The sequence below is a fragment of the candidate division TA06 bacterium genome (assembly GCA_016235665.1).
Lineage (GTDB): Bacteria > Edwardsbacteria > AC1 > AC1 > EtOH8 > UBA5202.
Genome location: JACRJI010000012.1, coordinates 1 through 115,343, shown reverse-complemented (window position 1 = coordinate 115,343; position 115,343 = coordinate 1). Strand labels below are relative to the sequence as shown.

Here is a 115,343-nt window from a genome sequence, read left to right as displayed (position 1 = left end):
TCCCATCTGAAGCGCTTATATCAGTAGATTTTGTCAATCCGGTTGACTCGACGCACGATGCAATAAGAAACGGCCTCGCAAGAAAACCGTTCGGGTGTGTCTATTACTTAGGTTTGGATGCTGCCGGTAACCCCGCAGGAGAAGGGAATTATGCTGTTGGTTATAAAATAACGGCTATGGGACCATACCGTCCGCTTACAATTATTTGTTCAAGCGGAGGAAAGGGGGCCAGTCATGAGAAGAAATAGCGCCGTATTCATTTTTCTGACACTAGCTGTTTCCATGGCCTGCGCCGACATCCGGGTTAATGATGATACTAGCAAAAACTGGCAGGGCTGGGCGGCCATAGTCTCCGGTGTGCAGGGAACGGCTTTGATGTGGCAGGAGGATATAGAGGATAGTTCTTTTTTGTATCTGCAATGTTTGGATACCGCCGGTGTCCCGATAGGCAGCAATTTAAAACTGGATTCCAAAAACTACCGGCTGCTTCCTGCAATCTGTAAAGTTGCGAATTCGGGATACGCCGCAGTCTGGATGGAAATAGGCGATTCTTCCAACGGCTGGGATGTATATGGCCAATTATTTAATGTTAACGGGGATTCCATCGCTCCGGCCTTTAAAGTCAATGACAACAGCCTGGCTGAAAGGTATTGCCCGGATATTGCCTCCGACAGTCAGGGTAATTTTACCGTTGTTTGGATGGATTCCCGCGGTGGGTGGAAGATATATGGACAACAATATTCTGCTGTTGGAGGCCCAGTTGGGGGCAATATAGTATTGGGTGATTCGGCAGGTTGTGACCCTAAAGTATGCATGAAGCCAGACGGCAGCTTTGCGATAACCTGGCAGACAGAAACGAACAATATTTTATGGCGTAGGTTTGATCCCACTGGCAATCCCTTAGCCAATTCTTTGCGGATAAACATGCGCGATGTCAACCTGGATTATGCACAACCCTGTATTGCTGTTAATGATTCAGGCAACTATTGCCTGTCTTGGAACAGGATGATTGGTGCGGGTATGGCCATTATGTCCCAGTTCTGCGATTCATCCGGCTCACCGGTCGACAATAATATAGTAGTAAACGAAGACACGCTGATCTGGGGCGGGCATGCTTCAGCTATTTCGGTGGACAATAACCGCTTTATAATTGGGTGGACTGATGAAAGAAATTGGGTGGACAATTATTGCCAGCGCTTCTACAATGGCAGTACCATAGAAGGCAATAATGTAAAAATAAGCAGTTCAGCTACATCTGGCGAAAGATACCGGCAAAACCTGGTACTGGCAGCAAATGAAAATGCATTATACGGTGCTTGGATGGATTTGCGCGATACTTCAGCCGGTTGGGACATATATGCCCGAAAAACCAGTTATCAGGAATTGGGTGTTGAAGGATACCCCGATTATTTTATCAAACCCGGCAAACCTGTATTAAATGCCAATGTATATCCTAACCCATCACGGGCACAAATTACTTTACGCTATAGTATGCAAGGGATTGTTGGCCAGGTGCCGGTTAGTGTAAAAATATACAATATCTGCGGGCAAAATATTGACGATACATATATGGGCTTGAAGACTTCAGGAACGTATGACTTAAAATTATATGGCAATAATCGTAACTTAAGGTCAATTTCGGCGGGGATATATTTTTACCGGGTAACAGCAGGTAAACTGGTGACCAGAGGTAAGTTCGTAGTTTTAAAATAACGGAATAATTATACAACTGGCCAATAATAATTATTAAGCCGAGCATCACTGCCCGGCTTTTTTCTTGCTTTTAACTATGCTGTTGGTGTATCATTTATACTATGAGCAATGCACCTAAAGAAATCATCATCTATACAGACGGCGGGGCGGAGCCTAATCCTGGCCCTGGTGGTTATGGCGTTGTTATTATTGACGAAATAGGCACCCGTGAGCTTTCGGGTGGGTATAACTTAACAACGAATAACCGCATGGAACTGATGGCTGCAATTGCCGCCTTGGAGTCTATTAAAACTCCCGGCAAAATCAAGTTGTACAGTGATTCCAAATACCTGGTGGATGCGATGATTCAAGGCTGGGCTAAGAGATGGCAGAAAGCAGGCTGGGTCCGTAATGTAAAGGACAGCGTATCCAATGTTGATTTATGGGAAAGATTGCTGGCCTTGTGCGCCAAACATCAGGTGGAGTTTAACTGGGTCAAAGGGCATGCCGGGGATACTAATAATGAGAGGTGTGACCAATTATCCATGCAATTCCGAGAAAATCCAAGCCTGCCGAAGGATGAAGGATACAATCCGAAGCCGATTGTTAAGACCCCAGGGCAAACCAAGATCACCAGGGAGGGCCAACCCTGCCGTAAATGTTCTACGCCGGTTGTTAGGAAAGTGCCGATCAGAAAACTAAGGAGTGATCAGCCGTACTATTTCGAATACTACTTTTACTGTCCTGGGTGCCATGCTCAATATATGGTTGAGGCTGCAAAAAGGCACCAGAGAGAAACATAAAGCCGAGCATTTCTGCCCGGCTTTTTTGCTTGCATTTGGATGGCTGAATGGTGTAATCTTATATAGTAAACGACGGAGATGAGGTAAATGCCACTTAGCTGGAACGAAATCAAACATAACGCTATCAGTTTTTCCCACGAATGGGAAACCGCCTCCCGCGAGAATGCCGAGGCTAAAACTTTTTGGGACGAGTTCTTTGGCGTGTTCGGCGTCAAACGCAGGGTGGTGGCCAGTTTTGAGGAGCCGATCAAAAAACTCAACGGGCAGTACGGCTATATTGACCTGTTCTGGAGCGGGATGCTTTTGGTGGAGCATAAGAGCCGGGGCAAGGATCTAAGCAAGGCTGGGTCCCAGGCTTTTCAATACATTCAGGATTTGGTGAGCCAGGGCCGCCAAAGCGAGGTTCCCCGCTATGTAATAGTCTCGGATTTTGCCAAAATCGCATTGCACGACCTGGAGCCGGTGGGCCAGCGCGATCTGCCCTTGTTTGACCAGTGGCGGGTGGAAACGGTGGAGTTCCCCTTAACCGAACTGCACAGATACATCCACGCCTTTGCCTTCATACCCGGCTATAAACAGCACACTTACGAAAACCAGGACCCGATAAACCTGGAAGCCGTGGGCATATTGGGCAACCTTCACGACACTTTGGAGTCGGGCGGCTATCAGGGCCACGAACTGGAACGTTTTTTAGTGCGCATCCTTTTCTGCATGTTTGCCGAAGACACCGGGATATTTGAGCGCGAAACTTTCAAACTGTACATCGAAAACCACACCAAGGAGGACGGCTCCGATCTGGGCCTGCATCTGGCACGGCTGTTTGAGGTCTTGAACACTCCGCCGGAAAACCGCCAGAAGAACCTTGACGAAGACCTTACGTTATTCCGCTATGTCAACGGCGCGCTGTTTGCCGAAAAACTGCACTTTGCAGATTTCAACCGGGACATGCGCAATGCCCTTTTAGCCTGCACCCGGTTTGACTGGTCACAGATCTCCCCGGCCATTTTCGGATCGCTTTTTCAGGCGGTGATGGAACCCAAGGAGCGGCGGCAGTCCGGCGGGCATTACACCAGCGAGCGCGATATCCTTAAAGTTGTGCGGTCTTTGTTTTTGGACGACCTGCGGGCCGAATTCGAGAAAATTAAGAAGAACAAGCCGGAACTGGAGCGGTTCCACAAAAAACTGGCCAGTTTGAAGTTTTTGGACCCGGCCTGCGGCTGCGGCAACTTTTTGGTGATCACCTACCGCGAATTGCGCCAGTTGGAAAATGAATTGCTTAAAGAACTAACCGGCCAGCAGGTGCATGATATTGAGCATCTGTCAAAAATAGATGTTGATGCGTTCTACGGGATAGAGATCAAGGAATGGCCGGCCCGGATAGCGGAAGTGGCCATGTGGCTGATGGACCACCAGATGAATTTGAAACTGGCTGAAATGTTCGGCCAATACTATGCCCGTTTGCCCTTGCGCAAAAGCCCGACCATATTATGCGGCAATGCACTGAGGGAGGATTGGAAGAAATTATTGCCGCCGGAGAAATGCAGTTTTGTTTTGGGCAATCCCCCGTTTGTGGGGGCTAAATTCCAAACTGAGGAACAACGGGCCGACATATGCAGTGTTATGGTTGGAGTTGAAAGTAGCGGACTGTTGGACTATGTGACGGGGTGGTATTTCAAAGCGGCACAATATATCCAAGGCACAAAAGTAACGGTTGGTTTTGTTTCCACAAATTCCATCAGCCAAGGAGAACAGGCTGGAGCATTGTGGCTGCCGTTGTTTCAGATATTTGGGCTGAAAATTCATTTTGCACACCGGACTTTTTCCTGGGCTAGCGATGCCCGGGGTAAGGCACATGTTCATGTCGTGATAATAGGTTTCGGAGCTTTCAATAAAAGCCCAAAACAAATCTATGATTATCCACAAGAGGGGCAATCAATCGTTCAAACGGCAAAGAATATCAGTCCGTACCTGGTGGAGGGCTCCGATCAGGCGATTTTGAACAGGATGAAGCCATTGTGCAATGTGCCAGAGATGGGAATTGGCAATAAACCCATAGATGATGGGAATTATCTTTTTACGCCCGCAGAGAAGAAAGAATTCCTCCGCGCCGAGCCGGAAGCAAAGGAATATTTCAAGATATGGATTGGCGCAGATGAATTCATCAACGGCATCGAGCGGTGGTGTCTGTGGCTGGGTGAATGCCCACCAGACAAACTGAGGGAAATGTCCCATGCAAAAGCGAGGGTTGAGGCCGTAAAGAAATTTCGTTTGGCAAGCAAAAGCGCCCCGACCAGAAAAATAGCTGAAATGCCAACGAGGTTCCATGTTGAGAATATGCCAAAACGATCATATTTATTGATACCAAGAGTGTCTTCCGAACGCAGAAAATATATACCGATTGGTTTTATCTCGCCGACCATTTTGTCAAGTGATGCCACCTTGATAATCCCTAATGCAACCCCATTCCATTTTGGGATTCTATCGTCCGCAATGCACATGGCTTGGGTGCGGCAAGTATGTGGCCGTTTAAAATCTGATTATCGTTATTCCAACAAACTAGTTTACAACAATTACCCTTGGCCGGAAAATCCCAGCCTTACACAGCGCCAAGCCGTAGAAGAAGCCGCCCAGGCCGTGATAGATGTGCGCAAGGAATTCAAGGATTCCACTTTGGCCGATCTTTACGATCCTCTTTCCATGCCGCCAAAGTTGGTCAAAGCCCATGCCCAGTTGGACAAGGCGGTTGATAAGTGCTACCGTTCAAACCCTTTTGACAGTGAGCGCCAGCGGATAGAATATTTATTTGGGCTTTACGAAAAACTGACTGCGCCGTTGGTGACGGGCTTGAGTAAAAAGAAACCCCGCCGGAAGAAATAGCAAACAGCCCCACTCCCTCACTCACAGGCCGGTTCATTAAAACTTACTTGCAGATGGTATTGTTACGATTTCCTATTAGGAAAAACCAAAAAATCTGGATTTTTACATAGAGCCCATAGGTATTGTTATATATTATACGCAATAAAGATCCGAGCCCCCCGGTCATTTCTGTATTGCAGAATTTGTGAAATACTAAAAATAGACGCATTTCACCTGGTATTTTACTGCCCAACTGCCGGAGTAGCACTTTTCAATAAAACTGCGGTACAATTGCTCCTTTAAGCTAAGTATAACAATTACTTACAGTACATTGGCAACAACAATTCGGTTCGTGAATCTCCAGAATAAATACGCATTAAGGCCCATTTGTTCAAAATTAGACGGAACTTTTCATACGTCCGAAGCAGTGAATAAATCTTTACGGTAAAATTCCCGAAATTTGACTTTTCCCTATTTATTATGATATAATGATAATAATTGAAGAAGTTTAAACGTCGATGACGTCCGTTAACAATAAATCCGCCTGAAGCGGATAAAACCTACCGGAGTTAAAGTATACCAGTAATGAAAATTGCTGGTTCCTTAGCTCCGGTTTTTTAATGCCTTTTTCAAATGACAACTAATACTAACGATATCACGATAATAAAATCACCATACCTCCGATTATTTAGGTTTTAACTGCCAACCAGATAATCTACTGACACGTTCAGCGCTTTCGCTAATTTTGCCAACGTGTTTGGCCGGATATATTGGCTTTTACCGGCTTCGATCCGGGACAACGCCGCTTGGGACATTTCCACTGTTTTTGCTAATTGTCCTTGCCGCATCTTCAAGCCCCGTCTTGCCTGGTGGATTTTTTCACTCAGTTCCATTGTAAATACTCCATAATCGTTTATTAAATTATACCATAAACTATTTACAAATCCAAAATACTTAAACTCTGTAGATAAATATTTGCTTGGGAGTGGTTTTGTAAAATGTGAGTATTTTGGTTATTTTTCGATATCATGATAAAATTAATATAGCGTGAAATTATTTATGGAGGTGTAATATGGCAAGAAAGAAATCACAAAATTAATACCCGGGAATTAGCCAACAATCCACAGTAACACAACTTATTCACAGGGGGTCTTATGACCAATGGACTATATTCAGATTTCTGATTATCTAAACCAGAAGGGGATCTCTTACAAGATGGCGAATGGGGAGCTAGTCACTGATTGTATTTTTAATGACTGTGACCGAGATAGCCGTGATAGTGAAAAACATTTGTACATCAATCCCGACACCAGTGCCTGTTATTGCCATAAATGTGGCACCAAAGGCAATATCGTTACCATCGCAAACCAGCTTGGCGATAAGGCAGCTGATATCGCGGCCAAGCCGAAATCCAAACAACCAGTAAAATTCGGCCCGGAGCTTGTAGAATACTGCCATGCCAACCTGCCCGCCAGAATCCGCAAATACCTTAATGACAGGGGCATCCCGGACAGCCTGATAGATCAGTATAAATTGGGCTTCGGCTGGTTCAAAGGTAAGGGCTGGGTTACAATCCCGGTTTTTGGGTCCGATGGCAGACCATTGTACTTCAAATTACGGCAAGACCCGGATGCCGGTTCGGAAAAAATAACCTGGCCCAGCGGGGCTATGCATTTGTTCAATTCAGCGTCCATAAAAGAAGAAACCGAAAAGCTGCTGATATGCGAGGGCGAACTGGACTGCCTGGCCGCTACCGCCAATGGAATAACCACCGTCACCTCCACCCACGGAGCCATGAATTTCAAGATGGAATGGCTGGAAGGTGTCCGAAAGGATCAGCCAATTTACCTCTGTTTTGATAATGACCCCACCGGGCACAAGGCGGCAGTCAAACACGCTCAGGCGCTGTTTAAAGCCGGGTTCTCCGCGGTTCATATAATCACGCTGCCAGACGAGGTCGGCGACAAGGGTGATTTGACAGACTATTTTACAAAATTGCAGGGCAAGCCGGAAGACCTGTTCACCACCTATGCGGCCCCCTACCCAACCCGCATCGACACCAGCAAGTTCCAGGAGATGGGCTTTGAGGATATTGCCAAGGTGCTGGATTTGACCATCGTGGAAGAAAATGTCAACAAGGTAATAGCGTTTCTGGCCATGCTTTCGGCATATAGTCCGGACAGCCAGCTGAATGTTTCCTTCAATGCCCCGTCCTCCTACGGAAAAACCTATATTATCCAAGAGGTGGCCAAATTATACCCAAAGGAGAACGTGACCAAACTTTCCAAGTGTACAGCCGCGGCCTTCTATCATGATGTGGGCGAATACGATGAGGAAGAAAATATGCATGTCATCAATTTTAAAAACACCGTGATCATATTTCTGGACCAGCCCAACCAGGACCTGATGTCGAGGTTGAGGACGCTTTTATCGCACGACGATAAAGAGCTACTGTCTAAGATAACCGATAAGTCAGAGCGATATGGTCTGAGAGCTAAAAACGTCAAATTTGTCGGCTGGCCGGTGGTGGTCTACTGCACTGCCGGGCAACTGATGGACGAACAGGAAGCCACCAGGTTCATTATATTGAGCCCGGATACCAACGAAGAGCGGTTAAAAGAATCGGTGAAGATGACCATGGCCCGGCAAAGCAACCCGGCCAAATTTACAGCCTCCCTGGAAAACCAGCCAAGCCGTATTTTGATAAGGAATCGGATTCTGGGGATCCAACAAGCCGAGATAGAGGAGATCAAAATCCCAGAGTCCCTGTTGCCCGGTATCTATGAACGTTTTACCACAGACCGCAAATTAAAACCCAGGGATCAGCGGGACATTGCCCGGCTATTGAATATTGCCAAGATTTTTGCCCTTTTAAACCACTGGTTCCGGGAGAAACAGGGCAAAACGTTGGTCGTGGCTGAAAAGGATATTGCCGAAGCCTTCAAAATCTGGGAACAAATAGCAGAATCACAGGATTTGAGCGTGGCCCCGTATATCCTTAGCGTTTTTACCGAGGTCATATTGCCGTTATTCAAAAAGCAAAATACAAATAACAGCGGCACAAACCCCAAAGGCATTACCCGGCAGGAAATAGTAGTGGCGTATGCCCAAGTTTTCGGGCATACCATGAGTGAAACCAAGCTTCGACAGGATATATTGCCCCCGTTGGAGGAGGCGGGCTTAATCTACCAAGAAGCTGACGAAAACAACCGCCGCAAAATGCTGGTTTTTGTGCCTGAAGGACTGACCAGTGAGCCGCAGGGTGGGGTAAAATAGTTATATTCAAAATATTAGGAGTATTTATGGCGATGTTGAATGATGAACAGATCAGGAAATTCCAGGAACTGCACCGTAACCGTTTTGGGAGTGAAATATCACGGGAAGATGCCATTGACCAGGGAGGTAAGCTGATCAACCTTATGAGTCTGATAATGCAGGCAATGGCTGCCCGGCAGGACCAAGAGATGGCGGCCAAGGGGAACCCGGAAACCAAAGACCAATAACCCTAAAAACAGTGTCCGGGTGCTATCGGGTGACGGCATCCGGACACAAACCAAAACAAGGAGAAACACCATGGAAACACAAACCAATCCCAGGAAGCTTAGGTATGTCCTCTATGCCAGGAAAAGCTCTGAGGCCGAGGACAGACAGGTCCAATCCATCCCTGATCAGATTGACCGGCTGGAACGTCTGGCCAGGGAAAAGGGCCTTCAGATCACGGCGCGCCTGGAAGAGCAGAAATCAGCCAAAAATCCCGATGAGCGGCCGGAATTCAAGAAACTGGTGGGCTTGGTCAAGGCTGGCAAGATTGACGGGATCCTTTGCTGGCAGATTAACCGGCTCAGCAGAAATCCGGTAGACAGCGGGGAAATCAGCTGGTTATTACAACAGGGCAAACTCAAATCCATCCAGACCTACGAACGGGAATATTTGCCCGAAGACAACGTACTTTTATTCAGCGTGGAAAGCGGCATGGCCAATCAGTACATCATCGAGCTTAGGAAGAATGTCAAACGTGGAACCGACAGCAAGCTGGCCAAGGGCTGGGCACCAAACCGACCACCGCTGGGATATCTGAATGACAAGAGCGAAAAGACCATCGTCAGGGATCCGGAACGCTTTGTTATAATCCGGAAGATGTGGGATCTGATGTTGACCGGAACCTACACCGTGCCCAAAGTGCTGGATAAGGCCACCAAGGAATGGGGATTGAGGACACGAAAGTCAAAGAAGCTGGGCGGCAGGATACTTTCGGTATCAGGGGCGTACAAGATTTTTGGTTCGGTCTTCTACACCGGCCTGATCCCCTACATGGGAAAACTTTACGAAGGCAAGCATGAGCCGATGGTCACGATGGCGGAGTTTGAACGGGTCCAGGCCATGCTCCACAAGCCCGAGAAGCAAAACGAGGAAGTATATGAATTCCCATATACCGGTATGGTCCGGTGCGGGGAGTGCGGGTGCATGGTAACGGCCGAGGTCCAGGTCAAGCGGAGCAAAACTAAGCCTGGCCAGTTCAAGAACCATGTCTACTACCACTGTACGCTGCGCAATAAGTATCAAAAGTGCGGACAAAGAAAATATGTCCGAGGCGCCGACTTGGATACTCAGATATCGGATCTGCTGTCAAAGGTTACCATACTGCCGGAGTTTAGAGATTGGGCGCTGGAATCCTTGAGTAAGGCCAATGGCAGGGAGATTGAAGAACGAACGGCTATCTTTGAATCCCAGCATAGAGCACTGGCCCAAGCCCAACGGAGCCTTGACAACCTTACCCAGATGCGCTACAAGGATATGATTGGCGATGAGGAATTTTTAGTGGAGAAGAACAAGTTACAGGAACAAATCACTATACTGAAAACCAAAATGAAAGAAACGGATAGTCGCACAACGGACTGGCTGGAGTTGACGGAAAAGGCCTTCCATTTCGCCAGCAATGCCAGGTTAGCCTTCCTCCAGGGCGATGTCCAGACCAAGCGGGAGATATTGACTGCGTTAGGTTCGAACCTGATTTTAAAGAACCAAAAGCTAAGTCTGACAACGAGTTGCTGGTTGGCGCCTATCGAGGTTCACTACCCTCCCCTTGAGGAAGCATATCGTGCGTTCGAACCGTCGCAAGTCATTGGAAAATCAAAAAGGACTGATGCAAAAGCGTCAGTCCTTCCTGAATGGCTGGCTGAAGTGGACGACATTTGCAACTGGTTAATGTCTGTAGAATGCAGCATTTACTACCATTCTCTGCAATCCATCGACGATATGATTAAGCAATCCGAAGAACTGACTCGGACGGGCTAAACAAGGCCCTGAATGCCCCAGTGAGGGGTCTGGGATGCTCCAGGGTGGCCTATCACCAGAATATCGACCACAACCCCGGTTAAAGGAACTCGCCTGGATTAAGCGATTCCAGGGACGTTATCCGGTTGTAAGCAATAGCCAAAAGATTGCGATAGAACCTCGACTGGGTTATGGAACACCAGCTTTTGAAAGTGGGCAATGTAATGCCAATTGGAGTTGCATCACTGGGAACAGATAGCCCCCGTAAAGCATAAACGTTAATAGCCGCAGTCAACTGCGGCTATTGTTTTTTATGTTGCAATGGTAAGTTATATTTTACTATTTACTCAAGTCCAAACTGAGCCTTGCTCATGAGTTTATTATTTTGGAACATGGCGTTCATGTTTGAACCGTCCGTGTTCTGCCACATATACATCTTTGTCGTTATGCTCGCCATTACTCCAGGAATGCCTTCCACCTTGCTACTCGACATCACCTCGCCTTCAGCACCGATGATTTTTACCACTTGGGCATAGGACATGCCTTCCTGGATTTTGGTGAACTTTGCCTTGGTGACTTTTTGAGCAGGGGGTATATCTTCCTGGATTGCAGCGGCCTTTGTCTTGGAGACCTTTTGAGCAGGGGGTATATCTTCCTGGGTTGTGGCATCCTTTGTCTTTGCGACTCGAAAACCCACGTTTTCTAACTTATCAAAGGTGCAGCCGAGATAGCGGGTGTAGATTCTAATTTCGACCTGAGCGTCTGAAAAAGAACCACCTCGCAACACTGGAAATTCGCCAGTAGACGGGCCGGTAGGATTGTTTGAAGGCGAACTGCTGTAGTATTTTTCGTCATACCAGTCATTGCACCATTCCCACACATTTCCGGCCATGTCATAAGCTCCGTAGGGCGAAACGCCGGTGGGAAGACTTCCGACAGGCGAAGTGTTATTTTCGTTATCGCCCTTTTCTCCGCTGTAACACTTGGAACTATTCCATTCATTCCCCCAAGGATATTTTCTGCCATCTGTCCCTCTGGCCGCCTTCTCCCATTCGGCCTCAGTAGGCAGGCGCAAGCCCGCCCATGCGCAATAGGCCTTTGCGTCGTCCCAACTCACTAACACCACCGGGTAATTGTCCCCGGTATTCCAATTGGGTTGTTCTGGCATGGTTGTGCCGGTGGCATTGCAGAACTTTTTAAACTGCCCCACCGTGACTTCGTATTTGCCTATGTAGTATTTATCTAAATAAACTGTGTGAACGGGCTTTTCGTCATCGTTTTCGTTGCTGCCCATGCTAAAAGACCCGGCAGGGATTTCTATGAGAACAGAGCCATCCTTTAGGTTAGTTGTCTCTTTATTGTTTTTACTACAACCCATAAAAGCAATAACTGTTATTGCCAAGATTGAGAATATTATCTTTTTCATGGTCAGACTCCTTTGTAATTATTTTATACCCCTGGTTATTTAATATTAGCTGTGACCTACTCCCATCATTGCATCATTTAATAATGAAATATCCAGATATGCGTGGATTTCTCTAATAGTAAATGCAGGTTACAGCTGTCAATGCGGAATACAGATTTTATCTAAGGCTTTTCTAAACTCATGTCCAAATACTCTTTCAATGCCGTATGTAAATGTATTGCATTCATCACGTCTCCGCTCAGAAGAATAATAACCAGGTTCTACGCTTACTCTTTGTCTCATTACTAATTCAATTGATTCCTCAAGTGTGGGAGCTAAAATCACGTTATATGCACTACGGGTGTTGTCCCCAAAAGCACGAATTAATGCAATTGCAGCATCATCATGATAATCACAAAAATCATTGATACCCATGCTTCTATAATATTCTAAACGACTGCTGGAAAGAGCAAGAACCACAATACTTATATCAACATGACTCCGCAACTTCGTTTTAAGCTTAATAAATCTTTTGTCGTCACCCAAAACATCAGATAATTTTTCAAGTCTCATTAAATATGATATTGCGCCAGTTAGCCGGGCTCCTTTTCTTTTTACAATATTATCAATATTTGCAAGCTCTGTCTTAGCCTCTTTTATTCTGCTCTCGTTTGCTAATCGCCTTTGTTCCTCCTCGGCCTTCTTTCTTGCGAGCTCTTCTTCTTTAGATTTTGAAAGCTGAACCATAAAACTTGCGGGAATGGTTAATGAATCCCGAAATGATGAATAGTCGGCTAACTGAAAGCTAAATAACAAATCACTGTTGGTTTGATAATCTTCTAAATTTATATGTATTTTCCCAGTAGAATCGGTCAATTGCTTTTTTATTTCACCGTTTGGAAGTTTGATTGTTATAGCTACTTGGGAAAGCCAGTTACTTGATTCTACAACGTTGCTGTCTACTTTTGTTTTAGTATGTGTTGGCTCAATTAAGGCCAATAAATAAGTAACGCCTAATGCTGGGAGGATAGCTGTTATAATACTGCCTCCCAGTCCACCGCTGACATTGGCGGTAGAATCACGTTGTGCATTTATTATAAGACCACCACCAACAGAAAGACCTACCCATAAAAATCCAGCCCCGTGGGTGGTTAGCGAACTTTTGCTTTTGCTGATTGATTTATTTATTACAAGGTTTGACTTACTACGCTTTAATTGTAATGTTACATGTGGATTTTGCACAGTGTATGAACTCTTTAAAAGGGAAATGTTATCTTCAAGAAGAACTGATTTAATAAGGTTTGAATTACTGCTTATATTTCGAGTTGCGCAACCCGTAAATAGGAGTAATGCCAATAATAGAGTTGTGATGTAGTTCATTACTACCTCTCCTTTTTAACATTGCAGGTTCATTTAACAATATAATAGTAATTGAAACACAACCCAAAGTCAAGAATATAATACACATTAGGTATATAATAAAATCTCCCGCCAAGTGCTATCATACAGAAACACTACGGCGGGAGATTTTGATGGATATTCGTAAAGACCTCGGCAAGAGAATACTGGCCCTCCGGAACAAGAAGGGCCTGACCCAGGAGGAGCTGGCTGAGAGGACAGGCTTGAGCAATACCTACATTGCCATGCTGGAGACCGGCAAGAGAACTCCGTCCCTGGAGGCCCTATATAAGCTGGCTGATGCCCTGAACGTCAGGATTGTTGATATTCTTTCATTTGAGCGGCCCGCTGTTAAAGGGACTAAGGCCGGGTTCGTTGGCATAGAGCTGACCGAGCAAGAAGCAAGGATTGTCCGGGAGGCCGCCTTGATTCTCGGGAAAAGAACCAACATAAAGAAGTGACTGACAGAGATTATGGGGTAGATAAAGGGGGGGGGCGCACGTAAATACGCCCCCCCCCCCTTTTTATTAATAATTAATTCCTATATTTGCATCAGAGTCCTCTCAATGCTATTTATTGTTTTTATCCGAAAGGTGTTTCCTGAGAAGTAAATCTGTTTCCAATACTTTGAAGGTCATTGAATTTGCTGTTTTATCTGGATTTTTCATAAACTCTTCTTCAATTTTATCCTGCTGCTTTTGTGAATATTGAATTTTTGAGGAGATATCATTCGGCCTGTCGACAAATATAAAAGAAGTCACATCTTTATTGTATAAATTTTGAGCTGTTGATATATTGCCTTTCATATGAATTTTTGAATTAGGTAACAATTTAAGTTTGTTTGGAATTAACGATGTAAAAAATACAATCGGCCCAATTTTAGTATATATACCTAATTTCTTTTTGCTTGTTACTATTGTTGCATCAACAGCTCGTATCAAATAGGAATTAATCCGCTCGTTAATGTTTGGGGGCAGATATCCTTTTCCTGCTATCAAATTTTGTAAGAATATTATATGGGTTTCGCAATCTCCCGTGTCAAATCGATTGCCTATTAAAAAATCACGCCAAATGTCAATATACTCCTCAATTGTTTTATAAAACTCAACATTGTCATAATCCTCTTTTCTCAACTTACTCGTAACTAAATGACGCCATTGAAGGGAGATGGCAAAATAGAGAAGCCAGTTATCATATTTAAATGAAACCGGCTTGCCGACACCGATACCCTCTGGTGATAAAGCATTATTTACATAAGGATAAAATATGTTACTGGCAAATGGAGTTTCATATTTGTTAAATATGCTTTCACACTGTTGGCAAAGCAGGTAGTCTTTTAGACCATCTTGCCTACGTATATTAGGGTTTTCCAGTAATCTTAAATACCCTGTTGCAGATGTATCTTTAATCCAACGAAATACAAAGGAGGGAATAAGATGACTATTTGACAATAATGCTGGATTTAAACACAATGCGCATGTGTTCATAAAACACCAAAAAGCAATATTTGTTTTTTAGGTAAACTATGTTCACTATTATTATCTGCATATATTGTCAATATCATAGTTCTTGCCTTCCAGAATATTAGTTTTTATGGTTGTCCTTCTCTTATAAAGAACTTTAGACAAATCATATTTCCCCTGGCAATGGTAATTATCCTCCAGTTCCCCCAAGGACACCATCACGTCCGGATGCTCCGGCGCAAGAGCCTTTTCCCGGATGGCCAGGGCTCTCCTATACAGCGGCTCAGCCAGGTCGTATCGGCCCTGGATACGGTAAAGCTCGCCCAGGTTGTTCAAGGTGACTGCCACGTCCAGGTGTTCCGGGTCTAAAGCCTTTTCCTGTATTGCCAGAGCCCGCTGGTAATGAGATTCGGCCTCAGCCCTTCTCCCCTCGGGGAGGTAGAGCTCCCCCAGCATATTAAGCGCTGTGGCCACATTGGGGTGCCCTGGAGAAAAAGCCTTTTCCACCGCCTTCAAAGCTTCTTCAGCGACCCCGGCAGCTTCTGTAAACTGGCCCTGGTAATAAAGTTTATCGGCCTTATTCTGTAGTTTTTTCCATTTCATAAGACACCCTTGATTTATCTGAATATTTGGCATTACCAAGAGCAAGGCCTGATGTGTATTTAATTATAAGCTTTGACTTGGTAGCCAAAATATCGTAATCCGCAATTTGAGTTCTTGTTTATTAGCGGATACTTATCAGGATTTGTGAACCCAAGTATTTCGTTCATAGAAGATGACCCAAGATTCTTTATATTATTGCAATAATCCATCCTTGCAGCCAGCTGTCCATCCCCATTTACAAGTTCATTTAAAGCGGTTCTAATGTCAGCAACTTTGTTATTGTTTAGGATTTTAGTTCGGTTTATAGGATATGAATTTAAACTATTAAGGCAATGGAATATCTGGTCTAATTCATCTTTAGTTAGTTTTAAGACTTTAGTAGGAACAAGCATCCTTTTAAGTATTTTGGAGTTGTTCAATCGCCATTTAATATCTTCCTCTCCCTGTTCTCCTCGCCTTACTTTTGCGTTCCATTCCTTATAGTTGATTGCCCACTTTTCTATCTCCTGCATCTGTTGGGTTTGCGATAACATTCTCGGACTTTTCTTTGCATAACTGAATGAAGGCGTTTGTGGGGCCTCATGATACAGGTAATTAAACAATCCATCTATTTCAAAATATAAAGGCTCTTTTCTCCAGATGCGCTGAACCATAGAATATTTATTTGCAAAATCTTCATAATCGGCCACAAGGCGGTCGTAATTTAGAAATCGTTTTGCAAGATTCTTGACAAATGAGCCGGGGTCATTTGGTAATTTAAATAATGTTGGCAATGGTGTGCCGGTCTCTTCCTTTGACTGGGTTTTAGATTTAAATATCTTATGAAGTTGGTCTGGCTTTACATTCTCTGCCAGTTGCCACCAACTGTTATAAAGTGCGATTATCTGTTTTGTCTCTTCCGAGTCGCAACCGAAACCTATTTCATGTCGTTTTGAAAATGCTGTGCTTGTGAGATTTGCAGAAGTCACTATACAGATATCATCGACTATATATATTTTGGCATGAAGCCCAAGAAGTGTTTTTACTTGTCCTCTGTCATGAAACAATTGTAACGTTTCTGTGTTAATGCAGGAAAGGTCAGAGGTATCTGTTAACAACTTTACGTTTACAGATGGGTTGTCAAACCACTGTTTGCCCAATATTTTTCTTATCGAAATTGGGCTTCCAATATAAGGGACAGCTACCCATAGACGATATGAAACATTGTCAGCGAACGTTCTTAATTCTCTTACTAATTGTGGCCCAAATAACAGTTTCATTTTTCTACTCGCTAATCTTTTATAAAATGCATGTGTTCAACTTCTGCAAACCCATTGATTTGTAATATGTGCTTTATGGTTTCTCTGTTTGGATTATAATCTTTAATAATCCCTCGCCATTTTCGTTCGGGATAATTTTTTAGCAATAGCATAATTGCGTGTTTGGCAAAACCTTTTTTCCTAAAATTCCGGTTAATTATGATATCAATTTCCCAATGTTTATCATCAATATCATAAATCAATATTATTCTGCCAACTATAGTGCCATTGCTTACTATTTCATGGTTTTCTCGAATACCCGTAAGGGAGGTAGGAATAACAGGAACTTTATCGCCTTTTAATAGCGCCTTTTCCAATTCTCTATACTCCTTGGTCGACAAGCCCATTGTTTGTGGGCAATCCTTTACTTCTGACAACTGTTCAAGAGTAAGCAACGCATCATTATTTATTCTGATTAGCAGACTCATTATCTCCCCTTTGTTTTACAGTTAAAATCTCTTGCTAAATCCTGCTTATGCCTATCGGCTCAATAAAAGTATTGTTGTTGTCTGGGTCTAATAAAATATTCGCACGTAAAATCATGCCCATTTTAAAATAGTCCATTTCCCAAATATCAAACAATAAGCTATACGGCACGACTAAGTTCATGCCTACGCCTTTAATTGCCGTGTTTTGGCTAAAAAATAAAGTAAATTCAGAGTCACTAATTGTTTTTAGGGTAACCTCTGCATTTTTAATTAATGCTCGGTTACCTTTAGATATCAAGTAAATTGGCGAATGCAAATCAACACCTCGATGACATATAGTCTGGAGGCGCTTCATTCTCAACAGAAGAGAGCGTGAATTATTCATAATCCTTTCTTCCACTTGGTAAGGTTTCATGTATTTTTTATTATAATCTGTTCTGTATGGAAATTTTATTGCGTTTGCTTCGCTTTTATGGTGCACAGCAGCAATCCCTTGTTCTAACGGGAATATATTAATTGCTAAAAGAGTAACACTATCCTTTATTTTTATAGACTTACATTCATATTTTATATTTGACGGATAAATATATTCTAACACGCTGTCACTAATAAACTGTTCTACGTTATCACCATTATTAATGCCAACAAACGATTGAGCGAAGTTCATATTGTCAATAGAATCTTTACCTTCTTCAATCCCAACAACAATAGACCCACCGAATGAGTTTGCAAACGAACAAATATCAAGTGCAAGCTCCTGTGCTATTTTATGTTTATCGGTGTCTATTACTATTTCCTTTTTAAAGTCAAGATATAATGACTCTTTTGTTTGGCCTAAAATAACGTATCTTTCAACATCAGAAGAAGTGCTAATATAGACGGGGGAGTTCATGGGTAATCTCCTTTATAAAATGTATACTTTCAAAAGCCATTTCGCACGTAACTATTTATAAGTTATATTCTCTCTTAATACTACCATAAAATATATGATATTGCGATATTAAATTTAAATTTGTGATTTCCGCAGTCAACTGCGGAAATCAACTTTAAGCTCATTTCTGCGATGCACCATTTTGGTGCGGCCCTATCAGGTCGACTTTTTCAGAAAATCTTTGATAGAACCCGTCCATGCCTCGTCAGTCTGCTGGGTTACAATTCTCAGGTGGTATCCTTGGGCATCAAGCTGGTCTATCTGGCCATCGGTCACCTTCTGAGCCCAGGCCCGCAGATGCAGCAGCCTGGGCCTTGCCATTGTCCTGGCCTGCACCGTGAAATACTGACCCCTGGGAACGTATCTAAGGCGTATCCAGCCCTTCCTTAGAAGACCGGCCATAATCTCCTGTCGGGCCTTTCCCTCGAGCCCCAGGGGCTCCCTGTGCCGTTTATAAGCCTCCAGGATGGCCTCACGGCTCAGCCCGAACCGGGCGGGGTTCTTTATGACGGCCCGGATATGGGTTACGACCTGGCCGGTGACGGGGATAATCCTGCCCCTGGGGGAAATCCAGTATGCCTCGTATTTCATGGCCGCTACCTGGCCAGTCTGGTGGTGCCCGGCTGAGCCGAGCCCAGCTTGAAGTAGACCAGCCTGTTTTTATATTCTATTGCTGGCCAGTTGTAGTGACGGCAGGAGGAACCATCGGGGTCTATCCAGGTCACCCGCAGGCCTGAATAATTTATCAGACACTGTCGGTTTCTCAGCCGGGCGAAGTCCTTCACGTAGCTTACAGCCTGGGCCTCGTTCAGGTTCTCCGGCAGGGGAACGGACTGCCAGACGGCGGGCATATACCGGGCCGAGAAACTAAGGGGCGCCCCGACCGATTTGACGGCTTCCTCCCAGGAGTCGAAGTCCAGCACCTGAACTTTCATAAGCATCTCCGGCTCAACCCCGATGGCCCCCAAGAACTTTCCCGGAACCGGCCTGGTGGCCTTCAGCCAGGCCTCCATGTGCCGCTTAAATTTTTCCAGCTTGCGGTAGCCACAGGCCTGGGCCAGCTCTGGGACGGTCTTCCCGGACTGCCGGTATTTCTGGCGCAGGTAGCCCCTGATGTGGAAATAGGGCTGATAGTCTTGGGACGGTTCCGGCTGTTGCCCGGCAAGGAAGACCGAGCTGAAAAACTGCTGGGAGTTTTGTTCCACGGATGTTCCCTCCAAATCCAATAGTTTGGAGAGGGGACGAAAGAGCTTCCTAAAAGGAAAAACCCTTTCCCGAAGTATGCCTTCAGAAAAGGGTTTTAAATCTTTTCTCATTTTCAGCGGTTAGGCACCACTTCAGGATTTAGCACCGTTGCGGCATCTCTGTCGCTGGTTGCTGAGGTTTCGCAGGGCCTGCCCCTCCACCTCTCTTCATGAGATAACTTGATGTATTATACCACCAAATATCTGATTTGTCAATTTGTAAAATATTTTTACAAGTTCTTTTCATTTTCCCTTGATTTTATCAGCCGTTTAAGAGTATGCTTATAGAATCTTTGACTATATTTTACATATAGGCAATGGTCTACCGTTTTAATATTTTAAGGACACGACACCAACAATGGCAATCAAAAAATCAGAACTCTACTCCTCTCTTTGGGCGAGCTGCGATGAATTGCGGGGCGGCATGGACGCCAGCCAATACAAGGACTATGTATTGGTTATTTTATTCGTTAAATACATCAGCGACCGCTACTCTGGACAACAATACTCGCCTATAAAAGTCCCCAGGGGCGCAAGCTTCCAGGACATGGTGGCCCTGAAGGGCAATCCCAACATCGGGGACTTAATCAACAAAAAAATCATCGGCCCAATTGCCGAAGCTAACAAGCTCTCGGAGATGCCCGACTTTGCCAACCCGGACAAGCTGGGAAGCGGGGCCGATATGGTAAAGAAGCTTACCAATCTGATTGCCATTTTCGAGAACCCGGCCCTGGACTTCAAGACCAACCGTGCCCAGGGCGATGATATCCTTGGCGATGCCTACGAATACCTGATGCGCCATTTTGCCACCGAAAGCGGCAAGAGCAAAGGGCAGTTTTATACCCCAGCCGAAGTAAGCCGGGTGATGGCTAAAATCATTGGCATCTCTCCCAAGAATTCGACTGCCCAGACTACTGTCTATGACCCCACCTGCGGCTCGGGTTCACTGCTGTTAAAAGTGGCTGATGAATCCGAAAAAAAGATATCAATATTCGGCCAGGAAAACGAGACCGCCACGGCGGGGCTGGCCCGGATGAACATGATACTGCACGACAATCCGACAGGAGATATCCGGCAGGGGAACACACTTTCGAGCCCTCTTTTTAAAGATGACAATTCCCGGCTTAAAACCTTTGACTACGTGGTGGCCAATCCCCCCTTCAGTTTCAAGAGCTGGAGCAACGGGGTAAACCTGGCCGAAGAACAAAGCGAGGGCGGAAGGTTTTATGGCTTTGGTCAGCCTCCGGCCAAGAATGGCGATTACGCCTTTTTGCTGCACATCGTCAAGTCCCTTAAGAGCCGGGGCAAGGGAACGGTCATTCTACCGCATGGCGTGCTGTTCCGGGGCAATGCCGAGGCCGAAATCAGAAAGAACCTGATACGCCGGGGCCTAATTAAGGGCATTATCGGGCTGCCAGCCAACCTGTTTTACGGCACCGGCATTCCGGCCTGCCTGATTGTCCTGGACAAGGAAGGCGCAGACCACCGCAAGGGCATCTTCATGATTGATGCCAGCAAGGGGTTTGAAAAGGACGGCAACAAGAACCGGCTGCGAGAGCAGGATATTCACAAAATTGTGGACGTGTTCAACCGGCAGCTGGAGATACCCAAGTATTCCCAGATGGTGTCCGTGGCCGAGATTGAGGAAAAAGAATTCAACCTGAACATCCCCCGTTACATTGACAGCACCGAGCCGGAGGACATCCAGGATATTGACGCTCATTTACGGGGCGGGATTCCCAAGAGCGACATCGAGGCTTTAAAGGATTACTGGGCTGTGTGCCCCACTCTTAGACGTCGCTTGTTTGCCCCGGATAAACGGGCTGGTTATGTCAGGCTTAAAATAGAGCCGGATAAGATAAAGCAGGTTATATATTCGCATCCGGAGTTTGAAAAATACTCCGCCAAGGTGAACAGGGTATTTGCCAAGTGGAAAGAAAGCAATATCCCGCTATGTAAGCGCATTGGTGATAAAACCAGACCCAAGCAGTTCATTCATGCCCTAAGCGAGGATTTACTGGAAGCCTTTTCCAACCTGCAATTGATAGACAAATACGATGTTTACCAGCACCTGATGACCTACTGGATGGAGACCATGCAGGATGATTGCTATTTGATTGTGGCCGAGGGCTGGGCAGCGGGCAACGAGGTTGAATGGACAAGAAGAGATTTTGAGGGCAGGCTTATACCCAAGCAGCTGATGATTGCCCGCTATTTTGCCGTTGAACAAAAGGCCATTGAAAAGCTGGAAGCCGAGTATGAGGGTCTTCGTGCTCAAATAGAAGAAATGGAAGAGGAGAACAGTGGCGATGATGGCTGTTTTTTTGAGTGGGACAAGGTAAACAAGGCCTCAGTTCAGAAGCGGCTTAAGGATATTGAAGACGACAAGGACGCCACAGATGAAAAGAAGGTTCTCCTGGCTTATTTAAAGTTGGCAGAGCAGCAGGCTGAGATAGGTAGAAATATACGTGAGGCTATGGCTGATTTAGAGAAAAAGCTCTTGAAAAAATATAAAGCTCTTAGCGAAGCCGAAATGAAGGTCTTGGTGGTAGAAGATAAATGGATGGCAAGCATAGGGCATACGGTAGAAACTGAAATGCAGCGAATAAGCCAGAGGCTTACGCAGCGTATTAATGAACTGATAGAAAGATACTCTGCCCCTCTACCTGAGCTTACGGCAGAAACTCAGCATTTTGACAAAAAAGTCTGCGCCCATCTTTCTAAAATGGGATTCTCATGCCGAAAGTAGCTAAGAAATATAAACAGACCGACATTGGTTTAATCCCCTGTGATTGGGAGGTTAAGCGATTAGCGGATATCGGAACATTTAAAAAGGGTAAAGGCATTAGAAAAGATGAAGTATTGCCTGGCGGAATACCTTGTATCCGTTACGGAGAATTATACACCCATCACAATGAATATGTTAAAACAATAAATTCATATATTAATAATGATACCGCCCAAAATAGTCAAGCAATTGCGAAGGGGGATATTCTCTTTGCTGGTTCCGGAGAAACAAAAGAAGAAATTGGCAAGTGTGCTGCTTTTCTCAGTGAAGAAATAACTTATGCCGGTGGAGATGTTGTAATCTTATCCCCGAAAGAGTGCGACTCCCTCTATTTAGGGTTTCTATTAAACCACCCAATGATAGCGAAACAAAAAGCACAAATGGGCCAAGGTGATGCAGTTGTGCATATATATCCAAATGGACTTTCTAAAATATTAATCCCCGTCCCTACCAAAGCCGAACAAACCGCAATAGCCACCGCCCTGAGCGATGCCGATGCGCTTATTACCTCGCTGGAAAAGCTTATTGCTAAAAAGCGACTCATAAAACAAGGGGCTATGCAAAAGCTCCTGACACCGAAAAATGGTTGGAAGGCTAAGAAGTTTAAAGATATATTTATCAAACATCCATCAAAATTATACCAATTAAACTCAACTGAATATAACGTCACGGGGAAATATCCAATCATAGACCAAGGTAAAAATGATTTGGTCGGTTATTCAGACAATGCAGATAAGGTTTTCAAATGTCCTACACAGGGAGTAATAATATTCGGTGACCATACAAGAATAATTAAATATGTAAATGTGAATTTTATTGTTGGTGCAGACGGAACCCAATTGCTATCAACCATTGGTGACAACAACACCCGCTTCTTTTATTATTTGCTTTTGACAAAAGAAATCCCCAATACAGGTTACAATAGGCATTTTAAATACATACGAGATATGGATTTCATTATACCAATACTAAAAGAGCAAACTTACATCGCCAACATTCTCGGTGACATGGACACAGAGATTGCCATCTTGGAAACGAAATACAAAAAAAGCAAAATGTTTAAACAAGGCATGATGCAGCAATTATTAACCGGCAAAATAAGGTTAGTATGAAAAGATATTTCAGGATAATGCTGGGGGCCAAAAGCATCCACTTTGATGAATGCTTTAAAGGCAATTTTATCGGCGCAGATTATGACATTGCCATGAACCTTACCGGCCAATTGCCCGACAACTGGCGGGAGTTCAATAAGAAATTTATCCCGCTATGGCTGGAAAAGCACCCCGGCAAAAGCAAAGTAGCGGCGGGCCTTTCCTGCGGGTTCTTGTGGACTATCGCCAAGGGAATCAATAACGGAGATTTGGTTCTTTGTCCCAACGGCCAGGGCAGCTATTACGTGGGCGAAGTTCTGGACAGCTATGACTACCATCCCGGAGGCACGTTGCCCCACCGGAGGACGGTAAAATGGTTTCCTAAGGCCATCGAACGGTCGACCATGAGCGAAGCCTTAAGAAATTCAACCGGCTCCATTGGCGCAGTGAGCGAGGTTACAAAATATGCCGAGGAAATAGAACTCCTAATTGGCGGAAATAGACCGCCCGTTATTACATCCACGGACGAGACAGTAGAAGACCCGGCGGAATTTGTAATGGAAAAACACCTGGAGGATTTCCTGGTGCAGAACTGGAAGCAAACCGAGTTAGGCAAAGAGTATGATATTTACGAGGAAGAAGGCGAACTGGTGGGCCAGCAATATCCCAGCGATACCGGCCCCATTGACATCCTGGCCATCAGCAAGGACAAGAGAAAACTACTGGTGGTTGAACTTAAGAAAGGCCGGGCCAGCGATAGCGTGGTAGGCCAAATCCAGCGCTACATGGGCTATGTCCTGGAGGAGCTGGCCGAAGATAACCAGACCGTCCGGGGCGTTATCATTGCCCTGGAGGAAGATTTGAGGATTAAGAGGGCCTTGTCGGTGACCAACAATATTGACTTTTACCGATACCAGGTAAGCTTTAAACTATTTAAGAGCTAATATGAGCCAGATAGGTCAGCCCGAACGAATTACCCAGAATCGTATTGTGCAGTTGTTCCGGGAACAATTGAACTACGACTATTTGGGCAATTGGGAAGACAGGCCCAACAACAGCAATATCGAAGAAGACCTGTTGCGCAAGTTTCTTACGGGCAGAGGGACTAATAAGACGCTCATCAACCGGGCCGTTACCAAACTGCTGGCTACCGCCAACAATTACCACGAGAGCCTTTATACCAACAACAAGAACACCTATAGCTTCCTGCGGTATGGCGTGGACGTAAAAGCCAGGGCCAGCGACAAATACGAGCCGGTTCAACTGATTGACTGGAAGAACCCGGAGGCCAACCATTTTGCCATAGCCGAAGAAGTGACCGTCTTTGGCAATCATGAGAAACGCCCGGACATCGTCATCTACGTGAACGGAATTGCCGTTGGGGTTTTGGAGCTCAAACGCAGCACGGTGAATATCGGGGAAGGCATACGCCAGAATATTGGGAACCAACAAAAAGAATTCATCCAGCCGTTCTTCAGCACCGTCCAGTTTGTATTTGCCGGAAACGACAGCGAAGGGTTGCGCTATGGCACCATCGGCACCAGGGAGAAGTATTTCCTGCGCTGGAAAGAAGGCGAGACAGACGAGGGCCTCTACCAGCTGGATAAATACCTCCTCAAGATGTGCAGCAAGCAGAGGCTGCTGGAGCTGATTTACGATTTCGTGCTGTTCGAGGGCGGGACTAAAAAATTGCCCCGTGTCCACCAGTATTTCGCAATCAAGGCCGCTCAATCCAGCCTGCGCAAAAAGGAAGGCGGAATCATCTGGCATACCCAGGGGAGCGGAAAAAGCATCGTGATGGTGCTTCTGGCCAAATGGATATTGGAGAACAACCACAAAGCCAGGGTAGCCATCATCACCGACCGGGAGGAGCTGGACGAGCAGATTGAGCGGGTCTTTAAGGAGAGTGGCGAAGGGATATACCGCACCAAAAGCGGAAAAGATTTGATGGCCCAGTTGGGCAGGGCCAAGCCCAGGCTGCTCTGTTCCCTGGTGCATAAGTTCGGCAAACGTAACGTGGACAACTTCGATGCCTTTATTGAAGAGCTCCAAAGCGCACCCTCGAAAACGGTCGGCGAGCTGGTGGTTTTTGTGGACGAGTGCCACCGCAGCCAAGGCGGTAAACTGCACCAGGTGATGAAGGCCCTGCTGCCCAGCGCCATATTCATAGGTTTTACCGGCACCCCGCTCTTAAAGAAAGACAAACAGACCAGCCTGGAGGTATTCGGCAAATACATCCATACCTACAAGTTCAACGAGGCTGTGGAAGACGAGGTTATCCTGGACTTGATGTATGAGGCCCGTGACATCGAACAGCGAATCTCATCCCAGGAACGTATCGACACCTGGTTTGCGGCCAAAACATCCGGGTTGAACGACTTCCAGAAGTCGGAGCTCAAGAAGAAATGGGGCACCATGCAGCGGGTGCTCAGCTCCAAAAACCGGATGCAGCAGATAGTGAACGACATCGTGGTCGACTTTAACACCAAAACCCGTATCAGCTCGGACTCCGGGAACGCCCTGTTGGTGGCGGGCAGCATTTACGAGGCTGCCAAATACTACGAATTGTTCCAGCACTCCGAGCTGAGGGGCAAATGCGCACTCATTACCTCCTACAATCCCTCCTACCGGGACATCGTCACCGAAGATACCGGAGAGAATACCGATACCGAAAAGGAATACATCTACAATACATACATGTCTTTGCTTGCCGGTCAGGACTGCGACAAATATGAGAAAGCGGCCAAATCCAAGTTCCTGTCGGAACCGGCCAACATGAAATTGCTGATTGTGGTGGATAAGCTTTTAACCGGGTTTGACGCCCCTCCCTGCACCTATCTCTACATCGACAAGGCCATGCAAGACCACGGCCTGTTCCAGGCTATCTGCCGGGTTAACCGTTTGGACACTGACGACAAGGAATTCGGCTATATCGTTGACTATAAGGAATTGTTCACCAAGGTTGAGGACGCTGTTTCGGTTTATACCTCCGAGCTGGATTACGATAATTTCAACAAAGAAGATTGCGACATCATCCTAAAAGACCGCCTAACCAAGGGCCGGGAACGGCTGGATGAGGCCCTGGAGAGCATTGCTCTGGTCTGCAATGACGTGTCCTCCCCCAAGACCGATTTGAATTATATCCGCTATTTTTGTGGCAACCCCGAAAACCCTGAAGATTTAAAGGCCACTGAGAACCGGCGCACCGCCTTATACAAGCACACTGTGTCTTTAATCCGGGCTTATGCCAACATAGCCGACGAGATGCCGCAGGCCGGGTATACCGCCAAACAAACGAACGATATCAAGAAGTCTCTGGATAATTACCTAAGGCTACGGGAAATCATCCGCAAGGCCAGCGGCGAGACCCTGGACTTGAAGACCTTCGAAGCGGATATGCGCTACCTGATAGACAACTTCATCCAGGCCAGTGAAAGCAAAAGAATAGACCCCTTTGAGGGTCAATCTCTGCTGGATTTGATAGTCAACACCGGCATAGCGGAAGCCATTAAAAAGCTGCCGGAAGGCATCAGAAGCAGCAAGGAAGCCGTGGCTGAGACCATCGAGAACAATATCCGGCAGAAAATAGTCAAGGAACATCTGATAGACCCCGCCTATTTCGACGAGATGAGCAAATTGCTGAACACCATCATTGCCGAGCTAAAACAGAAGAAAATCAGCTACGAACAATATCTTAAAAAGATGGCTGACCTGGCCAAGCGAGTCTGTAACCTGGTCAGGGATGATTTGCCCAAGACTCTTCAGACCAACGAGCAAAGAGCGCTATACCACAACCTTGGCAATGATGAGAAGCTCGCCCTTCGAGTCGACGAGGTAGTCAAAAGAGTAAAACAGGCCGACTGGAAGGGTGACGAAAGAAAAGAGAACCTCATCAAGAGCGAACTGCTAAATATACTTCACGACGTTAAAGAGGTGGAAAGAATATTCCCCATCATCAAACAGCAGCGGGAATATTAGATGGAACACATTGTATTGGGTGATATCAGCATTGACGTAGTTCAGAAGCACATCAAGAACGTCCACTTAAGTGTCTACCCTCCTGCTGGACGGGTCAGGATATCGGCCCCGTTACGGATGGACTTGGAGACCATCAAGATGTTCGCCATCTCCAAAATGGGCTGGATTAAGAAAAAGCAGTTAAAGATACGCAGCCAGCAGCGGGAGACCCCCAGGGAATACCTAAGCCGGGAGAGCCATTTCTTTTTAGGCAAGCGGTATCTGTTAAAGGTTGTGGAGGCTGACGCCAAACCAGCCGTGACCATCCAACACGAGACCCTTCTACTCCAGGTAAGAAAAGGAACATCCCTCGAACAAAAACATATCATTTTACAGGACTGGCAGCGCCAGCAGTTAAGAGATATTATCCCAACGTTTATTTCTATCTGGGAAGAGAAGCTGAACGTGACCGTGGCGGAATTCGGAATCAAGAAGATGAGAACCCGGTGGGGCACCTGCAACCGCAAGGTTGGGAGGATATGGATTAACTTAGAGCTGGCCAGGAAGCCCCTGGAATGCCTGGAATATATCATTGTGCATGAAATGGTTCACCTGCTGGAGCGTAACCACAATGAGGTGTTTGTAGCTCTCATGGACAAGCACCTGCCATCCTGGAGACAGAGCAAGGAGAAGTTGAATCGAATGCCTATTAGCCATACAGAGTGGAATTACTAACCATGAAGTATAATACTGATTATTTGAGATATTGGGTTCTCTCCCAAATTAACAATGAAAAGGCATTGAGCAAGACCAAGTCACCATTCATTTCCATTACCTTTAAACGAGGCCCAACCGTTCAGTATTCAAAAGATAAACAAATGAAGGTTCTTGCTACTTTTGCAGACGAAGGATTTTGTGAAATAACACCACCGGGAAGTGTGGCTTTGCTGAGGGGTGGTTTCCCTAAAAAGAACAATACAAAAAATTATTGGATAAAGGTAGACATATCTTCAATTACTAAAGAAATTAAAAAAATAAAAAAGAAATATAGGAATATTGACAAAAAACTAAATGTAATAATAGAAAAGTCAAAGGCCAAAGCACATGTTTACAGTGATGAAATTTATCCAATAGTTATTAATGAGAAATTTGAAATATTTTATCGAAATAAAATAGTTAAATTAAAGAAACGACATGGGAAATTGCTAATAATATTTATGGAGCATCCAGGTAAATATTACAGCAAGCAAGCACTAATAGAAATAATGTGGGCCGGGCGAAAAAAGCCTGGAGACATGGAAACAATACCCAAGTATATTTCAGACATACGAAATTGTTTTAAGAAAAAAGTGAAATATAACATACTCCCGCATAATAATCTCGGCTATAAAATAGACCTAACTAAGTGCTGATTAATGGCTTAAAAAACGGGTGCCCGTAAGGGGCACCCGTTTTTTATTGTCTGTCAAGGCAGGAAATTCATTTTCCTGTCTTTTTTTGTCGGTCTATCTCGCAAAAACGCAATGTGTTAGAAAAGTGTTGAAAAAATGAATGTGGAAATGAATCTCACGCAGAATTTAAATGAAGGGGCAAAGTTATAATTGTGCTGCCGCCTCAAAAGCGGACTGTATCTCTGTTTCAGGACTTAGGGCTGAGAGACTACATGGAGCAGAAGCTCAACGGCAATCCGAGGGCAACCAGAATCCGGAAGATGTTCGAACAGCAGCAACCGGACACCAAGGAGAAGGTGGATGACCTCATCGAATCCCAGAAGACCCCTTCGGAGGAGTTCAAGAGAATCGGCGACGGCCTGAAGCGGGGACTAAGGCCGGAGAGCGATAACAACGCCTTGGACGAATCCGGAAAAGATAATACCCAGGAATCCGGGCAAGCGGAAGCACTCAACGAGGAACTCAAAACCATAGGCGTGGACGTGAACGAAGTGTTAGCTCTTTCGGGCGGCAAAAAGTAAGCGTTCATACCTATTAAACCCAAACAACAATAACAAGGAATCACAATCATGGAACAAAGAAAACTGAATCCATTTGTGAATCCCCTGACTGACGAGGGCTATGTCGGCTATTGTCAGAAGAAATGGACTCCCCTAATGGAGAGTTCATGGTCACCGTCCAAACAGCGGACGATGGCTCTTCTGTTCGAGAACCAGGCACGGTCATCGGAAGGCCAGCTGAAGAAGCTGCAAGAGGATTCCACGACCACCGGGGATTTGGCGACCTACGTCAAATACCTGTTCCCGACCGTTCGCAGGGTGTGGCCCACTCTGATAGCGAACGACATTGTCTCCGTGCAGCCTGGGCTCTCATGGGCTGCTAAGAGGGTAACCTCTTTACTAATAAACTTTGTGAATTGCTGGAACCCCGAATACGCAATAGCGTAGGGGAATCAGCAGCCAAGCCAGGCAGTAATGTCTGGAAGGTTCAACGACTAAGGAAAGTAGACCAAAGACCCAGTGGTCGAAATCCACACGAGCGCAAAGCTCCTGCAAAATAGCAGGATGATGATATAGTCTGAACTTACGGGATGACCGTAAGATGCCTGGGATAAAGAGCCTGGATGATAACAAAGAGTAAGTGTGAGTAAATGCAGCGCAAATACCGACCTGACCATGATGTCCTCACTAACCTTAACAAAGGAGTTTAAAATGACAGAAAGAGTTCTTGGGTCAACAATACAATGTGCCGGGTGTGGCAGGACATTTGGCACCATCCAGCAATCACACATAGCCTTATGTCCGGGGTTGCATAATATGGGCATTAGAAAACGTAAAGAATATGCTGCTCGTTTTGGTTCAACCATGTCCAGTGAGCATAAGAAAGCCATAAAAAAGACAATCGTTACTGTAAACAATTCCAGAACGAAAGAGGAGAGAACAGAATGTGCTAAGGTGGGGCATCAGAAAGCAATCGAAAAATATCCGAATCTTTCTTCTATGGGCGGCATTAGAGGAGCCCCGGCTTTATGGGCGAGACCAGGACAAAAGGAAAGGCACAAAATAAGGATACAGAAGATACGCCTTCAAGGGAAACTTTTTAAAGAACCAAATTCTTTTGAGAGAGAATTCCAGAATTTTCTTGGGCATCAGGTCATTGAATTCACAAGTAACAAAAAGAATAGAAGCTATATATTACCTTCTGGTAAAAGCATAACTCCAGATTTTACGGTCATTGGTAATAATAAATTGGTCATAGAAGTTATGACACATAGCAGGCCGAACTATGAGGCTGAAAGAATAGCCGACTGTGATATTGTAGGGAAAAAATGCTTCGTGGTTTGGCGCAAAGAATATCTGGCAAATCCCAGACAGCTCCTTCTAAAAGTATTGCTTTTCATAAAGCAGAACAGCACTGGAATACAATGGCGCAGGATTTTGTGCACATTAAAGGATGATACTAAATCAGTTTTGATGAACCACGAGTGTCTCACTATTGCTGGAAAGCCAGCGCTGACAAACAGTAAATATACAATTACTTCGTTAAAGAATCGCTCGAGTGACCGACAGAATAACACAAATAGACGACCAAACAACGACAATGTTAATCTCGGCCTAACACCATAATTCAATAGCAATGCCGAACCACCGTAAGAATCTTTGTTGAAGCACTATTATAAATATCAATTACCAATGGTATTGTCAGCAATAACTTATAACATTCGGGTGCCCGCAATTGACTGCGCTTCAAAAAGGAGAATTTATGAAAGGCGACCATCAAGTAATGCAACGAGGCTATATCGTTCTTGTTGAAGCCAGGCGACCCAGCGGGGAAATGTTGCGTGAGTATCTGCGGATGGGCAGAGACTGGTTATTGGGCCGGGGTGGTAATCCAACTGTGTTTTTAAGCCAACGGCGGGCTCGGGAAATCGTAGACAGAACAATTGAGGCCGATAATAATGACCCCCGGCGATGGTCAAAGATGGAAAACAGGAAATATACAATTGTCACTAACCTGGTAATTAAATGATATCGAGGTAAAACCTAAGTCCAACGTTATGTCCGAAAGCCATTCACCACATAAATATTCTATAGAGTTGTTAGACCAAACTATTTTGGTCTTGCAACCCTATTCGGATGTGAAGTTAACCCACGCTGATGCCGAGGAGTGCATTGACAACATGGTTAATCTCCACGAGTATTGCTTTTACCTGGCCCGGAAATACAACAATCCGGACAGTGCCACAAATTAGCTGTTAATACCTCTTGTGTTAAACGATATAATATGATATAATGTGATATATGGATAAATTAATTGAAGAACTCAATATTTTCAGGCTGGAAAACAGAATAACGCAGCAACAGCTGGCCCAGCTCCTGGAAGTCTCATTTCCAACCATCAACAGATGGTTCAATGGTAAAGCTATGCCCAGACCAATCCAACGCTACCATATTGAGAAATTCCTGGCCCAGAAAGGCAAGAAGGTGAAAGCATGAACAAGGCGCTCCTATATGTCAGGGTTTCCACCAAAGAGCAAGAAATGGAAGGTTTCTCTTTGGACGCCCAGGAGAAGCTGGGGCTTGAATATGCCAAACGGAAGGGCTTGGAAATCGTCAAAAGATGGAAGGTGTCCGAGTCCGCCTGGAGCGTCTCTCGGACTTCGTTCAACCTGATGATTGACTATGCCAAAAAACACCCGGAGATTGAGCATATCATATTTGACATTGCCGACAGGATGACCAGGAACGATTTAGATAAAATGAAAGTAAACGACCTGATTAAATTCTATGGCAAGACAATCCATTTCTCCCGGTCTAATAAATTAATAAACAAAGATTCTGGCTCTGATGACATCTTTATGCTGGACATTGAAGTTGCCGTGGCCAAAAAGTCATCCCTTGACACTTCTAAAAGAGCCAGCATTGGTCAGACAGAAAAAGCCGAGCAGGGTCTTTATCCATCCTATGCTCCTATAGGTTATGTCAACAACCTTAAACTTAAAACGATTGAAATCGACCATGACCTCGCTCCCTATGTAAGGCGGGCATTTGAAATGGTAGCGTCGGGGTCAAACTCTATAAAAATGGTTTCCCAGACACTCTATAAGGAAGGATTCCGAAGCCGGGGCAAGCAAATGGCTGACAAGAGTTCAATTCACAGGATGCTGCATAACACAGTTTACTATGGAGTATTTACTTGGGGCGGGAAAAAATATATGGGGAGCCATGTGCCACTTATCAGCAAGGAACTATTTGACAAAGCACAGGAAGTGTTACAGGGTAAAAATCATTATTCGATTCAAAGAAAAAATTTTGCCTTTACTAACCTGATGACTTGCGGGGTCTGTGGGAGCAAGGTGATTGCAGAGATAAAGAAAAATAAACATATCTATTATCACTGCACTTTCTCCAAGGGAAGGCATAAGGGGCAGCACTACCTGACAGAAGATTACGTGGCTAAGCAGTTGTTTGAGTCCATAAGCAAAATTCAGATACCGGAGGATATCCAGTCTTTGCTGTCAAAAGCCCTGGGCGAAAGTCTCAATAAAAAAGAAAAATTTATTGAGACCAAAAAAGAAGCCAATAAGAGGGAATTTGAACGGATGCAGCGGCGGCTGGATAAACTTATTGATGCTAAGTTCGACAAAGAAATCGAAGAGGAAGATTTTAGACGCAAAGAAAAAGAATATAAAAACCAGATTGTCGAGCTTAAGCAGCAATTGGACGCTACTTCAGAGGTTAATAAAAACGGCCAGGAAATACTCAGCAAAACCTTCGAACTCGCTAAAGTGTTGCCAAAATTATACTTGAAAGGGAACCCCTCAGAACAGGCTAAGCTGGCTGGCTTGGTAGCTTCGAACTACACTCTACTTAACGCAACCCTTTGTCCCACATACAAAAAGCCCTTTAGCTTTTTCGCTAAAGGGCCTACCCGTTCTAAGTGGCTGGGGGACAGGGATTCGAACCCCGATACCATGGTCCAGAGCCATGTGTCCTGCCGTTGGACGATCCCCCAGTGAATATTTTTTTAAGTCTTAAAAACAGCATCAGGGACATCAAGCCTTTTAGTCCCTGATATCTTTTAATTATAACCTAAAAAAACCACTTTTGTCAACCGCTTTAAAGCGAACCTAAAAAAGATTTCATAATTTAAAATATCAAACCATTCCCGTTGCCAGCGAACATTTCGGTCGGCTATTAAAACAAGACAAGTTCTGGGAATGTTTAAACCGTTAGATACCGTTCTCCTTCTTCCGCTTGATCCGCAGTTAAGAAAACATGTGCAGGGCCGGGACGAAGAACAGGGTCAGCAAGGTAGACAGCCTGGTCATCAGGATCAGCTTCAAATACTTAAAAATAGGCCCCAAATGAAATATTAACACTTTTAGAATAACCACCAAACTCAGAACGGGGTATCACCGCCATCGCTGGCATCAAAATAATTGGGATTTTCCCAAAACCCCAGTACCCCCCCAGCGATAAGTAGGTATCTTGAGTGGTGTTATACTCAAATTGTTGGGAAAGAAGAAACGATCCGTCGTTGATATTGATCAGCGGATTCGTGATGGAAGTAATCAGCGGAGTGATCTGGTACGAAACTGCCGGGATCGCATAATGCCTGCCCATCAGATAAACCGGGCCGTTGCGATAACCTGGTTTCGAGACGGAAGGTCCGTAATTTGCGACATAGGATTCACCATCACCATTGTAATGGTATTCGATGAAGGCGTAGAGTTTTTCATTAATTCTATAGTCAAGACCGCAGGATAAGCGAAACGATTCAAGGCCGCATACGTAATCATGATCGATGTCATAGCGAGTATAAGCCGTTTCCAGCCAGGTTCCGGCCCCGGCAATGGCCCGGGCCAGATCCAATCCCGCCACCAGATTCCGCTTGTACTTTGTAACGCTAACAGTCACGTCGGTTCTGGCTAAACCTATCTTCCCTCTTAGAAAGACAGCACTTTTGGCTATATCCGCATTTCTGCCTGCTATGTAACCAGCATTAAGTTCGCCCTGTTCATCCACGGGCACTACCACCCGCACCGCATCCACCCCGATTCTCTCCTCGGTGTCGAGTTCCCCGAATGGATAGGGTGCAATCACGTCAGTGGGGTTTACGATCCTGGCGCTGCCCCAAGCTATGGCCTGGCGGCCGACGAACAGGTCGGCGCGGTCGAAGCTAAGCCGGACATATGCACGGTCAAGGTTATGCCTGACGGTAACATGACCGCCAGCGATCGTTTTCCATGGATACAATCTGGGGCGGGTGTCATTGACCCGGTACTGCCGGGGATCGGCCAGAGTGCTCCCTGCATTCACACTAAAGGGATTTGAGAGCTTGGGCGCCATCCCATAGGCGGTATTGAAAGAGAAAGATTCGCGCGGTTTCCAGGCAATCTTCAGCCGCAGGGCGTCGAATACCGTCCACGATCCAGACTGACGCGGCAGACCGGCAATCAGGGCTGGCTGCTCAACCAGTGCAAAGGTCTTGTTGTAGCCGTTAAGCGTGATCGTCGATGCCTGGGCGTATTGGGACATCGGGAACAAGGCCAGCAGGCCGATGAACCCAACCAACCCGGCTGGGCGCAGAAACTTCATTATCCGGGACATTGGAAACGTCATTTTTCAATATCCGAAGCAATCCGTCCGTCTTTGATGGTTATTATCCTTTCGGCCTTGTCCATCACCAGCTTGTCGTGGGTGGAGAACAGAAAGGTCATCTTGGTCCGGTGGTTCAGTTCGTGCATCATCTCCATCAGGGCCTCGGCCGTCCTGGAGTCCAGGTTGGCGGTCGGTTCGTCAGCCAGGATGATGGCCGGATTGGCGGCCATGGCCCGGGCCACCGCCACCCTCTGCTGCTGGCCCCCGGACAGTTTGGGGGGCAGGCGGTCCCCGTAGCCCTCCAGCCCCACATCATGGAGGATCTCGGTCACCCTGGCACGGCGCTTATCCTTGGGCATTCCCTGTAGCAGAATCACGTACTCCACGTTCTCCTCCACGGTCAGTACCGGGATAAGGTTGTAGGCTTGGAAGATGAAACCGATGTTATCGCGCCTGAAATCGGACAGTTCGGCACCGCTCATTTTGGAGATGTCCCGGCCGCCCAGGGAAACGGAACCGCTGGAGGGTTTGTCAAGCCCGGAGATCAGGTTCAAGAATGTGGTCTTGCCGGAACCGGAGGGACCGACCAGGGCGGCGAACTCTCCCCGGTGAATGGTCAGGTCGATGCCCCGTACCGCCTCCACCGGGATGCCGCCGTCATCGTAGGTCTTCACCAATCCCCGGGCCAGCATCACATGCTCGTTGTGGTCGAAGTGTTTCATGATACTCGATATCCTTTCGGGGTCAAATTGATTTCAAGTTAAAAACTCTTCCTCATGGCTTGGGCCGGCGGTATCCGGGCCGCATGGATGGCGGGATAGATGCCGATCATGACCGTGAAAAGCAGGATATACAAGGGGAACAGGAGGTACTGCCTTGGGGTAATCACCGGGTAGATTAGTTCCCGGAGGGCCATACCGTAGAACTCGGTGCCGCTGTAGTTGATCCCGGTCACCGAGAAGACCGCTGTCAGGGCCAGGGCCAGGGCGCAGCCGATGATGATGCTGATGGCGGCCAGCGCCCCGGCTTCGAACAGTATCAGCTGGGCGATGCCGCTGGGTCTGGTGCCCAGGGCCCGCAGCACTCCGAACTCGAACATCCGCTCGAAGATGGACATGAACAGGGTGTTGAGGATCACGAAGGCCACCACCCCGACCAGCACCACGCCGATGAACATGGTGGCATAGCCGGACATCCCGATCATGGACTGCAGCTCCGGCATCAACCGGCCCCAGGACAGGGCCAGGTTGCCGTCCCTGGAATACTCCCCCCAGAAGGGCAGGGAGGTGTCGGAAGCCGACTGCGGATCCCGGAACTTGACGGCCACCTGATGGATCCCCTGGCCGATGCCCAGCATCCTTTGGGCGGTGCCCAGACGGACGAAGGCCAGCCCGCCGTTCAAGGTCCGGTCCCTGATGTCGAAGATCCCGGAGATCCTAAACAGCTCCTGGGAAAGGTCGCCGCTGTTGGCCTGGGCAACGGTCAGGACCACCCGGTCGCCCAGCCCGGCTTCCAGGACCTCGGCCAGCTTGACGCCGATGACGATGTCGCGCTCGTCCCCGCCGGAGAAGAACGCCCCCTGGGCCACCGCATCGTCGATCTTGGAAAGGTGTTTCTCCTGCTCCGGCGAAACCCCCACCAGCTGGACGGAGCTGACATTGGCCGGCGAGGTTATCATGGCCAGAGACAGGACCCGGGGGGCATAATTCTCCACCAACCGTTCGTTCTTAAGGCCGCTCAGAACGGCCGGAGCATCGGCGATCACCGCTTCCACCGCCTGGGAGGCGCGGAACTCCCGGTTCATTATCTGGGCCTCGCCCATGAAGGACGAGGTGGCCAGGCGGACCATGTTGTCCACGGTGCCGATCACCAGGGCGTCGACGAAGATCATGGCCGCCAGGCCCAGCCCCAGGGCCAGGCCGGCGATCAGCGTCCGGCGTTTGTTGCGGAACAAGTTCCGCCAGGCAAGTTTCATAAAAGAGAGCATGTCAGTGTATCCTCATGGCCTTGGCCGGCTCTATCCGGGCCGCCCGCCGGGCGGGGAAGATGCTGACCAGGAACGAAGCCAGCAGCACCAGCAGGGCCGGGTAGTAGACGCTTTTGGCGGTGACCTCGCCCTTCATGGTGTCGAAGGTTATCCCCCCGATGTCGGTGGGGGGGAACTTTATCCCCCGGAGCGACATGACCCAGTTGCCGGCCAGTCCCAGCAGGGTGCCGAGGACGATGCTGATCAGCGCCAGCACCATCACCTCGGCCACCACCAGCCTGAATATCTGTCCTGGCCGGGTGCCGACCGCGCGCAGCACGCCGTACTCTCGGGTCCGCTCCAGCACCGACATCAGCACGGTATTGAGCACTCCCACCGCCACGATCAGCATGATCACCAGCAGCATGATGTTGTGCCCCCGCTTGTCTGCCTCCATGCTCTGGTAGAAGGCCCTGGCCACCACCTGCCAGGGCTGGATATCAAGGCCCCTGCCGTTCAACCCCCGGCGCAGGTCATTGACCAGCCGCTCCGTCTGTTCCAGTTTTTTTGCCACCACCACCAGCTGGTGGGTTTTGCCCTCCAGGGCCAGCAGGCGCTGAGCATCGCCGATATTCAGGTACAGGGCCATCCTGTCCGCCTGTTCATCCCCGGTCTCGATGATGCCGCATATTCGGAACCGGTCGTTGGCTATCGATCCGTCCGCCGCCTGCGATACGATCACGATCGTGCTGTCCAGTCCGGCTTTTAGTATCACCGACAGGCCCTTGCCTATTACCGCTTCACCGTCCGGCTCATCTGTCAGCGCCTGTCCCTGTTTGACCCGGGCTGAGAAGCCCAAGGTCGCCTGCTCCCGGGTGGGTTGAATGCCGATGATCTCCACCGCAGTGCTTTTTTCACCCACCGATGCCAGGCCCGCCGCATACAAGCGCGGCGCCCATGAATGGGCGTATTTATCCTGTTCGATGATCCGGCCGACCGATTCGTAATCATCGATGGTCTTGTAAAGGGAAGGCCGGTCGAGATAGCCGTAAGCGTGCACCTGCAGGTGGCCAGTTATGTTACGGGTAAAGATATTTATCAAGTAATTGTAGCTGCCGTCCACCCAGCCGACGGTGACGGCCGCCAATGCCAGACCGCCCACCATGGTCAGGATGGTCAGCAGGCTCCGCCTTTTTTGGCGGAACACGTTTCGGATCGCGAGGTTTAGTATCATGCCTTGTTCAGTTCCCTTTTTTCAGGTTCCGCTGGGTGAAGATATCATCCCTAAGAGGCAGGTCAAATTCGATCCGTTTATAGGTTATGACGGTGCGGTTGCCCGGTTTGTTCCTGGGTACAAGCTCCATCACGGTGGGTATTGTTTTTCCGCCCATTGTTTTGATCGCAGAGAAGGTCATCTCTCTCATTAAAGCTCCATTATCGACGTAGTATTCCTGGCGCAAGGGAAGATAATCATTGTCACGCACCACCAGTATTACCATGCCCCATACAATCACGGCATCCTTCTTCGGAATCATTTCCACATAAACCTCCCCGGCTACGGGCATTTCAGGCACAATGATTCGATAAGTATAGTCCTCCAGCATCGATGATTCTTTGACCAGATCATCATTGTTGAAGTCCGACCCCATCCAGGAGCCCATCATCATCGAGGGGGGGATCTTGATCACCTTGTCGGTGGCCGGCAGATAGTTCCACATCTCATTTCCGATGCGCAGGGTGGCCGTCCCCCTCTCCTTTTTGGGTTCGTTGATGATGATGAAGGTGCGATCAGTACCCTTGGACCAGGCGGTGATGCCCAGGGTGCGTTGCCAGTTGGGGGTGGTGATCTCCATCTCCACCACTGCCCGGCTGGAGCGGCTGCGGTAAAGTTGGTCAACCTTTTCCACTATCGCCCGGGCTTGGTCCTGGGCCGCCAGCGGTGCAACCAACGTCGTTAGTACAGTGAGCATCGGCAATAATCGCCTCATGGTTTTTCTCCTTTCGGTCCAAAACTTCGTTTGTGACTGTGGTGCACGTGGATGTCCATGAACATGTCAATGAACCGCTGTTTGAGATCGCTCTCGCGTATTTTGAAGTGTTTTTTCCACTGGTCATGGTAAACAACAAACGCAGCCAGCGGCAGGGTCCCGGTGAAGAACTCCTCGAGCAGGGTCTGCTGGTAATCGTGGTCAAGTATGATACCCCGGGAAGCCAGCTTTTTCACCATGTCGGACATCAACCGTTCAATAAGGCGGAACAACATCGGATCCTCATCGTCCGTCTTCAGCGATTCCATCATCAGGATCCGGACCACGCTTTTCTTGGTGTCGAGATATTCTATTATTTGCGTCACCATCGGACGCATAATATGCGAATTTGCGTGGGGAGGGGCTTCCCCAATTAGATCAAGGACAGCATCAAGCGACCCGCCGATATCGGCGATCAGAGATTCGAACATGGCCGCCAGCAAGGCCTGCTTGTTTTTATAGTAGTAATAGATCAGGGCCTTGTTAACCCGGGCCAGGGCGGCTATCTGATCGACGCTGGTGCCGTCGTACCCATGCTGAGCAAACAACCGTTCCGCTGCTCGCAGGATCTTCTTCTTTGCGCCGGAATTTTCGGTCGAAATCATTATGTCTCCATTTAACTAACCGGTTAGTTATATTATAATGTAAAAATGTCAATTTGTCAAGCATAGCCTCAGATTATTTTCTTAAGGCTTATAAACCGTCCGATAACCAAAAATAATATTATACACCTTTCTGCCAAAAGATTTAGCTTACGCCTTCTGTTAATCAAAAGCTCCCCATGCCAGCAAACATAAAGTGGCACTGGCTTTCGCCGCGGCCGCTTTATTGATCTTTGCCATATTGTACGTATGCTCAATTATTGGCAAGAACCGCCGGCAGGTCCGAGGTGCAATTCGGACATTTGACGGCCTTGAGACTGATGACGGACACACAGAACGGACATTCTCTGGTGGTGGGTACGGCTGGCGGTGCTTCCTTTTTGCGCTGCAGCCGGTTGACCAGCTTGATCACCAGGAAGATGACGAAGGCCACTATCAGAAAATCGATCACGTTGTTGAGGAACATCCCTACCCTGATCACCGGCAGGCCCAGGTCGGTGGCCGCCTTCAGGGTCAGCTTGGTCAGATCCACTCCCTCTGGCTTGGCCAGCGGGATCACGATGCTGCTGAAGTCCAGCTTGCCGGCCAGCCGGCCGATGGGCGGCATCAGCACGTCGGCCACCAGCGAGGAGACGATCTTTCCGAAGGCCGCGCCGATGATCACCGCCACGGCCAGGTCCAGCACGTTGCCCCGCAGGATGAACTCCTTGAATTCTTTCAACATGATATGTTCTCCACAAAGTTAAAGTTATATGATAACAGTTCCATACAAGTTAAAGCGACAAGCAAAAAGCGACCGTAGCATTCGCCGCGGCCGCTTTTCCCAGGAATCAATTATTCCTCGTCTTCCTCGATCTCCTCTATCTCCCCGTCCTCCAGGGCCTTCAGGATCAGATCCAGCTTGGCGTTTATCTGGGCCAATTCCTTCTTGAACATTTCCGGACTGGCTCCGGCGGCCGCTTCGGGCCGGCGGAAACTGTCGGGACGGGAGGCAGGTGAGAACCTGCCCGGGCGGAACTGGCCGGGGCGGCTGGGGGCGCGTTCTTCCTGGCCTTCCATCTTTCGGAAACAGTCGCGGCAGTAGATCGGCTTTCCCCCGGTGGGCTTAAAGGGCACTTCGCAGTTGGTGCCGCATTCGTCACAGACCGCCGGATGCATCTGCTTGTCAAAGGCGGGGCGTCCGCCGGAAGGACGGCCGAATCCGCCGCCGCCGGGCCTGTCCGGGCGGCCGAAGGGCTTCTTGCCGAATTTGCTGTCTTTCTTAAAACTTTTCATCATCTCTTGGGTATTCCCTAATTTGTGGATTATGGACATTCGCGGCTTTTTCTTGGTTGAATGGCCGCCGTCTTAATGTAAGTATACACCCAAACGGCCTTAAATACAAGGACAAAAGAGTGGCTTGACTTTTGGGGCGTAATGTTATAAAATATAGGTCTTCGTGGCGCTATCGTCTAGTGGCCTAGGACGGATGGTTCTCAGCCATCAAACCGGGGTTCGATTCCCCGTAGCGCTACCATGTTTGTTAAGAGAACCCCGGCTAACTTTGCCGGGGCTTTTTCGTTCCAGGCAAAGTTGGGGTTATTCGCCTAAGCCATTATAAAAGGCATGATATGCGGCGGACACCGCCGGCCATAGCTTTGTGAGGCGGATAGGTCGGGACGATCCGCCATCATGTTCGCCGAAGACTCTATGGAGAGATGTAGGAGGAAGACGGAGTAGCGATGCCAGTAAAACTAAAAAGCCCATAGGCACGATGCCCATGGGCTTTTTAGTTGGGACTATTAAATTTATTTCTTTGGTGGTTTACGGGCGAACACCTGAACGCTGACCACGGAAGCCAGCACTTGCCGGACTTCATCCTTCGTAAGTTTATATTTTTTGTCCGCTTCCGGACCGATAACCGAGACGTCCTCTGGTGCAAAATGCCTTTCGCCGGTTACCTTAACCTCGCTGAAGCCGGCCTCCCGGGCGGCCCTAAGGTAATGGTCCTTCAGAACGGCCCCGGCCACACAGCCAACGTAACTTTCCACCGACTCCCGTACTTTCTCCGGCAATTCCCGGGTAAGCACAATATCCGATACCATCAACCGTCCGCCGTGTTTCAGCGCCCGATAGGCTTCAGCGAAGGTCTGATGCTTGTCCGGAGAGAGATTGATGACGCAATTGGAAATGATCACGTCGACGGACTGATCGGCAACCGGCAAATGCTCTATCTCGCCCAGCCGGAATTCAACATTTGTGGCATTTACTTTCCCGGCATTCTCCCGTGCTAAATCGATCATCTCCGGCGTCATGTCAACGCCTATAACCTTCCCATTTTCCCCGACCTGCTTGGCCGCCAAAAAGCAGTCTATGCCTCCGCCGCTGCCCAGGTCCAAAACCGTCTCGCCGGGATGCAGGGATTCTATGGCCAGGGGGTTGCCGCAACCCAGGCCCATGTCGGAGCCCTTCGGAATGTTGGACAGCTGATCTGCGCTATACCCGATTCCGGCACTTGCGGTCGTGCAGCCTAAATCGCCGCAACGGCAGCCGCAACCGGTCCGTTTTCCCGAAGCGATTTTAGCATACTGCCGCCTCACTTCTTGCTTAATTTGGCCAGTTTCCATGGTTTTAGCCCTTTCTTTTGGGTTTTTCTTTTACAGGCTCGCTGGCCACGATCGGTCCAACGATATTTTTGACCTGTCCGGCCAACTTATGTGCTTTGATCAGCAAAAAACAGCACATCTCATCGCCCTTGTCTAGGGTAATAAGCCCAAGCTTATCGCCCGTCTTGATCCCCGCCCGCTGCCTGACCTCCTTGGGCAGCACCATCTGCCCGCGGCTGTCGACGGTGAGCATGGACTCGATCTGACAGTTGTTGAGGACAATCATCTTGGTCTCCGGCCCGCAACAACCGGTTTTATTTTGTTTGGTCATAAGCGCTCCTTTATATGTATTCTGATTTTTCTTACTATTCTGATTATACACATTTATCCGTATTTTGTCAAGAGACAATGTATATATATTTTTTGTGCCTTTGGATGCCGTAGCTTGTAAAAGAAAAAACCCGGCGTTAAGCCGGGCTTTTATGTTTACTAGAATCATTTGCTGCGTTTGCGTTACCCGGATATTCCCCCTTACCGTGGAGGATTTTCATGGCACACAAGCTGAAATTTCAATCTGTGATAATCTGCGAAATCTGCAGATAAGCAATATCCTACTTCCACTTGAACAGCTTCTTGGCCTCTTCCGCCGCCTTCTTCTTCAACTCCTCCGCCTGTTTCTGGGCCGCTTCTGCCGCCTGCTGTTTGGCTTTGTCCATCTCTTCCTGGGCCTTTCCCTTCAATCGCGCCTGGGCCATCTGGGTGTCCACCCCTATCCCCGGCTTGGGCGACTGTCCTTTGATCAGCAGGTCCAGCACCACCCGGCCCTCCTTGTTGGTGAACAGCCCGGCCACGTTGCCGCCCTTGGCCTTGACCTTGTCCGATTCCTCCTTGGTCAGCGTTATGGACACCCGGTAATCCAGGAAACCCAGGAAGGTGGAACTGCCGGAGACGCTGACATCCCCGAATCTGCTGGCCATCTGCAGGTCGTCCAGGTATATCTTCTCGTCCGCGATACGGAAACCCATGGATAGCGAGCGGAAGCCGACCTCCCTGGTCTCGCTCAGCTTGCAGTAGCTGAGGATGTCGCCCAGCATCGGCCAGTTGGTGATCTTGCCCTCGCCTGTTACGGCCCGGCCCTGTCCCTTCAAACTCTTCATGATCAGGGCGCTATCCGGTGCCAGCCCGGCAAAGTCGCCCTTGATGTCCATCTTGGCGTACATCCGGTTGTCCAGCGGGGTCAGGGCCGTCAAAAAGTCGTTGGCCTCCAGCTTTTCGGCGTTGGCCCCCAGCCGGTATTCAATTTTGGTGAGATCATTGAGGTCGGCCCAGACCGTGCCCAGCACCCTGCCGGAATAAACGTTGACCTGTCCGTCCAGGTTAAGCTTGCGGTTGGCCATGGTCAGTGTGCCGGTCAGGTTGTCGAAGTCCATCTTCAGGAATTTTATCTTGGCGATCCGCACCTTGCCGTCCATCAGCATGTCGGGCAGGGGCAGCATCACAGGGACCGGCTTGACTTCAGCTTTCTGTCCTGCGGCCTGTCCGGGTTTTGGCATCGGGGGCAGTATCTCGTCCAGGTCTAAGAGCGGGGAATTGAGGGCGAAGGTGATCACCGCCTTACCCTGCTTGGGCAATACCATCGCCGGGGCCTGGCCCTTTTTGGGGGCCGGCTGTTCCGGCACCAGGCTCAGGAAGTTCTTGACTTGGCCAGTGAAGGACATTGAGGACTTCCCGATCTTGCAGGAGATGTCCGGAATGTTGATCAGGTTCTTGGTCAGCTGCACCGTGCCGTTCATGTCGCTGACCGGCTTCAGCAGGGCCGCGGTGGCGAAGTTTAGTTTTATGAGATCGATCCGTCCGTCCATCTTAAAGCTGTTGACGTCCCTGACCTTTCCCTCGGCCTTGAAGTCGGCGTCGATCTTTCCGGACATGCTCATCCCGGCCTCCAGCGGCACGTAGTCCTTGACCTCGCCCAGGTCAAAATTGCCCTTGAAGGCGGCCTTGACATAGGGGTTCTCAAAATCCTGCACCAGGCAGGACAGGGCAAGTCCGGCCGTGCCCAGCTTGGCCGAGATGTTTTTGATGTTCAGGTCCTTCTCGCTGAAGGCGATCTGGCCATTGACGTCGGAGACCGACTTGGGCAGCATGGCGTACTTGATGCCGATGTTCTTTAAGACAATAGAGCCGTCCACCTTGGGCAGGGATTTTGGGTCCTTGGGGTCTATCTGCCCGGTGATCTTCAATCCCAGCTCAATCTGGCCGGTGGCGGTGACGTCCTTTGCCTGGGCCTTGATCTCCGGCGGCAGGGCGTTGATGATCTGCTTGATCTCGATGGCCGTGGTCTTAAGCGCCAGGTCCAGCACCGGCAGGCTGTCGAAGTCGGCCACGGTGCCGCCCAGCGAAAGCTCGATACCCTGCGGGGCTACGGTGATGTCGTTGATGGTGATGAGCTTTTTCGGCAGGTTGATCGAGATGTCGTGGCTGACGTTGACATAGATCTTGCTGACCTTGAGCCCCGGCACCTCGGCCGTGATGTCGGTAACTTTGATGGTCCCCTTGGTCCGGATGTTCTCCAGCTTCAGGTCGGCCGACAGGCTCAGCTCCTCGTTGATGCCGGAGGCCACGGCTTTGACCTTGCCCTGTTTGTCCTCGAACTCGAACCGGCCGTCCTTGATGCGGAAGGACTGCATGGCCAGGGAGACCGGAGAGGACGAGGGCGGCGGGGCGGTCTTCTGTCCGGCAGGCACCGGCTTGATCAGGTCGTCGAAGTTGAAGACGCCCTTGATGTCCTTCTCTATCAGGATCTCCGGCTTGTCCACCACCAGGCTGGAGATCACCAGCTGGCGCTTCAGCAGGCCCAGCAGGTTGACCTTGAGCACAATGGATTCCACCTTCACCATCGGTTTTTCGGCAAAGCCCTTGGCGTTGGCCAGTTCAATGCCCTCCAGCTCCACCCCCAGCCCGGTCCAGACTTTAAGCGAGAAGTCCTTGACCGTGACCTTGCGGCCCACCGCCTGCTCGATTTTGGGCATGATCAGGGCCCGCAGTTTTTCCGGGGTGAAGATCATCTTCAGGGTTATCCCGGCGGCCACGAAGACCACCGCCAGCACGGCCGTGATGATAAGAATGACTTTCAGGAACTTCGGCATTTTACGACCTCCGTATTATAATATAACTATTATTTAACTAGGTTCTTTAAATCCATTTTAGGATCAGCTTTCTTATTACTAGATCCTTTCCTTATCCATATATTATTTGATTTATCTGCATAAGGTGTATTAAGCCCTTTATGTATAAATAAATGAATTAACCATATGCCCTTGTAATTTATTTTGTCAGACTCTATCTGTATAGAGTCATTTATATTGTCAGAAATATATTTTTTAAGAAGTATTATGTATTTATCGCATTTAGCCTCAATACCAGGATCAGTTATATCTGGATCGCTTGTAATGCCTTTGTCAATCCCTACTGGATCAACATAATCATTGATACCTATCAATATGTTACCACCAGAACTGTTGGCAAAAGCTATTGTTGTTTTATAAATATCCTGCAGTTTATCTGTTTCCTTTATCCTGATGTACATTTTATACTCTACTGTTTCTCCTTCACCTACGGCAAGCAGCTCCTCAATAGATGAATATTGCTTAGTTATAAGTAAATCAGCATAAATATGGTCAATGATATTATCGTTAATATCTAACATAAATACTTCAAAATCTCTAATATTTTCCAACCTATCTTCACCAAATTCAATGTCAATATTATTATCTTTTGTAGCCTCTTCTATTTCACGATAATCTCCATTTACTTCATACACGCCACGAATAAAAAAAGCTTCCTCCGTTCTTCTTTTAATTGTTAATAGAAGTTTATTGTTTTCTTCCTCGTATGCTTCAATAAATATTTCAGCCTTATCTTCTGGTATAAAAATATGTGTTGTAAACAATCTGGCATCGCTGTTATTTAACTTTATGCCAATTTTATTCTCTATAGCATGGTATATGTTTTTATAATATGGTTTATTATGCGCTATTAAAACATCATATGGTATGCTTACCTGGTTCCTATTTGAGGCACTAATAAAATTGCCTTGATGTTTCGAATATTCATTCTCTTTTTGAATAAATACTCTATTATAAAATTCATTTGCACTACCAAGAAGAATACGTTGTCCATTAAGTTCGATAGAGCCTTGCCTCATTTGTTCAATGAATGCAAATATATGTTTTGGAGTCGTATAAAACTCATGAAATCGTATATCATCATAAAAGACTTCTCTTTCTTCAATTTGTCTATCACCTTCCAGTAAAAACCTGAATAATAGCAAAGCATTTCTCCAATTTTCACCATCCCTTATCGCAACACAACTAACTCTCAGTTTATGGATAGCAGAATTGCCATCATTTAACTTTTCTTCCAGAAACTTAATGGTTTTATCGTTATTGAATTGATGATCACGCAATTTGTTGATATGCATATCTATATCCTTTCAGTATTCAGGTAATTCCCCGTTCAAACAATTACTCCCCCGCCCAGCACCAATTCCCCTTTGTAGAACACCACCGACTGCCCCGGCGTCACCGCCCTCTGCGGGTTTTTGAACACCACTTCCGCCCGCTGGCCGTCAAGAGCTTTGATCTCTGCATCTGCTCCCGCGTGCTGGTGCCTGATCTTGACCAGCGCCGTGACCGCCTTCTTGGGTCTTTCAACGATCCAGTTTACATCAGAAGCCAAAAGCCTGCCGGTCATCAGTTCTTTGTCATCACCTACTGTGATCTTGTTCAAAGCTGCGTCTATTGAAACGACATACTGGGGCTTTCCCAAAGCTATGCCCAGCCCGCCCCGCTGGCCGATGGTGTAATTGGCTATGCCCTGGTGCTGGCCCAGCACCAGGCCCAGCTGGTTGACTATCGGACCCGGCTTCGAGCCGATCGCCTTTTTCATGAATTCGGAGTATTTCCCCTCGGGAATGAAGCAGATCTCCTGGCTCTCAGGCCGCTTGGCCGATTCCAGGCCGTAGCCCTCGGCCAGCTCCCGGACATTCTGCTTGTCCAGCCCGCCCAGGGGAAAGATGACCGAACCTAATTGCTTTCTACTGAGTGTCCATAGGAAATATGACTGGTCCTTTTTGGCGTCCTTTCCCCGGGCCAGCACCGGTTGTCCCTTGATGGTCTTGATCCTGGCGTAATGCCCGGTGGCCATCAGATCGCAGCCCAGACCTTTGGCCTTGTTCAGCAGCAGACCGAATTTGATATTCTGGTTGCAGGCCACGCAGGGGTTGGGGGTCCGGCCCTGCCGGTATTGTTCAATGAAATAGTCGATGACCGAAGACTTGAATTCCTGTTCGCAGTCCACCACGTAATGGTGGAAGCCGAAACGCTGGGCAGCCTGCCTGGCGGCCTCGATCGACTTCAGTGAACAGCAGTTCTTTTCATTGTCTATTCCCTCATAGCAGAACAGGCGCATGGTCAGGCCTATCACCCGGTACCCCTTCTTTGCCAGCAGGGCCGCGGCCAGGCTGCTGTCCACCCCGCCGGACATGGCCACCGCCACCGTCTTTTTCTTTGACGTCCTCATTCCAAAGGTACTTCGTAGACGAATATTTTTGACAGGTCGCGGTTCTGGTCGAAGACCAGGAGGACCTTCACCCCTGCCATGATCTGGGGGCTTTCATACCGGCCGAAATATGTTATGGCCAGGTTTCCCTGGCCGTCGGCCAGCACTGCTCCCGTCTCCGGATCGTCTATGATCTCCCTCTCCCGGCGTTTAAGCCCGGAAGCGATCTCGGCCAGCATTCCTGGATGTCCGGCAAAATGTTTTTGTGCCTGTTCGATCAGCCGGGATTGCTCTTTGTCCGGTTTGACCGGTGAAAACTGAGCGGCAGGCTGATGGTAGGATACCATTGATCTGTCCCCGGTTTGAAGGGCCTTCATCCACCGGGGCTGCTCCCGGCACCCGGCCAAGAGGAACGGCAATAGCAATAAGAGATACTTCAGTTCTTTCATTTCACCTTCTTTATAGCATCGGCCAGCTTGGCATAGGTCTCCTCCAGCCCCTCGGAGATGATCTTGGTTCCCGAGATCACCGGCATAAAATTGGTGTCCCCGTTCCAGCGCGGCACTAAGTGCAGGTGGACATGGTCTGCGATTCCGGCCCCGGCCGTCCTCCCCAGGTTAAAGCCCAGGTTAAAGCCTTCCGGCCGCATGGTCTTTATCATGATCTTCTGGCAGAGCTGTGACAGTTTCATCATCTCCAGCAGTTCGGCCTCGCTTAGTTTGGTGAAGTCGCCGGCATGCCGGTAGGGCGCGATCATCAGGTGCCCATTGGTATAGGGATAAAGGTTCATCATCACAAAGGCCTTTTTGCCCCGGTGCAGGATGAAATTTGCCTGATCCTTCTTCTGTTTGGGCTTCAGGCAGAAGATGCAGCCCGGCTCATCCTTTTGGCTTTGGCCGCTGATGTACTTCATCCTCCAGGGAGCCCAGATCCTTTTCATGTCTTCGTCTCCGCAAATGAATTAATGGACTAACATGCATTACCGGGGCAGAAAGGAGCGCCTCCGCTGAAGCTTGCGCCACCGCTGTAGCTAGTGCCTCCGCTAAAGCTATGGCACTCGAGGGTGCTAATATTAAAAGCGAAAGCGGAAGGCGCACGAGGCAGTAAAAATAATAGCCTAAGCGGTTGGCGCTTGAAGAAGTCCGGCATTGAATCGTAAGCGGATTAACATGATTTAACAGGATTAACGCTTACCTTAACAAAAAAAGAATCCTGTAAATCCTGTCAAAAGAATATTCATCATTAATAGTCGACTCTATTTCTCTGAAACGGTTAAGCTGTCATTTGCCTTTATCCCTGCGCCGATCCGGCTCAAGGCCGCCGGCAATTGGTCTATGGTCTGGATGATCTCATCCGGACGGTCCTGCGGGCCTTTGATACCCTGATCTATCCCGGTGATCTTGAGGTAACTCTGGATGTACCGCCTCTCGTAATCGTCTTTGGGTTCATAGGACATGGTCCTGAAATCCTGGTCCAGCCAGACCGTCTTCATCCCCAGCGTTTTGGCCGGACGGATGTCGTTGTCGATCCGGTCGCCCACCATGATTGATGTTTTTGGCTCGGCCCCGGTCTGCCTCAGCGCCTCCTGGAATATCCTGACATCAGGCTTGTGGTAACCCACCAGGTCGCTGATGATGATATGGTCGAACAGGTGCCTGATATCGTGCTTCTCCAGCTCGTCCAGGGCCAGGCCCGGCTGGTTGGCGATGATGCCCAGCCGGTAGGAACCGCGCAACTGTTCTATGACCTTGGCGATGCCGGGAAGCGGGTGGTTGGCTCCGGGATACAGGTGGTGCCAGTCGTCCACTGCTTTACGTTGAACCTCTTCCGGTATGTGGGCGGCCTGCTGCCGGGCGATAAGCCTGCGGGGGTTGTCCTCTGGGGGGTGCGAAAGCAGTATCTGCTCCCGGAATTCCATCACCTGTTCAAAAGACGGCTTCCATCCGGCCTCTTTCAGGGTCAGGTAGAAGTGGCGCCAAATGCCGGCCAACAGCGGTAGGTCGTAAAAGATGACGTTGCCTATGTCGAAAAAAACCCAGTTACTATCGGTTTTTTTTATTTTTGATATTTGCATTCTTGCCCTTAGCGTTGTCGAAGGGTTGTTTTCAGAACATCTCCATCTGTTTCTTTGTCTTCCCCCTGGCAGGTTTCTCTTCCTCTTTCTTTTCGGTTTTGCCCTCATCAAAACTTATCGTCCCGTACTCCCCGTCGTATCCTGGCAGGATGTGAACCTTCCCCGCCCGCATTTTCAAGATCGATTCGGCCACCGAAAGAGATGTTACCCTGGTCAGCTCCCCGGTCGGGGCGTCCAAAAGAACGTTGAACTCGCTGCCGAAATGCGAGATCAGCTTGTGGTATTCCTGGTTCACCCGCTGGGTGCCGGTGCCGACCTTGAGGGCCAGGCTCAGGATCTCCTCCAGCGGAACCAGCGCTTTGAAGGGAATGGAATTCTCCGGCACGTAGTCCCGGGGCCGGTCGGACAGGTCCTCCACCCGGTGCAGCACGCCGATGGTGATCTTCTTGCCGCAGACCGGGCAAAGCCCCTTGTGTTTTTTGGCCTCGGCTGGTGAAAGCCTTAAATTGCAGGCCCGGTGGCCGTCGTAATGGTACTTGCCCTCCTGGGGGAAATATTCCAAAGTCTGCAAAAAGCGGGTTTTATCCTTGTCCTTCAAGACCCGGCGGATGGCGGCGTAGTCCATCTGGCAGTCGAAGACGCAGGCCTCGCGGCCCAAGCGGGACGGACTGTGGGCGTCGGAGCAGGAGATCAGGGAATACTTGTCCAGGGCGGACAGCCTCCAGTTCATGGCCGGGTCCGAGGACAGCCCGGTCTCCATCGCAAAGATGTTGGGGGTCTGCTCCTCAAAACAATCCTCGACCGAATCGAAGCCGGAGTTGGCCCCGAACAGCGAGAAATGGGGAGTCCAGATATGGGCCGGGATGACCATGGCCTCCGGGGAGGCTTCCAAGACCATCTCGGCCAGGCGCGAGGCATAGACCGGAACTATGGGCCGGCCGTCGCCGGCCAGGTCGGCGTGGACCTTAAGCCGGGCGTTGATCTCCTCTGCCGCCTCCAGCGACGGGGCGTAGAGAAGGGTGTGGACCTTGCGCACCCTGTCGTCCTTGGTGAAGATACTGCAGACCTCGGCCGAGAAGACGAAATTGACCCCCCGGTAATGGTAGATCCCGCCGCCCTTGGGTTCAAGCTTAAAGCGCAGTTCCTTCAGCCAGCCGGGATGGGTGAAATCCCCGGTGCCCAGCAGCTCGATGCCCTTGAATCTGGCCCACTCGCAGATATGCTCCAGGTCCATGTCCCGGCTGGTGGCCCGGCTGAATTTGGAGTGGATGTGGAGGTCGGCTATGAATTTCATATGTGCCTTTTTGGAAGTGAATGCAGTCCTGAACGCAGATATACGCTGATTGATATCGATTCGCGCTGATATTTATAATAATGATCTGCGTTTATCCGCGTCCCATTACGGTTCCCCATCCCTTCCCTGGCGTTGATTATCTTGCTTTGACGGCCAGGAACGTGACCCTGGTGGTGTTTTCGACCGGAGGCTCAAAGCTGTTCTGCTTGAAATGCTCTATGGACTGGAATCCCGAGTCCTTCAGGGCCCGGACCAGATCCTCCAGCGGATAAGCCCGCTCGGTGTGCTGTTCGGCCAGCTTTTCGTAAAGCTCGCCCCTGGGAACGAAGGCGGTCAGGGTCAGTTCCGAGGAATTGGAGGCCGGCAGGTACCGGTTGTTCCAGACCGAGATCACCCCTTTGTCGTCCCGCATCTCGGTGTTGTTTCCCCAGAACTGGGAGAGAGCGTGGATGGTATTTACGTCAAAGACGAAGGCTCCGCCCGGCTCCAGCGCCCGGTGGACCGAGGAAAAGCAGGCGGCCACGTCCTCCGGGGTTAAAAGATAATTGACGCTGTCAAAAAAACAGGTAATTACATTGTAATTACTTTCGGTTTTGAAATTCCTTAGGTCGCCCTGAAAGAATTCCATTTCCTGTTTCTGCTCAGCCGCCTTTTGCCTTGCAAGTTTAAGCATCTCCGGGGATAGGTCCATTCCCGAGGTTCGATACCCGGCCTGGGCCAAAAGCAAGGTCATGGCCCCGGTGCCGCAGGCCAGGTCCAAAAGGCTCTGTCCGGGCTTGGCCCCGGCCCGTTCCAACAGTTCCAGGATGTATTGCGCCCATGACTTGTAGTCCACGTCCGACATCAGGATGTCGTAGATGGGAGCTATCTGCCCGTAGGGCGTGAGGCTAGTATTTTCAGTCACGTTTTATCTTATCTTTCAAGAAGCCATAGAAGACCTTTAGGCGCTAATATGCACTGACCTAACCCCCGCCCCTTCCCCGCAGGGGAAGGGGTGTTTGCCTCCCCCTCCTTGTGGGAGGGGGATCGAGGGGGCGGTCAGCCCTTCTGCCCCAGCTCAAAGGCCTTCTTGTTCATCTCCACCGTCTTGGGCGGCACCCGGCCCATTATGGTCTCGATCCACTTTTCGGCCGGCAGGCCCAGGTGCTTGGACAGCGCGCCCAGCAACACGATGTTGATGGTCTTGGGGCTTCCGGCCTGCTCGGCCAGCTTCACCCCGGGGCAGGCCACCACCTTCACCCCCTGCTTCTTGATCTGCTCCACGATGTCCATCGGATACTCGGCGGCCCCGGTGGCCACCGTCATGGGCATCACCTGCTGCTGGTTGATGACGGCTATCCCCCCGGGTTTGAGGAAATCCAGGTAACGGGCGGTCTCCATCTCCTCGAACGACAGGATGACGTCGGCCCGGCCCTGCTGGATCAGGGGGGAGTTCACCTTATCCCCGTACCTGACGTGGCTGACCACGCTTCCGCCCCGCTGGGCCATCCCGTGAACCTCGCTCTTCTTGGCGTCGAAGCCGGCGGCGATGGCCGCCTCGGCTATGATGTCCCCGGCCAAAAGCACGCCCTGGCCGCCCACTCCGCAGATAAGTATATTTACTGTGTCCATTGTTCTCCTTGGTAAGTATTAGTGTAATATAGTTGTAATATAGTAGTAATGTAGTAAAGACGATTACAGCCTTTTCTTTAGACTTTGCTGCAATCCCTTCAACATCACGCTTATTTCTGTTAGTTCCTGTTGGCAAGCATCGTAGTCGCTGGATGTTACATACCCGATCTCCTTGGCAATATCCATTCCGGCCATCATTTCAAAGGTTGATCTTTGGCTGTGCTCCAGATATCTGGCGAACTCCCGGTTGGAATCGCTTCCTGCCCCCTCGGCGATATTCAACACGATGGAGTATGATGCCCTTCGTAACTGGGAGGTTAAGCCAAATATCTCGCTCTTGGGAAAACAAGCGGTAAGGTCATACACATGATGCGAAAACCTTATTCCTTTTTGATACACTTTAAGATCGCGAAACTTATTCATCTCAACGGTCCTCTCATCCCTGCTTGTCTACTGGTCTACTCTACTACTGGCCTACTTTACTGCTTCGCCACGGCCCATGGCCCCTTTGGGACAAAGCTGCGCGCAGACCTGGCAGCCGATGCAGTACAGCGGATCTATCCGGGATTTCTTCTTTTGCTTGTCGAACGAGATGGCCGGGCATCCCAGCTTCAGGCAGAGCTTGCATCCCACGCATTTTGTCTCATCGACCCTCAATGCCGGCTGGAATTTCTTCTCGATCAGGATACAGGGCGACTTGGCGATGATCACCGAGACCCCGGGGTTATTGATGGCCTCCTTGACGGCTGCCTCGGTCTGCTTCAGGTTCAGGGGATCTATCATTTGGACATGCTTAACGCCGCATGATCTGACCAGCGGCTCCAAGTCCACTATCGGGGCCTCGCCTCCCTGCAGGGTCTTGCCGGTGCCGGGGTTCTCCTGGTGCCCGGTCATGGCCGTGATCCGGTTGTCCAGGATGATCAGCGTCCCTTGGGAATTGTTATAGGCCATGTCTATCAGCCCGGTGATCCCGGAATGGAAGAAGGTGGAATCGCCGATCACCGCCACGGTCCTTTGGGCCATCTCAACGCCCAGCGCCTTCTCCAGGCCCATGGCCGCGGTGACGCTGCCGCCCATGCAGATCACGGTGTCCATGGCGTTCAGCGGTTCCATCATCCCCAAAGTGTAGCAGCCGATGTCTCCGGTGACGGTGAGCTTGAGCTTGTTGAGGGCGAAGAACACCCCGCGGTGCGGGCATCCCGGGCAGAGCACCGGCGGCCGTCCGGGGACTTGAATGTTCTGATAGGCCGGATCTTTTTGCAGGCCAAAACTTCTGGCCACCGCGGTGGGGTCCAGCTCGCCCAGTATCGGCACCTTGGATTTCCCGGTGATCTCCTTCTCAAAGGCGCTTTGGCCTTTGACCTGGTACCCCATGACCTTTATCTGTTCTTCCAAAAAGGTGTCGTTCTCCTCGATCACGTAGACCTCGTCCACCGAGTTGATGAAACCGGCGATCAGCTTCTGCGGCAGGGGAAAGGTCAGCGAGAGCTTCAGGTAAGAAGCTCCGGGAAAAATATCCTTGGCATACTGGTATGAGATGCCGCTGGTGATGATACCCAGCTTGCTGTCACCCTTATCCACCCGGTTGAAGGGGAAGCTTTCGCCGTATTCGGCCAGCTTCTTCAGCCGCTCCTCCACCATGGCGTGCATCTTGCGGGCGTGGGCCGGGATGGTGATGTTCTTGGCGATATTCTTGACGTAGCCGGTGGGCTTGTGTTCCTTCCTTTCGCCCAGCTCCACCACGCCCTTGGAGTGGGAGATCCTGGTGGTCAGCCGCAAAAGGACCGGGGTATCGAACTTCTCCGAAAGCTCGAAGGCCAGCCTGGTCATCTCCAGGCACTCCTGGGAATCGGAGGGCTCCAGGCAGGGGATCTTGGCCATCTTGGCGTAGTAGCGGTTGTCCTGCTCGTTCTGGGAGGAATGCATACCGGGATCGTCGGCCGAGACCACCACGAACCCCCCGCTGGCCCCGATGTAGGCCATGGAGAACAGGGGGTCGGCTGCCACGTTAAGACCCACGTGCTTCATGCAGGTCAAAGCCCGGGCCCCGGCAAACGAGGCTCCGGCCGCCACCTCCAGCCCCACCTTTTCGTTGGTGGCCAGCTCGGCGTAGATCTCCTTGTACTTGGCCAGATTCTCCAGGATCTCGGTGGAGGGCGTGCCGGGATAGGCCGAAACCACGTTGACCCCGGCCTCCCAGGCCCCCCGGGCCACGGCTTCGTTGCCGGATAAGAGTTTTTTCATCAAATGGACTCCAGTTGCTTTATGATAGTTGCTATGTTGTTCAATCTCGGTTCCCCGTTATTCGTTTTTGTTTTTCGCATTCTGTTTTGGGGTTCAGTCCACCAGCATTTCCTTGATCACGGCCTTTACTTTTTTTACCACCGTCTCGTCCGCGGCCCCCAGCCGTTTGACCAGGCGGACCTTGTCCACCGTCCGCAGCTGGTCCAGCACCACCCATCCCTGCTTGCCGGCGAACTGGAGCGGCACCCGGCTGGGATAGGGATGTGAGGCTGTGGTCATAGGCGCTATGATGACCGTGGAGATGTTCCCATTCATCTCGTCCGGCGAGATCACCAGGCAGGGCCGGGATTTTTTTATTTCGTGCCCCCGGGCCGGGTCCAGCGAGATCAGAAAGATGTCGTACTGGCGCACTACCATTTCCAGTGCTCCATTTCCAGGCCGATCTGGTCGTCTATCAGCAGGGAGTCATCGCCGTTCTGTCCCATCAGCCCGAAAGCCTGGTCCCAGCCGGCCCGGGGTTTTCTTTTGGCCGGTGTGATCACTATCCTGTCATCCTCTATTTCCAGGGATATCTCTTTCTTGATCCCGCATTGTTCCAGCACCAGCTTGGGTATGCGGATCCCCCTGGAGTTCCCTATGGTTATTATCTCGGCTTTCATTTGTTCTCCTTGTAATGTAATTACAATGTAATTATAATGTAATTACAATTATTTGTCAAGGTTAGACCGCCCCCTTTTTTCTGCCCGGGAGTAACGGGGATTAGGTTACTGCATTGATGTACTTTTTATACATTTTCCGGCCTCACGCAACACGCAAAAACCCCGGCCTTTCCTGTTCCGGGGCCATATATTGATGGAGGCTTCAGATAATCCCTATGTGAATTATGTGCCCCTTCGACACAGCTCAGGGCAGGCTTTCTGTGGCAGATAGGTACTATCCCCCGGCCACCTTCAGGATCTCCAGCATCTTCCTCAGCGATTCGGCCTCCGGCATCATCATGAAGAACCCGCTGAAGCCGTGCTCCTTCTCCCCGAAACTGAACTTGTTCTGGACGTAGGCCACCAGGCCGGCCTCGGTCCGCTCGGCCAGTATCTTTCCCAGGATGTTCTTCATCACCCCGGAAAGCATCAGCGGGGTGGAGGGCACCGTCATCAGGTTCAGCATGTCCTCCAGGGCGTTAAGGTAGGCGCTGTTCATGATCTCCGAGATCTCCCGATGGATCTGGCCGAAGTTGAACTCCTCCGACTTCCGGGCCTGCGGCATGTGCTGCCAGCAAAGCTCGGCGAAACCCTTGGCCTTGTCGCCCGGCATCAGCCAGACCGTGGCCCCGGAGACATCGCCGGCAAAGATGTTGACCAGGCTCAACACCGGGATGCCCGGCTTGGCCAGGGCCTCCAGCACTTCGTCCACCGGCTTGATGCCGATCATGGGCACCGAGACCATCACCTTAACGCCCAATACCTCGGCCAGGGTGGTGGCCGCCTGGCCCGACCCGATGTTGAACACCTCTTTTAAGGCGTCCTGCTGGACCGGGGAGAGTTGTTGGAGAGTGGACATCAGCCGCGATATGAAGTTATTGGTAAGGTGGTGTTATAATTAGGAAACCATGAAGCCGTGAAATATGAATGAGGTAATTTTCATTTAATTCCTGTTTCCCTGGATTCCTTATAAAAATCGTTCCTAGACCTTAAGTATACTGATATTTTTGACTAAGTCAACCAATAAATCAAATTATTTTAGTCAACAAGAAGCCCGGCCTTTTTTTAGGTCCGGGCTTCTTGAGATATTCGGTGTTTTGTTTAGTGTCCGGCGTTCTTGGTGACCGGCACATCCAGCTCCAGCGCCTTGGCTATCAGCTTGACTGCCCAGTCCACTTCCTTCTTGGTGATCACCAGCGGCGGGGCAAAGCGGATGGTCTGGGAGTGGGTGTCCTTGGCCAGCATCCCCAGCTTCATCATCCGTTCGCAGTATGGGCGGGCCTTGCCGGCCTCCACCTTCAGCTCCACCCCGGTCAGCAGGCCCAGACCGCGGACCTCTTTGATCTTGGTGGTCTTGATGGCTTTGATCTGCTTGCGGAAATAGTCGCCCATCTCCCGGGCCTTCTTGTCCAGGGCCTGTTTTTTAAGGACGTCCAGGGCTGCGTTGCCGATGGCGCAGGCCAGCGGGTTGCCGCCGAAAGTGCTGCCGTGCTGGCCGGGCTTGATCACGTCGATCACGTTCCAGCGGGTCAGCACTGCCGAGACCGGGTAGATGCCTCCGCCCAGGGCCTTGCCCACTATCATCACGTCCGGCTTGGCGTTCTCGTGCTGCCAGCAGAAGGGTTTGCCGGTGCGGCAGAACCCGGTCTGGACCTCGTCCAGGATGAAGAGGATGTTGTGGCGGCGGCAGATCTCCTTGCACTTGGTCAGATAGCCCTTATCGGGAACGATGACGCCGGCCTCGCCCTGGATCGGCTCCACCATGAAGGCCACGGTGTTGAGGGTGATGGCCTTCTCCACTTCCTCGGGGTTGTTATAGGGAACTATCTTGAAGCCGGGGGTGGCCGGCCCAAAGCCCTCGTAGGCGTCGGGGTCGGTGGAGAAACCCACGATGGTGGTGGTCCGGCCGTGGAAGTTCTCGGCGCAGACTATGATCTCGGCCTGGTTCCGGGTGATCTTCTTTTTTTCGTAGCCCCATTTGCGGGCCAGCTTGATGGCGGTCTCCACCGCTTCGGCCCCGGTGTTCATGGGCAGGGCTGCTTCCATCTGGGAAAACTGGCAGAGCTTTCTCAGGAACGGCCCCAGCTGGTCGTTGTGAAAGGCCCGGCTGGTAAGGGTCAGACGGCCGGCCTGCCTGGTCATGGCCTTGATGATGGCCGGGTGCCGGTGCCCCTGGTTCACCGCCGAATAGGCGGAAAGCATGTCTAAGTATTTCTTTCCTTCCACGTCCCAGACCCAGATCCCCTGGGCCTTGCTGATCACCACCGGCAGCGGATGGTAATTGTGGGCTCCGTATTTCTCGGTCATCCGGATCATATCCTTGCTTTTGGACATATCGCCGCTCCTATATTTATATGGTTTTTATGACTCTGTAGTTTTTATCAATATCCTGGATGCACTGATTATCGTTCAAGCAGACGGGCCGATGCCAGCACCGCTGCCAGCTTTAACAGATCGCCCACGATGAAGGGCAGGATGCCCAGTTGAATGGTCTTGACCTGTCCCAATCCCAGCCATAATCCCAGTTGGATCGATCCCAGGAGATAGATCACGGCCAACCCAATCATAAGGGCCAAAGCAGTTTTAAAAGCGCCTGCTCCTTTGGTGGCGATCCGGGATACTGCCCAGGACGCTGCTATAAACCCGAGGAGGTATCCTCCTGTAGGTCCAAACAGGTGGGAAAATCCGGCCGAGGCCCCAGTGAATACCGGCAGTCCGGTCAATCCCATGATAACGTACAAAACCTGGCTGAATACCGCCTTCGGTCCCAGCACCATGGCCGACAGCAAAACAAAGAAGACCTGCAGGGTCAAGGGCACCGGGGTAAACGGCAGAGGCACCCGCACGAAAGCGCCTAGGGCGGTCAGGGCCGCAAACAGGAACACTCCAAGAACTACTGACAACTTCTTATCTAGAATGACCGGCATGGTCAGGATCTTTTCCATAAAGCTGTATTCCTTAAAATAAATTATTCTCTGTGTCGGAGTTTACCCTGAGCGATGCACTGAGCAAGGCCGAAGTGTTTATCGAAGGGTGTCTCTGTGGCTGGTCACCTTCCGGCCACTTTCTTGATGCACTGTTCCATGATCTCCATCCCCACCTTGGCCTCTTCTTTGGTAATGATCAGGGGCGGGCAGATCCTGAGGGTGTTGGTGCCGCATCCCAGCATCAGCAGTCCCTTGGTAAATGCCATCTGGATGACGGCCTCCATCTTGTCGTGGGACTTGACCCTGGTCTTCTTGCTTTCCACCATCTCCACCCCTATCATCAGTCCCTGGCCCCGCACGTCGCCGATGATGTCGTATTTCTTCTGCATCTTCTTGAACTCGGCCATCATGTAGGCCCCGACGGCGGTGGCGTTCTTCATCAGGCCGCCCTGGATCAGGTCGAAGGTGGCGATGCCGGCGGCGCAGCAGACCGGGTTGCCGCTGAAGGTGTTGCCATGGCTGCCCGGCTTCCAGTTCATCACTGCGACCGAGGCGATGATGGCCCCCATCGGCATGCCGCTGGCTATGCCCTTGGCCACAGTGATGATGTCCGGCCTCACCTTGCAGTGCTCGACGGCGAACCATTTTCCGGTCCGGCCCATGCCCGACTGGATCTCGTCGGCTATCAGCAGGATCCCGTGCTTGTCGCACAGCTTGCGGATGGCCTGCATGGCCGCCACCGGCGGCACCACGTATCCGCCCTCGCCCTGGACGGGCTCGATGATCAGCCCGGCCACTTCCTCCGGGGGCAGGAAGGTCTTAAGGACGGTGTCCTCTATGTACTTGACGCATTCCAGGCTGCAGCCGGGATAGGTCTTGTTGAATACGCAGCGGTAACAGTTGGGGTAGGGGACGTGGGTGACCCCGGGCATGGTGGGAAAGAACCCCTTCTTCTGGGTGGGTTTTGAGCCGGTGCAGGAGACCGCCCCCATGGTCCGCCCGTGGAAGGCTCCGATGAAGGAGATGAACTGGGGCCGGCCGGTGTGATAGCGGGCCAGCTTAAGCGCGCCCTCCACCGCCTCGGCTCCGGAGTTGCAGAAGAACACCCGATTGTCCTTGCCGGTAGGCGAGATGGAATTGAGCCGCTCGGCCAGGGCCACTTCAGGCTCGTAGTAGAAATCGGTGCCGGAATAGTGGATGAACTTTTCGGCCTGGCGCTTGATGGCTTCCACCACCTTGGGATGGCTGTGGCCGGTGGAGTTGACCGCGATGCCGGCGCAAAAATCCAGCATCACGTTGCCGTCCACGTCGGTCAGCCAGACTCCCTGGCCCCGGTCGATCACCGCCGGATAGTCGCGGGTATAGGAGGGCGAAAGCGAACTTTGGTCCCGCTTGACTATGGCCTTGGCCCGCGGTCCCGGCAGGGCGGTTTTTAAGATCGGCCTTTTGATGGAAGACATGGCGGTTACCTCCTGATTATATTTGTAATTTTTCCCGATTTTCAAAAGCCTGCTAAAACATATCATTTTATCATATTTTGCCGGTAAAATCAACCCATGATTCCGGTTTCCATTTCAGCCAGCGGAGACAACATAGCCACGGCCTTAAGGCCGTGGCTATGAAAAACAATAAGCCGTCCTTGTTCACGGGGCGGCTTGTGGTGGCAGATCAGGTTCGTTTTTTTCCGGTCACTTGTTCTTGCCCGCCGGCTGGTCCTTCCACTTGTGGGCCAGTTTCAGGAACCTGTCGACCAGGTCCGGGTCGAACTGCTTGCCCGATTCCTTCTTTATCTCCTCCACCGCCTGATGGTGGCTCATGGCTTTGGCGTGGGGCCGGTCCTGGCGCATTGCGCTATAGGCCGCAGCCAGGGCCACGATCCTCGATTCCAGCGGTATCTCTTCGCCCTTTAGCCCCTGGGGATAACCTTTGCCATCCCAGCGTTCATGGTGCTTTAGTATCCATTCGGCATGAGGCATCAAATGCGGGGTGGACATCACTATATGATACCCGATCTCGCAGTGCCGTTTCATCTCGTCTTCTTCGGTCCGGTCCAGATGCCCGGCTTTCAGCAGGATTTTGTCAGCCACCAGTACGTTGCCTATGTCATGATAACGGGCCAGCAGTTCCATCTCCGAAATCGAATTTCCCTTGAGCCCGGCCGCTCTGGCCAGGTCCTTCATCAGGTCCCCCATCCGGCCTATCTGTTCCTCGCTGATCAGGTTCTTATTCTGCAGGGCCTGGATGAAGTTCTTGACCATTGTTTCATGGTTCTTGACCTTCTCCCGGTACATCTCGTCGTCGGCGGTATGGAACAGCCGGTTGGCGTCCAGATCCTTGACCGGACGCACCACCCAGCCCAGTGAAAGGCTCACGGGAAGCTCCGGGTTCTTGGAATTATAAGCCGCGGTGACCTGACGGATCCTGGAGCAGACCTGTTCGATGGCTTCCACGCTGGAGTTGGGCAGGATGGCCCCAAACTCGTCCCCGCCGATCCTGGCCACCACGTCGCCCTGGCGGCAGGCGTCGGTTATGATCCCGGCTATCACCACCAGCAGGCCGTCCCCGGTTTTGTGCCCCATGGTATCGTTGACCAATTTCAGCCCGTCCACGTCGCAGATCAGCAGGCCCACCGTATCCAGCCGGGCCTTGGACAACCGCTGCATCTCCTCCTCGAAATAGGCCCGGTTGTAAAGCCCGGTAAGCGAATCGTGGAAGGACAGGTACTTGAGCTGTTCCTCGTTCTTCACCCGTTCGGTGATGTCCCTGATGATGGCGGTATGGATCTTCTGTCCGCCCACCGTAACAGTCGAAAGAGCCCATTCCATTGGTATCTCCCGGCCGCTCTGATGCAAACCCTTAAGGTTGTTGGTTTCCGCCCGGCTTCCGGCCGGCACCTCCTCGATCAGTTGTCTGAAGGTCTGCTTGTTTGGTTTGCGGAAACGCTCGGGAATCAGCATGTCCGAATCACGGCCCAGGGCCTGGGCCGCGGTATAACCGAAGATCTTTTCGGCCGCCTTGTTCCAGAAGATTATCTCGTCCTGCTGGTTGATGCTGATGATGGCGTCGGCCGCCGAGTCGGCCAGCAGACGGAAACGCTCCTCGCTGTATTTAACCGATTCCACCGCCGCCTGCTGGGCGGTAATATCCTCGGAGATGGCCAGGATCCCCCAATCCATTGAATATATCCGGGCGCTTAAATACATGCCGTTGATCAACCCTTCGACAGCTTGATCCTGTCCGGTTTTTATAGCCTTAAGATAGGCGGCATAGGACCGCGTCTTGGCAAAATTGGGGAAAAGTTCCGTCAGTCTCCGGCCTTCCAATTCCGGGATCGGACGCCCCACGAAATCGGAGTAAGCCTGATTGCAGTAATAAATGCTCAAGTCCTTTTTTAAGGCCAGCACCGGTGACTGGATGCTGTTCAGCAGTCGGCGGTGTTTCTCCTCGCTTTCTTTGACCGTCTGCTCCATCCGGCGGCGGCCCGTGATATCGCGGGCGTTGACCACTATCCCGCTGATGGCAGGATCGTCCAGGAGGTTGTTGGCCAGGGTCTCCACGAAGATCCACTGCCCCTGTTTGCTTTTTATCCTCAATTCCAGGGCGGGAATCGGGCCCGGTTGTTTAAGATAAGTCTTGAATGTTCCTTCCGCCGCTGATATATCCTCGGGATGGATATAATCAAAGACCGAACGCCCCTTGTTATCCTGCACCCGGTACCCGGTGATCTCCTCCACCGAGGGGCTCTGGTACCGGATGGTGCCGTCTGCGTCCAGCACCAGTATCATGTCGCTGACGTTCTTGATCAGCATCCTATAATGGTTCTCGCTGCGCCGCAGCAGATCCTCTATCGCCTTCTTCTGGGTGATGTCCCGAAAGACCCCCAGCGCCCCTTTCACTTTTCCGTTGTGATACTGCGGGGTCAGGTTGCCTTCGGCCACTATTTCCCTTCCATCGGCGGACACGAAGGTCATCTCCAGGTTGTGCCAAGTGACGCCGGTCAGCACCCGGGAAAAGGCCTGGTGGCAGACCTGTTTTGACCCGGCTTCCACCGTATCGCAGAAGGACATGTCCTGGCTTTGATCCCAGTTGTATCCCATGGCCGCCAGCCAGGCTTGGTTGACGAAAGTAAAGCACCCGGCAGGGGACAGGCTGAAGATCATCTCGTGGGCGCTTTCCACCAGCTGGCGGTATTGCAGTTCGCTTTCCATCAGGTCCTGCTCGATCTGCCTGCGGTCGGAAATGTCCTGACAGGTGGTGACTATGGCGGCCGGCCGCCCCCGGCTGTCATATATCAGATCGGACAGCAGCAACACCGGAAACTGTTTTCCCTCTTTGGTGATATTGAAGCTCTCCCGTTTCCAGCGTTTGAATTTCTGGAGTTCGTCCATGCTTAAAGGGTGCCTTTGCTCCGGAGCGGCAAACAGACCGATGTCCTTTCCCGTCAATTCCCGCTGTTCGTAGCCGTGCATCAGGGCCTCGGCCGGATTGGCGTAGATTATCTTTCCGGTCAGGTCGGAGACGGTCACCCCCAACTGCATGTCCTCAACCGTCCGCTTTAGGGCTGTCTGGCTGATCTCCAGGTTCTCGTCCCAGAAATGATCCGGGTCGGTCAGGGACGGGTGCCTTAGATGGCGGGAGACCAGCACAAAGGCCACGGCCAGGAAGGCCGCCCAGCTGATGGCCGAAAACAGGAACAATCTCCCCGGACTGTCCTCCAACCGCGGCAGGACCAGCTCGGTAAACAGCAAAAATAACAGACCCAGCAAGAGATGAATGGCCGCCAGGCGGATGAGGCGTTTCTTATTTTGTTCGCTTTGGATCATATGATATTTTGAATTTGGGGATTTCCGATTCCCGAAAAACAAAAACAGGAGAGCCGCTTTAGCCCCGGTCTCTTTTTACCTCAGATGACTAGGTGGTGTACGCGCCGCTCTCCTGTTGTCTTTGTGCAAGGAATGATCACAAACAGGCCGTTATGTATATATCCCATCGGGTTACGTGATTATGATAATGCTAAAAACATGTGATGTCAAGATGTTTGTTGAAATATATTTGCTGCATGTTGGGAACTTTGTATCGGATTGTGATTCCTCGGAAATTGTTTGCGTTCTAAAGGTTAATCATGTTAAATCGCTTATGCTATTATTTGTCCCCCTCGAGTGCAGTACTTTAGCGAAGGCACTCCTGTCTGATCCGGGGAATGAATAGAACACCTCACGGTAAATGTATGGCCCGGCCCAAGGCCTGCAGGGCCGCCTCGCGCACCGATTCGTGCAGGGTGGGGTGAGCGTGGATGGCGGAGATCAGCTCCTCCAGTTTAAGTTTGGAGCCTACCGCCAAGCCCAGCTCGGCGATCAGCTCGGTGGCCTGCGGCCCGGCGATCACCCCGCCGATGATCTCTTGGGAGAGCTTGTCGGCGATGATCTTGACGAAGCCTTCGGGCTGGCCCAGGCAGCTGGCCTTGCCGCTGGCCGAAAATGGGAACTTGCCCACTAGGATGTCGTCTTTATTCTCCGGCCGTTCCAGTATCCCCACCGAGGCGATCTCGGGGTGGGTGTAAACGCAGCGGGGAATGGCGGCATAGTCCAGCCTGGCCGAATGCCCCATCATGTTCTCCACCGCCGCTTCGGCCTCGGCCGAGGCTACATGTGCCAGCAGCCATCCCCCGGTGCAGTCCCCGGCCGCATAAACCCCCGTGATATTGGTCTCCATCCTGGCGTCCACTTTGATGAAATTACGCTCGATTGCCACCCCGGCCTCCTCCAGTCCGATGTTCTTGATGGAAGCCCTGCGCCCCACGCTCATCAGAACATTTTGGGCCGGTATCTCCAGCGCCTTCTCGTCTTTCAATTTGACGATGACCGCCAGGCCGGGCCCGGCCTGCTTGATCTCCTCCACCCTGGCTTCCAAATAGATGTCCACCCCGTGCTTGGACAGCGCCTGGTGCAGCACCCTGGCCGCCTCGGCATCCTCGCCCGGTATGATCTGGGACATCATTTCCACGATGGTGACCTTGGAGCCGAAGGCGGAATAGACGCCGGCCATCTCGCAGCCTATCACCCCGCCGCCTATGATCACCAATTCCTTGGGAACCTCGGACAGCGCCAAGGCCCCGGTGCTGTCCACCACGCCGGGCAGGCCGGCTCCGGGAATGTTCAAGGCCACTGGTTCCGAGCCGGTGGCGATCAGTATCATGTCCGGCTCCAGTGTTTGTTGCCCGCCGGAATTGTCCGTGATCAAGACTTTTTTACCGGCCAGCAATTTAGCATGCCCGGCGATCACTTCCACCGACCTGGATTTAAGCAGCAGGCCCACCCCGGCGGTGGATTTTTTGACCACCCGTTCCTTGCGCTTCTGCACGGCTCCCCAGTCAAAGCTGATATTGTCCGCCTTCAATCCGAACTGCCCGGCCGATTTGAACTGGCTGTAGACCGCAGCCGAGGCTAGCAAAGCCTTGGTGGGTATGCATCCCACGTTAAGGCAGGTACCGCCCAAAGTTTCTTTTTCGATCAATGTTACCTTGGCCCCCAGCTGGGTGGCCCGGATGGCCCCCACGTACCCGGCCGGCCCCCCGCCAATAACGACGATGTGCTTTTGCATGCTGTACAAATCTCCGATGATATATTATGTGTGAAATGTTATTCTGCCGTAACCGGAGCAATTTTATATGGAAGCCAGGAAAGAAGGAATTTTCATGGGTTCATGGGTTCCTAATAAAAATCTGCATCTTGCTCCGCTATCTGTTTGCCAGGAAATAGCTCAGGGTCTCCAGGTCCACCCCCAGGTTCACCCTTTTGACCGCCACGTCCTTGGGAACATTGATCTGCCCGCTGGGGAAGCACAGGATGGCCTTGACCCCGGCGGCCGTCAGGGAATCGGCCGCGGCCTGGGCCGCCTCCGACGGCACCGCCAGCACCCCCAGCTCGATCCCCAGTTTTTGGACCTCGTGCGGGATCTGGTCCAGCGCCTTTACCACCACTCCGCTCTCTAATTTCTTGCCAATCTTTTTAGGGTCGGAATCGAACACCGCCGCGAACTTAAAACCCTGGCTTTGCAGTTCCTGGTAACGGAATACTGCCATCCCGATGTTGCCGGCCCCCACCAGGGCCATGATCCAGACCCGGTCCAGCCCCAGGATCTTCCCGATCTTCTCCCTGAGCTTGATGATGGAATATCCCCGCCCCCGGTGGCCAAAGGTGCCAAAATAGGAGAGGTCCTTGCGCACCTGGAACGGGGCCAGGCCGTAGACCGTGGCGATCTCACGCGAGGAGATTGTCTCCACGCCCAAAGACTGCAGGCTGGCCAGGTGCCGGTGGTACAGGGACAGCCGCCGGATGGCCGATTCGGGTATTTTTATCTTGTCTTTCATATTTCCTTTTTACTTGCAGGGACAAGGCATGCCATGTCCCCACTTTAGACAGACATTAAGAGATCCCAGTGTTTTCGCGCCTTTTCGTGTGTTTCGTGGGCTGGTGCTATAAAAATATCTTCTTCGGGTTCAATATCCCCTCCGGGTCCCAGGCCTTCTTCACCGCTTTCATCATCTCCAGGGCCGCGCCGTTCACCGCCAGCGGCAGGTACTTCTTCTTGACATATCCGATGCCGTGCTCGCCGGAGATGGTTCCGCCCAGCGCCATCACCTCGCGAAACAGTTCGTCCAATAAGCCTGGCAGCATCCGCTCCCATGCCTCCGGCGCCATCCCCTGCTTCATGATGTTGACGTGGACGTTGCCGTCGCCGATGTGCCCGTAGGAGATGATCTCCGACCCGTGCTTTTCCGACAGGCCCTTCAGCTTCCGGAACAGGGCCGGGATGGCGGCCCGCGGCACCACCACGTCCTCGCGCTCGCGCACCGGGCTCATCCGGGTCAGGGCATCGGCCATGCAGCGCCGCATCTCCCATATCCGGTCGCGCGACGGTCGGTCCTCGGCCACCAGCACGTCCAGCGCCCCGAAATCAGACACTATTCTGCCGATCTTTTCGTAATCGGCGGTCAGCGCCTTCCTGTCGTCGCCGTCCAGCTGGACCAACAAGTGGGCCTCAGCCTCCCGGAACGGCGCCCGCTTTTCCAGGAATTTCTCCGCCGCCAGCACCGCCCTCTGATCCATGAATTCCATGGTGGCCGGGATGATCCGGCCCCTGATCACCGCGGTGCAGGCCCGCACGGCGTCCTCGATGGAGGAGAACGGGATCATCAGGTCCACCGCCAGCGGCGGCTTGGGCACCAGGCGGAGGGTGATCTCGGTGACCACCGCCAGCGTCCCCTCCGATCCGCAGATCAGGTGCATCAGGTCGTAGCCCGAGACGTTCTTTATGGTCTTGCCCCCCAGCCGCGAGACCTCACCATTGGGCCAGACCGCCTCCAGCCCGCAAAGGTAGTGCCGGGTGACCCCGTATTTGAAGGCCCTTGGCCCGCCTGCGTTCTCGGCGATGTTGCCCCCGATGGAACAGGAATCCAGGCTGGCCGGGTCCGGGGGGTAGAACAAACCCTTCTCCTCCGCCGCCAGTTGCAGGGTCTGGGTGATCACCGCCGGCTGGGTGACCGCCATCAGATTCTCCTCGTCTATCTCCAGTATCTTGTTCAGCCGCTCCAGCGAAAGCACGATCCCGCCGCAGACCGGCAGGGCCCCGCCGGACAGACCGGTGCCGGCCCCCCGGGGAGTAAGCGGGATCTTTTCGGAACTGGCCAGTTTCATTATGGCCGAGACCTCCGCCGTGTCTGCCGGCTTGGCCACCGCCGCCGGCATGAACCTGTGGTTCAGGGTCTCGTCGTGGGAATAGGGCTCCTTGTCGTCGTCCAGGGTTATCAGGTATTTCTCCCCGACGATGGCCCTTAGCTTTTTTTCGAAGTCCGGGCTTAGCATATTAAAATGTTTATTTTGATCCATTTATCTCTTCCAAAAGTTTTCTGGCTTTTTCCCCGTATCCATCTCTGATGTTCTCCATCTTCAGCACCTCCTGGAGAAGCCCGGCAGCCCTGGTTTTGAGAGCTTCGTCAAGCTTTCCGAGTTTGGCGGCGGTCTCCGCCCACATGATTACTGACTGCGGCAGGTCCTGGGTCTCGCCCCGTTCAATCCGGATGGTCATCGCCTGCTCATAGAGACCGAACGCCTTGTCCGGGTCTCCCAGCGCGTCGCAAAGCTCGGCCCGGTTGAACTTGATGCTGGCCACGGTGGAGAAGTCTCCCAGCCTGGCGCTGGTGGCCTCGGCCTGTTCCCAGCACTCCATGCCTTCCTGGCGGCGGCCCAACATGTGGTAGATGTTTCCCAGATTGAGCAGGCCGCTGGCCAGACCCACCAGATCGTCCATTTTGTGCCTCAGGACCATGACCTCCAACTGGTACTTCAGGGCCTCTTCGTTCTGGTCCTGGCGGGCATGAAAAATGGCCAGGTTGCTGAGGGCCGCGGATTCCAGGAATATGTTGCCTATGGCCCGGCTGCTTTCCAATGTTTCGCGGAAGCACTGCCCGGCCTCCTCAGTTTGCCCGGTCCGCTGGAGGATGTTCCCCTTGTTGTTGACCACCGCTGCCCAACCCTCCCGGTCGCCCGCCCTCAGGTAGGCCGCCAGCGAATCTTCCGTATCCTCCAAAGCCTGGGCAAACCTTCCCTGCATGGTGTGCACAAAGGCCAGATACTTGCGGCAGACCGCCAGGTCGGCGTCGCGTCCTGATTTCTCAAGGATCGAAAGGGCTTCCAGCAGTCTGGTTTCCCCGGTGCCGTATTCCGCCCCTTTGGCCGCCCGGTAACCGGCCTCGGCCAGGGCCAGGCCCTGGTGAAGAGGATCGCCCCAGGATTTGGCATAACGGGACAACCGCAGAAAGCCGTCCACCGCCGGTTTGAACCCGCGGAGCTTCTCCTGCATGTCGCTGTAGCCCCACAAGGCCCGGACGAACAGGTCCTTGATCTTGTTCTGGTCTTTAACCGGGATCATTTTAGGTCAGCTTATTTCGAAACACAGCCGTATTCCTGGCATTCAAAGGCCTGCTTTATTTTCTGGTTGTTCAAGCCCTGCCCCAGCAATATCATCAGCTTGATCCGGGCTTTCTGCCCCGGCAGGTGCCCGCCCAGGATGACCCCGAGTTTGCGGAGCTGGGCCCCGCCGCCCTGGTAGGCGTAGGTGTCCAGCACCCGGCCTCCGATGCAGCGGGTGCAAAGCACCACCGGAAGGCCTTTTTTTACGGTGTATTCTATCCCCGGCACCACCGAAGGCGGCACGTTGCCCCGGCCCATGCCCTCTATCACCAGGCCCCGGGCGCCTGAGTCAACAGAATACCTGATCAGCCTGTCATCCATGCCCACCGCCATCTTGAACAGGTCCACCCGGGGCTCGATCTTTTTGACCGGATGATATTCCCGGTACAGCGGCTGGCGGTAGAACAGCACCCGGTCCCGGTCCACCCAGCCCAGGGGTCCCAGGTCGGGGCTGCGGAAGGTCTCGAAGGAATCGGTGCTGGTCTTGGTGACCTCGCCGGCCGAGTTGATGGTGTTGTTAAGAAAAACCAGCACCCCCTTGCCCTTTGACTGGGGGGAAAGGGCGGTGCGCACCGCGCCCATCAGGTTGGAGGGCCCGTCCCAGCCCAGTTCGGTGCAGTCCTTCATGGCGCCAACCACCACCACCGGCTTCTGGGAATTGAGGCACAGGTCCAGAAAGAAGGCGGTCTCCTCCAGGGTGTCGGTGCCGTGGGTGACTATCACCCCGTCCGTGTCCTTTTGGGACAGGTATTTTTTGACCAGCTGCGAAAGCTCCAGCATCAGCCCGGGGGTCATGTGCGGCCCGGGATACTGGCCGAAGTCGTGGACCGTGACGGCGGCGATCCCGGCGATCTCCGGCACCTGGCGCAGCAGGTCTTTTCCCTTGAGGGCCGGCACCGCCCCGCCCTTCTTCCTGCTGGCTTTCATGGCGATGGTCCCGCCGGTAAAGATGATTGTGATCTTAGGTTTTTTCATGGTTCCTTTTTATCTACTTGTTGGGGCGACCGGCCGGTCGCCCTTACACAGTTTGCAGCGGTCAATCCTTGTCCTGCTTATCCCCGCCGACCTCCATTTCCTTGGGCCAAAGCTCCCTGGGCAGGCCCAGCCGCTTGACGTACCCCACCAGCTTCACCACCCGGTCGTAGCTGTTGGCCTTGACCTCCTTGAACCGCTTGTTGTAGACGTCGTGGGAGCGCTTGGTGTACTGGGCTTCGCTCTCCTCCTTCTGCTTGCGGACGCTGATCTGTTCCAGCGTGGCCACGTTGGCGCTGTAGTCGTAGGTGATATCCAGCAGGGCGAAAAGCTCGTCCTTCAGGTCCTGCCATTCTTCTTTGGTCAAAGGCTTGTTCTGTTCTTCCATCTTCTATCCCATCTAATTATAAATATTTCTCCTCTGTGTCTCAGTGTCGGAGTTTACCCTGAGTGTATCGAAGGGTGGCAGGTAGTTCCCCCGGTATCACATCCCCCACAGGTCCGGCACCAGCTTATAGATCGCCACCGTGGCGCAAAAGCAGATCCCCGCTCCCAGCTGCAGGGCAAAGGGCGCGCCCCAGCGCGAGGCCATGGCCCCGGCAATGAAACTGCCGAAGGGCATCATCCCCATGAACATCATGGTGAACACCCCCATCACCCGGCCCCGCATCTGGTCGCTGACCGTGCTCTGGATCATGGTGTTGACCGTGGCCACCTGGCTGACCATGGAAAGCCCCACCAGCGGCAGGATGGCCAGGGACAGGATGTAATTGCGGGAAAAGGAAAAAGCCAGCGTGGCCAGGGAAAATATTATTCCGGCCCAAAAGACCAAAGTTCCTTTCCTCTGGATCTGGCTGAAAGCAGCTAGTGTTAATGATCCCGTCAGAGCCCCGATACCTGTGGCGGCCATCAAAAAGCCCAGGCCGCTGGCGCCCTTCTGCAGGATGTCCCGGGCAAAGATGGGCATCAGCACCACATAGGGCATGCCGAAGATGCTGAACAGGGCCACGATCAGGATCAGGGCCCTTACCGTCTTGTGGTTCCAGACATATTTCAGCCCCTGCTTCATGTCATCCCAGGGTGAGTCGGATCTTTTGGCGGCCGGAACGTCGGTTCGGATCATCAGCAGGCCGATGATCACCGCCACAAAGCTCAGGCCGTTCAGGAAGAAGCAGCCTGCGGTGCCGATGACGCCGATCAATATCCCGGCCAGGGCCGGGCCCATGATCCGGGCCCCGTTGAAGATGGTGGAATTGAGAGCGATGGCGTTTAAAAGATCTTTCTTGCCCACCAGTTCTATGAAGAACGACTGCCGGGCCGGGCCGTCCAGGGCAAAGACCGTGCCGCCCACAGCGGCGATGGCCACCACATACCAGACCTTAAGAACGATGACCCCGGTGTTGTGCAGATGGGTGAGGGCCGCCAGGATGAAGGCCAGGATCATGGCTACGATCTGGGTGAAAAGCAGTATCCTGCGCTTGTTCACCCGGTCGGCGATGACCCCGCCCGGCAGGGCGAACAGAAGCACCGGCAGCGAGCCGATGGCGTTGACCGTGCCCAGCAGAAAGGCCGAATTGGTCAGCTGCAGCACCAGCCAGCCCTGGGCCACGGTCTGCATCCAAGTGCCGATCAGCGAGACGAACTGCCCGGTCCAGAAAAGCCGAAAGTTCCGGTGCCTTAGGGCTGAAAAGGTCTGCAGCGTCCGGTTCCTGATATTTTCGTGATTGATGTTGGTCAAGGTTGACAAAAGGGTGATTGTGGGTTAATATACTAAATAAAATACCAAAAATAAAAGATAAAAAAATGAAAAAAGCCTTACTGGTAATTTTCCTTTTGTCCGCCGTCACCGCCCTGGCCCAGGACACCTGCCCGCTGGGGCTGAAGAACGACTCCCTGCCCGGCCAGTGCGCCGGTTACCGGGACGCAGATGCAGACAGCCTCTGCGATCTGTCCCAGGCGGAGATTGAAGGACCTGAGTTACCGGTGGCCCCGGCCGCTCCCCGGGTCAACTACCATTTTTGGGAGATCATCGTGATCACCGGAATACTGGGACTGGCCACCGAGTTGTTCATCAGAAAGAACCACAAAAAGACCCTGGTCCTGCAGACCGCCTGGAACTGGCTGCTACTGCTGAGTTTCCTGGGCTCGGCCTTAAGCGGCCTGTACTTTGTCCTGCCGTTTGACCAGAGACCCGCCCTGGGCTTCAATTTTTCCTACTGGCACACGGTGGTCAGCATCGCCTTCATTGCCATAGGACTGTATCATACCATCAGACGTTTTGCCTGCCTGCTGGGGAAGAGCGGACCCTGCCTTAAGAACGGAGCCTGCAAGGAGGCAAAGTAGCAGACCAAGTAATTAGTATATTCCAAATTTCTTAAAAATACAACCATAATTATAGCCCAGGCCTTAAGGCCTGGGCTATAATTTTACCGTGATCTAAAACCCTATTATCTGTTCCCTGTTCCCCAGTCCCTAGTTTATACCCATCCTCTAATCTTGCAGGCATCAGCCACCCGCTGAATGGCGATCATGTAGGCCGCGTCGCGCATGTAGACCTTCTTTTCCCGGGCCAGGGCCGAAACCTTCAGGAAGGCGTCTGTCATCTTGGTGTCCAGCTTGGAAAGCACTTCGTCCTTGGTCCAGAAGTAGTTCATGTTGCACTGCACCTGCTCAAAATAGCTGCAGGTCACGCCGCCGGCGTTGGCCAAAAAGTCTGGGATCATGAAGATGCCGCGCTGGTGGATGATCTCGTCGGCTTCGGGGGTGGTCGGCCCGTTGGCGCCTTCCACGATCAGCTTGACGTTCTTGCCCATCTTGGGGGCGTTGTCCTTGGTGATCTGGTTCTCCAGGGCGGCCGGAACCAGGATCTCCACGTCCTGTTCGATCCAGGCGTCTCCGGAAAGCACTTCGTAGCCGGCGGCCTTGGCCTTGTCCTTGTTGATCCCGCCAAAGCGGTCGGTGAACTTCAGCAGCTCATCGGCGTCCACTCCGCTCTTCTTGAGGAAGGTGTATGATTTCTGGTCGGTCTGGTCCCAGCAGGACACGCAGACCGGGGTCCCGCCGTATTCCTTGTACAGCTTGACGGCGTACTGGGAGACGTTGCCGAATCCCTGGAAGGCCGCCTTGGTCTTCTTGATGTCGATGCCCATCTCGCGCAGAGCTTCCCTCATCACATAGACGCAGCCGTAGCCGGTGGCCTCTGTCCGCCCTAATGAACCGCCCACTCCCAGAGGTTTGCCGGTGATCATGCCCGGAAAGCGTCCGTTGTGGATCCTCTCGTACTCGTCCATCATCCACACCATGTGCTGTCCGTTGGTCATCACGTCGGGGGCCGGCACGTCCTGGACCGGGCCCACGTTGTAGGCCACCTGGCGCACCCAGCCGCGGCAGATCCCTTCCTGTTCGCGTTCCGAAAGGTGATGCGGATCGCAGATCACGCCGCCCTTGCCGCCGCCCAGGGGAATGTCGACCACCGAGCACTTCCAGGTCATCCAGGTGGCTAAAGCTTTGACGGTGTCCACCGTCTCCTGGGGATGGAAGCGGATGCCGCCCTTGCAGGGTCCGCGGGAGTCGTTGTGCTGTACCCGGTAACCCTGAAAGACCTTGACCGAACCGTCGTCCATCCGCACCGGGATGGAGAAATGGAACTCGCGGATCGGGTTGCGGAGCAGGTCTCGGGTGGCCTGGTCCAGGCCCAGCTTTTCGGCAACCTTGTCGAATTGCTCCTGGGCCATTTTGAAGGCATTGAAGGATTTGTCCGCCATGGCAGTTTCTCCTTGAATTTTGGATTTATATTATGGGTTATTGGTTACAAAAGGAACGGGGAAACCTTCCCACGAAAGGCACGAAAACTATGGAAAAATTAAAGACAAAAAGACTGATTTACAGCGATTGCTTCCTTCGTCAGGCATTATATAATTTCGCAATGACTTCTCTGTGCCTCTGAGTCTCTGTGGCAATAAGCCAAAAGTAACAAACAAGAATGTGAATTTTATCACAAATAAACTCCAAAGTCAAAGGGTCTTTATTATTATATTTTCTTCTTGACTGCGATCTTTTTTAAGGGTATAGTTAATGATTATAATCCGTTAATGGGCCAACGTTTGCTTAGAGGAAACCATGCCAGAGATCACCCTTGATTACGGCCTGGGGAAGACCAGCCTTTCCCTTCCGGAGGCCAATCTGTCAGGCATTTTAAGTCTTCCCCCAACCCCGGGGCTTGCCGATATCCCTTTGGCGGTGACCCAAGCCCTGGAGCACCCCATTAAAAGCCCGCCTCTTAAGGAACTTCTGCTGGCCCGGCGCCCCAAGAACATTTTGCTGATCCTGTCCGACCACACCCGGGTAATTCCCCATTATCCACGGATACTGAGCTCCCTGTGCGACCAGATGAACCTGGCCGGGATAGACTGCAACCATGTCCACGCCCTGATCGCCACCGGCAGCCACCGGGCCCCCACCTGCGAGGAGCGCCAGGAACTTTACGGGGAACGGGTGTTCGACCAGCTGAATCTGTACGCCCACAAATGCGACCAGGACTGCATCTCGGTTGGTAATGTCAACAGCCGGGAGATCGAGCTCAACAAGATGCTTTTGACCTCGGACTTCACCATCGCCACCGGCAAGATCACCCCCCACTACCTGGCCGGGTTCTCCGGCGGCCGCAAGGCCGTAATGCCCGGCTGCGCCGCCAGGCAGACCATCGCCCAAAACCACGCCCTGATAGCCCTGGGACAGAACGCCCCGGGCAAGCTGGAGGGCAACCCCATTCACGCCGAGATGGAGCGAGCCGCCGAACTGGCCCGAATAGACTTTCTGCTTAACGTGGTGCCCACCCCAGACGGCGAGATCGCCGGAGTTTTCGCCGGGCACTGGCAAAAAGCCTGGCTGGAAGGGGTGGAACTTTGCCGCCAGGTCTGGTCGGCGCCGGTGAAAGAGCCGGTGGACTGCGTGATCGCCTCGGCCGGCGGCCACCCCCTGGACATAGACCTTTACCAGATGCAGAGGATACTTAACAACCTGGCCCCGGCGGTTAAACCCGGCGGGACAATTGTGCTGGTGGGCCAGTGCCCCGAAGGCGCGGGCCAGCTGGATTTTGGGCGCTGGATGCGCGACTACTCCGCCGCCGAGATACTGCAGACCCCCCAGGACCAGATCACCGCCGAGGCCCACCGGGCCTACGCCACGGCCTTGGTGATGAAGAAATGCCGGGTTTGTCTGGTCAGCGGAATGGACCCGGCCCTGGTGGAGAAGATGCAGTTCAAGAGCCTGCCGGACCTGAACGCCGCGGTGGAGTATTTAAGGGAAAGGCACGGAAAGGATTTTAGTTGTTATGTGGTGCCCAAGGGCAATGCGATAATGCTGGGGGGACCAATAGTAAAAAATAAACATTCAAATAGTAAAAAATAATTTTTATACAGAGGATCTAATGACCATTGAACAATCAGCAAAAGCATTGCGTAGGGCCTATATCACAGGAGTAGTAATATCTATTCTTATTGGGCTTTCGCAAATTCTAAGGATAATCTATTCAACACCCGCAGTTGGTGTCCGTGACTGGATAATTACAATTGGTAGCTTTGGGGTTTGTTTGGGTTTGGTTTATGGCATATATAATAAAAACCGAGTATGTTTAATCATACTCACTACAATAATGCTATTCGCATTATTGCTCGAACTTGTCCTGGCGGTCACGGGTAAAACGCAAACTGTGGGCGAAATTTTTATTGATATTCTGACTATTGCCAGCATATATTTCTTAGTGCAAGGCACACGGGGTGCATTTATTTTACATAACGATTTTAAGGATAAGGAAATACTGAAAGGCTAAAAATATGTTATTGGCCAACATTATACGTAATTTAAACTTGAGGTATTAACCGTGAGCAATGTTTTTATAATAATGAAACGAGTTGTTTCTAGCTTATGGTTCAAAATAATTGTACCATACATAATTTGCCCTGTAATAGTGGCGCAAATTATTAGTAAATACAAAAGTATTAATTTTATAGATTCGTTGATTTATTTTCTAAGTATTAGTTTGCCTTTATGGCTCGTTTTAATATTTAGCATTGTTCTTATAGCTGCCAAATTAAAGCATACGAAAAAAGAGTACGAGAATCCCACTTTGGATAAAGATATGGAATTATATTTTGCCATTTATTGCGATAATGCTAATATTGGACAAGCGCTCACATTATCGTCTGAAGAGCTTGTAGCGGATTTTAAAAGCAAATTAAAAAACATTGTTTTATCACCAAAGCTTAAAGCACACATGCTGAAAATAAAATATATGAACACCAAAGGCAATTTAACTGATGAAGGTATAACGTATTTGAGAAACCGTATACATTTAGTAGACAGTATTGACACATTATAGAATATTGTGAATATATTGAACTGTTTGCAACAATGGACTTTTTATCTCCAAGTAAGGTAGTCAGTTCATCACTATCACATACCCAATATCACATTTCATACAATTCGTAGCACGAATTAAGACACCGGCCGCACCCGACCTCTCCCACTTCGAAAGGAAAACAAGTTTGTCCTTCTCTGTGCATCGCCTGCCCCTCTCCTAATGCATTAGGAGAGGGAAGCCGTCAGGCAGGGTGAGGTCAAACAACTTTGTAATTTTTAATTTAGTTTCTATGCCCACACCCATCAACATCGACCAGCAGGCCATCCTGGACCCCTTTGCCCAGAAGCTCTTGAACCTTATGCCCTACAAGGTGCGCAAGGTGCTTCTGGCCGCCAGCCTTTACGACGCCTTTATTTTGGAGGAAGACGGCCGGCTGGCCGACCTGCTGGGCCAGGCCTACAAACAGCGGGACCTGGGCTACGTCCCCTCCATCACCCGGGTCACCGGCGGGGCCAACGCCCTGGAGCTTTTGGGCAAAGAAAGCTTTGACCTGGTGGTCTGCATCCAGCGGCTGGGTGACATGGACCCCTTCACCTTCGGCCAAAAGGCCAAGGAGATCCTGCCCGGACTGCCGGTGGTGGTCCTGGCCTTCAACACCCCGGAGCTGGCCCGGCTCCAGCAGATGAACGATTTTACCAAGGTGGACGGCATCTTCGTCTGGCAGGGCGATGGCAAGATACTCACCGGGATCATCCAATTGATGGAGGATCAGAAGAACGCCGAAAGCGACACCAAGGCCTTAGGGCTTCCCAACCTGTTGGTGGTGGAGGATTCCATCAGTTTCTATTCCAGCTATCTGAACGTCCTGTTCGACGAGCTGTGGGACCAGACCGACCGGCTGTTGAACGAGGACCTCGGCTTCAGCCAAAAGGCCTTGCGGCAGCGGGGCCGGCCCCGGGTGCACCTGGCCCAGAACTTTGAGCAGGCGGTGGAAATCTACCAAAAGTTCAAGGACAACCTGCTGGGCGTGTTCACCGATGTCCGTTATCCCAGGGCCGGAAAGCTGGATCCCCAGGCCGGGATAGAGTTTGCCAAGATGATCCGCCGGGACCTGCCCCACCTGCCGCTGGTGATCCAGTCCAGCGAGCCGGAGACGGAACAGATCGCTGCCGGCCTGAAGGCCGAGTTCCTGCTGAAGGGATCGCTCTCATTGACGGATGAGTTCCGCCACCTGCTGGTGGAGCACATGGGCTTCGGCGACCTGGTGCTTAAGAACAGCGACAACAGCGAGGCCGCCCGGATCCCCAACCTGGAATCCTTCATCTCCATCATCGACAGCCTGCCCCAGGACCTGCTGCACCGGAACCTGATGCGGGGGGACCTGAAGCGCTGGCTTTTGGTCCGGACCGAGTTCGGATTGGCCGAACAGGTCAACAAGCTGGCCTTGGCCGACAACGATGATATCCCGTCGCTTAAGCCCCTGCTCAAACAGGCCCTGGATCAGAACCACCGCCGCCAGAACCGGGGCAGCATCGTCTATTATTCCCGGCGCTTCAACCTGCCCCAGTGGCACTTCACCCGGATGGGCGGCGGCTCCATAGGCGGCAAGGCCCGGGGCCTGGCCTTCGTGGACAAGATCCTCAACAGCCAGTTCGACCACTCGCTCTATCCCGGGATCAGCATCTCCATACCCAAGACCCTGGTGCTGGGGGCAGACATCTTCGACGATTTCATGCGCCACAACAAGCTGTTCAAGCTGGCGGTGGAGGAGGATTCCGACGCCCGGATCGCCAACGCCTTCCTCAACGCCTCCCTGCCCCCCACCGTGGTGGGCGACATCAGGGATTTCATCAAGCAGGTCAAGAAGCCTTTGGCGGTGCGCTCCTCCAGCCTGCTGGAAGACGCGCTCTACCAGCCATTCGCCGGCATCTACTACACCAAGATGGTCCCCAATAACCAGTTTGACCTGGACGCCAGATTTTTGAGTCTGGACAACGCCATCAAGCTGGTCTGGGCCTCCACTTTTTTGAAGCAGGCCAAGAGCTACATCGAGTCCACCAATCACCGGGTGGACGAGGAGAAGATGGCGGTGATCATTCAGGAGGTGGTGGGGGCGGACCGGAACGGCCGCTATTATCCAGATTTCGCCGGAGTGGCCCGCTCCTACAACTATTACCCGGTGGGCCACGCCAAGCCGGAGGACGGGGTGGTCAACGTGGCCCTGGGGCTGGGCAAAAGCGTGGTGGACGGCGGGGTCTCGCTCCGCTTCACCCCGGCCTATCCCGAGATCCTGCCCCAGTTCGGCACCGCCGACGACATGCTGGACAACAGCCAGAAGAGTTTTTACGCCGTGGATATGCGACCCCGCTCCAACACCGCCTACGCCGATGAGGACCAGTATCTTTTGAAGCTGGAGATCGGGGAAGCGGAAAAGGACGGGGTGCTGGAACGGCTGGGATCCACCTATTCCTTTGAGAACCAGTTGTTGGTGGACGGGATCGGCGAACGGGGACCGCGTGTAGTCAGCTTTGCCCATATCCTTAAATACAAGCTGTTCCCCCTGGCCGAACTGCTGGACCACCTGCTTAAACTTTCCTCCCAGGCCATGAGCTGCCCGGTGGAGATGGAGTTCGCGGTGAGGCTGGACCCGAAGAATATCTACCCGGCCGACTTCGGCTTTCTCCAGGTGCGACCGCTGGTGGTTTCGGACGAGCTGGTCAAGATCGACGTCTCGTCCAAAGACATCCAGCAGGCCCTCTGCTTCAGCGACAAGGCCCTGGGCAACGGGGTCACGACCCTAAGCGACATCATCTATGTCCGGCCGGGTTCGTTTGACGCCTCCCGCACCCCCCAGATGGCCGAAGAGGTGGGACAGCTGAACAAGAAGCTGAAGGAGCAGGGCCGCCCCTATGTCCTGATCGGGCCCGGCCGCTGGGGCTCCAGCGATCCCTGGCTGGGCATCCCGGTTAAGTTCGACCAGATCTCCCAGGCCCGGACCATTGTGGAGGCCTGCCTGCCCAACATGAACGTGGACCCCTCCCAGGGCTCGCACTTCTTCCAGAACATGACCTCGCTCCGCATCGGCTACTTCACCGTGCCCACCGACCCCGAGCACGGGAGGATAGACTGGGAGTGGCTGGAATCGCAGAAGGTAACGGACAGCACCGAGCATTTGCGCTGGGTGCATCTGGACCAGCCGGTGGAGGCCCGGATAGACGGCCGCAGCGGGATGGGGCTGATCAGCAAGGAGTGACGAGTTTTTCATATGGGACGCAGATCCCCGCAGATTGTGATTGAAAAGTCCAGTAACATAAACAAATGTTCTGACAGCCCACCCTCCCCTTCCAGGGGAGGGATAAAGAGCCTGCACTGAGGATAGCAGTTATGATGCTATCGAAGTGGAGAGGTCCGGCCTTTCAGTGATTCCGTGGTTTGGTCCCGTTGAATCCGATAACAACTCATCCAATAAGGAGCCAGCGCTATGCCCCACCACAAGCCCGAATGGCAGGTGATCGTAGACCTGCTGCGCGACACCAACCCCATCCTGCTGAACCGGATCGGCCGCAAGATGATCAACTACCTCTACAAGCGCAATATCAAGCAGGTGGAGGAGCTGATGCAGAGGCTGGACACCACCTCCAGCGACTGGGAGTACAGCGAGAACCAGCCCATGCCCAAGATCAACCAGGCCCTGCTGGAGCATATTGTGGAGGAGATATTCCAGATCGCGGCCAGGGAGATCGACGACGACGAGCTGGCCCGGATCATCAGTTTGTGGCTTAAGCACGAGCAGTCCCGCTTTCTGGGCATGGCCTCCGAGAAGCGCGACGTCTCGCTGGCCGAGATCTCCGACGCCGTCCAGCGCTTCGCCAACATGCCCGACGCCCAGAAGAGCCTGTCGCCCGAGGAGAACATGGGCATCAAGGTGGCTTTGATCCGCCGGTTCCTGAGCGAGGAGATGCACTACATCAACGTCACCAAGAAGCACGCCACGGTGCCGGACTTCATGCAGACCCTCTCCCGCACCATCGGGCCCTCCTCGGGCAACGGCAAGCTGGGGGGCAAGGCGGCCGGGCTTTTTAGGGCCGAGAAGATCCTGATGAACGCCAAGAAGGACTATATCTCCCTGCGCAACCTGGTCACCCCCAAGACCTGGTACATCGCCTCGGACGGGATTTTGGACTTCCTCCATTTCAACGCCCTGGAGGAGATGCCCACCATCAAGTACCGCGATCCGGTGGAGATCCGCCAGGAATACCCCTACCTGGAGCAGATATTCAAGAACTCGGCCCTGTCGCCGGAGATCATCGCCGGGCTGTCCCTGTGCCTGGATGACTTCGGCGACAAACCGCTGATCGTCCGCTCCTCCAGCCTGCTGGAGGACAGCCTGGGCTCGTCCTTCGCCGGAAAGTACAAGAGCCTGTTCGTGGCCAACCAGGGCACCAAGCGGGAGAAGATGGAGGCCCTCACCAACGCCATCGTGGAGGTCTACGCCTCGGTGTTCGGGCCCGACCCCATCGAGTACCGCCGGGAGCGGGGCTTGCTGGACTTCAACGAGGAGATGGCCATCGTCATCCAGGAGGTGGTGGGCCAGCGGGTGGGCAAGTATTATTTTCCGGCCTACGCCGGGGTGGCATTCAGCTACAACGAATTCCGCTGGTCGCCCCGCATCAAGCGCCAGGACGGCATCGTCCGGCTGGTAGCCGGAATGGGCACCCGGGCGGTGGACCGGGTGGGCGACGATTACCCGGTGCTGGTCAGCCCCGGCCAGCCGGGCCTTAGGGTCAACGCCAGCCCCGAGGAGGTGCTTTGGTATTCCCAGAAGAACATCGATCTTCTTAACATGGAGACCCGCCGCTTCGAGACCATCACCGTGGACAAGCTGTTCCAGGAGATCGGCAACGATTTCCCGGCCCTGTCCCAGGTGATCTCCATCTACCAGGAGGGCCAGCTGTTCTCGCCCACCGGCACCATGGTCAACTTAAGCGAGGGCCAGCCGGTGGTCACCTTCTCCAAATTGCTGACCCACGGCCCCTTCATCCCCCAGATCAAGGACATTCTGAACATCTTAAAGGACGCCCTGGGATTTCCGGTGGACATCGAGTTCGCCTGCGACGGCGACATCCACAAGCTGTACCTGCTGCAGTGCCGGCCCCAGAGCCAGGCCGGGGGCACTTCCAGCGTGACCATTCCCAAGGATGTCCCGGCCTCCGACGTCCTGTTTACCGGCAGCCGCTATGTCACCAACGCTTTGGTCAAGGACATCGAGTACATAGTCTACGTCGATCCCATCCAGTACGACGCCCTGCCCAACATGGAGGAACTGATCCAGGTGGGCCGGGTGGTGGGCGACCTTAACCAGAAGCTGCCCCGCCAGAAATTCATCCTGATGGGCCCGGGGCGCTGGGGCAGCCGGGGCGACATCAAACTGGGGGTCCGGGTGGGATACTCGGACATCAACAACACCGCCATGCTGATAGAGGTAGCCAAGAAGAAAAAGGACTACGTGCCCGAGCTTTCCTTCGGCACCCACTTCTTCCAGGATCTGGTGGAGGCCGGCATCCGCTACCTGCCGCTTTATCCCGACGAAAAGGGCGCCGCCTTCAACCAGGAATTCTTCGACAATTCGCCCAATGTTTTAAGAAAACTGCTGCCCCAGGCCCGGAGCCTGGAGCAGGTGGTCAAGGTGATCCACGTGCCCAAGGCGGCCGACGGCGCCACTCTGACGGTCTACATGGACGGAGACCGGGAACAGGCCCTGGCCGCATTGATGCGGTAGACAAGACATTTTGGGGATTCCCCGCTTTGTCCCGGCTATATGATTCGTGCTACGAATTAATTGATTCGTAGCACGATTTGGAAAAACATCAAGCCAATGAAAATAAATCCTTCTCTCACCAAATTCATCCGCGGCCTTCCCAAGGCCGAGCTTCATCTCCACATCGAGGGCACCTTCGAGCCGGAGCTTATGTTCAAGATCGCCCGGCGCAACCGGATCGGCCTCAGATACGGTTCGGTGGCGGAGCTGCGCCGGGCCTACGACTTCGGCAATCTCCAGGAATTCCTCGACCTCTATTACGAAGGCGCCGGGGTGCTGGTGAAGGAAAGGGATTTTTACGACCTGGGCCGGGCTTACTTTAAAAAAGCCCTTTCCCAGAACGTGCTCCATGCCGAGATATTTTTCGACCCACAGACCCACACCGCCCGGGGAGTGCCCTTTTCCACGGTGATGAACGGACTGGGCCGGTCGGTGGAGGATGCCAAAAGCAGGCTGGGGCTCTCGGTCAAGCTGATCATGTGTTTCCTGCGGCACCTGGAGGAAAAGGAGGCCCATAAGACCCTGGAGCAGGCCCTGGATTACCGGCACCTGATAACCGCCGTCGGGCTGGATTCTTCCGAACTGGGGCATCCGCCCTCCAAGTTTAAGCGGGTATTTGCCCGGGCCCGCCGGAAGGGATTTCTGACCGTGGCCCATGCCGGCGAGGAGGGGCCGGCCGAATATGTCTGGCACGCCCTGGAACTGCTGAAAGTGTCCCGGGTGGACCACGGCAACCGGTCTTTGAGCGATGAGAAGCTGGTAAAGGAACTGGTCCGCCGCAAAATGCCGCTGACGGTCTGCCCCTGCTCCAACCACAGGCTGAAAGTGGTGGCGGCCATGGAGGATCACCCCCTGCAGACCATGATGCAAAAGGGCCTGCTGGTCACCGTCAATTCCGACGACCCGGCCTATTTCGGCGGATACCTCAATGAGAATTACCTGGCAGTGGCCAGCGCCCTGAACCTGAGCCGGGAAGAGATCTGCCAATTGGCTAAGAACTCATTCCTGTCCAGCTTTTTGGAGGAAAAACAGAAAAAAAGAATGCTGAAGTTGGTGGACGATTACTGTAGTGGTTTTTTGGGAAAAGACAAATGAAGAAAAAAGTCATCATTAACGACAAGATGCAGCGTGGCTATTATCATCTGACCCAGCCGGCGGGCAGGAACTTTGATCCCGGCTTCAAGCCGGAGCTGACCCCGGCCCAGATGCTGGAACTGGGAGTCTTCGGCGGCAGATACATGACCGACTGCAGGAAGGAATTCCCCGCCAGCTGGTTCAAAAAGGCCAAACTCTGTCCCCAAAGGCATGATCCGGCCCTGAACTTTTTCAAGGTCAATGCCAGCCAGCCTTTAAAAGTATGGCGGGACAAGGGCTGGATCCACCCGGCCGACCCCCGGGGCTGGTTCCAGTGGTATTGCCGGTACTATCTGGGACGCCGGATGCCGGAGGAGGACGCCCGCCAGATAAAACGGTGGAAAGCGATCAGGAGGCACGTGATGGCCCTGAAAAAGAACTGCCCAAATGAAAGACTGGACTGCCGGCCCCGCCAGCGCCAGGCCCTGCTTCATTGGGCCTATGATTCCAGAAAGATATGAATATGCCAAACCCTGCCGGATCGCTGGTAAAAAAATATCTGCTGATCGCCGCCGGGCTTGTTTCCCTGGGCCTGGGGGTCATCGGGATATTCCTGCCGCTCCTCCCCACCACCCCTTTTCTGCTCTTGAGTGCCTTCTGCTTCCTCCGCAGCTCTCAGCGCCTGCATGGCTGGCTGGTCAATCACCGGGTTTTCGGCGCCTTTATCCATGATTACCTGAAGTACCGGGCCGTCCCGCTGAAGACCAAGATCTTGGCGCTGGTTTTGTTATGGGGAACCATCAGCCTGTCCATTATTCTTCTGCCTAACTTGACCGTAAGGATCTTCCTGGCCGCAGTGGCCCTGGGGATCAGCCTTCACATCCTTTCCCTTAAGACCCGCCGCCCCGGAGAGGAAGGTGGCCTGGCGGGCCTGGCCTTCCGGGAGATAGAGCCCCGGGACATCCCGGAACTGCTGGTTTTACGGACCATGGTAAAGGAGAACCGGCTGAGCGCGGAGGACCTTGTGAAAATTGGCATCACCGAGGAATCTGTGACCGCCAAGCTGAACTCCACATACAGGGGCTGGCTGTGCCGGGACCAAAGCGGCCGGGCTTTGGGCTTCTCGATCGGAAACAAAAGCGACGGGGAGATGTGGGTCATCGCAATCCTGCCGGAATTTGAAGGGCGTGGGATCGGTCGGAAGCTGATGCTGCTGGTCCAGGACTGGCTCTTTCAGTTTCACGATGAACTGTGGCTGACCACCGAGCATGACCCCGGCAACCGGGCCTACGGCTTCTATCAAAGTTTAGGCTGGCGGGAAACGGGAGTGGTGAAAGATCTTTCCAGGTTTGTCCTTAAAAAACCAGCACCCTGAGCGACCCGGCCGGCCAACAAAAAGCCCCGCAATCAATGCGGGGCTTTTAATTTTACTTTATCGGCCTGATCACTGGCTCCACTTCAGCCTGTAGGTTATGCGCCAATCGCCGTCCGGCAACTTGATCCTTTCTGCCTCCTCCTGCTCCAGGCCGTTTCCCCCGGCCATTTCCACCGCTTTCTTGGAGTACCCATAGCAGGCCGAGGGCAGCCAGTCCAGAAATATCTCCGGCAGCTTGAAGCTTATCTCGGCTGTCCCTTTCTCCGCCGAGATCACCGTGACCTCACCGCTGGTGAAGAACCTCTCCCATAATTTGGGGTAATTCTTAAGCACAAAGGCCGGCTGGGAAAACTTAAAGAATACCTTGTAAAGGCTGTTTAAACTGCGGTCGGCGATGTAAGCATAAAGTTCGGCCGTTTTTCCCCTCTTCTCCGTTCCCAACTCATCGCTCAGGGCCTGAAGCATCAGTTTAAAATCGGCAAAAGGGTAATGGCTCAGGCTCAGCAGTGGTCCGGCCCACAGCTTGGCGGATTGGGGAGGCAGTGTTTTCAAGAGACGTTCCCATATTTGGGTTCCGTGCTTATCCCTGATGAATTCCCTGGAATAAACGAAATTCACCCCCGGGCCATTACTTCCGGCATGGCCCCCTCCCATGTAATGTTTGCCTTGATTATGGTACAAAGCATTCCTTTTGTCAAGCCTATTCTTTCCATAAAACACCAAGCCCCGCATCATTGCGGGGCTTGGTGTTTACCGGGATCTTCGGCCTTGGTATACCGGAGGCAGTTCTTTTACTTCCCGGCCTTTTTGGCTTTTTTGGCCAGCCGTTTTTCCATCAAGGTTTTTCCGGCTTTCTTTTTGGTGTCCTTTTTGATGTCGTGATCTTTTGCCATGGTTCTTCTCCATTTAAATATTTATGTCATTTCCGCAGTTATTTGCCGCGGACATTTTCACAGTATTTCTGAGTGCCTCTTTTGTTTGTTTGAACAATTTTAACCCTCCGGTCATATTTTGTCAATATGTATTTTTTAATTACTGGACGCAACCCCATCAAACAATGATCCCGAAATATTGCTGGCATATATTGTTTATCTCCTAGACTTGTTAAAGTGCACATTTTGTATTACTACAAGGTCATAATTATTGTATAAGCATAATATCATACAATTTATCCATAAAAATCATTTTTGGTTTATTGCCATACAATTCAATGACTTAGCTACGGCCTGCATCGAGGCACAGAATATGCATATTAATAAATATGAACTTTAAGGAGGGCACCTTCATGAAACAAGTATTTATTATTTTCTTTACCGTTCTGGCTCTGTCTGCCTGTTCAAAACGAACTCCAACTGCTGTAACGGTGGTCGAAACCCAAGTCATCAATGTAAAATCCCAAATGCCATCATTGTCAAGCATTAATTCTGGATCCTACGCTTTTATTGCTTTTCATACCAACGTTTACGATGAAGGCATACTGGTGGTTGACATAAGCAAACCAGAGAGTTCAACGGTAGTAAATACCCTGCAGGGAGGATATCCCCGTTATGTGGAGTACAGCGGAAAAACCTTATGTGATAACAATCATTTCTTAGACATTCGCGATCCGGTCCACCCGGTGATCTCTTCAACTATTGATACGTTGAACATCTGGTCTTTCGCTTTGAAAGGAAATAAGGCCTATTGCGGTTGTTTGCATCCAAACAACAACGATTCCTTCGTGATTTACGATTTCAGCGATCCCGCCAAGCCTCAAAAACTTGGACAATGTAAGCTGCCAAACTGGCCGATGGATATCGCAGTCAAAGGCCGCTACGCTTATGTAGCCGATCATTGGGCCGGACTCAGAGTAATAGATGTCGGCGATCCCTCCAATCCGCGCGAAGTAGCCAACCTGCTGAACCTTGAAGCCGTGGCCGAAAACATTGTAATAAACAACTACTATGCCTACCTCTGCCAGCAGGGGCAGGTATCTATCATCGATATCTTCAATCCATTGGTGCCGGTCCGTGTGTCGACATACAATGGCGAATGTTACAAGACCTGTGTCAATGACAATTACCTTTATATTGCCAATGGTTACGGAGGAATAACAATTGTCGATGTCCATGACCCGTTCCACCCAAAATTCGTCAGTCGATTAGGTCTTCCCGGACGGACATTGGGAGTGGCTGCTTCCGGTAATTACGCCTTTGCGGTAGGCGACAACGGTTGCGGGTTACGGGTAGTCAACGTCGGCGATAAACAGCATCCCTTCCTGGCGGTCTCCCTGGTTGCGGATCATACCAATTTCGATATCACGCTGTATCGGCCTGACAAGCACCGGACTGATCGCCAAACGATTGAGTAGCTCATTGGCCTTGGCAAGAAAAAGCCCCTTCCTTGCGGAAGAGGCTTTTTCTTTGGCGGCATTACCACCCACCATAATTGAAATTACTTAGAGTTAACTGGAAATTTAGACCACGCCCTGGGCCACCATGGCCTTGGCTACTTTGACGAACCCGGCAATATTGGCTCCGGCCAGGTAATCTCCTTTGGTGGCGTAGGTCTCGGAGGCATCCAGGCACTGCTGATGGATGTCCTTCATGATCCGCTGCAGCTTCTGGTCGACCTCGTTGCGGTCCCAGTACCAGCGGGCGCTCTGCTGGGCCATTTCCAGTCCGGAGGTGGCCACGCCGCCGGCGTTGGCCGCCTTGGCCGGTCCGTACAGCACGTTGTTGTCCTGATAAATCTTGATGGCCGCCAGGTTGGAGGGCATGTTGGCCCCTTCGGAGACCAGGAAGCAGCCGTTCTTGACCATGGCCTTGGCGTGTTCTTCGTTGATCTCATTCTGGGTGGCGGAGGGGAAGGCGCAGTCGAACTTGAGGCCCTGTTCCTTGACCACGTCCCAGACGCTCTTGCCCTCATAATACTTGGCGCTCTTGTAGGTATCGGCGTATTCCTTGGCCCGGCCGCGTTTGACCTCGGCCAGGTTCATGACGTATTTAAGTTTTTCGGCGTCAATGCCTTCTTCGTCAATGATGGTTCCGGCCGAATCGGATATCGAGATGGCCTTGCCGCCCAGCTGATTGATCTTCTCGATGGTGTACTGGGTGACGTTGCCCTTGCCCGACACGACGCAACGCAAACCCTTGTAATCCTTCTTGCGGGTGGCCAGCATCTCGGCCCCGAAATAGACCGAACCGTAGCCGGTGGCCTCGGGCCGGATCAGCGATCCGCCGTACTCCCGGGCCCGTCCGGTCAGCACGCCGGTAAACTCGTTGCGGATCTTCTTGTAATAGCCGTACATGTAGCCGATCTCCCGGCCGCCCACCCCGATGTCGCCGGCGGGCACGTCGGTGTCCTGGCCGATATGGCGGAACAATTCGCGCATGAATGACTGGGTGAACTTCATCACTTCCATGTCGCTCTTGCCCTTGGGGTCAAAATCCGAGCCGCCCTTGCCGCCGCCCATGGCCAGGGTGGTCAGGCTATTCTTGAAGATCTGCTCAAAGCCCAAAAACTTGATGATGCCCAGGTTGACCGAGGGATGGAAACGGAGGCCGCCCTTGTAGGGCCCGATGGCGTTGTTGAACTGGACCCGGAAACCCTTGTTGATCTGGACCTCGCCCTTGTCGTCCACCCAGGGCACCCTAAACATAACTACCCGGTCCGGCTCGCAGATCCGTTCGTAGATCTTCCATTTAACGAACTCGGGATGCTTGGCCACGGTGGGCTCCAGGGTTTTCATGACCTCTTCTACCGCTTGGTGGAACTCCGGCTCTCCAGGATTCTTCCCCTTGACCTTGGCGATCACGTCGGTGATGTGGGACATGAATGTCTCCTTGCGTTATGGTTGTTGTGGGGTTGTATGATTAAGATTCGGTTCTCTAGGTTCTAAGGTTACTACGGAAGCAGGGTTGACGCTATCAGGGAAAACCCGAATTTACCTTCGATTTCCCTTAGCGGCCGGAAGGCCCGTGATCAGAGGTCGGTCAGCCCCTCCCGGATGGCGTATTTGGTGAGCTGGGCGATGCTGTGCAGGTTGAGCTTGTCCATGATCTGCTTGCGGTAGGTTTCGATGGTCTTGATGCTCAGGTTCAGCACCTTGGCGATCTGCTTGGTGGCCTGGCCTTCGGCCATCATCTGCAGCACTTCCCGTTCCCGCACCGAAAGCAGGTTGTAGGCGCTGGGCTGGGTCTGGTCCTCCCGGGTCAGGTATCCGTCAATCAGCAGGCCGGCGATGGAGGGGCTGAGGAAGCGTTTTCCCTGAAGCACGGTCTTGATGGCCTGGGTCAGCTCGCCGAAGGCCGAATCCTTGAGCAGATATCCCTCGGCTCCGGCCTTGAAGGCCTCGGCCACGTAGCGCCGGTCGGCATGCATCGAGAGCACGATGATCCTGGTCTTGTTCTTTTCGGTCCGGATCAGGCGGATGGCCTCCAGGCCGTTGAGGTTGGGCATGGAGATATCCATCACCACCAGGTCCGGCCGGTGCTTCCTGGTCAGGCTGACCGCTTCGGCCCCGTCCCGGGCCTCGGCGACGACGCTCAGGCCCGGCTGGCGCTCGATCAGGGACCGCAGGCCCTCCCGCACCATCCGGTGGTCATCGGCCACTATTATCTTGGCGTTCATCCCTTAACTCCCGCTTTGGTTGCAATACTGATGGTTACCAGGGCCCCCTGCCCCGGACGGCTGTTGACCGTCAGCTGGCCGCCGTACTGGACGATCCTTTCCTTAAGGTTAAACAGCCCAAAACTTTTCAGGTCCGGCTGGAACTCCCCGTTGGTGACCCGGCCGAATCCGGTCCCATGGTCCCTGACCCTGATCTCCAGACGTTGGGGAAGCCAGCGGACTGTGACCTCGGCCCGGGTGGCCCGGCCGTGCTTGACCGAGTTGATCAAAAGTTCCTGCACCGACTTGAACAGCAGTATCCTCAGGTCCTCCCCCAGGGCCCTGGACCGGCCGGCAGTTCTGATGACCACCCTCATCTTGTATTTCTGCCAGTAATGATCGGCCAGCCATTGCAGGGCCGCACCAAAGCCCAGTTCGTAGACCACCAGCGGGCTGAGCTCAAATATCAGGCCCCGGGTATATTTGATGGCCTGCTGGGACAGTTCCTTGATCTCCTCGATCTCCCGCCCCAGGCCGCTGTTTGCATTTTGGCCCTGCAGGGTCTGTAGCTTGAGCTTGATCATGGCCAGCCCCTGCCCGATATGGTCGTGCAGATCGGTGGCTATCTCCCGGCGCTCCCGCTCCTCGGCGGTGGACAGTTTTTCCGCCAGGCTTTTCAGCTGTTCCTGGTAGGTCTTGATCTGCCGCTCCCGGCGGCGCCCCAGAGCCAGCTCCCGGCGCAGGTCGGTGTTGGCCTTGGTCAGATCCCGGGTCCGTTTTCTTATCTGCCACTCCAGCAACGCCTTGGCTTTGGCCTGGTGTTCCTGGTAAACCACGTTCTGAAGGTATGTTTTTACCATCACGGTCAGGGAATTGAGCAGCAGCACCTCTTCCTTCAGGAACGGCCCCCGGTAGGCGGGGGGCTGGGCCTTCAGATAACAGACCTCTATCGAACCGGCCTGCCCGGGGGCTGCCTTGATGTCGGCCCTTTGGCTCCACCTGGTTTTTTTAAAACCCTTGGAAGCGTAGCTTTTTCCGGCCCAGGTTATTTTGACCGCCGCCACTTCCGAAAACTGCCAGGCCCTGGCAATGGCCTGGGCCAGGCTTCTAAGAGTGTGGGCCGGGGAACGCCCGGAGCGGTTCAATATCAGGGCGGTGCGGTGCAGGGCGGTCAGTTCCTTGACCCGCTCCCCCAGCTGCCAGCGGAGCCGGTCCTTGGCGTTGATTGTTTTTGATTTGACCATCTGACATCTTCCATTTTATTGATCTAACAGGATCCGGATCTCTTTTTTCCGGCAATATTTTTCCCAAAGGCCCCGGTCGGTGTAGCGCTCCGACATCTCCTTCAGCAGCGCCAGCCCTTTGCTTTTCTGCTCCCCTGCTTCCCGGTGCCGGCCCATCCCGGAGTAAATCGTCCAGCAGCCCGAATGCATCTTGACCATAAAAAGACCGGTCATCTTTTCCTCGGGTATTGTTAGCAGGCGTTCCAGCATCTTCAGGGATTTTGTGGAGTCGCCCAGGCGGACATATATACCCGCCAATTGCAGAATCATTTCCCCCATTTCCTGGCTTGGAGCCGGCATCTCATCCAGCTGTTTTTCCAGCAAATCCCGGGCCGGGGCATATTTTTTTTCAGCCAGCAAAATAGCCGCCATCGCCATAACCAGATAATAATTTTTCCTTTGCTGGCCGCCTTCATAGTTCACAGCTTCCATTTGGCGGTAATACTCCCCGGCTGCAGGAATATTGCCGGAATTGGCCAGGCAAAGGATCAAGTGAAATCCGCACATAACTTGGGCCACGGCATCGTTCACTTCACAAAATATTCTCAGGCTTTCCTGATACGATCCAGCCGCACCCGCAAAATCCTCCAGTTCCGTCATGACACTCCCGGCGATGTCCTGCCCCAGGGCGATGCTGATGATGTCCTCGGCTTCGGCTCCCAGCTTCTGGCATTGCCTTGATAATTCCAGCGCCTTGTCCAGCTGTCCCCGGCTTAAGTATATTTCCGAGAGATTGCCGCTGGCCATGGCGCTGCCCAGTTTGTATCCGGTCTGCAGGTAAAGGGCTATGGCCCGGTCGTAGGCTTCTATGGCCGGCCGGCTCTTGCGCTGCTGGCCAAAACAGATCCCCAGGTTGTTCCAGGCGGTTCCCTGGCTGTTGATGTCGTTGTATTTTTGGGCGATGCTTATGGCCCCCTGCAGCATCTTTTCGGCCTCTTCATAGCGGTTGGCATAAACCAGGGTCATGCCCTTGTCCAGCCAGATCTCCATCAGCTGCAGTTCGTTCTCGGCGCAGCTTTCGGCCATTTCAAAATCGGCGATAGCCTTTGGATACCGGCTCTGTTCCCGGTAGACCACCGCCCGCCACCCGCAGGCCCGGCGGATGAAGGCCTTGTTCCCGGCTTCTTTTGCCAGGCCCACCAGCCGGTCGGCTTCGGCCTCGGCAGAACTGATGTCGCCCGTATCCAGCAGGTAGCGGAGCCGGGACTCCAACAACTGCAACGTCCGGTCTTCCTGGTTCAAATGGGTTGACCAGGTCTCCAGGAATTCCAGTTCGCCGCGTTCCAGCTTGCGGTCGCCCAACAGGTTGGCGATGGAAAGCCTTTCCATCCGGATGTGCCAGATTGCATTGAGCCAATCACTTTGGCTGGCGTATTTTCCCAGGCTCTTAGACATATCCTAAAGATAGCATAAATTTGATTTAAAAACAAGCAACAAACCCTGTTGATGACCGCCGGGGTTTGCGGCAAAATAATGTCCGTTTTCTGAAACAATTTCGATGATTGTTCCGTATTCCCATATAACCAACCATTTTAGGAGTTTACTTAAATGAACACTACGTTCGGATCAAAGCTGGCTGCGGCCCTTAAGAACATCTTCGGAGTCGCCTTCCGGGGACGCACCTACGCCAACATCCTTTACCTGCTCCTGGCCTTTCCCCTGGGCCTGCTCTATTTCGTCTTTTTGACGGTGGGAATATCGCTGGGGGTGGGGCTTTATGTTTTGATCATCGGCCTGCCCCTGCTGGCCCTGATTCTGCTGGCCTGGCGCCAGTTGGTTAAGCTGGAACGTTTCCAGTCGCACCGCCTGCTGGGAGCCAGGATCGAGCCCGAAGGTATTTTACGCTGGTCTTCCGACCAAAATGCCTGGCGCTGGTTCCGGGCCCGGCTGTCAAGCTCCCTGACCTGGAAGGGCCTGGGCTACCTGTTCCTGAAATTCCCCCTGGGCCTGCTGGCCTTTATTCTGCTGATAGTGCTGGGCGTGCTCAGCCTGGTTTTCATCTCCATTCCCTTCATTTACCAGAATGTGAACGTGGATATCGGCCACGGCCTGGCGCTAAACTTACCACAGGCCTTGATATTCATGGCCCTGGGATTGTTTCTGGGCCTGTTTTCCCTGCATGTCTGGAACGGCCTGGCTTTTGTTTTCAAGTGGCTGTCGGAAAAATTGCTAACGGCCGGCTCTAAACCGGCAATAATGGAATAGTTGTGCTTGACCCAAGCCCAAAGCCCCGATGAGGACCTCATCGGGGCTTTGCCTGTCCTGGTAACTTTTGCTAAAAGTGAACCGTTAGGCCGCAGCCAAACTGCAGGCCCGAAGCCTTCAGGTCTATCTCCTGCTGGGACTCGGGCAGAGAGAAATCCTCAAAACTGTCCTTGGAATACATCCAGTAGACCCTCAGGGCCTCCCGGTCCGGCTTAAGCCAAAGTAAAAAGCCGCCGCCCACCTGAAGGGTCCGGTACACCACCTTATCGTCGATTGTTCTGGTAATGGTGCTGTCTGTGGTAAATGTGCTGTCCACGGTGGGCCGTGATGAATACTCAACTTCATACTCAACGGCGGCCTTGGACGAGAAGCTGATGGCGCCGTACCTGATCTCGCCATAGGGTTCCAACCGGCCCCAGGGTACGGCAATCGTAAGATTTACCAGCGGGGCATGGGTGATAAAATCGATCTCCAGGTTCTCGGTCTGCATCGTGGTCGAAAACCAATCGGATTGAATGTTTTTCTTGACCGCTTCCGGATAGATCCGGAACTGATACATCAGCCCCAAGGTAATGTTGCGGCTTAGGGCAAAGCCCACTCCAGCTCCGCCCCCCAATGCGCTGCCCACAAAATCATTTTCGGTAACAGACATGATCTGTGGAGCAGTGGTATAGGGGTCAAATGCGGCAACATCCTCGGCACTGGAAGCGAGGTTCTTAACAAAATCGAACGAAAAAAAGTTCGCCTTCCAGCGCCGTAGCGGCAGCCTGGCCTCGATCTTTGTCTCCCGGCCGGGAGTGGGTGTTAATTTCGCATTGTAGGTCTTATAACCCCACTTGGTGGCCTTTATCTGGTACAGGGAGTCGGTCAGGTCCTCTATGGTTATGCCCTGCTCGGTGACAATGCCCTGGTATTTCTTGTTTAGATAAAGCTTGGCCCCGGCCGGGTCGGTCTTGATCTTCAGCTTGCCGGCCAGGCTCATCAGCGGCGCGTTTACCGTGTCCACTTTCCCGATGCTCACCAGCCGGCTGGTGGAGAAAAGACTGTAGCCTTCCTTGACCAGCGATATCTGGTGCAGACCCTCGGACAGGGGATACACCAGGTTCGGGGTCCGGCCGGTTTGCTCCTGACCGTCCACCAGGATCTTGGCCCCGTCGGGCTCGGTGGTCACAAACAGCCCGCCCGGTTTGGCGGATAGTCCGGTCCCCGGCTTCCAGGAGGAGAAGATCTCGGCCGCCTCTTTCATGGCGCTCAACAGATCGGCGATCTTTCCGTAGTTGCGGGAGAAGGAAAGGTCTATGCCCCCGGTCTGGATGTCCAGCATCCGCAGTTCTATGGCATAGACGTTGCCCAGTTTGCCGATGGTCCCGCCGATCATCTTCTGGGCGCCCAAAAGCTGGCCGGCTTCCACCAGGCAGGAGGTCTGGTCGCAGGCCCCGGTCATCTGGAAACCCTGTTCCTTTAGTATCTCGTCGCGCTTGGAGCGCTCCACCACCTCAAAGACCCGGTATTCCACCAGGCTGTTCAGCAGTTTGTCGGTCAGCAGGGCCATCTCCTTGGGGGCAAGCCCCGAGGTGGTGTTCAGGTCCATCACCGAGATGGTGGTCTTCTTCCCGGCGGCAAAAGCAGAACCGGACATCAGCAGGCAGAAAAGGATCAGGGATAATGCCTTCTTCATTACAAGCTCCTTTATATGATTAAAGTTCCGCTTCGACCCCGAATTTACCGTTCTCTGCCTTTCCCTCGACCGCCTCGGCCTCCTGCGCGCCAACCGTGCCCAGCACATCCTGCCAGACCAGCTTCAACACCTTCAGATCTTCGGAACTTCCAGATATCTTCAGCGCCTTCAGCGGCGTCTTGACGCTGACCTTGGCCTCGCTCTTGACCTTACGGACGGCGCTTAAGACCTCCATGGCCGCGCCAAAGGGGTCTCCCTCGGCAGAAGGTTTGATATCCTTGAACTCCGTTTCATCCGGCCAGTCAGAGGTATGAATAGACTGCTGCTTCCCGGACTCCGCCGCGAACATCCAGCTCCAAGCCTCTTCGGTGAAATAGGGAATGAACGGGGCGAACAGCCTTAGGATGACATTCAGCGTGAACTTCAAGGTGGCCAGGGCCGAAAGCTTGCCGGCCGAGTCCCCTTCCTGGTAGGCCCGGACCTTGATCAGCTCCAGGTAATTGTCGCACAGCTTCTCCCAGAAGAATCCTTCCGTTTCCTGGAGAGCGTCGGCGTACTCGAAATTCTCAAAGTATCTTCCCGACCTGGTGACCACCTGTTTCAGATGTCCGATGAAACTCAGGTCCAGCGGATCGGTGATGGCCCGGGGCGTGATCTTTGACTGGTCGGCGGTCAGGATGTGCCCGGCCGCGAACTTGACCGCGTTGTAAAGCTTGGTGGTCAGGCGCTTGCCGTTGGCGAAATTGGCCTCGTCGTACATGGTGTCCACCCCCAGCCGGGCCTTGGCGGACCAGTAGCGGAACCCGTCCGAGGAGAACTGCACCAGCAGGTGCTCCGGGGTCACCGCCTGGCCGTGGCTCTTGGACATCTTCTTGCGGTCGGGGTCCATGATCCAGCCGTTGATCAGCGCGTTGTTCCAGGGGATCTGCTTCCCGTGCAGGTAGGCCTTGACGATGGTGTAAAAGGCCCAGGTCCGGATGATCTCCGGACCCTGGGGCCGGATGTCCATGGGAAAGACCTTTTGGTGGCGCCCGGGATCTTTGGCCCAGTGGCTGGCGATCTGCGGGGTCATGGAGCTGGTGGCCCAGGTGTCCAGGACGTCGGGGTCGGCGGTGAAGCCATGGGGCTTGTCCCGCTGGGACGCTTCGTAACCGGGGGCCGGGTGCGACTGGGGATCTATCGGCAGCTGGTCTTCGGACGGCATGATCGGCTTTTGGTATATTGGATTGCCCTCGGCATCCAGCGGATACCATACCGGGATGGGCACGCCAAAGTAGCGCTGGCGGCTGACGCACCAGTCCTGGTTCAGTCCCTTAACCCAGTCCTCGTAACGGGTCCGCATGTGCTGGGGGTGCCATTTGATCTTCCGCCCCTGCTCCAGCAGTTCCTCCTTAAGGTCCATGATTCGGATGAACCACTGCATGGTGGGGATGATCTCCAGCGGCCGCTCGCCCTTCTCGTACATCTTCACCGGATGCTCTATGGGCTTTGGTTCCTCGGTCAAGGGAACCCCCAGCCCCGGAAGGGCCTCTCCATCTTTACTACGTAACATCTCAACTACTTTGGCCTGCGCCTGCTTGGCGGTCTTGCCCTTTATTTCAGAGTAGAACTTGCCGGCGGCGGCCGGATCGGCGCTGTCCCAGCCCGGGGCGCCAAAACTGACGTCCATCATCCGTCCGTCGTGGCCGATCACCTGGCGCAGGGGCAATTGATACTGCTTCCACCACTCCACGTCCATCATGTCGCCGAAGGTGCAGACCATCAGTATGCCGGTGCCCTTTTCCGGGTCGGCCTTCTCGTTGGCGATGATGGGGACCCTGGCCTTAAACAGCGGAGTAACAGCGTTCTTGCCGAAATACGGCTTGTAGCGTTCGTCGTCGGGATGGGCGATCACGGCCACGCAGGCCGGCAGCAGTTCCGGCCTGGTGGTTGCGATGACGAAAGAACCTCCACCCTCGATGCCAAAGCGGATATTATGGAAATGGCCCGGCAACACCTTGTCCTCCACCTCGGCCTGGGAGACCGCGGTCTTGAAGTCCACGTCCCAGAGGTGCGGGGCGAAGCTGGTGTAGGCCCGGCCGTCCTTTAGCAGTTTAAGGAATGACAGCTGCGAGGTCCTGCGGCAGTGGTCGTCAATGGTGGCGTATTCCAGCGACCAGTCTATGGACAGCCCCAGATGCTGCCACAGCGACTTGAAGACCTCCTCGTCCTGCTTGGTGACCTGGTGGCATAGTTCTATGAAATTATCGCGGCTGATCTCCTCCGCCGGTTCCTTCTTATTGTTTTTGGGAACGAAGTCCTTTTGATGGGAAAGATGGGGGTTGCAGCGGACGTGGAACATGTTCTGCACCCGGCGCTCGGTGGGCAGGCCGTTGTCGTCCCAGCCCATGGGGTAGAAGATGTTCAGGCCCTTCATCCGGCGCTGGCGCACTATCACGTCCTGTTGGACGTAGCCGAAGGCCGAGCCCACGTGAAGCGAGCCGGAGACGGTGGGCGGCGGGGTGTCCACCGCAAAGGTCTTGGCCCGCTCGACGGCCGGGTTCCAGTCGTAAATTCCCTGCTTCAGCCAGGTCTCCACCCAGTGTTTTTCCACCAGGGAAAAATCGTATTTTTCGGGGATACTCTTCATGGTGCCTTTTATGTTTATATGAGTAAATTGATTTCTGTTAACCTTTTATTTTACCTGTTAATATTTGTAAAGTCAATAAAAAATGCAGACTGAAACAGCGTTTTAAGCAGCACCAGTTCTCTTGCCTTTTAGCAAGATCCCCGAAAGCTGTTCATTACAGAAACAATGTTAAACGGGCACCCTACCGCCTTGCTAAATTATTGGTTTTATGCTATTCTTTTAGCTATGTTAAAGGCGGGGTTTTATTGGTAAACAAAACAATAAAATATATCTTTTCACAGATACCCACCCCGGTTGTCGCGTTAAAACGATCAGTGAGCATCGCAGTTGATGGCGGAAAAAGCTTGTCTGCTCCTGTTTGAGGGCTTGGCCAAAGCCCGAGTTCAGACAAGCACGCCAGCAACGAGAAGCGCAGCGCCAGGAGAGTTTTCAGCGACGAGCTTTTTTCTTTTTGGTTCTTTTTCTTAGTTGGCGGCACAAAAAAGAAAAAGAACATAATGGTTTATTTTTTCACCCTGGAGAAACTTATGAGAACCGCCTTAATAGGCCTTGATCTCGGCGGCACCAACATCAAAGGTGTGCTGCTGGACGCCAAAACGCTGAAAACCGTCCACCTGCTGCAGGGCCCCACCGCCGCCCGGCGCGGGGCCCGTGCCGTGATCGGCACCATGGCCGGGGCTATCCGTGATCTTTTGGCCTGGGCCGCGGTAAACAAGATGAATGTGCGGTCGATCGGCATCGGTTCGGCCGGCCTGGTGAACCGGGGAACCGTCCGCAACTCCCCCAATCTTCCCGGCTGGCAGAATGCTGTGCCATTGGAGCGCCTGCTGAAAAAAGAACTGCCGGGATTGAAGATCCCCCTGACCATAGACAACGACGCCAACTGCTTTGTGCTGGCCGAGGCTTTTTGCGGAGCGGGAAAGGGATTTCAGAATGTGGTCGGCCTGACCCTGGGCACCGGGGTGGGCGGTGGCCTGGTGCTTGACGGGAAGCTGTACCGCGGTTCCACCGGGGGCGCTGGAGAGCTGGGACACACCAGCATAAAATACGACGGACCCCGCTGTCTCTGCGGAAACAAAGGGTGTCTGGAAGCAATGGTAGGGGCAAACGCCATCATAGCGCGCTATGGCAGTTTTATTTCAAAAACCAACCCTTCGGCCCCGCTCAGGGCAAGAAATCAAAAATCAAAAATAACAGTAGCTGACATTTCAGACCAAGCCAAAAAAGGCGAGTCGGCCGCGATAAGGGCACTGGCCGAGACCGGGACCCTGCTGGGGGTGGGCCTGGCCAACTACACCAACATCTTCAATCCCCAGACCATAGTGATCGGCGGCGGGGTGGCCCAGGCCGGAAACTATATCCTGGATCCGGCCATTAAGGAAATGAAACGACGGGCCATGCCCTTCAATATCCTCGGAATAAAAGTGAAACCGGCCAAACTGGGACCCTGGGCCGGAGCCATCGGCGCAGCCCTGCTGGCGAAGAAAAAATAATACCATAGACAGGATTAACATGATTAACGGGATTTAAATTAAGGTTCTGATAAATAGAATATAGAATGATGAAAAAATAAAATCATGTAAATCCTGTCTGCCCCGGTAAACGTGAAATATCTATATGGAATTTGACAATAGCCGACATAGATACAAAGTGACCAGCCTGTGGCTGGCCAGCCTGGACTCCTCGGCGGCCGGAGGGTACTGGCCTTTCGCCCTTTTGAACAAAAAGGCCGACCTGCTGCAGACACTGGGAGAATGGGAGAACGCCGAGATGGTCTTCCAGAGCAACCTGGCCTGGCTGGAGAACACCAGCCACCTCGGCTATTTGACCGAGACCCAGAACCGCCTGGCCCAGTTATTGACCAACATGGGAAATTATGACGAGGCCTTTGAGCTTTACCGGGAATCGGAGCAGATCCAGACCGGAAACGGCGACACCGAAGGCCTGGGACACACCTACGACGGTATCGCCGAGATCTACCACAACCAAGGCGACTACCCCAAGGCCATGGAATGCCTGGACAAGGCTCTGGAACTGGCCGAGCATAACGGCAACCGGGGCACGGTCTGCCGGGCCACCGGCAACATGGGAATCATATATTACCAGATGGGCGATTACGACAAGGCCATTGAATACTATGAGCGGGCGGCGACCCTGGCCAGGGAGATGGGCGACGCCGAATCGATGGTGGCCTCGGTCGGGAACATCGGACTGATCTATGAGGAACGGGGCGAATTCCAGAAAAGCATGGAGTATGCCCAGAAGTATCTGGTACTGGCCCGCCAGTTGGGAAATCTCCAGATGGAAAGCTACGCCCTGTGCAACATCGGCACCATATACTTTGAGCTGGATGACTACATCAACGCGCTGGACTGCTTTGACAAGTACCATGCCATCTCCCGGCAGATGGCAGATAAGCAGGGACTGATCCTGGCCAGCGACAACCTGGGAACGGTTTACCTTAACCAGGGAAAGTATGAACAAAGCCTGGAATATTTCAACTTTGCCTTGTCACTGGCCAAAGAACTGGGGAACAAGGAGGACCAGGGCCGGGTGCTGGGCCATCTGGGGAATTACTGCAAGCAAAGAGGTGATCATACCAAAGCAATAGATTACTACCAGCAGGCCATCAAGATCACCGAAGAAATAAACAGCAAATATTTTTTATGCTACGCCCTCCACAACCTGGCCGAACTGTATTATGACCGGGAGAGTTTCGAAGAAACGGAAAGATTGAATTCCAAGGCCCTGGAAATTGCCCGGGAGATCCAAAGCAAGGAAATAGTGTTCAAAACCAGTCTCTTGAATATCCTGGCGTCCCACCGCCGGAACCAGGTTGGAAACGCCCCGGATCTTTCGGCGATCGAGGACCTGGCGTTCGGCGACCGGGAGCAGGCAGAGCTTAATTTTCAGAAATTCATTTTTACCGGAAATGCGGAATTCCGGCAAAATGCTTTGGCCTTATATCATAAAATATATGAGAAAACGATGAACCTGTCATATCAACAAAAAATATCGCTGTTGGACAAAAATTCCTAAATCATTATGTAATAATTAGTTAAAAAACGACCCTGAGGGTCGTTTTTTATTATATTAACATTGTTAATTATTATATTAATATTTTTAAGTTGCCTCTTGACATTTTCAATTATTTTTGTTATAATTGGAACAATTGATAATCGTCAACCTTTCATGGAGGAAAAACCAATGAACAGCCCGTTCCAAATAATCGAGTCTGGAAACGGACTCAGCCCCGAAAAGATCAGAGCCCTAAGACTCCTTTTTTGGGAAGAAATGATCTGCCGCTACTTGCATCTGCCCGGCCAGAATTTTGTCCAATAATCAAGGAGGCTGAAAATGAAAAATATCAAAATCATCTTAATATCTTGCATCATGATGATCGGATCCTTGCTTGTTGCTTTTGAAACAAAGCAGGCCCAAATGACCGGTGTAATATTCAATCAGGGAAACAGTGCCATGAACATACCATTTGAACTGTCCAATAATTTGATCTGCCTTCAGGTCCGCGTCAACGGTTCAGAACCAGCCGTTTTCATCTTGGACACCGGGGCCGGCTTCAATGTCATTGACTCCGCCTTCGCCGCAGGCATAGGACTGGACCTCTCGAAACGCCAGGTATCCAAGCGGACCGGAGCCTCCTACAGCCAGCTGTCCGGGCTGACCTTCTCCCTTCCGGGGCTGGAGGCCAGGGGCCAGACGGGCAAGGTTCAGCCGCTGGCCATGCTGTCGCCTTTCGCCGGTGTTCCCATCGCCGGTATCCTGGGCTACGACTTCATCAAACACTTCGTTTTCAAGATAGACTACGCCCGGGCCAGGATTTGTTTCTATGATCCGAAAGAATTCAGATACCAAGGCAAGGGCGAACAGGTGCCGTTCGAGTTGGCGCCGGACCTTAACTGGCCGGTGATCACCGTCCGGATAGACCCGGAGAAGGGCGAACCCCGGGACATCCGGCTGCTGATCGACACCGGAGCGATAGGGCCCCTGCAGATAAACATTCCGGACCTTTGCCGGACCACCATCCCCAACACCGTTACCATGGGCATCACCGGCTCGGGAATGGGCGGCGTGGTGGGCAGAATGAAATCGGTTTCCTTCGGCCGGACCCCTCTCGAATTTCCGTTGGCCGTGATGCCTGAAGCTGCCGCCGGGGAGACCGAAGACCCCATAGCCAAGGCTGTGGGCCAGGTAAGCCAGGGGAACTTCGGAGGTGAGATCATGCGCCGCTTCACTGTAACCTTCGACTACCCCAACAAATTAATGATCCTGGAACCCAACCGGGATTTCAAAAAGACCATGGAACATGACATGTGCGGGACTTTCATCATCGACCAGTACCAGCCGGTCAGGGGGTTCCAGGTGCTGGCGGTCACCCCCGGCTCCCCGGCCGAGAAGGCAGGCATCCAGACCGGCGACCTGATCACCTCGATCAACGGCAAGGAAGCCGGCAAAGTATCCCTAAGCCAGGCCAAGGACCTGTTCCGGCATGACGGAAAGAAGATCACCCTGGCTGTCAGGCGCGGAGAGCAGACGCTGGAGATTAAATTCAAACTGCAAAGAATGATCTAACCATTAAACTTAGGATTACGATTCATGCCCAAACAAACACCAAACACCTGCCCGGCCTGTCAGGGCTCCATGCAGATCTCGGAACTACGGTGCTCCGGCTGCGACACCACCGTCCGGGGCGAGTTCCCCCTGTCCCCTCTGGGCAGCCTGAGCGAAGACCAGCTGGACTTCATCAGAACCTTTGTCCTCTCCCGGGGCAACATCAAGGAAGTGGAAAGCCGGCTGGGCATATCATACCCCACCGTCCGCAACAAGCTGGACGACGCCATCGCCGCCCTGTCCGGGCAGGCGGCCAAAGTGATGAGCCGCTCGGAAGTGCTGGAGGCCTTGGAAGCGGGAAAGATCAGCGCCGCCCAGGCGGTGGAGCTGCTGGACCAAGCCGGAAAGTAAGAGAATAAGTAAGGGCGGGTTGATACCCTGCCCCAACCAATAACCGTAAGGGCGGGTTTAAAACCCGCCCCAACAGGAGGCCCACCATGTCCGAAGAAACCATCAAAATACTGAAGATGCTGGAAGGCGGCAGGATCAGCTCCAAGGAAGCCGACTCCCTGCTCTCGGCCCTGAACAAGGGTAAACCAAACCGGCACCACCACTGGCAGGATGCTTCCGACCTGCACGAGACCCTGGGCCAGATAAACCCCGGAAGGATAGTGGCCGAAGCCATGGCCGGGGTCCGGGAAAGCCTGAAGGACATTCACATAGAAATCGATGATATCCACGGCTCGGAAAAGGCTGAAGAGGAAAAAGAGATCGTAGTGCCTGCTGCCGGCATCACCGCCATATCCATCAACCAGCCCCGCAGCGACTTTGAGATCACCGGCGCCGAGACAGACCAGATCACCATCACGGCCGACATCCAGGTCTGGGCCGAGGACCGGGACGAAGCCAGGGAAAAACTCAAATCCCTGGACATCAGCACCGAAACCGAGAATGGGGTTTTGAAGATCAAAGTGGACGGCCCGCCCTGGACCAAGAAGCGCCGGGCCAAGGTTGATTTCACCATTGTGATGCCGAAAAACATTGCCGCCGAGATATCCTCGGCCAGCGGAGAGATCTCGGTTCAAAACCTGCTCAATGGCTGCCGGCTCAACACCGCCTCGGGAGAGATCGAGATATTTGGATGCCGGGGTGAAAGCAACCTTTCCTCCGCCTCCGGCGACATCGAAGTCAACGGCTGTACTGAAACAGTCCTGAAGATCAACACCGCCAGCGGCGACATCGTGGTCAATGGTTGTTCCGGCAGCCTGTCCTTCCAGACCGTCAGCGGGGACGCCAGCATCTCCCTGTCGGGAAACATTCAGGGGCAGACGGTCAGCGGGGACGTCGACATCAAGGCCGACAGGGCCGGTGAAATGAAGATCCGCAGCACCAGCGGCGATATTCAGTTTCAGGGTCCGGTGGCCGAAGGCAGTTCAGCGGTCATCAACACCGTCTCGGGGGATGTATCGGTCGGGCTGGGCGCTGATTCCTCGGCGGCCATCGAGGCTGCCACCGTCAGCGGAGACATTGACTGCGAGATGGGCCTGAAAGATCTCCGCCAAAGCAACCGCAGTTTATCGGGAAACCTGGGCAGTGGCCGGGGGAGCCTAAACGTCAAAACCGTCAGCGGCGACATAACAATATCATAACAGTAAACATAGAGAGGAAAGAAAATGGAAAAATCAACCAGCAAAGTTCTGCGTAAGATCCTGTGGGCCGGGGTTTTTATCGCCTTGGGCGTCGTCAGCCTGCTGGCAAATCACCAGGTCCTGCCCTTTGCCGTTTCATTGAAGCTGGACTGGCCGGTGATATTCATCGTGATCGGCCTGTCCAAGCTGATCGATTCAATTTAAAACAGTTTCTTTTCTACCACCAAAGTTTACCCTGAGCCGTAGATGCTGGCGTGGTAAATTGTGCCGAATGGGCACCAAGAAACAATATTTACAATTCACGACTTGGCTTAGTGCCTTAGTGTCTTTGTGGCTTAATAGTTACTTAAAACCAAATCATAACAAGGAGGTCAAATGTTCGTTTATTACCAAAACCGTCCCCGCAAGATCCTGTGGGCTTTGTTCTGGATCGCCTTGGGCGCCCTGCTGCTGCTTTCCAATTACGGGCTTTATTCCTTTCATTTCTCCTTTTCCCGTGACTGGCCGATATTGCTTATCGCCTGGGGTGTGATGAAAGTGATAGACTCTTTTGTCTGGCGCAAGTCCAAGAACAACGGTTCGGTACTGGAGAGCGAGGGTGACAAACAATCCCGGGAGCAGATCCTAAAGGCGGTGGAAAGCGGGCAGATGTCGGCCGAAGAGGCCGCCCAGAGGCTGAAGAACCTGTAGTAAATAGTAAGGGTGGGTTTAAAACCCACCCCGACCAACCGTAGAAGTAAAAGGAGAAAGAACATGTCAGAAGACAGACTGCGCATATTGAAAATGGTGGAAGACAAGAAGATAACCGCCGAAGAGGCCGCCAAACTTATGGCCGCCATGGACACCCCCGGCGGGGCCAACGGCAAGGCCCGCTGGTTGAAAGTCCGGGTCTTCGAAAAAGGAGCGGACAAACCGAAGGTCCGGGTCACCGTCCCCCTGACCCTGCTGAAAATAGCCGGCAGCCTGGGCGGCAAATTCTCCATGATGATGCCCGATGAGGCCAAGGCCCAGATGGAATCCAAGGGAATAAAGCTGAACGCCGAAAGCTTTGAGGACATCGAGAAATTGTTCGACCAGTTCGCGGTCAACGGGCAGTACAAGATGGTGGACGTGGAGGATGACGAGTCCGGCCAGAAGGTGGAAGTTTACGTGGAATAGTCCCGGCCGCCTTCGCGTTCTTTGAATCGCGGAAGAACCCCGGGGCCTATTTTAGCCCCGGGGTTTTGTTTGATAACCATTGAAAAACGGCTTGACAGTTGGGTGAAAATAAAATATAATTAGTACTTGTGTTCCAGCGTAGTCCGCCTCTGGCGGATAGAGATCCCGGCTGTTAATCCGCCTTAGGCGGATTGTTGTAGGTAATTCTTTTTAATTCCAGCGTAGCTCAATGGTAGAGCTCCCGGCTGTTAACCGGGTTGTTGTAGGTTCGAGCCCTACCGCTGGAGCCAGAATACTTAGGCCGCATAGTAATTATGCGGCTTTACCATTATGTATTATGTTTATCTGATACGAAGCCGAACCACCGGTAAGACATACACCGGGCAAACTTCGGATATGGAGAAACGCCTGGCTTACCACAACGACCCGGCCAACCGGCTTACCCTTTATACCAAACGCAATCAAGGCCCCTGGCTATTGGTTTATTCGGAACAATACGCCTCCAGACAGGAAGCAGTGAAAAGAGAACGCTTTCTTAAAAGTGGAAAAGGGAGGACTTTTATTAAAAACAAGATTGAATCCGGCTGTTAATCCGCCTTAGGCGGATTGTTGTAGGTTCGAGCCCTACCGCTGGAGCCAGATATTGCAGGGGAGAGCCACTTAGCATAAGTAGCTCTCCCCTTTGTGTTGCGGAAACCCGGTTAAAATAACTCCTGTATTTAAGCACCTGTTAAATACCAAAGCCCACAGGCACTATGTCCTATGGGCTTTTTTTCGAGTGTACATGGTCAATGACCGCTAAGAGTAATATCTACAAGCCATCTATCCCGCTTTGTGCAGTTTGTTCTTTCATGGGGTTTAAATATTTTGGATTGATCTCCTTCAACCATCCGAGTTTTGAGCCATAATTAAACAAATCGGGCATAGGTACATTTCCCTGACCCATCCTGCGTTCGATTGTCCCGCTCAACTGATTATCCGGGGGGGCGGCAAAGGATTTGTATAATTTTCCGGCCACCACCGGACCATGGACAGTTCCGTTTATCTCCACCCTGTACTGGCTGTATATAAAACCTTCTACCGCGGCTTCATCCAATATATGCACGCCACTTAGTGTATCGCTGCTGGAAGAAATAATGCTGCACTTGGCCTTGACATTGTCATACAACCTGATATTTCCCCTAGGCTGGCCGGATGAATATATGACTGAACCAGATTTGACCACTGAGGATCCCCCGGAGTTGATATCGGCTGGCGATAGTATCATTCCCCCAAAAACCGCTTCATCAATTACATCCACTTGTTGATTGGAAAAAAGCACTGAATTGTAAAGCGAGGAATTGTCTAAAAGCGTGATCTTGCCGGCGGCGATCAGGGTAAAACCATCCAGCTTTATCCAGCCCGACACCTGGATGTCCGCCGTGCTGACTATAGTCTTGGGCCCTTTCAGGGTTAAAATGGAATCGCTGTCATCGCCATAGAACAGGACATTGTCGTTGACATATATCACTTCTTTGTCCGGCAGAGGATTTTTACCATTGAAGCTCTGGGGAGAAAAAAGCTCGACCCCGGCCCGGTGGGGGTTGGCCAAAATGTCCTGGCAGTAGGCGATATAATTATCCAGCGGCTTGGCGTTGAGAACCGGGAAATCCACTCCCGTTTTGTAATTTCCCTGCCAGGAACCGCCCCGGTTCTGAGGCGGTTGCTGTGCGGAAATATCTCCTGTCACCTGACAGCCGGAGTTGAGTATCACCCCTCTGGGGTCCGAGGTCATCAAGGCGCAGGGGAAAGCCGAGTCCGGATTCAGCCCGTAAAAAGCTGTGACCTTCTGGCGGGAGCCTTTATATATCCCGGTGCTGGTTATTTTATAGTAACCGGCTTCCTGTCCCAGTTCGATCTCGCAATCACCGCCTTCCAGAAAGACCTGTTCCTTGTGTTTTTCCGGATTGCCGGGTTTAAATGCCCAGGCTCCGCGTGATATATTATACCGTGATTTCACTAACCCTGATAGTGCCGTGTACCTGGCCTGAAAGCGTTTCTGTTCCCTTGTAGCCCCCTTTTCCCGGCTGAGGATGACAGCGCTCCAGGCCAGGACAAGAGAAAGGATGATAAATCCCACTAATATGGCCGAGATCAATGCTATGCCCTTTTGTCCGGCGGCCGGGCCAAGCCTAAAAAAATCCCCGGAATAATTCTTCCGGGTTGAATCATGCATCCTATTTTGGTATTTTGATATCACGGATCATTCCCAGGTCTTAAGCTCGTACCTGGTCCCGTTAGCCCGTCTTAATGTCACCCCGTTCTCCTTTATCGCCAGGATCTTGTCCGTACCCATAGTCTCCCCCTGGCGCAGCATAAAGGTTACCCCGGCTGCGTCCATGATAACCGCCAAAGGCTTGTTTGGCTCCCAGACCACACCCTTAAGCCTAAAGCTTGGCCCGGTGCTTCTGGCCACCATGTCCTCGGTGGCCCCGCTGGGGACAAAGGGATCCCGGTTCTGCGTTTTATATACAAAGCCGGAGTCTCCGGCATATTTGCCGGCTTTGGGTCTTAGTCCGGCGGCGGTAAATTTCATTTTGATGAAATAAGCCCGGGCCTCCACCTCGGCCGAGATCAGCGGAGCCCCGCTTTTTTCACCCTGCATCCTGATGCCGTCGGCCTTGACCAGACAGGTCCCCTGGTCAAGCAGCGAAAGAAATTTTCCGATGGAATGGTAACGGGACCTCAGCTCCAGCTTGAAAGGTAAAAGATAATAATCCCCTTCTTCCCGCAGGGCAAAGGGCCGCAGGGACAGAAATTCTATCTGGCTTTTTTGGGCTGTCTCCAAAAGGGAGGCCAATAATTTTGACTGCATCTGGTTTTGGGGGCCGCCATCGGCCCCGTACCAGCCTAAGTAGGCCAGCTTGGCGTTCTCGGTCTCGATCTCCGGCATTTTGGATATCAGACCCATAGCCTGGGCGTATTGCCTCTGCAGGCCATAGCAGCGCCCAAGGCCCCTGGCGGCTCTGGTGTAAAGCGGTCTGACCGCAAGCAGGCAGAACAGCACCAGGCCCAGTCCAATGATGGCCCAGGTTCTCAGGAACGGCCGGTACCGGGCGTACTTATTTTTTATGAGTTCTAACAATTATTCAGTTCCTTGTTTCTGCTTGATAAACCACTTTCCTGCGAAATACGCTAAATATCCGAAATAATAAATCCTGATTTCGCATCTTTTTGCCGTCTTAAAGGCACCCCGCCACAGGCGGTGGCGTGTTTTTCGCGGACGGCCCTGGTGGTTCTATTTCAAATTGACCGTTATCTCGAACTTGTAATTCCCGGCCGTGCCGGGCAGGCTGCCGGTGGCGTTATCCCCGATCTTTTCCAGGTATTTCAACTCCGGCTTTTCGAAGACCTTTGACTTTTCCAACGACTTGACCAGGGACAGCACCTGTTCCTGCGCTATGGAATATCCGGCCAGCCGGCATTGCACGGTAGTGAAGATATCGGCTTCATCCTCCTGCCCCGGCTGCATCCGCCCCTTGATATCCAGGGCCGTCAGCCACAGGTTTTGGGGCGCGCTTTGGGACAGGTCGGCCAGGGCCGGGGCCAGGCCGGCCCTTTGGGCCGGTATGCCGTTAAGGATCTCACTCCCTCGCAACAGCTCGGCGTTGATGTCCCTCAACTGTTTGGCCTTTTGCCACTCGGTGGAAATCGTTTTGAATTTCAGGTCCGTCCGGCGGCAGACATAGCCCGATCCCAGCCAGGCCAGAAGGAAAGCGGCCGAGATCACAGCCAGAGCCAACCCGGAAGCCTTGGCAAACCTGCCTGTGGCGGCAACGATCATCTTGTCTTCCACCCTTAAACGTTCGGAAGCCGGGATCAGGTCTATCCGGTTGACAAAGGGCCGGATAGCCTTCAGAGCCAGACCTATGGCCAGGCTGAACTCCGGAACTTCCTGGTTCAGCGGCGGACCGATCTCAAGTCCGTTTATGGTGTCCTGCATATCAGCCGGACATAGCAGTTCGCTTTCCAGCGTATCTTTCAATCCGAAACTGCGGCTGGCGCCGCCGGTAAGCAGCATGAACTGCCAGGCTTTGTCAATTAAAAGGAACCTCCGCACCTTCTGCAGTTCGCCGGCCAGCTGTTTCATCACCGGCAGGACCGTCTGATAAATCTCGCTGGCATTTATCCGCTGTCCGCCGATCGTGATCACATCCTCGTCTTCGATCTTGGCCAGGAGCGAGAGTTTTAGTTTGACATCCTCGGCCTGCTGGTGTTCCAGTGAATATTTTTGGGCGATGGCCCGGGTAATGGCATCGCCGCCCAGAGCGACCTCGGTGACGAAGTTCACCATCTGGTCCTTGACCACCATCACCTTGGTCAGGGAATGCCCGATGTCAATTATGGCCAGCGGCTTTCCCGTAAGCATGGCCGGGTGGGCTACGAATGAGTTCAGCAGGCTTAGAGAGCTGGCGTCCAGCGCTGCCGGCAGCAGCCCGGCCTGTTCGATCATCTCCAGCTGGCTTATTACCGCCTTCTTGCGCCCGGCCGCCAGCATCAGCTGGACCGACTCCTGGCCCTCCTTGAACTCCTCCTTAAGCAGATGGAAGTCGAACTCCACTTCGTTGATCTTGACGCTGGCCGGAAAATATTCAGATGCATGGCTGCGGATGTAGGCCAGCAGTTCGTGGTGGGCCATGGCCGGCAGGGTGAACAAGCGCGAGGCCACATAGGCCCCGGAAAGATTGGAATAGACCCCTTTGTCCCGGAGCTGGTGCTTTTGGGCCAGGTCGCATAGAGCCTGGGCCACCGGGACCATGTCACGGTGCTGTTCCGGGTCCTGGGGCGGCAGTTGGGCCTTGATCAGCCGGGTGACGGTGATCCGGCTGCGGGAAACCGCCACCTCGGCGATCTTGACCGCGGAATTGCCGATATCCAGGCCCAGGTATTTTTTGGGGAAAAAGGCGGTGAACATAGCGTAAATATAGCAAATATTGGGGGGTAAGTCAAACTGATTTTAGCCTATTGCAGATATTAGCCAAAGCACTGGGCATTACTACCGATCAATTTTTGGGAATGGATAAATAGAACACACGCCAAAAAACCGTGACAACAGGCTATGGCGCAGGGTGAGCCAATTCGAAAAGCTCCCAGCCAAGGAGCGCAAGCAGATTGTACAGTTTTTGGACACCTTCCTGGAAAGAGAAAAGCTCAAAGTAGGCCAGGTAAAACAGGCCGCCCGCAGTTAAAAAAGAAAACCCGGCTATTAGCCGGGCCTAAAGAGATACCAAATAAAAACCCCGCTGATTACAGCGGGGTTTTGCGTTTCTGAAGTTTAACTCTATGTTTTTATTTCGGACTTGCTGTTGCCACCAAAGGCTCGGCGTTCCTTATGCGCTTTACTGCACCAATTCCACCAGCGATATAATATAAAATAAATATTTTCATAAATATGCCGACAAAAAAGATCTCCTTATTGAGCCATATGACACTAACAATGGTAGATAATATCTCAATAGACCAACATATGGTTGCTATCCAAGCCGCAACATTGCTCTTTTTTTTGTGTATAAATAGTGCCAACAATGCAAACAAAATACTAGAAAATATTACAAATTTTCCTCCTAATGTTATCAATATTTCAGACGTAATAAATATTGATAGCACACCTACCAAACCATTTAATGCTGCAATAAAATACAGGATTTGATAAGAATATTTCCACCGTACAATGTCGCTTGTTTTAGCATAGATATTCATTATTGACCTCCTCCCGTATTATCCTCTTTCTTTTTATTCTCTGTTGTTTGTTCGACAACGGACTGTATAACCTCACCCGTGACATCACCTGCAGCTTTAATGCCTTCATTTAAAACAGAAGTTGTTGGAGTGGAGTTCCAAACACTTTCAAAACCTGCGGTACCACCATTTGGGTTTACTATCGGCTGTTGTGTTATAAAAGTGGGTGGTGACACTTGATTTGCTAAAGCAGATACGCCAGAAGTGACACAATAGCCAGCTGCACTGGTTGCACCAGAAATTGCGGCAGTTTTCGAACTTGGGTTTTCACCTAATGCAGCTTGTTTACTAATGCTTGTAGCCGCACCTACAGAACCAACGAACAAAGCCTTCGCGACTAATGTACCCTGTGCAACACCTGCCAAAGCACCAGCACCAGCGACTACAGAACTCGAACCACCAATTATTGCCGCCCTTTTTGTACTATATTCACCGCTCTTATAATATTCACTAAAAGATTTACCTGATGCACGCCATTGCATCGCATAGTCAATACCTATGCCAACTATTGCTGCACCAAGTACGGGGGCAATCCACTTCCCGTCGGGATCTGTGTACTTGAGCGGGTTGTTATTACAGTACACATACGGGTTCAATAGCTGTGGTGTAGTTAACAACCCTTTTCCTGGCACCCCCTTCAACAATGGCTCAGGCTGGCTCCAGCGGCCCAAACCCGTGGTAAAATACCTGGCCTTGGCATAATACTGCCCCGTGGCATTGTCCTTTATATGCCCCGTAAACTTATGGGTATTGCCGGTGGCGCTTAAGCTGTAATCGGCGCCAAAAGCAAGATAGTCCTGCCGCCACACCACCGCCCCACTTTGGTCTGTCATTGCTCTGGGGCTGTTGAGATAATCCGTATGGTAGTAATACGTGCTCCAGTTGCGGGAGCAGGTATATATCCCGTCAAACCTGATCACCGCCCCGGGGCTGGCGTGCATGTGCACGCCCCTTACCGTGCCGCCGGTGTAGCCCTGAATATTCTTATCCAGGTCTACCCACAGCTCGTTCCACTGGTTAAGCTGAAGGTCTTCATTGGCGGCAAACAGCTTGTCCCCGTTCTTGTCTCCGTTCATGTCACGCCAGCCGGCCTTGGTGCTGTCCCAGCAATGGAAGCTGACCCACGAGCCTTCGGTAAGAGGCTTTACCCAGATGTGAACCCAGCGGTAGTTGCCGGCCGAGAAGTATATTCCCTGGTCCGGGAAGGCAAAGTTGCCGTAGCCCGAAGCGTCCACGTTCACCTGCACCGAGGCCGCGCCCTGTTGTTTGTCGGTAGTTTCTATCGCCAGAGAGATGGGTGAGCTGTCTCCGCCCCGGAAGAAGTTGGCAGTATCGTCGCAGGCGTTGCTGTACGGCCCGTAGCCGGTGTTGTTGATCTGCCCCTCGACAGGCTCTTGCCTCCGGGAGTATACAGATACCGCTTGACCATTTCCTTGTTTTAATGAGAACGCAAAGAGCGATTAGTGAAAGCCCCGCATGGAGCGGGGCAAAGTATTATTTATCGCTTTTCCCAGTAACTTTTTTGGGCCATGCATAAAGAGATATTATTTGCCCAAAAGTATCTGCAATACCAAATTTATCATATGAATACTCAACTATATAACCTTCGTTAAATACACCAATATTTTCAGTACTTATAGGTTCTTTACCTTTTCGTAACATTATTTGGTTAATATTTCCATCTTGGGATATAATATGCAAAGATGTTTCTTCCCATTCCGCACCAGAACCGTGTTGTTGAATAAAATATAATTTATCCCACACTTTTTGCAAATTATATGAATTATCAGCCACCAAAACATTCCATCTCATTATTCTTCCATCATCAAGTGCAAAATAAGGTTCTTCATTAAACCATAAAAATGTTCTAACATTTTTTAAAACTGACGTTGAATCACCATATTTAACAATATAGTCACCATTTTTATATATGGATATATCCCCCTTTAAGCCACGTATATAAATACTGGGCTTATTGCTTTGAGCACATCCTATCAATAAAATGCTCAATAAAATGATAGTAATATATTTTTTCATTATTGATCCTTTCTTTCATCAACTTTTTTCTTATCAACGTTTCTTATGTAATACTTAGGTTGGTTTTTCGAGCGAAACCCTTCAGATACTTTAACTAATTTATTTTTTGCACCCACATTAAAGATTAACGGCACTGATTTCTTAAAAGTTCCACTGTATTGCAATTCTTTGGTTGGTGCCACCACGGCCACATGACCGCGACCTGTTTTCTCTGGCGCAGCTGCAATCACAACTGCACCTTTATTCGCATAATCTGCAGCAGTTGCATCACTGACTTCTGTAGCAAATTTAGGATCTGATAGTTTATTCGCAATAACATTCGCATTGCCCGCGTAGTCTTCAACACCACCAACTTTAGCAATTTGTTGTACAGCTGTATTGCAGTAGGTGTCTCCTGTTTTTTCATTTCTGACAAGTGCAGGGTTATTTACCGCCGCCTCACCTGCTTTTTGTAAGTCTTCAACTTTATCAAATACCTGATTGCCGTCTGGGTCAATATATTTTAAAGGATTGTTAAGACTATAAACATAAGGGTTCAACATCTGTGGATACTCTAAATAGTTTTCATCCGGTACCCCCTGCAACAACGGTTCCGGCTGGCTCCACCGGCCAAGCTGCGTAGTAAAATACCGGGCCTTGGCATAGTACTGCCCGGTGGCACCATCTTGTATGTGCCCGGTAAACTTGTGGCTGTTTCCGGTAGCAGCCGTGCCATAATCGGCGCCAAAAGCCAGATAATCTTGCCTCCAAACGACTGCCCCGCTGGCATCCGTCATCACTCTGGGGCTGTTCAGGTAGTCACAACTATAATAAAACGTCTTCCAATCCCTGGAACAGGTATACACCCCGTCAATTATGAACGAAGCATTGTTGCTGGCATGCATGCTGAACGATCTTACTGTGGTTCCCGTCCATTCCCGGTTATTGTTATCCAGCTTAAGCCACAGTTCGTTCCACTGCCCCACCGCCATATCCTGGTCCGCCTCGTAATACATGTCCCCGTCCTTGTCGCCCTTAAGCGTCTTCCAGTCGCCATATTTTATGTCCCATACGTGGAAGGTCATCCAGGAACCGGCGGTAAGTGGTTTTACCCAGATATGCACATACCCGTAGTTGGCGCTTTCCACCTCTATACCCTGGTTGTAAAGCCCAAAGTTACCGGCATTACAGCCCACTCCGCTGGGGTTGCCCACGTTCACCTGAAGGGCAAATGCCCCCTGTTGCTTGTCCGTGGTAAAGTTAAAGGTCAGGGGCGAGGAGTCGCCTCCTATGCTGATGTTGGCGGTATCATCGCAGGCGTTGCTGTACGGCCCGTAGCCGGTGTTGTTGATCTGCATTGCCAAATGCTTGCCGCCTAAGCCTGCCCTGAGCCCAGTCGAAGGGCCATACACATACCGCTTGGTGATGTTCTTCTCCCCGTCCAGGTCGGCCATCAAATTCCCGTCGTTGTCGTACAAATAGCCCTCGGTGGTGGTGGTGCTCCGCACCGCGCCCGGGGCCAGCGGCATGGTGTACTCGTTATAGGCCGTCAAAAGCTGGCTGTCTATGCTCTTTTTGCCCCCCGGCAGGACGTCGCAGGCCGTGGAGATCTTGTAACTGGCCGCCCCCGGCATGGTGCTTACTATCACGAACCGGACCTTCTCCGGGTTGCCCAAAAGCGCCACCGGCACTTTGATGATGGCTTTGGAGTTCCTTCCGCTGGTGTAGTTCACCTTCATCTTTTTGCCGTCGGCGGTCTCCAGTTTCTCCAATCTGAACCCTTCCGCCGTGCAGATGCCAAAGTTCTGCTCGTCGTAGATGACTATGCACCGTTCCCAGGCGTTGTCGGCGGTGACCCTCACCTTGATGTCATCCGGCAGCCAGGAGGCCCCCGAGCCGAACTTCTGGTCGGTGTCCAGGGCGATGTAGATGTTCTCGTAGTTCTTCTAGAGTGCGCAGTTTTTATTTTTTACAATATCTATATAGTTTATATTTTTCTTTTTTCCATCCACGTAATATATAAATATCCCCTTGTTGTGTTACCCTAAAGGAACGTGCACAAGTAGAATGTCCGACATAATCGTAAGGTATGTTAATCTCATTAAGCACGATACCTTTTGGATTTATTATTACTATTTTATTGTAATCAATACTATCATTACCAATAACTGCATATATATTATTGGCGGAATCAATACCTATAACATCCGTAACTTTACCTATCGATTTAATATTAATTTTATCATCGGTTATTGTTGAATAAACTAAACTGTCAGGTTGGTAAATATTATGTCTTACAGTATACGGCAGATAATAGATCCCCCTTGTCTCAACAAAATAATCTACATTCGTCTTTATTGGTAATATCTTATGATCAACAATACCTACAATTTCACCTCTATTTTCTGGATTTTGTGTAATGATATTACCATTTGCTAATAATTCTAATAATGATATACTGCCTGTTTTTTTAAATTTTATACTATCGAGTAAATCATTTTGATTGTCAAAAACCAAAATGCGATTATCGTATCTTAGGTAATATTTACCATTTCCGACAGCTATATCATTAATTCTCATATAGTCCATCAACTTAAGTGATTTATGAAATACACCATTTGTGTCATATATGTTAATTCGTTCATTTAAATTATCAATAATAAATATTCTATTACCGTTTATATCAAAACTTACAGGTCCTACAGGTTGTCCCATTTCATCATCCGACCATAACAATTGACCATACCCAGAACCATTATCACCAGTAATTACTATACTCTCCTTATAACTTTCTTTTATTGTTGTATTTTTATTACATCCATATGTAATAAGCAACAGTAAAATTATTGGTAATAAATATTTTACCCTATTCATATGCATCTCCTTCTATTTCTCATTTATTCTAACAATTTTAGGTGTACCACCATGTTCTTTCTTCCACCATCCTTTTGGATCCCAGGGGTTAAACGGTTTTCTTTCAACTACCTTCATTGTATTTTTATTCGAACTTGCAGAAATCGATGTAATTTTATTATCTTTAATTCCCGTGATAATTTCAACATGGCCACTCCCTTTTGGTTTATCTTGTACTAATAAATCTCCAGGCTTTGCATCAGAAATATTATTTATAAAAGATAAATTACTTTTACCGCTTTTAGCTTCATCATAAATACCTTTCGCCATGCTTTGATCCCTTGGTGAGTTTCCAATCGTATTCCAATTGTCAATTAACTCAGTAGAAATACCATTATCATCAAGTGTTGTTAATGCCCCAAACACAAGTCCAGTACAATCAACTTTGTCTGGAAATTGCCCATGCCCATAGGGAACATCTAGAAAATTACGTGCTGCTTCAATAAATTGATCAGCATTGGCTGGATCGCTCCATTTTCCATTTCGATCAATATATTTTAAAGGATTATTTTCGCAATAAATATAAGGGTTTAACAACTGAGGTTTATTAAGAAATGCATCGTCCGGTACCCCCTGCAACAGCGGCTCGGGCTGGCTCCATCTTCCCAACCCCGTAGTAAAATACCTGGCCTTGGCATAGTACTGCCCGGTGGCATCGTCCTTTATATGCCCTGTAAACTTATGCGTGTTTCCGGTGGCAGCCGTGCCATAATCGGCGCCAAAGGCCAGGTAATCCTGCCTCCACACCACCGCCCCGCTGGCATCAGTCATCACTCTGGGGCTGTTCAGGTAATCCGTATGGACTATTTGGTAGCAGACCCCGCCTTCAATAAGCAAAACCCCTTGATACACAAGGCGTGGCAAAGATATCTTATCATTATGACTTTCTTCCCAAAACGGGTCATTTTCGTAAAGTCGTAGTGATACTTCG

103 protein-coding genes, 3 tRNA genes, 2 pseudogenes and 1 riboswitch (1 of these 109 running past the window's edge) are annotated in these 115,343 nt (G+C 51.8%); of the genes and pseudogenes, 43 read left to right on the top strand and 65 right to left on the bottom strand.

The annotated features are described in order from the left end of the window. The 4 genes from HZA73_07235 to HZA73_07220 form a co-directional block, all read left to right on the top strand. On the top strand, positions 1 to 248 hold the 3' portion of the coding sequence (locus HZA73_07235) for a prepilin-type N-terminal cleavage/methylation domain-containing protein (GenBank protein MBI5805823.1). Its footprint begins 280 nt before the window's first position; 248 of the gene's 528 nt are visible here — the last part of the coding sequence; its start codon lies beyond the left edge, outside the window; its stop codon occupies positions 246 to 248. Beyond that, the gene (locus HZA73_07230; protein MBI5805822.1) at positions 235 to 1,713 is read left to right on the top strand and encodes a T9SS type A sorting domain-containing protein; all 1,479 of its coding nucleotides are present in this window, start codon (positions 235 to 237) and stop codon (positions 1,711 to 1,713) included. Before HZA73_07235 ends, HZA73_07230 begins: the two co-directional genes overlap by 14 nt. 101 nt (positions 1,714 to 1,814) lie before the next feature. Continuing rightward, positions 1,815 to 2,495: a ribonuclease HI gene (gene rnhA / locus HZA73_07225; protein ID MBI5805821.1), complete on the top strand. Its 681-nt coding sequence runs from the start codon at positions 1,815 to 1,817 to the stop codon at positions 2,493 to 2,495. A gap of 87 nt (positions 2,496 to 2,582) precedes the next feature. Beyond that, a complete protein-coding gene (locus HZA73_07220; GenBank protein ID MBI5805820.1) occupies positions 2,583 to 5,372 on the top strand; it encodes a class I SAM-dependent DNA methyltransferase in 2,790 nt (929 codons plus the stop codon). A 674-nt stretch (positions 5,373 to 6,046) separates the two neighbouring features. Here HZA73_07220 and HZA73_07215 read toward each other — a convergent pair. Continuing rightward, entirely contained in the window at positions 6,047 to 6,244 is a 198-nt protein-coding gene (locus HZA73_07215) for a helix-turn-helix transcriptional regulator (GenBank protein ID MBI5805819.1), read from the bottom strand. Between the two features lie 337 nt (positions 6,245 to 6,581). Continuing rightward, the gene (locus HZA73_07210; protein MBI5805818.1) at positions 6,582 to 6,809 is read right to left on the bottom strand and encodes a hypothetical protein; all 228 of its coding nucleotides are present in this window, start codon (positions 6,807 to 6,809) and stop codon (positions 6,582 to 6,584) included. Positions 6,810 to 6,953: 144 nt separating this feature from the next. On the opposite strand from HZA73_07210, the gene HZA73_07205 reads away from it, so the two are divergent. The 3 genes from HZA73_07205 to HZA73_07195 all read left to right on the top strand — a co-directional run bounded on the left by HZA73_07205 (position 6,954) and on the right by HZA73_07195 (position 10,646). Then, complete coding sequence (locus tag HZA73_07205) at positions 6,954 to 8,627, top strand: toprim domain-containing protein (GenBank protein MBI5805817.1); 1,674 nt, start codon at positions 6,954 to 6,956, stop codon at positions 8,625 to 8,627. Between the two features lie 26 nt (positions 8,628 to 8,653). Further along, positions 8,654 to 8,854 (top strand): hypothetical protein, encoded by a 201-nt coding sequence (locus HZA73_07200; protein ID MBI5805816.1) that lies wholly within the window; start codon positions 8,654 to 8,656, stop codon positions 8,852 to 8,854. 70 nt (positions 8,855 to 8,924) lie between these two features. After that, the gene (locus HZA73_07195; GenBank protein MBI5805815.1) at positions 8,925 to 10,646 is read left to right on the top strand and encodes a recombinase family protein; all 1,722 of its coding nucleotides are present in this window, start codon (positions 8,925 to 8,927) and stop codon (positions 10,644 to 10,646) included. 322 nt (positions 10,647 to 10,968) lie between these two features. On the opposite strand, the gene HZA73_07190 is transcribed toward HZA73_07195, so the two are convergent. Both HZA73_07190 and HZA73_07185 read right to left on the bottom strand, forming a co-directional pair. Beyond that, entirely contained in the window at positions 10,969 to 12,051 is a 1,083-nt protein-coding gene (locus tag HZA73_07190; protein ID MBI5805814.1) for an SUMF1/EgtB/PvdO family nonheme iron enzyme, read from the bottom strand. A 138-nt stretch (positions 12,052 to 12,189) separates the two neighbouring features. After that, positions 12,190 to 13,410, bottom strand: a complete 1,221-nt coding sequence (locus HZA73_07185) for a hypothetical protein (GenBank protein ID MBI5805813.1) — start codon at positions 13,408 to 13,410, stop codon at positions 12,190 to 12,192. Between the two features lie 152 nt (positions 13,411 to 13,562). Here HZA73_07185 and HZA73_07180 point away from each other — a divergent pair, with 152 nt between their 5' ends. Further along, positions 13,563 to 13,889, top strand: a complete 327-nt coding sequence (locus tag HZA73_07180) for a helix-turn-helix transcriptional regulator (GenBank protein ID MBI5805812.1) — start codon at positions 13,563 to 13,565, stop codon at positions 13,887 to 13,889. Positions 13,890 to 13,997: 108 nt separating this feature from the next. Here HZA73_07180 and HZA73_07175 read toward each other — a convergent pair whose 3' ends face one another. The 7 genes from HZA73_07175 to HZA73_07145 all read right to left on the bottom strand — a co-directional run bounded on the left by HZA73_07175 (position 13,998) and on the right by HZA73_07145 (position 19,356). Then, the gene (locus HZA73_07175; GenBank protein MBI5805811.1) at positions 13,998 to 14,915 is read right to left on the bottom strand and encodes a hypothetical protein; all 918 of its coding nucleotides are present in this window, start codon (positions 14,913 to 14,915) and stop codon (positions 13,998 to 14,000) included. Positions 14,916 to 14,966: 51 nt separating this feature from the next. Beyond that, the gene (locus tag HZA73_07170) at positions 14,967 to 15,494 is read right to left on the bottom strand and encodes a tetratricopeptide repeat protein (protein MBI5805810.1); all 528 of its coding nucleotides are present in this window, start codon (positions 15,492 to 15,494) and stop codon (positions 14,967 to 14,969) included. 59 nt (positions 15,495 to 15,553) lie between these two features. Then, entirely contained in the window at positions 15,554 to 16,753 is a 1,200-nt protein-coding gene (locus HZA73_07165; GenBank protein ID MBI5805809.1) for a phospholipase D family protein, read from the bottom strand. A gap of 11 nt (positions 16,754 to 16,764) precedes the next feature. Further along, on the bottom strand, positions 16,765 to 17,220 hold the full coding sequence (locus tag HZA73_07160; protein MBI5805808.1) for a hypothetical protein: 456 nt from the start codon (positions 17,218 to 17,220) through the stop codon (positions 16,765 to 16,767). A 34-nt stretch (positions 17,221 to 17,254) separates the two neighbouring features. After that, entirely contained in the window at positions 17,255 to 18,112 is an 858-nt protein-coding gene (locus HZA73_07155; GenBank protein ID MBI5805807.1) for an ATP-binding protein, read from the bottom strand. A gap of 195 nt (positions 18,113 to 18,307) precedes the next feature. Beyond that, positions 18,308 to 18,742, bottom strand: coding sequence for a hypothetical protein (locus tag HZA73_07150; GenBank protein MBI5805806.1), 435 nt, complete (start codon positions 18,740 to 18,742; stop codon positions 18,308 to 18,310). 5 nt (positions 18,743 to 18,747) lie between these two features. Further along, positions 18,748 to 19,356, bottom strand: coding sequence for a hypothetical protein (locus HZA73_07145; GenBank protein MBI5805805.1), 609 nt, complete (start codon positions 19,354 to 19,356; stop codon positions 18,748 to 18,750). Between the two features lie 104 nt (positions 19,357 to 19,460). Beyond that, positions 19,461 to 19,572, bottom strand: a riboswitch (SAM riboswitch). A 181-nt stretch (positions 19,573 to 19,753) separates the two neighbouring features. Here HZA73_07145 and HZA73_07140 point away from each other — a divergent pair. The 13 genes and pseudogenes from HZA73_07140 to HZA73_07080 all read left to right on the top strand — a co-directional run bounded on the left by HZA73_07140 (position 19,754) and on the right by HZA73_07080 (position 32,655). Next, a complete protein-coding gene (locus HZA73_07140; protein MBI5805804.1) occupies positions 19,754 to 22,144 on the top strand; it encodes a type I restriction-modification system subunit M in 2,391 nt (796 codons plus the stop codon). Continuing rightward, entirely contained in the window at positions 22,132 to 23,295 is a 1,164-nt protein-coding gene (locus HZA73_07135) for a restriction endonuclease subunit S (GenBank protein ID MBI5805803.1), read from the top strand. Before HZA73_07140 ends, HZA73_07135 begins: the two co-directional genes overlap by 13 nt. Continuing rightward, a complete protein-coding gene (locus HZA73_07130) occupies positions 23,292 to 24,218 on the top strand; it encodes a DUF1016 family protein (GenBank protein ID MBI5805802.1) in 927 nt (308 codons plus the stop codon). The genes HZA73_07135 and HZA73_07130 overlap by 4 nt, the downstream gene beginning before the upstream one ends. A gap of 1 nt (position 24,219) precedes the next feature. Next, complete coding sequence (locus HZA73_07125) at positions 24,220 to 27,252, top strand: HsdR family type I site-specific deoxyribonuclease (protein MBI5805801.1); 3,033 nt, start codon at positions 24,220 to 24,222, stop codon at positions 27,250 to 27,252. Next, positions 27,253 to 27,966: a M48 family metallopeptidase gene (locus tag HZA73_07120; GenBank protein ID MBI5805800.1), complete on the top strand. Its 714-nt coding sequence runs from the start codon at positions 27,253 to 27,255 to the stop codon at positions 27,964 to 27,966. A 2-nt stretch (positions 27,967 to 27,968) separates the two neighbouring features. Continuing rightward, positions 27,969 to 28,643 (top strand): response regulator transcription factor, encoded by a 675-nt coding sequence (locus HZA73_07115; GenBank protein ID MBI5805799.1) that lies wholly within the window; start codon positions 27,969 to 27,971, stop codon positions 28,641 to 28,643. Between the two features lie 299 nt (positions 28,644 to 28,942). Further along, the gene (locus HZA73_07110) at positions 28,943 to 29,203 is read left to right on the top strand and encodes a hypothetical protein (protein ID MBI5805798.1); all 261 of its coding nucleotides are present in this window, start codon (positions 28,943 to 28,945) and stop codon (positions 29,201 to 29,203) included. A 48-nt stretch (positions 29,204 to 29,251) separates the two neighbouring features. Then, on the top strand, positions 29,252 to 29,629 hold the full coding sequence (locus HZA73_07105; protein MBI5805797.1) for a hypothetical protein: 378 nt from the start codon (positions 29,252 to 29,254) through the stop codon (positions 29,627 to 29,629). A gap of 264 nt (positions 29,630 to 29,893) precedes the next feature. Then, positions 29,894 to 30,808: a hypothetical protein gene (locus HZA73_07100; GenBank protein MBI5805796.1), complete on the top strand. Its 915-nt coding sequence runs from the start codon at positions 29,894 to 29,896 to the stop codon at positions 30,806 to 30,808. A 136-nt stretch (positions 30,809 to 30,944) separates the two neighbouring features. Next, complete coding sequence (locus HZA73_07095; GenBank protein ID MBI5805795.1) at positions 30,945 to 31,211, top strand: hypothetical protein; 267 nt, start codon at positions 30,945 to 30,947, stop codon at positions 31,209 to 31,211. Positions 31,212 to 31,483: 272 nt separating this feature from the next. Then, the gene (locus tag HZA73_07090; protein ID MBI5805794.1) at positions 31,484 to 31,678 is read left to right on the top strand and encodes a helix-turn-helix transcriptional regulator; all 195 of its coding nucleotides are present in this window, start codon (positions 31,484 to 31,486) and stop codon (positions 31,676 to 31,678) included. Continuing rightward, positions 31,675 to 32,133: pseudogene (locus HZA73_07085) on the top strand (recombinase family protein). Before HZA73_07090 ends, HZA73_07085 begins: the two are co-directional and overlap by 4 nt. A gap of 210 nt (positions 32,134 to 32,343) precedes the next feature. Next, positions 32,344 to 32,655, top strand: a pseudogene (locus HZA73_07080) (recombinase zinc beta ribbon domain-containing protein). Between the two features lie 468 nt (positions 32,656 to 33,123). Here HZA73_07080 and HZA73_07075 read toward each other — a convergent pair. From HZA73_07075 to HZA73_07035, 9 genes are all read right to left on the bottom strand, one after another. Then, positions 33,124 to 33,197, bottom strand: a tRNA-Gln gene (locus tag HZA73_07075). A gap of 335 nt (positions 33,198 to 33,532) precedes the next feature. After that, positions 33,533 to 34,783: a hypothetical protein gene (locus HZA73_07070; protein MBI5805793.1), complete on the bottom strand. Its 1,251-nt coding sequence runs from the start codon at positions 34,781 to 34,783 to the stop codon at positions 33,533 to 33,535. Between the two features lie 20 nt (positions 34,784 to 34,803). Next, complete coding sequence (locus tag HZA73_07065) at positions 34,804 to 35,478, bottom strand: ABC transporter ATP-binding protein (GenBank protein MBI5805792.1); 675 nt, start codon at positions 35,476 to 35,478, stop codon at positions 34,804 to 34,806. Positions 35,479 to 35,546: 68 nt separating this feature from the next. Next, complete coding sequence (locus HZA73_07060; GenBank protein MBI5805791.1) at positions 35,547 to 36,761, bottom strand: ABC transporter permease; 1,215 nt, start codon at positions 36,759 to 36,761, stop codon at positions 35,547 to 35,549. Positions 36,762 to 36,774: 13 nt separating this feature from the next. Beyond that, positions 36,775 to 37,986, bottom strand: coding sequence for an ABC transporter permease (locus HZA73_07055; protein MBI5805790.1), 1,212 nt, complete (start codon positions 37,984 to 37,986; stop codon positions 36,775 to 36,777). Positions 37,987 to 37,993: 7 nt separating this feature from the next. Next, positions 37,994 to 38,740 carry an outer membrane lipoprotein-sorting protein gene (locus HZA73_07050; protein ID MBI5805789.1) on the bottom strand — a complete coding sequence of 249 codons (747 nt, stop codon included), beginning with the start codon at positions 38,738 to 38,740 and terminating at the stop codon, positions 37,994 to 37,996. Continuing rightward, a complete protein-coding gene (locus tag HZA73_07045; protein ID MBI5805788.1) occupies positions 38,737 to 39,384 on the bottom strand; it encodes a TetR/AcrR family transcriptional regulator in 648 nt (215 codons plus the stop codon). The genes HZA73_07050 and HZA73_07045 overlap by 4 nt, the downstream gene beginning before the upstream one ends. Before the next feature lie 250 nt (positions 39,385 to 39,634). Then, positions 39,635 to 40,105 (bottom strand): large conductance mechanosensitive channel protein MscL, encoded by a 471-nt coding sequence (gene mscL / locus HZA73_07040; protein ID MBI5805787.1) that lies wholly within the window; start codon positions 40,103 to 40,105, stop codon positions 39,635 to 39,637. A gap of 110 nt (positions 40,106 to 40,215) precedes the next feature. Next, on the bottom strand, positions 40,216 to 40,695 hold the full coding sequence (locus HZA73_07035) for a hypothetical protein (protein ID MBI5805786.1): 480 nt from the start codon (positions 40,693 to 40,695) through the stop codon (positions 40,216 to 40,218). Positions 40,696 to 40,821: 126 nt separating this feature from the next. Between HZA73_07035 and HZA73_07030 the strand changes: the two genes are divergently transcribed. Further along, positions 40,822 to 40,897 (top strand) — tRNA-Glu (locus tag HZA73_07030). Positions 40,898 to 41,168: 271 nt separating this feature from the next. On the opposite strand, the gene HZA73_07025 is transcribed toward HZA73_07030, so the two are convergent. The 27 genes from HZA73_07025 to HZA73_06895 all read right to left on the bottom strand — a co-directional run bounded on the left by HZA73_07025 (position 41,169) and on the right by HZA73_06895 (position 71,054). Further along, positions 41,169 to 41,987, bottom strand: coding sequence for an arsenite methyltransferase (locus HZA73_07025; GenBank protein MBI5805785.1), 819 nt, complete (start codon positions 41,985 to 41,987; stop codon positions 41,169 to 41,171). 4 nt (positions 41,988 to 41,991) lie between these two features. Then, positions 41,992 to 42,252 carry an AbrB/MazE/SpoVT family DNA-binding domain-containing protein gene (locus tag HZA73_07020; GenBank protein MBI5805784.1) on the bottom strand — a complete coding sequence of 87 codons (261 nt, stop codon included), beginning with the start codon at positions 42,250 to 42,252 and terminating at the stop codon, positions 41,992 to 41,994. A gap of 325 nt (positions 42,253 to 42,577) precedes the next feature. Beyond that, positions 42,578 to 45,112: an AsmA family protein gene (locus tag HZA73_07015; protein ID MBI5805783.1), complete on the bottom strand. Its 2,535-nt coding sequence runs from the start codon at positions 45,110 to 45,112 to the stop codon at positions 42,578 to 42,580. A gap of 29 nt (positions 45,113 to 45,141) precedes the next feature. Beyond that, a complete protein-coding gene (locus HZA73_07010; protein ID MBI5805782.1) occupies positions 45,142 to 46,446 on the bottom strand; it encodes an ATP-binding protein in 1,305 nt (434 codons plus the stop codon). 35 nt (positions 46,447 to 46,481) lie between these two features. Further along, positions 46,482 to 47,546, bottom strand: a complete 1,065-nt coding sequence (gene mnmA, locus HZA73_07005; GenBank protein MBI5805781.1) for a tRNA 2-thiouridine(34) synthase MnmA — start codon at positions 47,544 to 47,546, stop codon at positions 46,482 to 46,484. Further along, positions 47,543 to 47,974 (bottom strand): hypothetical protein, encoded by a 432-nt coding sequence (locus HZA73_07000; GenBank protein MBI5805780.1) that lies wholly within the window; start codon positions 47,972 to 47,974, stop codon positions 47,543 to 47,545. The genes mnmA and HZA73_07000 overlap by 4 nt, the downstream gene beginning before the upstream one ends. Beyond that, positions 47,971 to 48,465, bottom strand: coding sequence for an HIT domain-containing protein (locus HZA73_06995; protein ID MBI5805779.1), 495 nt, complete (start codon positions 48,463 to 48,465; stop codon positions 47,971 to 47,973). Before HZA73_06995 ends, HZA73_07000 begins: the two co-directional genes overlap by 4 nt. 315 nt (positions 48,466 to 48,780) lie before the next feature. Continuing rightward, positions 48,781 to 49,599: an HAD family hydrolase gene (locus HZA73_06990; GenBank protein ID MBI5805778.1), complete on the bottom strand. Its 819-nt coding sequence runs from the start codon at positions 49,597 to 49,599 to the stop codon at positions 48,781 to 48,783. A gap of 31 nt (positions 49,600 to 49,630) precedes the next feature. Beyond that, positions 49,631 to 50,893 carry a DNA helicase UvrD gene (locus tag HZA73_06985; protein ID MBI5805777.1) on the bottom strand — a complete coding sequence of 421 codons (1,263 nt, stop codon included), beginning with the start codon at positions 50,891 to 50,893 and terminating at the stop codon, positions 49,631 to 49,633. A gap of 136 nt (positions 50,894 to 51,029) precedes the next feature. After that, on the bottom strand, positions 51,030 to 51,797 hold the full coding sequence (locus tag HZA73_06980) for a methyltransferase domain-containing protein (protein ID MBI5805776.1): 768 nt from the start codon (positions 51,795 to 51,797) through the stop codon (positions 51,030 to 51,032). Between the two features lie 134 nt (positions 51,798 to 51,931). Then, complete coding sequence (locus HZA73_06975; protein MBI5805775.1) at positions 51,932 to 52,504, bottom strand: indolepyruvate oxidoreductase subunit beta; 573 nt, start codon at positions 52,502 to 52,504, stop codon at positions 51,932 to 51,934. A gap of 63 nt (positions 52,505 to 52,567) precedes the next feature. Beyond that, positions 52,568 to 52,927: a four helix bundle protein gene (locus HZA73_06970; protein MBI5805774.1), complete on the bottom strand. Its 360-nt coding sequence runs from the start codon at positions 52,925 to 52,927 to the stop codon at positions 52,568 to 52,570. Between the two features lie 51 nt (positions 52,928 to 52,978). Next, the gene (iorA, locus tag HZA73_06965) at positions 52,979 to 54,748 is read right to left on the bottom strand and encodes an indolepyruvate ferredoxin oxidoreductase subunit alpha (GenBank protein MBI5805773.1); all 1,770 of its coding nucleotides are present in this window, start codon (positions 54,746 to 54,748) and stop codon (positions 52,979 to 52,981) included. A gap of 93 nt (positions 54,749 to 54,841) precedes the next feature. Next, positions 54,842 to 55,165 carry a type II toxin-antitoxin system PemK/MazF family toxin gene (locus tag HZA73_06960; protein ID MBI5805772.1) on the bottom strand — a complete coding sequence of 108 codons (324 nt, stop codon included), beginning with the start codon at positions 55,163 to 55,165 and terminating at the stop codon, positions 54,842 to 54,844. Next, positions 55,159 to 55,407, bottom strand: a complete 249-nt coding sequence (locus HZA73_06955; protein ID MBI5805771.1) for an AbrB/MazE/SpoVT family DNA-binding domain-containing protein — start codon at positions 55,405 to 55,407, stop codon at positions 55,159 to 55,161. Before HZA73_06955 ends, HZA73_06960 begins: the two co-directional genes overlap by 7 nt. A 274-nt stretch (positions 55,408 to 55,681) precedes the next feature. Beyond that, on the bottom strand, positions 55,682 to 56,305 hold the full coding sequence (locus tag HZA73_06950; protein MBI5805770.1) for a chemotaxis protein CheC: 624 nt from the start codon (positions 56,303 to 56,305) through the stop codon (positions 55,682 to 55,684). Positions 56,306 to 56,547: 242 nt separating this feature from the next. Continuing rightward, a complete protein-coding gene (gene rocD, locus HZA73_06945) occupies positions 56,548 to 57,780 on the bottom strand; it encodes an ornithine--oxo-acid transaminase (protein MBI5805769.1) in 1,233 nt (410 codons plus the stop codon). Between the two features lie 68 nt (positions 57,781 to 57,848). Then, on the bottom strand, positions 57,849 to 58,391 hold the full coding sequence (locus tag HZA73_06940; protein ID MBI5805768.1) for a biotin transporter BioY: 543 nt from the start codon (positions 58,389 to 58,391) through the stop codon (positions 57,849 to 57,851). Positions 58,392 to 58,495: 104 nt separating this feature from the next. Then, positions 58,496 to 59,833, bottom strand: a complete 1,338-nt coding sequence (locus tag HZA73_06935) for an acetyl ornithine aminotransferase family protein (protein ID MBI5805767.1) — start codon at positions 59,831 to 59,833, stop codon at positions 58,496 to 58,498. A gap of 228 nt (positions 59,834 to 60,061) precedes the next feature. Further along, the gene (locus HZA73_06930) at positions 60,062 to 63,196 is read right to left on the bottom strand and encodes a PAS domain S-box protein (protein MBI5805766.1); all 3,135 of its coding nucleotides are present in this window, start codon (positions 63,194 to 63,196) and stop codon (positions 60,062 to 60,064) included. Positions 63,197 to 63,587: 391 nt separating this feature from the next. After that, positions 63,588 to 64,973: a dihydrolipoyl dehydrogenase gene (lpdA, locus tag HZA73_06925; protein MBI5805765.1), complete on the bottom strand. Its 1,386-nt coding sequence runs from the start codon at positions 64,971 to 64,973 to the stop codon at positions 63,588 to 63,590. Between the two features lie 136 nt (positions 64,974 to 65,109). Beyond that, positions 65,110 to 65,742, bottom strand: coding sequence for a redox-sensing transcriptional repressor Rex (locus HZA73_06920; GenBank protein ID MBI5805764.1), 633 nt, complete (start codon positions 65,740 to 65,742; stop codon positions 65,110 to 65,112). 106 nt (positions 65,743 to 65,848) lie between these two features. After that, the gene (locus HZA73_06915; protein MBI5805763.1) at positions 65,849 to 67,261 is read right to left on the bottom strand and encodes an FAD-binding protein; all 1,413 of its coding nucleotides are present in this window, start codon (positions 67,259 to 67,261) and stop codon (positions 65,849 to 65,851) included. After that, positions 67,248 to 68,303: a tetratricopeptide repeat protein gene (locus HZA73_06910; GenBank protein MBI5805762.1), complete on the bottom strand. Its 1,056-nt coding sequence runs from the start codon at positions 68,301 to 68,303 to the stop codon at positions 67,248 to 67,250. The genes HZA73_06915 and HZA73_06910 overlap by 14 nt, the downstream gene beginning before the upstream one ends. 11 nt (positions 68,304 to 68,314) lie before the next feature. Further along, complete coding sequence (locus HZA73_06905) at positions 68,315 to 69,319, bottom strand: asparaginase (protein ID MBI5805761.1); 1,005 nt, start codon at positions 69,317 to 69,319, stop codon at positions 68,315 to 68,317. Between the two features lie 61 nt (positions 69,320 to 69,380). Next, complete coding sequence (locus tag HZA73_06900; protein MBI5805760.1) at positions 69,381 to 69,704, bottom strand: hypothetical protein; 324 nt, start codon at positions 69,702 to 69,704, stop codon at positions 69,381 to 69,383. A 96-nt stretch (positions 69,705 to 69,800) separates the two neighbouring features. Next, complete coding sequence (locus HZA73_06895) at positions 69,801 to 71,054, bottom strand: MFS transporter (GenBank protein MBI5805759.1); 1,254 nt, start codon at positions 71,052 to 71,054, stop codon at positions 69,801 to 69,803. A gap of 65 nt (positions 71,055 to 71,119) precedes the next feature. Here HZA73_06895 and HZA73_06890 point away from each other — a divergent pair, with 65 nt between their 5' ends. Continuing rightward, complete coding sequence (locus HZA73_06890) at positions 71,120 to 71,659, top strand: hypothetical protein (GenBank protein MBI5805758.1); 540 nt, start codon at positions 71,120 to 71,122, stop codon at positions 71,657 to 71,659. Between the two features lie 134 nt (positions 71,660 to 71,793). Here the strand turns inward: HZA73_06890 and HZA73_06885 are convergent, their stop codons facing one another. Beyond that, positions 71,794 to 73,080, bottom strand: a complete 1,287-nt coding sequence (locus tag HZA73_06885) for a Glu/Leu/Phe/Val dehydrogenase (protein MBI5805757.1) — start codon at positions 73,078 to 73,080, stop codon at positions 71,794 to 71,796. A 355-nt stretch (positions 73,081 to 73,435) separates the two neighbouring features. On the opposite strand from HZA73_06885, the gene larA reads away from it, so the two are divergent. The 8 genes from larA (at position 73,436) to HZA73_06845 (ending at position 83,944) form a co-directional block, all read left to right on the top strand. Next, positions 73,436 to 74,725 carry a nickel-dependent lactate racemase gene (larA, locus tag HZA73_06880; protein MBI5805756.1) on the top strand — a complete coding sequence of 430 codons (1,290 nt, stop codon included), beginning with the start codon at positions 73,436 to 73,438 and terminating at the stop codon, positions 74,723 to 74,725. Positions 74,726 to 74,744: 19 nt separating this feature from the next. Beyond that, positions 74,745 to 75,146: a hypothetical protein gene (locus tag HZA73_06875; GenBank protein ID MBI5805755.1), complete on the top strand. Its 402-nt coding sequence runs from the start codon at positions 74,745 to 74,747 to the stop codon at positions 75,144 to 75,146. Positions 75,147 to 75,218: 72 nt separating this feature from the next. After that, entirely contained in the window at positions 75,219 to 75,695 is a 477-nt protein-coding gene (locus tag HZA73_06870) for a hypothetical protein (protein ID MBI5805754.1), read from the top strand. A gap of 271 nt (positions 75,696 to 75,966) precedes the next feature. After that, a complete protein-coding gene (locus tag HZA73_06865) occupies positions 75,967 to 78,930 on the top strand; it encodes a hypothetical protein (GenBank protein MBI5805753.1) in 2,964 nt (987 codons plus the stop codon). Positions 78,931 to 79,158: 228 nt separating this feature from the next. Beyond that, the gene (locus HZA73_06860) at positions 79,159 to 81,456 is read left to right on the top strand and encodes a PEP/pyruvate-binding domain-containing protein (GenBank protein ID MBI5805752.1); all 2,298 of its coding nucleotides are present in this window, start codon (positions 79,159 to 79,161) and stop codon (positions 81,454 to 81,456) included. Between the two features lie 96 nt (positions 81,457 to 81,552). Continuing rightward, on the top strand, positions 81,553 to 82,590 hold the full coding sequence (locus HZA73_06855) for an adenosine deaminase (GenBank protein ID MBI5805751.1): 1,038 nt from the start codon (positions 81,553 to 81,555) through the stop codon (positions 82,588 to 82,590). After that, positions 82,587 to 83,090, top strand: coding sequence for a hypothetical protein (locus HZA73_06850; protein ID MBI5805750.1), 504 nt, complete (start codon positions 82,587 to 82,589; stop codon positions 83,088 to 83,090). Before HZA73_06855 ends, HZA73_06850 begins: the two co-directional genes overlap by 4 nt. Next, positions 83,087 to 83,944, top strand: a complete 858-nt coding sequence (locus HZA73_06845; protein ID MBI5805749.1) for a GNAT family N-acetyltransferase — start codon at positions 83,087 to 83,089, stop codon at positions 83,942 to 83,944. The genes HZA73_06850 and HZA73_06845 overlap by 4 nt, the downstream gene beginning before the upstream one ends. Positions 83,945 to 84,013: 69 nt before the next feature. Here HZA73_06845 and HZA73_06840 read toward each other — a convergent pair whose 3' ends face one another. Continuing rightward, positions 84,014 to 84,625 (bottom strand): hypothetical protein, encoded by a 612-nt coding sequence (locus HZA73_06840; protein MBI5805748.1) that lies wholly within the window; start codon positions 84,623 to 84,625, stop codon positions 84,014 to 84,016. A 604-nt stretch (positions 84,626 to 85,229) separates the two neighbouring features. On the opposite strand from HZA73_06840, the gene HZA73_06835 reads away from it, so the two are divergent. Then, positions 85,230 to 86,294: a hypothetical protein gene (locus tag HZA73_06835; protein MBI5805747.1), complete on the top strand. Its 1,065-nt coding sequence runs from the start codon at positions 85,230 to 85,232 to the stop codon at positions 86,292 to 86,294. A 105-nt stretch (positions 86,295 to 86,399) separates the two neighbouring features. On the opposite strand, the gene gdhA is transcribed toward HZA73_06835, so the two are convergent. From gdhA to HZA73_06815, 4 genes are all read right to left on the bottom strand, one after another. Beyond that, entirely contained in the window at positions 86,400 to 87,758 is a 1,359-nt protein-coding gene (gdhA, locus tag HZA73_06830; protein ID MBI5805746.1) for an NADP-specific glutamate dehydrogenase, read from the bottom strand. Between the two features lie 149 nt (positions 87,759 to 87,907). After that, on the bottom strand, positions 87,908 to 88,555 hold the full coding sequence (locus HZA73_06825; protein MBI5805745.1) for a response regulator transcription factor: 648 nt from the start codon (positions 88,553 to 88,555) through the stop codon (positions 87,908 to 87,910). Beyond that, positions 88,552 to 89,778 (bottom strand): hypothetical protein, encoded by a 1,227-nt coding sequence (locus tag HZA73_06820; GenBank protein ID MBI5805744.1) that lies wholly within the window; start codon positions 89,776 to 89,778, stop codon positions 88,552 to 88,554. Before HZA73_06820 ends, HZA73_06825 begins: the two co-directional genes overlap by 4 nt. Positions 89,779 to 89,793: 15 nt before the next feature. Continuing rightward, the gene (locus HZA73_06815) at positions 89,794 to 91,212 is read right to left on the bottom strand and encodes a tetratricopeptide repeat protein (GenBank protein ID MBI5805743.1); all 1,419 of its coding nucleotides are present in this window, start codon (positions 91,210 to 91,212) and stop codon (positions 89,794 to 89,796) included. A gap of 153 nt (positions 91,213 to 91,365) precedes the next feature. Between HZA73_06815 and HZA73_06810 the strand changes: the two genes are divergently transcribed. Continuing rightward, positions 91,366 to 92,022 (top strand): sensor domain-containing protein, encoded by a 657-nt coding sequence (locus tag HZA73_06810; GenBank protein ID MBI5805742.1) that lies wholly within the window; start codon positions 91,366 to 91,368, stop codon positions 92,020 to 92,022. A gap of 70 nt (positions 92,023 to 92,092) precedes the next feature. Here the strand turns inward: HZA73_06810 and HZA73_06805 are convergent, their stop codons facing one another. The 3 genes from HZA73_06805 to HZA73_06795 all read right to left on the bottom strand — a co-directional run bounded on the left by HZA73_06805 (position 92,093) and on the right by HZA73_06795 (position 96,825). Beyond that, positions 92,093 to 93,700: a PEGA domain-containing protein gene (locus tag HZA73_06805; protein ID MBI5805741.1), complete on the bottom strand. Its 1,608-nt coding sequence runs from the start codon at positions 93,698 to 93,700 to the stop codon at positions 92,093 to 92,095. 19 nt (positions 93,701 to 93,719) lie between these two features. Next, positions 93,720 to 96,329, bottom strand: a complete 2,610-nt coding sequence (valS, locus tag HZA73_06800) for a valine--tRNA ligase (GenBank protein ID MBI5805740.1) — start codon at positions 96,327 to 96,329, stop codon at positions 93,720 to 93,722. A 223-nt stretch (positions 96,330 to 96,552) separates the two neighbouring features. Continuing rightward, positions 96,553 to 96,825, bottom strand: coding sequence for a hypothetical protein (locus HZA73_06795; GenBank protein ID MBI5805739.1), 273 nt, complete (start codon positions 96,823 to 96,825; stop codon positions 96,553 to 96,555). A gap of 31 nt (positions 96,826 to 96,856) precedes the next feature. Here HZA73_06795 and HZA73_06790 point away from each other — a divergent pair, with 31 nt between their 5' ends. From HZA73_06790 to HZA73_06745, 10 genes are all read left to right on the top strand, one after another. Next, positions 96,857 to 97,822: an ROK family protein gene (locus tag HZA73_06790; GenBank protein MBI5805738.1), complete on the top strand. Its 966-nt coding sequence runs from the start codon at positions 96,857 to 96,859 to the stop codon at positions 97,820 to 97,822. 124 nt (positions 97,823 to 97,946) lie between these two features. Then, a complete protein-coding gene (locus tag HZA73_06785; protein MBI5805737.1) occupies positions 97,947 to 99,368 on the top strand; it encodes a tetratricopeptide repeat protein in 1,422 nt (473 codons plus the stop codon). A gap of 318 nt (positions 99,369 to 99,686) precedes the next feature. Continuing rightward, positions 99,687 to 100,919 (top strand): aspartyl protease family protein, encoded by a 1,233-nt coding sequence (locus HZA73_06780; protein ID MBI5805736.1) that lies wholly within the window; start codon positions 99,687 to 99,689, stop codon positions 100,917 to 100,919. Between the two features lie 24 nt (positions 100,920 to 100,943). Then, positions 100,944 to 101,309 carry a DUF2089 domain-containing protein gene (locus tag HZA73_06775; GenBank protein ID MBI5805735.1) on the top strand — a complete coding sequence of 122 codons (366 nt, stop codon included), beginning with the start codon at positions 100,944 to 100,946 and terminating at the stop codon, positions 101,307 to 101,309. Positions 101,310 to 101,395: 86 nt separating this feature from the next. Continuing rightward, the gene (locus tag HZA73_06770; protein MBI5805734.1) at positions 101,396 to 102,547 is read left to right on the top strand and encodes a DUF4097 family beta strand repeat protein; all 1,152 of its coding nucleotides are present in this window, start codon (positions 101,396 to 101,398) and stop codon (positions 102,545 to 102,547) included. 24 nt (positions 102,548 to 102,571) lie between these two features. Next, on the top strand, positions 102,572 to 102,751 hold the full coding sequence (locus tag HZA73_06765) for a hypothetical protein (GenBank protein MBI5805733.1): 180 nt from the start codon (positions 102,572 to 102,574) through the stop codon (positions 102,749 to 102,751). A 171-nt stretch (positions 102,752 to 102,922) separates the two neighbouring features. Continuing rightward, on the top strand, positions 102,923 to 103,237 hold the full coding sequence (locus HZA73_06760; GenBank protein ID MBI5805732.1) for a hypothetical protein: 315 nt from the start codon (positions 102,923 to 102,925) through the stop codon (positions 103,235 to 103,237). Positions 103,238 to 103,300: 63 nt separating this feature from the next. Then, the gene (locus HZA73_06755; protein MBI5805731.1) at positions 103,301 to 103,705 is read left to right on the top strand and encodes a hypothetical protein; all 405 of its coding nucleotides are present in this window, start codon (positions 103,301 to 103,303) and stop codon (positions 103,703 to 103,705) included. A gap of 215 nt (positions 103,706 to 103,920) precedes the next feature. Next, a tRNA-Asn gene (locus HZA73_06750) sits at positions 103,921 to 103,995 on the top strand. 40 nt (positions 103,996 to 104,035) lie between these two features. Continuing rightward, a complete protein-coding gene (locus HZA73_06745) occupies positions 104,036 to 104,296 on the top strand; it encodes a GIY-YIG nuclease family protein (protein MBI5805730.1) in 261 nt (86 codons plus the stop codon). Positions 104,297 to 104,516: 220 nt separating this feature from the next. Here HZA73_06745 and HZA73_06740 read toward each other — a convergent pair whose 3' ends face one another. The 9 genes from HZA73_06740 to HZA73_06700 form a co-directional block, all read right to left on the bottom strand. Then, positions 104,517 to 105,920: a hypothetical protein gene (locus tag HZA73_06740; protein ID MBI5805729.1), complete on the bottom strand. Its 1,404-nt coding sequence runs from the start codon at positions 105,918 to 105,920 to the stop codon at positions 104,517 to 104,519. Between the two features lie 27 nt (positions 105,921 to 105,947). After that, positions 105,948 to 106,829, bottom strand: coding sequence for a type 4a pilus biogenesis protein PilO (gene pilO, locus HZA73_06735; GenBank protein ID MBI5805728.1), 882 nt, complete (start codon positions 106,827 to 106,829; stop codon positions 105,948 to 105,950). Positions 106,830 to 106,982: 153 nt separating this feature from the next. Beyond that, positions 106,983 to 108,659, bottom strand: coding sequence for a pilus assembly protein PilM (pilM, locus tag HZA73_06730; protein ID MBI5805727.1), 1,677 nt, complete (start codon positions 108,657 to 108,659; stop codon positions 106,983 to 106,985). 374 nt (positions 108,660 to 109,033) lie between these two features. After that, positions 109,034 to 109,444, bottom strand: coding sequence for a hypothetical protein (locus tag HZA73_06725; GenBank protein MBI5805726.1), 411 nt, complete (start codon positions 109,442 to 109,444; stop codon positions 109,034 to 109,036). Further along, the gene (locus HZA73_06720; protein MBI5805725.1) at positions 109,444 to 110,559 is read right to left on the bottom strand and encodes an RHS domain-containing protein; all 1,116 of its coding nucleotides are present in this window, start codon (positions 110,557 to 110,559) and stop codon (positions 109,444 to 109,446) included. Before HZA73_06720 ends, HZA73_06725 begins: the two co-directional genes overlap by 1 nt. A 418-nt stretch (positions 110,560 to 110,977) precedes the next feature. Then, a complete protein-coding gene (locus tag HZA73_06715; GenBank protein ID MBI5805724.1) occupies positions 110,978 to 111,520 on the bottom strand; it encodes a hypothetical protein in 543 nt (180 codons plus the stop codon). Next, positions 111,520 to 113,361 (bottom strand): hypothetical protein, encoded by a 1,842-nt coding sequence (locus tag HZA73_06710; GenBank protein ID MBI5805723.1) that lies wholly within the window; start codon positions 113,359 to 113,361, stop codon positions 111,520 to 111,522. The genes HZA73_06715 and HZA73_06710 overlap by 1 nt, the downstream gene beginning before the upstream one ends. A gap of 100 nt (positions 113,362 to 113,461) precedes the next feature. Beyond that, positions 113,462 to 114,373 (bottom strand): hypothetical protein, encoded by a 912-nt coding sequence (locus tag HZA73_06705; protein ID MBI5805722.1) that lies wholly within the window; start codon positions 114,371 to 114,373, stop codon positions 113,462 to 113,464. Between the two features lie 12 nt (positions 114,374 to 114,385). Beyond that, positions 114,386 to 115,343 (bottom strand): hypothetical protein (locus HZA73_06700; GenBank protein ID MBI5805721.1); only part of this gene is annotated, 958 nt, incomplete at its 5' end.

Coding starts and splice junctions, on each gene's coding strand:
- HZA73_07230 (MBI5805822.1), top strand. CDS start 235: ATGAGAAGAAATAGCGCCGTATTCATTTTTCTGACACTAGCTGTTTCC.
- rnhA (MBI5805821.1), top strand. CDS start 1,815: ATGAGCAATGCACCTAAAGAAATCATCATCTATACAGACGGCGGGGCG.
- HZA73_07220 (MBI5805820.1), top strand. CDS start 2,583: ATGCCACTTAGCTGGAACGAAATCAAACATAACGCTATCAGTTTTTCC.
- HZA73_07215 (MBI5805819.1), bottom strand. CDS start 6,244: ATGGAACTGAGTGAAAAAATCCACCAGGCAAGACGGGGCTTGAAGATG.
- HZA73_07210 (MBI5805818.1), bottom strand. CDS start 6,809: ATGGCAGTATTCTACAAGCTCCGGGCCGAATTTTACTGGTTGTTTGGA.
- HZA73_07200 (MBI5805816.1), top strand. CDS start 8,654: ATGGCGATGTTGAATGATGAACAGATCAGGAAATTCCAGGAACTGCAC.
- HZA73_07195 (MBI5805815.1), top strand. CDS start 8,925: ATGGAAACACAAACCAATCCCAGGAAGCTTAGGTATGTCCTCTATGCC.
- HZA73_07190 (MBI5805814.1), bottom strand. CDS start 12,051: ATGAAAAAGATAATATTCTCAATCTTGGCAATAACAGTTATTGCTTTT.
- HZA73_07185 (MBI5805813.1), bottom strand. CDS start 13,410: ATGAACTACATCACAACTCTATTATTGGCATTACTCCTATTTACGGGT.
- HZA73_07180 (MBI5805812.1), top strand. CDS start 13,563: ATGGATATTCGTAAAGACCTCGGCAAGAGAATACTGGCCCTCCGGAAC.
- HZA73_07175 (MBI5805811.1), bottom strand. CDS start 14,915: ATGAACACATGCGCATTGTGTTTAAATCCAGCATTATTGTCAAATAGT.
- HZA73_07170 (MBI5805810.1), bottom strand. CDS start 15,494: ATGAAATGGAAAAAACTACAGAATAAGGCCGATAAACTTTATTACCAG.
- HZA73_07165 (MBI5805809.1), bottom strand. CDS start 16,753: ATGAAACTGTTATTTGGGCCACAATTAGTAAGAGAATTAAGAACGTTC.
- HZA73_07160 (MBI5805808.1), bottom strand. CDS start 17,220: ATGAGTCTGCTAATCAGAATAAATAATGATGCGTTGCTTACTCTTGAA.
- HZA73_07155 (MBI5805807.1), bottom strand. CDS start 18,112: ATGAACTCCCCCGTCTATATTAGCACTTCTTCTGATGTTGAAAGATAC.
- HZA73_07150 (MBI5805806.1), bottom strand. CDS start 18,742: ATGAAATACGAGGCATACTGGATTTCCCCCAGGGGCAGGATTATCCCC.
- HZA73_07140 (MBI5805804.1), top strand. CDS start 19,754: ATGGCAATCAAAAAATCAGAACTCTACTCCTCTCTTTGGGCGAGCTGC.
- HZA73_07135 (MBI5805803.1), top strand. CDS start 22,132: ATGCCGAAAGTAGCTAAGAAATATAAACAGACCGACATTGGTTTAATC.
- HZA73_07130 (MBI5805802.1), top strand. CDS start 23,292: ATGAAAAGATATTTCAGGATAATGCTGGGGGCCAAAAGCATCCACTTT.
- HZA73_07125 (MBI5805801.1), top strand. CDS start 24,220: ATGAGCCAGATAGGTCAGCCCGAACGAATTACCCAGAATCGTATTGTG.
- HZA73_07120 (MBI5805800.1), top strand. CDS start 27,253: ATGGAACACATTGTATTGGGTGATATCAGCATTGACGTAGTTCAGAAG.
- HZA73_07115 (MBI5805799.1), top strand. CDS start 27,969: ATGAAGTATAATACTGATTATTTGAGATATTGGGTTCTCTCCCAAATT.
- HZA73_07110 (MBI5805798.1), top strand. CDS start 28,943: ATGTTCGAACAGCAGCAACCGGACACCAAGGAGAAGGTGGATGACCTC.
- HZA73_07105 (MBI5805797.1), top strand. CDS start 29,252: ATGGAACAAAGAAAACTGAATCCATTTGTGAATCCCCTGACTGACGAG.
- HZA73_07100 (MBI5805796.1), top strand. CDS start 29,894: ATGACAGAAAGAGTTCTTGGGTCAACAATACAATGTGCCGGGTGTGGC.
- HZA73_07095 (MBI5805795.1), top strand. CDS start 30,945: ATGAAAGGCGACCATCAAGTAATGCAACGAGGCTATATCGTTCTTGTT.
- HZA73_07090 (MBI5805794.1), top strand. CDS start 31,484: ATGGATAAATTAATTGAAGAACTCAATATTTTCAGGCTGGAAAACAGA.
- HZA73_07070 (MBI5805793.1), bottom strand. CDS start 34,783: ATGAAGTTTCTGCGCCCAGCCGGGTTGGTTGGGTTCATCGGCCTGCTG.
- HZA73_07065 (MBI5805792.1), bottom strand. CDS start 35,478: ATGCTGGCCCGGGGATTGGTGAAGACCTACGATGACGGCGGCATCCCG.
- HZA73_07060 (MBI5805791.1), bottom strand. CDS start 36,761: ATGAAACTTGCCTGGCGGAACTTGTTCCGCAACAAACGCCGGACGCTG.
- HZA73_07055 (MBI5805790.1), bottom strand. CDS start 37,986: ATGATACTAAACCTCGCGATCCGAAACGTGTTCCGCCAAAAAAGGCGG.
- HZA73_07050 (MBI5805789.1), bottom strand. CDS start 38,740: ATGAGGCGATTATTGCCGATGCTCACTGTACTAACGACGTTGGTTGCA.
- HZA73_07045 (MBI5805788.1), bottom strand. CDS start 39,384: ATGATTTCGACCGAAAATTCCGGCGCAAAGAAGAAGATCCTGCGAGCA.
- mscL (MBI5805787.1), bottom strand. CDS start 40,105: ATGTTGAAAGAATTCAAGGAGTTCATCCTGCGGGGCAACGTGCTGGAC.
- HZA73_07035 (MBI5805786.1), bottom strand. CDS start 40,695: ATGTCCATAATCCACAAATTAGGGAATACCCAAGAGATGATGAAAAGT.
- HZA73_07025 (MBI5805785.1), bottom strand. CDS start 41,987: ATGGAAACTGGCCAAATTAAGCAAGAAGTGAGGCGGCAGTATGCTAAA.
- HZA73_07020 (MBI5805784.1), bottom strand. CDS start 42,252: ATGATTGTCCTCAACAACTGTCAGATCGAGTCCATGCTCACCGTCGAC.
- HZA73_07015 (MBI5805783.1), bottom strand. CDS start 45,112: ATGCCGAAGTTCCTGAAAGTCATTCTTATCATCACGGCCGTGCTGGCG.
- HZA73_07010 (MBI5805782.1), bottom strand. CDS start 46,446: ATGCATATCAACAAATTGCGTGATCATCAATTCAATAACGATAAAACC.
- mnmA (MBI5805781.1), bottom strand. CDS start 47,546: ATGAGGACGTCAAAGAAAAAGACGGTGGCGGTGGCCATGTCCGGCGGG.
- HZA73_07000 (MBI5805780.1), bottom strand. CDS start 47,974: ATGAAAGAACTGAAGTATCTCTTATTGCTATTGCCGTTCCTCTTGGCC.
- HZA73_06995 (MBI5805779.1), bottom strand. CDS start 48,465: ATGAAAAGGATCTGGGCTCCCTGGAGGATGAAGTACATCAGCGGCCAA.
- HZA73_06990 (MBI5805778.1), bottom strand. CDS start 49,599: ATGCAAATATCAAAAATAAAAAAAACCGATAGTAACTGGGTTTTTTTC.
- HZA73_06985 (MBI5805777.1), bottom strand. CDS start 50,893: ATGAAATTCATAGCCGACCTCCACATCCACTCCAAATTCAGCCGGGCC.
- HZA73_06975 (MBI5805775.1), bottom strand. CDS start 52,504: ATGGACACAGTAAATATACTTATCTGCGGAGTGGGCGGCCAGGGCGTG.
- HZA73_06970 (MBI5805774.1), bottom strand. CDS start 52,927: ATGAATAAGTTTCGCGATCTTAAAGTGTATCAAAAAGGAATAAGGTTT.
- iorA (MBI5805773.1), bottom strand. CDS start 54,748: ATGAAAAAACTCTTATCCGGCAACGAAGCCGTGGCCCGGGGGGCCTGG.
- HZA73_06960 (MBI5805772.1), bottom strand. CDS start 55,165: ATGGTAGTGCGCCAGTACGACATCTTTCTGATCTCGCTGGACCCGGCC.
- HZA73_06955 (MBI5805771.1), bottom strand. CDS start 55,407: ATGAAAGCCGAGATAATAACCATAGGGAACTCCAGGGGGATCCGCATA.
- HZA73_06950 (MBI5805770.1), bottom strand. CDS start 56,305: ATGTCCACTCTCCAACAACTCTCCCCGGTCCAGCAGGACGCCTTAAAA.
- rocD (MBI5805769.1), bottom strand. CDS start 57,780: ATGTCCAAAAGCAAGGATATGATCCGGATGACCGAGAAATACGGAGCC.
- HZA73_06940 (MBI5805768.1), bottom strand. CDS start 58,391: ATGGAAAAGATCCTGACCATGCCGGTCATTCTAGATAAGAAGTTGTCA.
- HZA73_06935 (MBI5805767.1), bottom strand. CDS start 59,833: ATGTCTTCCATCAAAAGGCCGATCTTAAAAACCGCCCTGCCGGGACCG.
- HZA73_06930 (MBI5805766.1), bottom strand. CDS start 63,196: ATGATCCAAAGCGAACAAAATAAGAAACGCCTCATCCGCCTGGCGGCC.
- lpdA (MBI5805765.1), bottom strand. CDS start 64,973: ATGCAAAAGCACATCGTCGTTATTGGCGGGGGGCCGGCCGGGTACGTG.
- HZA73_06920 (MBI5805764.1), bottom strand. CDS start 65,742: ATGAAAGACAAGATAAAAATACCCGAATCGGCCATCCGGCGGCTGTCC.
- HZA73_06915 (MBI5805763.1), bottom strand. CDS start 67,261: ATGGATCAAAATAAACATTTTAATATGCTAAGCCCGGACTTCGAAAAA.
- HZA73_06910 (MBI5805762.1), bottom strand. CDS start 68,303: ATGATCCCGGTTAAAGACCAGAACAAGATCAAGGACCTGTTCGTCCGG.
- HZA73_06905 (MBI5805761.1), bottom strand. CDS start 69,319: ATGAAAAAACCTAAGATCACAATCATCTTTACCGGCGGGACCATCGCC.
- HZA73_06900 (MBI5805760.1), bottom strand. CDS start 69,704: ATGGAAGAACAGAACAAGCCTTTGACCAAAGAAGAATGGCAGGACCTG.
- HZA73_06890 (MBI5805758.1), top strand. CDS start 71,120: ATGAAAAAAGCCTTACTGGTAATTTTCCTTTTGTCCGCCGTCACCGCC.
- HZA73_06885 (MBI5805757.1), bottom strand. CDS start 73,080: ATGGCGGACAAATCCTTCAATGCCTTCAAAATGGCCCAGGAGCAATTC.
- larA (MBI5805756.1), top strand. CDS start 73,436: ATGCCAGAGATCACCCTTGATTACGGCCTGGGGAAGACCAGCCTTTCC.
- HZA73_06875 (MBI5805755.1), top strand. CDS start 74,745: ATGACCATTGAACAATCAGCAAAAGCATTGCGTAGGGCCTATATCACA.
- HZA73_06870 (MBI5805754.1), top strand. CDS start 75,219: ATGAAACGAGTTGTTTCTAGCTTATGGTTCAAAATAATTGTACCATAC.
- HZA73_06865 (MBI5805753.1), top strand. CDS start 75,967: ATGCCCACACCCATCAACATCGACCAGCAGGCCATCCTGGACCCCTTT.
- HZA73_06860 (MBI5805752.1), top strand. CDS start 79,159: ATGCCCCACCACAAGCCCGAATGGCAGGTGATCGTAGACCTGCTGCGC.
- HZA73_06855 (MBI5805751.1), top strand. CDS start 81,553: ATGAAAATAAATCCTTCTCTCACCAAATTCATCCGCGGCCTTCCCAAG.
- HZA73_06850 (MBI5805750.1), top strand. CDS start 82,587: ATGAAGAAAAAAGTCATCATTAACGACAAGATGCAGCGTGGCTATTAT.
- HZA73_06845 (MBI5805749.1), top strand. CDS start 83,087: ATGAATATGCCAAACCCTGCCGGATCGCTGGTAAAAAAATATCTGCTG.
- HZA73_06835 (MBI5805747.1), top strand. CDS start 85,230: ATGAAACAAGTATTTATTATTTTCTTTACCGTTCTGGCTCTGTCTGCC.
- gdhA (MBI5805746.1), bottom strand. CDS start 87,758: ATGTCCCACATCACCGACGTGATCGCCAAGGTCAAGGGGAAGAATCCT.
- HZA73_06825 (MBI5805745.1), bottom strand. CDS start 88,555: ATGAACGCCAAGATAATAGTGGCCGATGACCACCGGATGGTGCGGGAG.
- HZA73_06820 (MBI5805744.1), bottom strand. CDS start 89,778: ATGGTCAAATCAAAAACAATCAACGCCAAGGACCGGCTCCGCTGGCAG.
- HZA73_06815 (MBI5805743.1), bottom strand. CDS start 91,212: ATGTCTAAGAGCCTGGGAAAATACGCCAGCCAAAGTGATTGGCTCAAT.
- HZA73_06810 (MBI5805742.1), top strand. CDS start 91,366: ATGAACACTACGTTCGGATCAAAGCTGGCTGCGGCCCTTAAGAACATC.
- HZA73_06805 (MBI5805741.1), bottom strand. CDS start 93,700: ATGAAGAAGGCATTATCCCTGATCCTTTTCTGCCTGCTGATGTCCGGT.
- valS (MBI5805740.1), bottom strand. CDS start 96,329: ATGAAGAGTATCCCCGAAAAATACGATTTTTCCCTGGTGGAAAAACAC.
- HZA73_06795 (MBI5805739.1), bottom strand. CDS start 96,825: ATGTTCTTTTTCTTTTTTGTGCCGCCAACTAAGAAAAAGAACCAAAAA.
- HZA73_06790 (MBI5805738.1), top strand. CDS start 96,857: ATGAGAACCGCCTTAATAGGCCTTGATCTCGGCGGCACCAACATCAAA.
- HZA73_06785 (MBI5805737.1), top strand. CDS start 97,947: ATGGAATTTGACAATAGCCGACATAGATACAAAGTGACCAGCCTGTGG.
- HZA73_06780 (MBI5805736.1), top strand. CDS start 99,687: ATGAAAAATATCAAAATCATCTTAATATCTTGCATCATGATGATCGGA.
- HZA73_06775 (MBI5805735.1), top strand. CDS start 100,944: ATGCCCAAACAAACACCAAACACCTGCCCGGCCTGTCAGGGCTCCATG.
- HZA73_06770 (MBI5805734.1), top strand. CDS start 101,396: ATGTCCGAAGAAACCATCAAAATACTGAAGATGCTGGAAGGCGGCAGG.
- HZA73_06765 (MBI5805733.1), top strand. CDS start 102,572: ATGGAAAAATCAACCAGCAAAGTTCTGCGTAAGATCCTGTGGGCCGGG.
- HZA73_06760 (MBI5805732.1), top strand. CDS start 102,923: ATGTTCGTTTATTACCAAAACCGTCCCCGCAAGATCCTGTGGGCTTTG.
- HZA73_06755 (MBI5805731.1), top strand. CDS start 103,301: ATGTCAGAAGACAGACTGCGCATATTGAAAATGGTGGAAGACAAGAAG.
- HZA73_06745 (MBI5805730.1), top strand. CDS start 104,036: ATGTATTATGTTTATCTGATACGAAGCCGAACCACCGGTAAGACATAC.
- HZA73_06740 (MBI5805729.1), bottom strand. CDS start 105,920: ATGCATGATTCAACCCGGAAGAATTATTCCGGGGATTTTTTTAGGCTT.
- pilM (MBI5805727.1), bottom strand. CDS start 108,659: ATGTTCACCGCCTTTTTCCCCAAAAAATACCTGGGCCTGGATATCGGC.
- HZA73_06725 (MBI5805726.1), bottom strand. CDS start 109,444: ATGAATATCTATGCTAAAACAAGCGACATTGTACGGTGGAAATATTCT.
- HZA73_06720 (MBI5805725.1), bottom strand. CDS start 110,559: ATGAACGGAGACAAGAACGGGGACAAGCTGTTTGCCGCCAATGAAGAC.
- HZA73_06715 (MBI5805724.1), bottom strand. CDS start 111,520: ATGAAAAAATATATTACTATCATTTTATTGAGCATTTTATTGATAGGA.
- HZA73_06705 (MBI5805722.1), bottom strand. CDS start 114,373: ATGAATAGGGTAAAATATTTATTACCAATAATTTTACTGTTGCTTATT.